The organism is Pantoea sp. UYEF8 (assembly GCF_040546285.1).
GTDB classification, from domain to species: Bacteria; Pseudomonadota; Gammaproteobacteria; order Enterobacterales; family Enterobacteriaceae; genus Pantoea; species Pantoea brenneri.
Genome location: NZ_JBEPNM010000006.1, coordinates 1 through 114,783, shown reverse-complemented (window position 1 = coordinate 114,783; position 114,783 = coordinate 1). Strand labels below are relative to the sequence as shown.

General features: G+C 54.4%; 106 protein-coding genes and 1 pseudogene (1 of these 107 only partly in view). 60 read left to right on the top strand and 47 right to left on the bottom strand.

From position 1 onward, the window contains the following. The 3 genes from malM to ABIB18_RS13310 form a co-directional block, all read left to right on the top strand. A protein-coding gene (gene malM, locus ABIB18_RS13320) for a maltose operon protein MalM (RefSeq protein WP_031377706.1) crosses the window boundary here: on the top strand, positions 1–27 show its end. 903 nt of this gene lie to the left of the window's left edge; the window shows 27 of its 930 coding nt (coding positions 904–930); its start codon lies beyond the left edge, outside the window; it ends in the stop codon at positions 25–27. 199 nt (positions 28–226) lie between these two features. Further along, the gene (locus ABIB18_RS13315) at positions 227–574 is read left to right on the top strand and encodes a type II toxin-antitoxin system PrlF family antitoxin (protein ID WP_371316239.1); all 348 of its coding nucleotides are present in this window, start codon (positions 227–229) and stop codon (positions 572–574) included. A 5-nt stretch (positions 575–579) separates the two neighbouring features. Then, on the top strand, positions 580–1,065 hold the full coding sequence (locus ABIB18_RS13310) for a type II toxin-antitoxin system YhaV family toxin (RefSeq protein ID WP_069729155.1): 486 nt from the start codon (positions 580–582) through the stop codon (positions 1,063–1,065). Between the two features lie 41 nt (positions 1,066–1,106). Here the strand turns inward: ABIB18_RS13310 and malQ are convergent, their stop codons facing one another. Both malQ and malP read right to left on the bottom strand, forming a co-directional pair. After that, the gene (malQ, locus tag ABIB18_RS13305) at positions 1,107–3,182 is read right to left on the bottom strand and encodes a 4-alpha-glucanotransferase (protein ID WP_354474319.1); all 2,076 of its coding nucleotides are present in this window, start codon (positions 3,180–3,182) and stop codon (positions 1,107–1,109) included. An 8-nt stretch (positions 3,183–3,190) separates the two neighbouring features. Beyond that, on the bottom strand, positions 3,191–5,593 hold the full coding sequence (gene malP, locus ABIB18_RS13300) for a maltodextrin phosphorylase (protein WP_316554179.1): 2,403 nt from the start codon (positions 5,591–5,593) through the stop codon (positions 3,191–3,193). Between the two features lie 284 nt (positions 5,594–5,877). Between malP and malT the strand changes: the two genes are divergently transcribed. Continuing rightward, positions 5,878–8,580 carry an HTH-type transcriptional regulator MalT gene (gene malT, locus ABIB18_RS13295; protein ID WP_354474317.1) on the top strand — a complete coding sequence of 901 codons (2,703 nt, stop codon included), beginning with the start codon at positions 5,878–5,880 and terminating at the stop codon, positions 8,578–8,580. A 337-nt stretch (positions 8,581–8,917) separates the two neighbouring features. Here malT and ABIB18_RS13290 read toward each other — a convergent pair whose 3' ends face one another. Continuing rightward, positions 8,918–9,457, bottom strand: a complete 540-nt coding sequence (locus ABIB18_RS13290) for a P-loop NTPase family protein (protein ID WP_069729159.1) — start codon at positions 9,455–9,457, stop codon at positions 8,918–8,920. Positions 9,458–9,780: 323 nt separating this feature from the next. Then, positions 9,781–10,614, bottom strand: coding sequence for an oxidoreductase (locus tag ABIB18_RS13285; protein WP_031374380.1), 834 nt, complete (start codon positions 10,612–10,614; stop codon positions 9,781–9,783). 104 nt (positions 10,615–10,718) lie between these two features. Here ABIB18_RS13285 and ABIB18_RS13280 point away from each other — a divergent pair, with 104 nt between their 5' ends. Beyond that, positions 10,719–11,639, top strand: a complete 921-nt coding sequence (locus ABIB18_RS13280) for an AraC family transcriptional regulator (protein ID WP_354474315.1) — start codon at positions 10,719–10,721, stop codon at positions 11,637–11,639. A gap of 211 nt (positions 11,640–11,850) precedes the next feature. Here ABIB18_RS13280 and ABIB18_RS13275 read toward each other — a convergent pair whose 3' ends face one another. Next, a complete protein-coding gene (locus tag ABIB18_RS13275; protein ID WP_354474313.1) occupies positions 11,851–13,185 on the bottom strand; it encodes an aminotransferase-like domain-containing protein in 1,335 nt (444 codons plus the stop codon). A 109-nt stretch (positions 13,186–13,294) separates the two neighbouring features. On the opposite strand from ABIB18_RS13275, the gene ABIB18_RS13270 reads away from it, so the two are divergent. Both ABIB18_RS13270 and ABIB18_RS13265 read left to right on the top strand, forming a co-directional pair. Then, positions 13,295–14,185, top strand: a complete 891-nt coding sequence (locus ABIB18_RS13270; protein WP_094106447.1) for a DMT family transporter — start codon at positions 13,295–13,297, stop codon at positions 14,183–14,185. 246 nt (positions 14,186–14,431) lie between these two features. After that, positions 14,432–14,896, top strand: a complete 465-nt coding sequence (locus tag ABIB18_RS13265) for a GNAT family N-acetyltransferase (protein ID WP_089562301.1) — start codon at positions 14,432–14,434, stop codon at positions 14,894–14,896. Between the two features lie 432 nt (positions 14,897–15,328). Here ABIB18_RS13265 and ABIB18_RS13260 read toward each other — a convergent pair whose 3' ends face one another. Further along, positions 15,329–15,850: a GNAT family N-acetyltransferase gene (locus tag ABIB18_RS13260; protein ID WP_354474311.1), complete on the bottom strand. Its 522-nt coding sequence runs from the start codon at positions 15,848–15,850 to the stop codon at positions 15,329–15,331. Between the two features lie 337 nt (positions 15,851–16,187). After that, positions 16,188–17,138, bottom strand: coding sequence for an AraC family transcriptional regulator (locus ABIB18_RS13255; RefSeq protein WP_031374386.1), 951 nt, complete (start codon positions 17,136–17,138; stop codon positions 16,188–16,190). Positions 17,139–17,239: 101 nt separating this feature from the next. Between ABIB18_RS13255 and ABIB18_RS13250 the strand changes: the two genes are divergently transcribed. Beyond that, positions 17,240–18,160: an alpha/beta fold hydrolase gene (locus tag ABIB18_RS13250; RefSeq protein ID WP_046289308.1), complete on the top strand. Its 921-nt coding sequence runs from the start codon at positions 17,240–17,242 to the stop codon at positions 18,158–18,160. An 852-nt stretch (positions 18,161–19,012) separates the two neighbouring features. On the opposite strand, the gene ABIB18_RS13245 is transcribed toward ABIB18_RS13250, so the two are convergent. Then, positions 19,013–20,056 carry an NAD-dependent epimerase/dehydratase family protein gene (locus tag ABIB18_RS13245; protein ID WP_354474308.1) on the bottom strand — a complete coding sequence of 348 codons (1,044 nt, stop codon included), beginning with the start codon at positions 20,054–20,056 and terminating at the stop codon, positions 19,013–19,015. 515 nt (positions 20,057–20,571) lie between these two features. On the opposite strand from ABIB18_RS13245, the gene ABIB18_RS13240 reads away from it, so the two are divergent. Then, a complete protein-coding gene (locus tag ABIB18_RS13240) occupies positions 20,572–20,994 on the top strand; it encodes a GNAT family N-acetyltransferase (protein WP_354474306.1) in 423 nt (140 codons plus the stop codon). A 139-nt stretch (positions 20,995–21,133) separates the two neighbouring features. Here ABIB18_RS13240 and ABIB18_RS13235 read toward each other — a convergent pair whose 3' ends face one another. Next, the gene (locus ABIB18_RS13235; RefSeq protein ID WP_354474304.1) at positions 21,134–21,382 is read right to left on the bottom strand and encodes a hypothetical protein; all 249 of its coding nucleotides are present in this window, start codon (positions 21,380–21,382) and stop codon (positions 21,134–21,136) included. Between the two features lie 71 nt (positions 21,383–21,453). Between ABIB18_RS13235 and ABIB18_RS13230 the strand changes: the two genes are divergently transcribed. Beyond that, positions 21,454–22,587, top strand: a complete 1,134-nt coding sequence (locus ABIB18_RS13230) for a glutathione-independent formaldehyde dehydrogenase (RefSeq protein WP_354474302.1) — start codon at positions 21,454–21,456, stop codon at positions 22,585–22,587. A 343-nt stretch (positions 22,588–22,930) separates the two neighbouring features. Here the strand turns inward: ABIB18_RS13230 and ABIB18_RS13225 are convergent, their stop codons facing one another. Next, positions 22,931–24,067, bottom strand: coding sequence for an alpha/beta hydrolase (locus tag ABIB18_RS13225; protein ID WP_069730101.1), 1,137 nt, complete (start codon positions 24,065–24,067; stop codon positions 22,931–22,933). 199 nt (positions 24,068–24,266) lie between these two features. Here ABIB18_RS13225 and ABIB18_RS13220 point away from each other — a divergent pair, with 199 nt between their 5' ends. Continuing rightward, positions 24,267–25,151, top strand: a complete 885-nt coding sequence (locus ABIB18_RS13220) for a LysR family transcriptional regulator (RefSeq protein WP_089562307.1) — start codon at positions 24,267–24,269, stop codon at positions 25,149–25,151. Between the two features lie 155 nt (positions 25,152–25,306). Here the strand turns inward: ABIB18_RS13220 and gstA are convergent, their stop codons facing one another. Then, on the bottom strand, positions 25,307–25,912 hold the full coding sequence (gstA, locus tag ABIB18_RS13215; RefSeq protein ID WP_354474300.1) for a glutathione transferase GstA: 606 nt from the start codon (positions 25,910–25,912) through the stop codon (positions 25,307–25,309). Positions 25,913–26,041: 129 nt separating this feature from the next. Here gstA and ABIB18_RS13210 point away from each other — a divergent pair, with 129 nt between their 5' ends. Continuing rightward, a complete protein-coding gene (locus ABIB18_RS13210) occupies positions 26,042–26,917 on the top strand; it encodes a LysR family transcriptional regulator (RefSeq protein WP_354474298.1) in 876 nt (291 codons plus the stop codon). 569 nt (positions 26,918–27,486) lie between these two features. Here the strand turns inward: ABIB18_RS13210 and ABIB18_RS13205 are convergent. The 3 genes from ABIB18_RS13205 to uraH form a co-directional block, all read right to left on the bottom strand. Next, positions 27,487–28,014: a hypothetical protein gene (locus ABIB18_RS13205; RefSeq protein WP_354474296.1), complete on the bottom strand. Its 528-nt coding sequence runs from the start codon at positions 28,012–28,014 to the stop codon at positions 27,487–27,489. A gap of 228 nt (positions 28,015–28,242) precedes the next feature. Then, a complete protein-coding gene (locus ABIB18_RS13200; RefSeq protein WP_031374395.1) occupies positions 28,243–28,734 on the bottom strand; it encodes a GlcG/HbpS family heme-binding protein in 492 nt (163 codons plus the stop codon). A 5-nt stretch (positions 28,735–28,739) separates the two neighbouring features. Beyond that, positions 28,740–29,150, bottom strand: coding sequence for a hydroxyisourate hydrolase (gene uraH, locus ABIB18_RS13195; RefSeq protein ID WP_354474294.1), 411 nt, complete (start codon positions 29,148–29,150; stop codon positions 28,740–28,742). 137 nt (positions 29,151–29,287) lie between these two features. Between uraH and hprR the strand changes: the two genes are divergently transcribed. From hprR to ABIB18_RS13180, 3 genes are read left to right on the top strand one after another with little or no spacing between them, the layout of a single operon-like run. Next, positions 29,288–29,968 carry a response regulator transcription factor HprR gene (gene hprR, locus ABIB18_RS13190; RefSeq protein WP_354474292.1) on the top strand — a complete coding sequence of 227 codons (681 nt, stop codon included), beginning with the start codon at positions 29,288–29,290 and terminating at the stop codon, positions 29,966–29,968. After that, a complete protein-coding gene (locus tag ABIB18_RS13185) occupies positions 29,961–31,316 on the top strand; it encodes a heavy metal sensor histidine kinase (protein WP_354474559.1) in 1,356 nt (451 codons plus the stop codon). The genes hprR and ABIB18_RS13185 overlap by 8 nt, the downstream gene beginning before the upstream one ends. 60 nt (positions 31,317–31,376) lie before the next feature. Beyond that, entirely contained in the window at positions 31,377–31,592 is a 216-nt protein-coding gene (locus ABIB18_RS13180; RefSeq protein ID WP_052720622.1) for an alpha/beta hydrolase, read from the top strand. A 262-nt stretch (positions 31,593–31,854) separates the two neighbouring features. Here ABIB18_RS13180 and ABIB18_RS13175 read toward each other — a convergent pair whose 3' ends face one another. After that, entirely contained in the window at positions 31,855–32,148 is a 294-nt protein-coding gene (locus tag ABIB18_RS13175; RefSeq protein WP_256150980.1) for a DUF1330 domain-containing protein, read from the bottom strand. A 392-nt stretch (positions 32,149–32,540) separates the two neighbouring features. Here ABIB18_RS13175 and ABIB18_RS13170 point away from each other — a divergent pair, with 392 nt between their 5' ends. Beyond that, complete coding sequence (locus ABIB18_RS13170) at positions 32,541–33,446, top strand: LysR family transcriptional regulator (RefSeq protein ID WP_354474290.1); 906 nt, start codon at positions 32,541–32,543, stop codon at positions 33,444–33,446. A 310-nt stretch (positions 33,447–33,756) separates the two neighbouring features. Here ABIB18_RS13170 and ABIB18_RS13160 read toward each other — a convergent pair whose 3' ends face one another. Further along, positions 33,757–34,860 (bottom strand): oxidoreductase, encoded by a 1,104-nt coding sequence (locus ABIB18_RS13160; RefSeq protein ID WP_031374400.1) that lies wholly within the window; start codon positions 34,858–34,860, stop codon positions 33,757–33,759. A gap of 286 nt (positions 34,861–35,146) precedes the next feature. Between ABIB18_RS13160 and ABIB18_RS13155 the strand changes: the two genes are divergently transcribed. Continuing rightward, a complete protein-coding gene (locus ABIB18_RS13155; RefSeq protein WP_031374401.1) occupies positions 35,147–36,019 on the top strand; it encodes a LysR family transcriptional regulator in 873 nt (290 codons plus the stop codon). Positions 36,020–36,253: 234 nt separating this feature from the next. Here the strand turns inward: ABIB18_RS13155 and ABIB18_RS13150 are convergent, their stop codons facing one another. Genes ABIB18_RS13150 through ABIB18_RS13140 form a run of 3 tightly spaced genes read right to left on the bottom strand, consistent with a single transcriptional unit; the run spans position 36,254 to position 37,932 of the window. After that, complete coding sequence (locus ABIB18_RS13150; RefSeq protein ID WP_354474287.1) at positions 36,254–37,006, bottom strand: SDR family NAD(P)-dependent oxidoreductase; 753 nt, start codon at positions 37,004–37,006, stop codon at positions 36,254–36,256. A 26-nt stretch (positions 37,007–37,032) separates the two neighbouring features. Next, positions 37,033–37,494, bottom strand: a complete 462-nt coding sequence (locus tag ABIB18_RS13145) for a DMT family transporter (protein ID WP_354474285.1) — start codon at positions 37,492–37,494, stop codon at positions 37,033–37,035. After that, positions 37,495–37,932 carry a DMT family transporter gene (locus tag ABIB18_RS13140; protein ID WP_046289349.1) on the bottom strand — a complete coding sequence of 146 codons (438 nt, stop codon included), beginning with the start codon at positions 37,930–37,932 and terminating at the stop codon, positions 37,495–37,497. It abuts the gene before it with no gap. 93 nt (positions 37,933–38,025) lie between these two features. Between ABIB18_RS13140 and ABIB18_RS13135 the strand changes: the two genes are divergently transcribed. The 6 genes from ABIB18_RS13135 (at position 38,026) to ABIB18_RS13110 (ending at position 44,364) form a co-directional block, all read left to right on the top strand. Beyond that, entirely contained in the window at positions 38,026–38,970 is a 945-nt protein-coding gene (locus ABIB18_RS13135) for a LysR family transcriptional regulator (protein WP_354474283.1), read from the top strand. 150 nt (positions 38,971–39,120) lie between these two features. Next, the gene (locus ABIB18_RS13130; RefSeq protein ID WP_354474557.1) at positions 39,121–39,624 is read left to right on the top strand and encodes a P-loop nucleotide/nucleoside kinase family protein; all 504 of its coding nucleotides are present in this window, start codon (positions 39,121–39,123) and stop codon (positions 39,622–39,624) included. 357 nt (positions 39,625–39,981) lie between these two features. Next, positions 39,982–40,542: a regulatory sequestration protein YfiR gene (gene yfiR / locus ABIB18_RS13125; protein WP_354474281.1), complete on the top strand. Its 561-nt coding sequence runs from the start codon at positions 39,982–39,984 to the stop codon at positions 40,540–40,542. A gap of 1 nt (position 40,543) precedes the next feature. Continuing rightward, positions 40,544–41,752, top strand: coding sequence for a diguanylate cyclase DgcN/YfiN (gene dgcN, locus ABIB18_RS13120; protein WP_031374407.1), 1,209 nt, complete (start codon positions 40,544–40,546; stop codon positions 41,750–41,752). A 2-nt stretch (positions 41,753–41,754) separates the two neighbouring features. Next, entirely contained in the window at positions 41,755–42,228 is a 474-nt protein-coding gene (gene yfiB, locus ABIB18_RS13115) for an outer membrane lipoprotein YfiB (RefSeq protein ID WP_354474279.1), read from the top strand. Positions 42,229–42,849: 621 nt separating this feature from the next. Further along, positions 42,850–44,364, top strand: coding sequence for an MDR family MFS transporter (locus ABIB18_RS13110; RefSeq protein WP_227021898.1), 1,515 nt, complete (start codon positions 42,850–42,852; stop codon positions 44,362–44,364). Between the two features lie 37 nt (positions 44,365–44,401). On the opposite strand, the gene iolG is transcribed toward ABIB18_RS13110, so the two are convergent. The 4 genes from iolG to ABIB18_RS13090 form a co-directional block, all read right to left on the bottom strand. Further along, the gene (gene iolG / locus ABIB18_RS13105) at positions 44,402–45,412 is read right to left on the bottom strand and encodes a bifunctional inositol 2-dehydrogenase/D-chiro-inositol 1-dehydrogenase (protein WP_031374409.1); all 1,011 of its coding nucleotides are present in this window, start codon (positions 45,410–45,412) and stop codon (positions 44,402–44,404) included. 13 nt (positions 45,413–45,425) lie between these two features. Further along, positions 45,426–46,253: a TIM barrel protein gene (locus ABIB18_RS13100; protein WP_354474276.1), complete on the bottom strand. Its 828-nt coding sequence runs from the start codon at positions 46,251–46,253 to the stop codon at positions 45,426–45,428. A gap of 136 nt (positions 46,254–46,389) precedes the next feature. Then, a complete protein-coding gene (locus ABIB18_RS13095; RefSeq protein WP_354474274.1) occupies positions 46,390–47,832 on the bottom strand; it encodes a sugar porter family MFS transporter in 1,443 nt (480 codons plus the stop codon). Between the two features lie 380 nt (positions 47,833–48,212). Beyond that, complete coding sequence (locus ABIB18_RS13090; protein WP_279809953.1) at positions 48,213–49,115, bottom strand: LysR family transcriptional regulator; 903 nt, start codon at positions 49,113–49,115, stop codon at positions 48,213–48,215. A 100-nt stretch (positions 49,116–49,215) separates the two neighbouring features. On the opposite strand from ABIB18_RS13090, the gene ABIB18_RS13085 reads away from it, so the two are divergent. Next, complete coding sequence (locus ABIB18_RS13085) at positions 49,216–50,283, top strand: SDR family oxidoreductase (protein WP_031374413.1); 1,068 nt, start codon at positions 49,216–49,218, stop codon at positions 50,281–50,283. A gap of 88 nt (positions 50,284–50,371) precedes the next feature. Further along, complete coding sequence (locus ABIB18_RS13080) at positions 50,372–51,028, top strand: SDR family oxidoreductase (protein WP_031374414.1); 657 nt, start codon at positions 50,372–50,374, stop codon at positions 51,026–51,028. Positions 51,029–51,065: 37 nt separating this feature from the next. Here the strand turns inward: ABIB18_RS13080 and fumA are convergent, their stop codons facing one another. Further along, entirely contained in the window at positions 51,066–52,712 is a 1,647-nt protein-coding gene (gene fumA / locus ABIB18_RS13075; RefSeq protein WP_031374415.1) for a class I fumarate hydratase FumA, read from the bottom strand. A gap of 159 nt (positions 52,713–52,871) precedes the next feature. Continuing rightward, complete coding sequence (locus tag ABIB18_RS13070) at positions 52,872–54,380, bottom strand: anion permease (RefSeq protein WP_031374416.1); 1,509 nt, start codon at positions 54,378–54,380, stop codon at positions 52,872–52,874. A 587-nt stretch (positions 54,381–54,967) separates the two neighbouring features. Here ABIB18_RS13070 and ABIB18_RS13065 point away from each other — a divergent pair. Further along, positions 54,968–57,745 carry a flavocytochrome c gene (locus ABIB18_RS13065; RefSeq protein ID WP_354474271.1) on the top strand — a complete coding sequence of 926 codons (2,778 nt, stop codon included), beginning with the start codon at positions 54,968–54,970 and terminating at the stop codon, positions 57,743–57,745. Between the two features lie 62 nt (positions 57,746–57,807). Next, positions 57,808–58,776 carry an FAD:protein FMN transferase gene (locus ABIB18_RS13060; protein ID WP_354474269.1) on the top strand — a complete coding sequence of 323 codons (969 nt, stop codon included), beginning with the start codon at positions 57,808–57,810 and terminating at the stop codon, positions 58,774–58,776. On the opposite strand, the gene dcuR is transcribed toward ABIB18_RS13060, so the two are convergent. Together dcuR and ABIB18_RS13050 are read right to left on the bottom strand one after the other, a co-directional pair. Continuing rightward, positions 58,770–59,489 (bottom strand): two-component system response regulator DcuR, encoded by a 720-nt coding sequence (gene dcuR / locus ABIB18_RS13055; protein WP_031374418.1) that lies wholly within the window; start codon positions 59,487–59,489, stop codon positions 58,770–58,772. The two genes, ABIB18_RS13060 and dcuR, sit on opposite strands and share 7 nt — an antisense overlap. Beyond that, positions 59,486–61,120, bottom strand: coding sequence for a sensor histidine kinase (locus tag ABIB18_RS13050; protein WP_425028394.1), 1,635 nt, complete (start codon positions 61,118–61,120; stop codon positions 59,486–59,488). The genes dcuR and ABIB18_RS13050 overlap by 4 nt, the downstream gene beginning before the upstream one ends. Positions 61,121–61,431: 311 nt before the next feature. Here ABIB18_RS13050 and mqo point away from each other — a divergent pair, with 311 nt between their 5' ends. Then, the gene (gene mqo / locus ABIB18_RS13045; RefSeq protein ID WP_031374420.1) at positions 61,432–63,081 is read left to right on the top strand and encodes a malate dehydrogenase (quinone); all 1,650 of its coding nucleotides are present in this window, start codon (positions 61,432–61,434) and stop codon (positions 63,079–63,081) included. 73 nt (positions 63,082–63,154) lie between these two features. Here mqo and ABIB18_RS13040 read toward each other — a convergent pair whose 3' ends face one another. After that, positions 63,155–63,442: a VF530 family protein gene (locus ABIB18_RS13040; RefSeq protein WP_031374421.1), complete on the bottom strand. Its 288-nt coding sequence runs from the start codon at positions 63,440–63,442 to the stop codon at positions 63,155–63,157. A 206-nt stretch (positions 63,443–63,648) separates the two neighbouring features. On the opposite strand from ABIB18_RS13040, the gene ABIB18_RS13035 reads away from it, so the two are divergent. Beyond that, entirely contained in the window at positions 63,649–64,965 is a 1,317-nt protein-coding gene (locus ABIB18_RS13035; RefSeq protein ID WP_354474266.1) for an MFS transporter, read from the top strand. A 58-nt stretch (positions 64,966–65,023) separates the two neighbouring features. On the opposite strand, the gene ABIB18_RS13030 is transcribed toward ABIB18_RS13035, so the two are convergent. The 3 genes from ABIB18_RS13030 to ABIB18_RS13020 all read right to left on the bottom strand — a co-directional run bounded on the left by ABIB18_RS13030 (position 65,024) and on the right by ABIB18_RS13020 (position 68,945). Then, positions 65,024–66,490 carry a pyridoxal phosphate-dependent decarboxylase family protein gene (locus ABIB18_RS13030; RefSeq protein ID WP_031374422.1) on the bottom strand — a complete coding sequence of 489 codons (1,467 nt, stop codon included), beginning with the start codon at positions 66,488–66,490 and terminating at the stop codon, positions 65,024–65,026. Between the two features lie 14 nt (positions 66,491–66,504). Continuing rightward, positions 66,505–67,890, bottom strand: coding sequence for a diaminobutyrate--2-oxoglutarate transaminase (locus ABIB18_RS13025; RefSeq protein ID WP_176035905.1), 1,386 nt, complete (start codon positions 67,888–67,890; stop codon positions 66,505–66,507). Positions 67,891–68,369: 479 nt separating this feature from the next. Further along, positions 68,370–68,945: a TetR/AcrR family transcriptional regulator gene (locus ABIB18_RS13020; RefSeq protein ID WP_354474555.1), complete on the bottom strand. Its 576-nt coding sequence runs from the start codon at positions 68,943–68,945 to the stop codon at positions 68,370–68,372. Between the two features lie 95 nt (positions 68,946–69,040). Between ABIB18_RS13020 and ABIB18_RS13015 the strand changes: the two genes are divergently transcribed. The 3 genes from ABIB18_RS13015 to ABIB18_RS13005 all read left to right on the top strand — a co-directional run bounded on the left by ABIB18_RS13015 (position 69,041) and on the right by ABIB18_RS13005 (position 72,095). Beyond that, positions 69,041–69,934, top strand: a complete 894-nt coding sequence (locus ABIB18_RS13015; protein ID WP_031374425.1) for an ABC transporter six-transmembrane domain-containing protein — start codon at positions 69,041–69,043, stop codon at positions 69,932–69,934. Between the two features lie 201 nt (positions 69,935–70,135). After that, a complete protein-coding gene (locus ABIB18_RS13010) occupies positions 70,136–70,537 on the top strand; it encodes an SRPBCC family protein (protein WP_031374426.1) in 402 nt (133 codons plus the stop codon). A gap of 10 nt (positions 70,538–70,547) precedes the next feature. After that, positions 70,548–72,095 (top strand): UbiD family decarboxylase, encoded by a 1,548-nt coding sequence (locus tag ABIB18_RS13005; RefSeq protein WP_279809943.1) that lies wholly within the window; start codon positions 70,548–70,550, stop codon positions 72,093–72,095. Positions 72,096–72,140: 45 nt separating this feature from the next. Here ABIB18_RS13005 and ABIB18_RS13000 read toward each other — a convergent pair whose 3' ends face one another. Then, on the bottom strand, positions 72,141–73,193 hold the full coding sequence (locus ABIB18_RS13000; protein ID WP_354474263.1) for an FUSC family protein: 1,053 nt from the start codon (positions 73,191–73,193) through the stop codon (positions 72,141–72,143). A gap of 274 nt (positions 73,194–73,467) precedes the next feature. On the opposite strand from ABIB18_RS13000, the gene ABIB18_RS12995 reads away from it, so the two are divergent. The 3 genes from ABIB18_RS12995 (at position 73,468) to gap (ending at position 76,647) form a co-directional block, all read left to right on the top strand. Beyond that, positions 73,468–74,667, top strand: coding sequence for an MFS transporter (locus ABIB18_RS12995; protein ID WP_227021901.1), 1,200 nt, complete (start codon positions 73,468–73,470; stop codon positions 74,665–74,667). Between the two features lie 430 nt (positions 74,668–75,097). Further along, positions 75,098–75,310 (top strand): transcription antiterminator/RNA stability regulator CspE, encoded by a 213-nt coding sequence (gene cspE, locus ABIB18_RS12990; protein WP_031374430.1) that lies wholly within the window; start codon positions 75,098–75,100, stop codon positions 75,308–75,310. A gap of 335 nt (positions 75,311–75,645) precedes the next feature. After that, complete coding sequence (gap, locus tag ABIB18_RS12985) at positions 75,646–76,647, top strand: type I glyceraldehyde-3-phosphate dehydrogenase (protein WP_046289315.1); 1,002 nt, start codon at positions 75,646–75,648, stop codon at positions 76,645–76,647. A gap of 38 nt (positions 76,648–76,685) precedes the next feature. Here gap and lplA read toward each other — a convergent pair whose 3' ends face one another. Next, entirely contained in the window at positions 76,686–77,702 is a 1,017-nt protein-coding gene (lplA, locus tag ABIB18_RS12980) for a lipoate--protein ligase (protein WP_069729742.1), read from the bottom strand. 611 nt (positions 77,703–78,313) lie between these two features. On the opposite strand from lplA, the gene ABIB18_RS12975 reads away from it, so the two are divergent. The 5 genes from ABIB18_RS12975 to ABIB18_RS12955 all read left to right on the top strand — a co-directional run bounded on the left by ABIB18_RS12975 (position 78,314) and on the right by ABIB18_RS12955 (position 83,651). After that, the gene (locus ABIB18_RS12975; protein ID WP_046289353.1) at positions 78,314–79,219 is read left to right on the top strand and encodes a DMT family transporter; all 906 of its coding nucleotides are present in this window, start codon (positions 78,314–78,316) and stop codon (positions 79,217–79,219) included. Between the two features lie 162 nt (positions 79,220–79,381). Continuing rightward, a complete protein-coding gene (locus ABIB18_RS12970; protein WP_031374432.1) occupies positions 79,382–80,611 on the top strand; it encodes an MFS transporter in 1,230 nt (409 codons plus the stop codon). 23 nt (positions 80,612–80,634) lie between these two features. Beyond that, positions 80,635–81,681, top strand: a complete 1,047-nt coding sequence (locus ABIB18_RS12965) for a sugar phosphate isomerase/epimerase family protein (RefSeq protein WP_354474260.1) — start codon at positions 80,635–80,637, stop codon at positions 81,679–81,681. Positions 81,682–81,765: 84 nt separating this feature from the next. Further along, the gene (locus tag ABIB18_RS12960; protein WP_316553946.1) at positions 81,766–82,746 is read left to right on the top strand and encodes a LacI family DNA-binding transcriptional regulator; all 981 of its coding nucleotides are present in this window, start codon (positions 81,766–81,768) and stop codon (positions 82,744–82,746) included. A 179-nt stretch (positions 82,747–82,925) separates the two neighbouring features. Then, complete coding sequence (locus tag ABIB18_RS12955) at positions 82,926–83,651, top strand: pirin family protein (protein ID WP_354474258.1); 726 nt, start codon at positions 82,926–82,928, stop codon at positions 83,649–83,651. 45 nt (positions 83,652–83,696) lie between these two features. Here the strand turns inward: ABIB18_RS12955 and ABIB18_RS12950 are convergent, their stop codons facing one another. The 4 genes from ABIB18_RS12950 to ABIB18_RS12935 are packed head-to-tail and all read right to left on the bottom strand — an operon-like array spanning position 83,697 to position 88,486. Next, positions 83,697–84,518 (bottom strand): alpha/beta fold hydrolase, encoded by an 822-nt coding sequence (locus ABIB18_RS12950; RefSeq protein ID WP_069729745.1) that lies wholly within the window; start codon positions 84,516–84,518, stop codon positions 83,697–83,699. A gap of 50 nt (positions 84,519–84,568) precedes the next feature. After that, entirely contained in the window at positions 84,569–86,197 is a 1,629-nt protein-coding gene (locus ABIB18_RS12945; protein ID WP_031374437.1) for an MFS transporter, read from the bottom strand. After that, on the bottom strand, positions 86,184–86,606 hold the full coding sequence (locus ABIB18_RS12940) for a DoxX family protein (RefSeq protein ID WP_031374438.1): 423 nt from the start codon (positions 86,604–86,606) through the stop codon (positions 86,184–86,186). The genes ABIB18_RS12945 and ABIB18_RS12940 overlap by 14 nt, the downstream gene beginning before the upstream one ends. A 2-nt stretch (positions 86,607–86,608) precedes the next feature. Beyond that, a complete protein-coding gene (locus ABIB18_RS12935; RefSeq protein WP_354474255.1) occupies positions 86,609–88,486 on the bottom strand; it encodes an amidohydrolase in 1,878 nt (625 codons plus the stop codon). A 302-nt stretch (positions 88,487–88,788) separates the two neighbouring features. Here ABIB18_RS12935 and ABIB18_RS12930 point away from each other — a divergent pair, with 302 nt between their 5' ends. From ABIB18_RS12930 to ABIB18_RS12915, 4 genes are all read left to right on the top strand, one after another. Next, positions 88,789–89,481, top strand: coding sequence for a hydrolase (locus ABIB18_RS12930; RefSeq protein WP_031374440.1), 693 nt, complete (start codon positions 88,789–88,791; stop codon positions 89,479–89,481). Between the two features lie 61 nt (positions 89,482–89,542). Beyond that, the gene (locus ABIB18_RS12925) at positions 89,543–89,773 is read left to right on the top strand and encodes a DUF1427 family protein (RefSeq protein WP_354474253.1); all 231 of its coding nucleotides are present in this window, start codon (positions 89,543–89,545) and stop codon (positions 89,771–89,773) included. Further along, a complete protein-coding gene (locus tag ABIB18_RS12920) occupies positions 89,770–90,024 on the top strand; it encodes a XapX domain-containing protein (protein ID WP_046289316.1) in 255 nt (84 codons plus the stop codon). Before ABIB18_RS12925 ends, ABIB18_RS12920 begins: the two co-directional genes overlap by 4 nt. A gap of 41 nt (positions 90,025–90,065) precedes the next feature. Continuing rightward, on the top strand, positions 90,066–90,458 hold the full coding sequence (locus tag ABIB18_RS12915) for a response regulator transcription factor (RefSeq protein ID WP_031374442.1): 393 nt from the start codon (positions 90,066–90,068) through the stop codon (positions 90,456–90,458). Between the two features lie 144 nt (positions 90,459–90,602). Here the strand turns inward: ABIB18_RS12915 and ABIB18_RS12910 are convergent, their stop codons facing one another. Beyond that, positions 90,603–91,223: a response regulator transcription factor gene (locus ABIB18_RS12910; RefSeq protein WP_031374443.1), complete on the bottom strand. Its 621-nt coding sequence runs from the start codon at positions 91,221–91,223 to the stop codon at positions 90,603–90,605. An 876-nt stretch (positions 91,224–92,099) separates the two neighbouring features. On the opposite strand from ABIB18_RS12910, the gene ABIB18_RS12905 reads away from it, so the two are divergent. The 4 genes from ABIB18_RS12905 to ABIB18_RS12890 all read left to right on the top strand — a co-directional run bounded on the left by ABIB18_RS12905 (position 92,100) and on the right by ABIB18_RS12890 (position 97,081). Beyond that, the gene (locus ABIB18_RS12905; RefSeq protein ID WP_031374444.1) at positions 92,100–92,480 is read left to right on the top strand and encodes a DUF4354 family protein; all 381 of its coding nucleotides are present in this window, start codon (positions 92,100–92,102) and stop codon (positions 92,478–92,480) included. Positions 92,481–92,795: 315 nt separating this feature from the next. Further along, positions 92,796–93,299, top strand: a complete 504-nt coding sequence (locus ABIB18_RS12900; RefSeq protein ID WP_082097616.1) for a helix-turn-helix domain-containing protein — start codon at positions 92,796–92,798, stop codon at positions 93,297–93,299. Positions 93,300–93,623: 324 nt separating this feature from the next. Further along, complete coding sequence (gene fdhF, locus ABIB18_RS12895; protein WP_354474249.1) at positions 93,624–96,596, top strand: formate dehydrogenase subunit alpha; 2,973 nt, start codon at positions 93,624–93,626, stop codon at positions 96,594–96,596. Then, positions 96,596–97,081 (top strand): helical membrane plugin domain-containing protein, encoded by a 486-nt coding sequence (locus ABIB18_RS12890; protein ID WP_046289318.1) that lies wholly within the window; start codon positions 96,596–96,598, stop codon positions 97,079–97,081. Before fdhF ends, ABIB18_RS12890 begins: the two co-directional genes overlap by 1 nt. A 37-nt stretch (positions 97,082–97,118) precedes the next feature. Here ABIB18_RS12890 and ABIB18_RS12885 read toward each other — a convergent pair whose 3' ends face one another. Then, on the bottom strand, positions 97,119–97,523 hold the full coding sequence (locus ABIB18_RS12885; protein ID WP_354474247.1) for a GFA family protein: 405 nt from the start codon (positions 97,521–97,523) through the stop codon (positions 97,119–97,121). A 98-nt stretch (positions 97,524–97,621) separates the two neighbouring features. Then, positions 97,622–98,392, bottom strand: coding sequence for a DeoR/GlpR family DNA-binding transcription regulator (locus ABIB18_RS12880; RefSeq protein WP_354474245.1), 771 nt, complete (start codon positions 98,390–98,392; stop codon positions 97,622–97,624). A 141-nt stretch (positions 98,393–98,533) separates the two neighbouring features. Between ABIB18_RS12880 and ABIB18_RS12875 the strand changes: the two genes are divergently transcribed. Together ABIB18_RS12875 and ABIB18_RS12870 are read left to right on the top strand one after the other, a co-directional pair. Continuing rightward, positions 98,534–99,697 (top strand): MFS transporter, encoded by a 1,164-nt coding sequence (locus ABIB18_RS12875; RefSeq protein WP_354474243.1) that lies wholly within the window; start codon positions 98,534–98,536, stop codon positions 99,695–99,697. Then, on the top strand, positions 99,694–100,080 hold the full coding sequence (locus ABIB18_RS12870) for a VOC family protein (protein ID WP_354474241.1): 387 nt from the start codon (positions 99,694–99,696) through the stop codon (positions 100,078–100,080). The genes ABIB18_RS12875 and ABIB18_RS12870 overlap by 4 nt, the downstream gene beginning before the upstream one ends. A 73-nt stretch (positions 100,081–100,153) precedes the next feature. On the opposite strand, the gene ABIB18_RS12865 is transcribed toward ABIB18_RS12870, so the two are convergent. From ABIB18_RS12865 to ABIB18_RS12850, 4 genes are read right to left on the bottom strand one after another with little or no spacing between them, the layout of a single operon-like run. Next, positions 100,154–100,798 (bottom strand): NrsF family protein, encoded by a 645-nt coding sequence (locus ABIB18_RS12865; protein WP_069729333.1) that lies wholly within the window; start codon positions 100,796–100,798, stop codon positions 100,154–100,156. Next, positions 100,785–101,336, bottom strand: a complete 552-nt coding sequence (locus tag ABIB18_RS12860; protein ID WP_031374450.1) for a sigma-70 family RNA polymerase sigma factor — start codon at positions 101,334–101,336, stop codon at positions 100,785–100,787. Before ABIB18_RS12860 ends, ABIB18_RS12865 begins: the two co-directional genes overlap by 14 nt. Before the next feature lie 58 nt (positions 101,337–101,394). After that, positions 101,395–102,633 carry a protein-disulfide reductase DsbD family protein gene (locus tag ABIB18_RS12855; RefSeq protein ID WP_354474238.1) on the bottom strand — a complete coding sequence of 413 codons (1,239 nt, stop codon included), beginning with the start codon at positions 102,631–102,633 and terminating at the stop codon, positions 101,395–101,397. A 24-nt stretch (positions 102,634–102,657) separates the two neighbouring features. Continuing rightward, positions 102,658–103,221 (bottom strand): peroxiredoxin, encoded by a 564-nt coding sequence (locus ABIB18_RS12850; RefSeq protein ID WP_031374452.1) that lies wholly within the window; start codon positions 103,219–103,221, stop codon positions 102,658–102,660. Positions 103,222–103,628: 407 nt separating this feature from the next. Here ABIB18_RS12850 and ABIB18_RS12845 point away from each other — a divergent pair, with 407 nt between their 5' ends. The 4 genes from ABIB18_RS12845 to ABIB18_RS12830 all read left to right on the top strand — a co-directional run bounded on the left by ABIB18_RS12845 (position 103,629) and on the right by ABIB18_RS12830 (position 107,266). Next, positions 103,629–104,837: an aldose 1-epimerase family protein gene (locus tag ABIB18_RS12845; RefSeq protein ID WP_354474236.1), complete on the top strand. Its 1,209-nt coding sequence runs from the start codon at positions 103,629–103,631 to the stop codon at positions 104,835–104,837. 143 nt (positions 104,838–104,980) lie between these two features. Then, on the top strand, positions 104,981–105,325 hold the full coding sequence (locus ABIB18_RS12840) for a cupin domain-containing protein (protein WP_089561788.1): 345 nt from the start codon (positions 104,981–104,983) through the stop codon (positions 105,323–105,325). Between the two features lie 205 nt (positions 105,326–105,530). Continuing rightward, complete coding sequence (locus ABIB18_RS12835; RefSeq protein ID WP_089561789.1) at positions 105,531–106,583, top strand: ABC transporter substrate-binding protein; 1,053 nt, start codon at positions 105,531–105,533, stop codon at positions 106,581–106,583. Then, the gene (locus ABIB18_RS12830; RefSeq protein ID WP_354474234.1) at positions 106,583–107,266 is read left to right on the top strand and encodes a molybdate ABC transporter substrate-binding protein; all 684 of its coding nucleotides are present in this window, start codon (positions 106,583–106,585) and stop codon (positions 107,264–107,266) included. Before ABIB18_RS12835 ends, ABIB18_RS12830 begins: the two co-directional genes overlap by 1 nt. A 23-nt stretch (positions 107,267–107,289) precedes the next feature. Here ABIB18_RS12830 and ABIB18_RS12825 read toward each other — a convergent pair whose 3' ends face one another. Continuing rightward, entirely contained in the window at positions 107,290–107,682 is a 393-nt protein-coding gene (locus tag ABIB18_RS12825) for a cupin domain-containing protein (protein ID WP_354474232.1), read from the bottom strand. Positions 107,683–107,989: 307 nt separating this feature from the next. Between ABIB18_RS12825 and ABIB18_RS12820 the strand changes: the two genes are divergently transcribed. Beyond that, entirely contained in the window at positions 107,990–108,787 is a 798-nt protein-coding gene (locus tag ABIB18_RS12820) for a MetQ/NlpA family ABC transporter substrate-binding protein (RefSeq protein WP_031374457.1), read from the top strand. A gap of 120 nt (positions 108,788–108,907) precedes the next feature. On the opposite strand, the gene ABIB18_RS12815 is transcribed toward ABIB18_RS12820, so the two are convergent. After that, positions 108,908–109,615: a phage antirepressor KilAC domain-containing protein gene (locus ABIB18_RS12815; protein ID WP_031374458.1), complete on the bottom strand. Its 708-nt coding sequence runs from the start codon at positions 109,613–109,615 to the stop codon at positions 108,908–108,910. A 585-nt stretch (positions 109,616–110,200) separates the two neighbouring features. Here ABIB18_RS12815 and ABIB18_RS12810 point away from each other — a divergent pair. Together ABIB18_RS12810 and ABIB18_RS12805 are read left to right on the top strand one after the other, a co-directional pair. Continuing rightward, a complete protein-coding gene (locus ABIB18_RS12810; RefSeq protein WP_354474229.1) occupies positions 110,201–110,635 on the top strand; it encodes a 6,7-dimethyl-8-ribityllumazine synthase in 435 nt (144 codons plus the stop codon). A gap of 134 nt (positions 110,636–110,769) precedes the next feature. Next, on the top strand, positions 110,770–111,243 hold the full coding sequence (locus ABIB18_RS12805; RefSeq protein ID WP_031374460.1) for a nuclear transport factor 2 family protein: 474 nt from the start codon (positions 110,770–110,772) through the stop codon (positions 111,241–111,243). A 72-nt stretch (positions 111,244–111,315) separates the two neighbouring features. Here the strand turns inward: ABIB18_RS12805 and ABIB18_RS12800 are convergent, their stop codons facing one another. Beyond that, positions 111,316–111,711, bottom strand: a complete 396-nt coding sequence (locus ABIB18_RS12800; protein WP_031374461.1) for a hypothetical protein — start codon at positions 111,709–111,711, stop codon at positions 111,316–111,318. A gap of 363 nt (positions 111,712–112,074) precedes the next feature. Between ABIB18_RS12800 and ABIB18_RS12795 the strand changes: the two genes are divergently transcribed. The 3 genes and pseudogenes from ABIB18_RS12795 to ABIB18_RS12785 form a co-directional block, all read left to right on the top strand. Continuing rightward, positions 112,075–112,854 carry a MerR family transcriptional regulator gene (locus ABIB18_RS12795; RefSeq protein WP_354474227.1) on the top strand — a complete coding sequence of 260 codons (780 nt, stop codon included), beginning with the start codon at positions 112,075–112,077 and terminating at the stop codon, positions 112,852–112,854. 128 nt (positions 112,855–112,982) lie between these two features. Then, complete coding sequence (locus tag ABIB18_RS12790) at positions 112,983–113,372, top strand: DUF1090 domain-containing protein (protein WP_279809920.1); 390 nt, start codon at positions 112,983–112,985, stop codon at positions 113,370–113,372. Between the two features lie 481 nt (positions 113,373–113,853). Then, positions 113,854–114,708, top strand: a pseudogene (locus ABIB18_RS12785) (Glu/Leu/Phe/Val family dehydrogenase); the annotation flags it as partial. Positions 114,709–114,783 lie beyond the last annotated feature (75 nt).

The window sequence follows — 114,783 nt, the reverse complement described above, 5'->3', positions numbered from 1 at the left end:
ATCAGTAGTGTTAAAGGCAAGGGGTGAAACGGCCCCGACAATACTGATGTTGTCCCACCTGGTGCGCTGCGGCGCACCTTTTTTATGCTTATCACGCCAGATTACCCGGAAGCATAAAGCCGTAAACAACGCGTCATACCCACCCTGTAAGTGCACATAATGCATTTGCATTGCCAATGCAGATGCATTATTATGAGGTTATCTTTTTACCTTTTTGTGGGAGCGAATGATGGGAAATTTAACTCAGGCTGACGTATCGCTGCGGGCTTCTTCGAGACTGACCGCACGTAGCCAGACCACTATCCCCGCTGCCGTTCGTGATGCGATGAACCTGCAACCTGGCGAAAATATTGAATATGCGGTTCTTCCTGGCGGTAAAGTGCTTATCAGCCGGCAGGAAACGGTGTCGGATGATGATCCGGTTATGGCGAGTTTTCTCAGTTTCCTTGCGGATGATATGCGCCAGCATCCAGAGAAGATTAAAACGCTGGACGCCGCATTAGTCACACGCATTGCATCCTTAACCGCGGGAATGGATGTTAATCTGGATGCACCGCTCACGGACGACGAGTAAATCTGATGATTGATCGTGCTGCTGTAAAGGAATGGAAAATTTATCTTCATCCCTGCTTTGGGTCGCAACTGATTGCCTTAGTGGATGAAGTAGAATCACTCCGGGTTAAACACCCGGAAAGCTACCAAAAAAAAGCAGCCACCAAACTTTTAGCCGCGGTATTCAAAGTCATTAACAGTGAAATCGGTGCCGATCCGACTCAGGCGAAGTTCCGCCAGGGAAGCACGCTGGGCGATCACAACAGGCATTGGTTCCGTGCAAAATTTCTAATGCAGTATCGATTATTCTTCAGGTACAGCGAACAGTACAAAACCATTATTCTGGCGTGGATGAATGACTCAGAGACTAAGCGTGCTTATGGCAGTAAGCGCGATGCTTATAAAGTCTTTGCCATGATGCTTGACGGCGGCTATCCCCCTGATGACTGGGAAACGCTGTTAAAGCAGGCTCAGGCTATGGACGCTTATCATCAGCCTGATGCTGAACGCTAAATGACCCCGGCCAGCAGCCGGGGTTTTCTTTCAATCAGCCTTTATCTCTTAGCGAGGCGTTTTCGGCGAGCCGTCAGATCACGCAGCAGCGAGTCGGTGGCGGGATCGCTGAACAGCGTTTCCAGCGTGGCGCTGAGCTTACGTCGCCAGTTCGGATACTCGTCGCTGGTGCCGGGAATATTGACCGGAGCCGCCATATCAAGCCAGTCCTCCGGTTGCAGACCCAGCAACGCACTGTGGCTGTCCGCCAGATACCGCTGCATCGCCCGGTTCAGGGCTTTGCTCATCTGGGTACGGCGTGCATCGCGTCCGGCACGTTTGGGCAGGGCACCGACCCGGTGCAGACTGTGCAGCAACGCCTGCTTCGCCCGCAGCCGATCCTGATACAACCCGGCCAGCACCACCTTGTCGGGGTAGAGGCCAAGCCGGTCTCCGGTGGTCAAATCATCGCTCTGCCACCAGCCTCGCAGCGTCGGGAGATCGTGGGTGGTGGCCACCGCCATCGCCTGACGCGGCCACTCGGCCGGCGGACGAAAACCCTGAGCTGAAGTCTGCTCAAAATAGAGCACCTTGTAGGAATAAACCCCGCCGTCACGCAGCTTATCGACAATGGCCTCCGGCACGGTGCCAAGATCTTCGCCGATCACCATGCAGCGGTTGCGCTGACTTTCCAGCGCCAGTATCGCCAGCAGATCATCAATCGGATAGTGCACATAAGCGCCGTTAGCAGCGCCCTGACCGGCAGGGATCCACCACAGGCGCAGTAACGCCATCACGTGATCGATACGCAGCGCACCGCAGTCTCGCATGTTGGCACGTAACAGGGCGATCCACGGCTGCCAGGCCCGCTGCCGCATCACCTGCGGATCCATCGGCGGCAAGCCCCAGTCCTGACCGCGCGGGCCCAGAATATCGGGCGGTGCGCCGACGCTGGCATCCAGGCAGTAAAGATGGCGCTCGCTCCAGGTTTCGGCCCCGCCTTGCGCTACGCCGACCGCCAGATCGCGATAGAGTCCAATCGGCATCTGCTGCTGCTGACAGCACTGCCAGCAGGCGGCGAACTGCCGGGCGGCCAGCCACTGTAACCACAGCCAGAATCGCACCTGGTCGCCGTGCTGCTGAAGAAACTGCTGCACCGCCGGACTGTCGGGCTGCTGCAACGCCTCCGGCCATACCGGCCAGCCCCAGCGCTGGCTATCCTGCGCCATCTGGTCGGCGTGCAGCGCATCAAACAACGCCTGATGTAACAGGCTTTCGCCGCCCTGCTGAACAAAGTCGTTGAACGCTTTTACCTCCGGGTCGGCGGCATCGCGCTGCCCGAACTGCGGCCAGGCTAAGCTGAGCGCATCAATTTTGAGCCGGGTAACGGCCGGATAATCGACCCACTCAGCCGTACGCGCCAGCTCAAGAGCCTGCCGGGTGTCGGCCTGTTGCCACCACGCCTGTGCCGCAGGCGATTGCTGAAAATCCGCCACCGCCGCTACATCGATGTAAACCACATTCAGCCAGCGGCGCGACGAGGGACTGTAAGGGCTGGCACTGTCAGGCGTAGCCGGGAACAGCGCATGGATCGGATTAAGGCCGATAAATGCGCCGCCGCGTGCGGCTATGGCCGGCAACATCCGGCGTAAGTCGCCAAAATCACCGATCCCCCAGTTCTCTGCCGAACGCAGGGTATACAGCTGGACGCAGGCACCCCATAAAGCCTCACCCGCCATCAGCGCGGGCGGCTCATAGCAGCGCGGCGGCGCGATAATCAGCTGGCAGGACCACTGCTGATGTGCCTGCTGCAGCGACAGCTGATGATAGCCCTCTGCCAGCGGCGGCAGATGCAGCGGTTGCCCGGGCTGGCAACGCCCGGCGGTGATTTCACCCGACTCGCGGGTGAGCTGCCAGTGCGCGTCCGTACTGAGCTGCGGGGCGAGAGTCAGTACTTCGCCGCTGCGAAAAATCGCCACCGGCGGCAGCGGCGTGGTCGCCGGTCGCGGCGGCTGCATCACCGCCAGCAAACGCTGGCGGGTGCCGGTCGGAATCGCCTGCGGCTGGCCGTGGGCATTAATATACTCGGCGGCAATACCTGCCAGAGAAAACTGATCCAGTACCTGTTCGGTTTTCATGGCGTTCCTTAGCGCGTGGCTTGCCAGATGCGCTGCTGATAGTCGCGGATGGCCCGATCGGAGCTGAACATGCCGCAACGCGCGGTGTTAAGGATGGTAGCGCGCGTCCAGCCATCCTGATCGCTCCACAGCGCTTCCACCTGCGCCTGCGCATCCAGGTAGGGCTGAAAATCGGCCAGCACCAGATACGGGTCGCCGCCTTGCGGACCGAGGCTGTGCAGCATTTCCTCAAAGGCCGCGCAGTCGCCCTGACTGAAGGTGCCATCTTCCAGCGCCTGCAGCACCTGATTGAGCTGATGATCTTTCTTACGCCACTGCGCCGGGGCATAGCCGTCAGCCTTTAACGCCACCACCTGATCTACGGTGTGACCGAAGATAAAGATGTTCTCGCTGCCGACCTGTTCGGCGATTTCAACGTTAGCGCCGTCCAGCGTTCCGATGGTCAGCGCACCGTTGAGCGCCAGCTTCATGTTGCCGGTGCCGGAGGCTTCCTTACCGGCAGTGGAAATCTGCTCGGAGAGATCGGCGGCCGGGATCAGACGCTCTGCCACCGAGACGTTGTAGTCCGGCACAAACACCACCTTCAGACGGTTGCCGACCCGCGGGTCGTGGTTGATGGTTTCCGCGACTTTGTTGATGGCATAAATGATGTTCTTCGCCAGCGCGTAGCCTGGTGCCGCTTTGGCCCCGAACAGCACCACGCGCGGCACCCGATTCGCCTGCGGATCGGTGACCAGCGTTTGCCACAGCGCAATAATGTGCAGCAGGCTCAGATGCTGACGTTTGTACTCATGCAGGCGTTTAATCTGCACGTCGAACAGCGCCTCAGGATCGATCTCAATCCCGGTACGGCTGGCAACCCAGTTGGCCAGCGCCACTTTGTTCTGCTGTTTGATAGCGCGATATTCGGCGCGGAACGCCGCATCGTCGGCAAACGCCTCAAGGCCCTGCAGCGCATCAAGATCGTTCAGCCACGGTTTTTGCAGCGTTTTATCGATTAACGCGCTCAGGGCCGGGTTGCACTGATTGATCCAGCGACGCGGCGTGATGCCGTTGGTAACGTTATGGAATTTTTCCGGCCACAGCTGGTGATATTCCGGGAACAGATCCTGCACCACCAGTTTGGAGTGCAGGGCGGCAACGCCGTTTACCGCAAAGCCGCTGGTGACGCACAGGTTCGCCATGCGTAGCTGGTTGTTATGCACCAGCGCCAGCTTCGCCCATTTGGCTTCATCGCCCGGCCAGCGTGACTCAACCAAGGTTTTCAGTTGGGTATTGAGGGTATTGATGATCATCATATGGCGCGGCAGCAGGCTGCGCACCAGACGCACATCCCAGCACTCCAGCGCTTCCGGCATCAGGGTGTGGTTGGTGTAAGCAAAGGTGTGCTGAGTAATCTGCCAGGCGCGATCCCAGCTGAGCTGATGCTCATCCAGCAGCAGGCGCATCAGTTCAGGGATCGCCAGCGTCGGGTGCGTGTCGTTGAGCTGAATCACTTCGTGATCGGCCAGCGATTCAATGCTGCGTCCGGCCTGATGATGGCGGCGCAAAATGTCGGCCAGCGCACAGGCGCACTGGAAATATTGCTGCATCAGACGCAGCTTTTTGCCGTTCTGATGATTGTCATTCGGGTAGAGCACTTTAGTCAGTTTTTCGGCGTCGATTCCCTGCTGTTCAGCGCGCAGGAAATCACCGTCGTTAAACCGGTTAAGATTGAACGGCTGCGCATGCTTCGCCTGCCACAAGCGTAACGGCTGAGTGACGCCGTTCTGGTAGCCCACCACCGGCAGATCCCAGGCTTCACCCTGCAGCACAAATGCCGGTTGCCAGTGCGGGCGTCCATCGACGGTGGTGACTTTGCCGCCCAAACCTACTTCGACATTCAGCGCCGCATTATGGTTAAACCACGGATAGCGATCGCGCTGCCAGTCATCAGGGGTTTCGTGCTGCGCGCCGTCTTCAAAGCGCTGGCGGAACAAACCGTACTGGTAGTTCAGCCCATAACCGATGGCAGGCTGTCCGACCGTCGCCATTGAGTCGAGAAAACAGGCGGCCAGTCGCCCGAGGCCGCCGTTACCCAGCGCCGGATCGGTTTCATTTTCCAGCACCTCAGTCAGTGAAATATCCCAGCCCGCCAGCGCCTCATTGACCGCGTTGTACCAGCCGAGGTTCAGTAGATTGTTGCCGGTCAGCCGGCCAATCAGAAACTCCATCGACAGGTAGTTGACGTGGCGCAGCGAACTGTCTGCCGCAACCGGAGGCTGTGCCGCCAGCAGATCGGCCAGCGCGCCGCTCAGCGCCTGCCACCACTGAGCGTGAGTCATTTCACGCGCATCGCGCAGACCAAAACGTTGCCACTGACGCGTCAGGGCAGCAGTAAAATGTTCGGGGTTAAATACGGGCTGTGTCATGGTTGGTGTCCTGTCAGAACAGTAAATGGGTCAATGTGACACCAGTTTGCCCGTGCGACAGATAAGGCTCCTCCTCCTGAAGCGAATTAGACCAGGAGGATAGGGAGGGTGGAGAGGCTGAGGCTAATCTGAAAGCATGCCAGGAGTGTGATTTCGCGCGCTTTTGTAAAGTTTAGTTAATGGGTTTGCTTGCATTCACCAGGCGAATGGCTGAACGTGTGTAAGGAATAATTACGAAGCGTAAAATAATGATGCGCTTGACGTGAACGGAGAAACGTGCGCCCATGCTAATACCCTCAAAACTCAGCCGCCCGGTTCGCCTTGAAGGCACCGTCATCCGTGAAAGACTGCTGCAAAAACTGACCGCTGCCGGCAATTACCGGCTGGTGCTGATCACCAGTCCGGCGGGCTACGGCAAAACCACGCTGGTGTCGCAGTGGGCGGCGGGTAAAACGCATCTTGGCTGGTATTCTTTAGACGAGGGTGACAATCAGCCGGAGCGGTTCGCCGACTACCTGATTGCTGCACTGCAACAGGCCAGCAACGGCGGCTGTCCGCGCAGTGAATTACTGGCGCAGAAGCGACAATACGTTAATCTCAACGCTCTGTTTTCTCAGTTGTTTATTGAGCTGGTGGAGTGGCAGCAGCCGCTGTGGCTGATCGTTGACGACTACCATCTGATCACCAATCCGGTTATTCACGACGCGATGCGTTTTTTCCTGCGTCATCAACCCGAAAATCTGACCCTGATCCTGCTGTCACGAAATCTGCCCCAGCTCGGCATCGCTAACCTGCGGGTGCGTGAGCAGCTGATCGAACTCGGCAGCCAGCAGCTGGCGTTTACCCATCAGGAAGCGCGCCAGTTTTTCGACTGCCGGCTGGCCGCGCCGCTGGAAAGCGAGGAGAGCGGCAAGCTGTGCGATGACGTCGCAGGCTGGGCTACCGCGCTGCAGCTGATCGTGCTGTCGGCGCGCCAGGGTGCCAGCGCGGCACATGACTCGGCGCGGCGCCTTTCCGGCATCAATGCCAGCCATCTCTCCGATTATCTGGTGGAAGAGGTGCTGGATAATGTCGACCTGCCGACCCGCCATTTTTTACTCAAAACCGCGCTGCTGCGCTCAATGACCGATGAGCTGATCGCCGGTGTCACCCGCGAAGAGAACGGCCAGATGCGGCTGGAAGAGATTGAGCGTCAGGGGCTGTTTTTACAGCGGATGGACGATTCCGGTTGCTGGTTCAGCTACCATCCGCTGTTTGGCAATTTTCTGCGCCAGCGCTGTCAGTGGGAACTGGCGGCGGAGTTGCCGGCACTGCATCGGGCCGCAGCGGAAAGCTGGATGGCGCAGGGCTTTCCCGGCGAGGCGATCCATCATGCGCTGGCCTCCGGCGATGCCAGCATGCTGCGCGACGTGCTGGAGAAGCACGCCTGGACGCTGTTTAATCAGAGCGAACTGCCGCTGCTGGAAAACTCCCTGAAAGCGCTGCCGTGGGAGATGATGCTGGAAAATCCGATGCTGGTGCTGCTGCAGGCGTGGCTGATGCAGAGTCAGCATCGCTTTTCCGAAGTGGACAGTTTGCTGGCCCGCTTTGAACAGGCCAGCCGCTGCGAGATTGACGACGCGCTGCGCGGCGAATTTAATGCGCTGCGCGCTCAGGTGGCGATCAATGATGGCAACACCGATGAGGCGGAGCGACTGGCGAAAGAGGCGCTGGATATCCTGCCCGCCAGCCGTCACTACAGCCGCATTGTGGCGACCTCGGTGCACGGTGAGGTGATGCATTGCAAAGGCGACTTAGACAATTCTCTTAACCTGATGCGCCAGACTGAACAGATGGCGCGCCGTGATGAAGTCTGGCACTACGCGCTGTGGAGCCTGATTCAGCAGAGTGAAATCCTGTTTGCTCAGGGCTTTTTACAGGCGGCCTATGAGATCCAGAGCCGGGCGTTTGTGCTGGTCGACGAGCAGCACCTGGCGCAGTTTCCGCTGCATGAATTTCTGCTGCGGATCCGCGCTCAGCTGCTGTGGGCGTGGGGACGGCTGGAGGAAGCAGAGCAGGCGGCACGCGAAGGCATCAAAGTACTGACCGGCTTTCAGCCGCAACAGCAGATCCAGTGTCTGGGGCTGCTGGTGCAGTGCTCGCTGGCGCGTGGCAATCTGGATAATGCGCGTAGCTACCTCAATCGGCTGGAAAACCTGCTGAATAACGGCAACTGGCACAGCGACTGGATCGCTAACGCCGATAAAGTGCGGGTGATCTACTGGCAGATGACCGGCGACAACGAGAGCGCCAGCAACTGGATGCGGCAAACGCCGAAACCGGCTTTCGCCAATAACCATTTCCTGCAGGGACAGTGGCGCAACATCGCCCGGGCGCAGATTTTACTCGGCGATGTCAGCCAGGCGGAAGTGGTGCTGGAGGAGCTGAATGAAAATGCTCGCGCCCTGCGGTTGATGAGCGATTTGAATCGTAACCTGCTGCTGCTTAATCAGATTTACTGGCAAACCGATCGCAAAGCCGACGCGCAGCGCACGCTGATCGAGGCGCTGAAACTGGCGCGCAGTACCGGCTTTATCAGTCATTTTGTCATTGAAGGCGAGATGATGGCTCAGCAGCTGCGCCAGCTGATCCAGCTGAATACCCTGAATGAGCTGGACAATCACCGTGCCCGGCGGATCCTGCTGGAGATCAACAAATACCACCGTCATAAGTTCGCCCATTTTGATGAGGGATTTGTCAGCCGGTTACTCAACCATCCTGACGTGCCGGAATTGATCCGCACCAGTCCGCTGACGCAGCGTGAATGGCAGGTGCTGGGCTTGATCTATTCGGGCTACAGCAACGATCAAATTGCCGGCGAGCTGGCGGTGGCGTCCACCACCATCAAAACGCATATCCGCAATCTCTACCAGAAGCTGGGCGTGACGCATCGTACGGAGGCGATGAATCAGGTGCAATCGCTGCTGAAAATGATGGGTTACGTCTGACGACCTGGGTTGCTACCGGCGGGCATCCGCCCGCTTATGCTGAAGGGAAATCAGAAGTAAAAAGGTTAATGAGGAAACATCCCGCCTTCACCCCATCCGGATGATTCAACGGCGGCTGTTCAGACCGGCGTAAGAACCACCGCATATCAGCAAACCGGTTTTCATCTATAAAGCGCGCGTTGAAGTGGGGCAGACACTGCGCTGATGCAGGCACCCATCAGGCTGGCCGCAGGACTGGATTCTGAAACAGGACATCCATCGCATGACCACAAAGCCCGGCTTCTCTGGTGATTACCCAATGACCTTACCGGCTCAGTCTCATCAACTACTGAAACATCTATTTGTTGAGATCCCAGCGTTGATAGCAGGCGTTAATCTCGCGGGGTAACGTCAGCATTAGCCGGGGGATCGTAATCTGCTCAAACAGCGTCCTGTAGCGAAGGCGGTTTGCAGGCGCAATAAGCGCAATGTATTTGAGCATCTCCCAGCTAACATTCTCCCTGCCGGTTTTGAGCCCGCCGATTCTGGGTTTTGATGAGTAACATCTGCGAATATAGCGCAGCAACGCTATCGGCACCGGTACATCAAGCAGGATTAGCCCTGTGGCACGTTCGAGTCGTGGATGTATGCATTTTGTATAGTTGCCCTCCATCACCCATTTTTCCTTTTGCACCGCCTCAGCATGTAACTGATAAAAATCCTCTGGTTTCCGGGGGACCCATTTTGAATCCGGCAGATGATGCAGTTGATCCAGATGGATTAAAGGCAAAGATGTTTTACGCGCTATCGCATCAGCCAGCGTTGATTTACCGCTGTTTGAGGGTCCCATAATGCAGATGCGTGGGCCCAGTTCTTCCAGTGATAACGATGTATTCATAAATCAGTCCTTCAACGTTCCCGGAAAAAAACACAACTAAGGGTAACAGTATTAATAGTTTAAAGTCTTTTTCGGTGCGGCGGCAGGCCAGAAAAGGACGCCGGTTGGGGGCACTAACCGACAGGATTGCCAGGCGTCAGATTGTATACGGCAAGTTCAGCTTCTGCCGTTGGGTTACGGTCGGCGTTGAGCGCAGGGCGGACGCAATCGCACGAAGCGAAGTCCGTGCTGCAAAAGCATCAGCACTATGGCCCGCGCGAAATGGCCGTCAGTACGACCGGCCATATTACGTGTTCCAGCGTACTCACTGTTTCAGTCGCGGATTAACCATCCGTTGAACGTGTTATTGCTTCCCACTGTTCCATTTCCTTGCCTAAAGCCGTGAGCTTTTGCCGCACTAAATGTAATGCATCACTGCCTAACAATAAATGCACTGGCGGGGTCTGGCTCTCAATGATTGCCAGTATGGCGCGGGCTGCCTTTACAGGATCGCCAGGTTGCTTACCGCTTTTTTCCTCACGAGCCTGGCGAATAGGATCAAACAACGCGTCGTAGTCCGGAATGCTGCGAACGCTGCGAACCATTGATCGCCCGGCCCAGTCGGTGCGAAACGAGCCAGGTGCCACGGCTGTCACCTGTATGTTGAACGGGGCAAGCTCTTTGCTTAACGTTTCAGATATTCCTTCCAGTGCAAATTTGCTGCCGCAGTAATAACTGATGCCGGGCAGGGTAATGAAACCGCCCATTGAGGTGATATTAATAATATGGCCACGACGGCGCTGGCGCATATCTGGTAGCACGGCTTTGATCATCGCCACTGCGCCAAACACGTTCACGTCAAACTGGCGGCGCATCTCTGTGATTGATGATTCTTCCATTATGCCTTCATGGCCGTAACCGGCATTGTTTACCAGCACATCAATCGGACCGACGTCAGACTCAATCTCGCCAACGACCTTATCAATACGCTCAAAGTCGGTGACATCAAGCAGACGGCCAAAAGCCCGCTGCACATTGAGCGCCTCGAAAGCCTGCTGTGCTTCGCGGGTGCGAACGGTACCCACCACCCGATGGCCTGCGGCGAGGGCTTCCTGTGCCAGCGCCTGACCAAAGCCGCTGCTGACGCCGGTGATTAAAATCGTTTTTACAGATGTCATAAAAAAACTCCCCTGAACTGTGGAAGTTGCATAGTATTTTATGTTCTGCTGCATTTTCAGGCCGTATCTTCTCTTTTTCTTGCCTGATTTTATGAGGTGGTGTGATGTCGGGGATGATGACCTTAGTGAAAGCACTGGCGGCGCAGGAGGGGTATAACCTTACTGCGTTGCCTGACGTGAGAATTTTGCGTGCCGATCGCCCGCTTGCCCGAACGCCTGTGCTTTACGATCCGGGGATCGTGATTGTTTGCCAGGGCAGCAAGCGCGGCTATTTTGGTCAGCAGACTTATTTATATGATGAACAGCATTATCTTGCAGTTTCGGTGCCGGTGCCGTTTGTGATGGAAACCGAGGCGTCAGCAGAACATCCGTTGCTGGCGATTTATATGCATCTGGATTTTCAACTGGCCGCGGAACTGATGCTGCAGATTGAACAACATGATGTCCCGCATCCTCCCGCCGCGCCGCAAAGCATGATGTCTAGCCCGATGGACGACGCGGTAAAAACGGCCGTGCTGCGCTTGCTTGAAGTCCTGAACAATCCGCTTGATGCGGCGATCCTCGGCCCTGCGCGGGTGCGTGAGCTTTATTACCGCGTATTGACGGGCGCACAGGGCAATGCAATGCGCGCCGCACTGGCCCTGCAGGGACAGTTTGGCAAAATAGGTAAAGTGCTGCAGCGCATCCATGCGACCTATGCTGAGCCGTTAACACTGACACAACTGGCGATGGACGCCGGCATGAGTGTGCCGACATTTCATAGCCATTTCAAAGCAATAACCCGAATGCCGCCGATGCAGTATGTGAAATCGGTACGCCTGCATCAGGCGCGGATGTTGATGGTGCGTCAGCAGATCACTGCCGCCGCCGCGAGTTATGCCGTCGGCTACGAAAGTCCGTCGCAATTTAATCGCGAGTTCAAACGCCTGTTTGGGCTGCCGCCGGCTGAGGAGATAAAATGCATGCAGCGTCACTTCGCCGTTCCGCCCGTACAGCAAGCGTCGGTATTTGTTTCATCGCATTAAGGTCTGTTCGACATAGCTGAATAAACCGTGACCCAGGCAACGTCTGATGTTGGCGCAGTATCGACTGTCACCAGGCACAGCGCGACGTACCTGGCCGGCACGCGCAAAGCGGACTGACGATGCCTGTGCCCATATCCGAAATAAGCGAAAGACGCACATTGTTAATTTTAAAAAGCACAGTCATTTGGCAGAGGCAGCCTTTTAACATTATCTAGATGTCTTTTTCATAATTGATGGTTTCCTTCACTGCAGTGAGGGCAAGCCGGAGCCTGTCCAGGCTGACCGAGCCGAGCGCGAGGCGTATGGCGTGCGGCACATTTGATGATGTACTGAATGGCTCGGCGGTTGAAACTGATATCTGCTGGTCCATTAATCGATGCAAAATTCGTTCAGCCCTGACCTCTGCGGGTAAGGGCAGCCAGATGAAATAAGCGCTGGCATGGCTTATCCACTGGCCGTCACCCATTATCTCGCGCGCAATGGCCTGACGCTGTCGGGCATCGCGCCGCTTCATTGATTCCAGTTTTCTTATCGTTCCATCCTTAATCCAGCCACAAACTATCGCAACCATAAGGGCGGGTGTATTCCATGTCGTGGCCCTGATAGCGCGTTCGAGAGGTTGTCGCATTCCAGCCGGAGAGACCACCACGCCGACACGCAGGCCGGTGGCAATATTTTTAGCAAAGCCGGTAACGTAGACCGTCCTTTCAGGCGCATAACAGGCCAGCGGGGGTGGTGGGCGACTGACCAGAAAAGCGTAGGCCGCGTCCTCTATCACAAGTAAATCAAATTCCCGGGTAATACGGGCGAGCTCACTACGCTGGGCGTGGCTCAGCACCCAGCCCAGGGGGTTATGCAGCGTGGGCATTGTGTAGATCGCCCGGACGCGCCTGCTTTGGCAGATTTGCCGGAGTGCGGTCAGGTCAGGGCCGCTCACGCCGGTGGGTATGGGCACAAGCTCCAGATGATAAAGCGTGGCCAGTGCTTTAAAACCAGGATAGGTCAGTGCATCCACAGCGACCACATCACCGGGTTTCAGCAAACCCATCACTGCGACGGTAAGACCGTGCTGTGCACCGTTCACAATCAGCAAGTCATCCGCAGATGCCGCAATACCGGCGGTTGCCAGCCATGTCGCGATGATATCCCGATCGGTTTTTCTTCCGGCGTGAGGGTGATAACGCAGCAACGATTCGAGATCGCCAGTGGCGGCCAGCTGGCGCATTGAATCGCGCAGTTGCTCCTTCTGGTCTGGCAGGGAAGGGTAGTTAAAGTTGAGATCCAGCACATCAGCAGCCAATGCCAGCTGATCAATACCCTGGCCGGCAGGTAACGAGATATCCCGGACAAAGGTGCCGCGGCCTGTTTCTCCCCGCACCAGGCCAATGGCTTCCAGCTCTGCGTAAACGCGGGTTGCAGTGGCAAGGGAGATGCCTTTATCCACTGAGAGTGCCCTGTGGGTTGGAAGCCGTGCACCGGCAGGAAGGCTGCCGTTTCGGATCGCAGCGGCATATTCATCCACGACAGCTTTATAGCGCACCCTCATGAATTGTACCTATGACAATTTTTTGATTGTCATGAATCATGGGGCTTAGCATAGGAACTGTCAATTTACAGTCGGGCTGATGATATAAGCACTTGAGGAGAGGGATGTCGTGGCGACAAATGATTTAAATAACGCTAATTCTGGTTCGCTGTCCGGCTGGATTAATGGTTTTCTGGGTGTGCTGATATTCAGCGGATCACTTCCGGCTACACGCCTGGCCGTTCAGGATATGAGTCCTTTTTTTCTGACTTTCATGCGGGCCTCTGTTGCCGGCGTATTGGCGATTGCACTGCTTTTGCTCTTCAGGCAGAAACCTCCTCAGCGCAATCAGGTGTTCTCATTAATAATTGTTGCGGCTGGTGTAGTGATCGGTTTTCCGCTGCTGACAGCTATAGCACTGCAGCATATAACCTCCTCCCATTCAGTTGTATTTCTCGGACTGCTGCCGTTGGCGACGGCTGTTTTTGGCGTGATCAGAGCAGGAGAACGACCACGACTGCCATTCTGGATATTTTCCGCATTGGGCAGTCTGTTAGTGGGCGGATATGCTCTGTCGCAAAATGCTTCGGTTTCGCTGTTCGGTGACCTGCTGATGCTGGCTTCCGTGCTCGTCTGCGGGCTGGGTTATGCTGAGGGTGCCAGGCTTTCACGTGAACTTGGTGGATGGCAGGTCATCTGTTGGGCACTGATTATTTCTCTGCCGCTGATGCTGATGGCTGCCTGCGTAACAATGCCAGAAAATATCAATGCCATAACCATCGAGAGCTGGCTGGCGCTGGGCTATGTCTCCCTTTTCAGCATGCTGATCGGCTTCATTTTCTGGTACAAAGGATTAGCTACCGGTGGCATTACGGCTGTAAGTCAGTTGCAGTTGCTGCAGCCGTTTTTTGGCCTCGGGCTTTCCGCCTTACTGCTTTCGGAAACGGTGAGTCCTTTGATGCTGCTGGTTACGCTAGGGATCATTCTCAGCGTCATCGGTTCGCGCCGGTTCGCACGTTAATGAGCTGAATTAATGTAAATGCTACAGTTCCGTAGACAACGTTTTCTTGTTGCACAAAGCGGCCTGATATAAGCGAAGGGCGGACCTTAGTAATGATGAGTTGGTGTAGTTTTGCTGGTTATTCTGAAATATCAACATTATCAGCGGTGGTCGATATTGGTAGAAAAAATTCTTTTAACAGAGACGCTTGAAAACCCGCTTTCAGGTGATATCTTCAGTGCATAATTACCTAATCGGGAAGAGAGCATGATTACTCTGAGGGATATGAATGAAGAAGAATTCGAAAGTTATCGTTCTCTTTTCATCAATGAATATGCGCAGGATCTACAAAGAAATCGGGAATATCGCCCTGAAAAAGCACGAGCCAAAGCCATAGAATCTATTGATGCCGTGTTAACTAAAGGCGTTGCGACTCCAGCTAATCAGCTGTGGTGTATTCAACAGCTTGATGAACCAGAAGAGATTATTGGCATTCTGTGGCTGTCCCTCACCGGGTCATCAGCGTGGATAAGTGATTTCTACATTTATCCCGACTGGCGCAGTCGTGGATTCGGCGGTTTGGCCTTGAACGTAATGAAAACAGTGCTGAAAGAAATGGGCATCAATGACGTCGGACTTAGAGTAGCCCCGAACAATGCCTCAGCCAAAGCACTGTATCATAACAATGGCTTTCATATTACCGGCATTAATATGACGCAAAATTTAAATTAAATTTTTTAGCTGGTTTAGATAAATTTCTTTTAAAAATAAAAATGATACATTTTTTAACACCCTGCCGTTCAGCGCTTCATAAAACGTTTAAATCAGTTTTTTTGCGACATGCTACTTTTTTTCAATAAAAGTTGAGTAAATAACTGCCACTTAATCACAACTTATTTTACCGCCGTTTCAGCGCTATTTTTGACTGACTCCATCTCAGGAAAGGACTCAGCTTTGTGCGGTGCCGCTTCTGGCACAGAGCGGACATGCTTGCGCGGCGTAGTCCGCTCTGAGCGAGAAGCGGACATTCCGTTTGCAACAGGGGTCAAGAGCGCATCGGAATAAAAGGGCCAATCAGATTCTTACTAATCAGAAGCGACGAAGATCTTTAATGGCTAATTCCTCAAATGACCTGCTAAAAAATTGTATTTATGGATTGATTACTTACTGGCGTATAAGCATGCGTACCTGCTTGCCGCGATAGTTAACACAATCTTGAAACTGGAAACCAAAACGCTCAGCCAGATAATTTGAACGTTTATTTTCTTCGTCAATGATACAACATACTGGGGATGAAAATGTCTGGTCGGCCCATAGTAAAACTGCGGCCAGTGCTTCAGACGCATAACCTTTGCCACGAACCTCAGGAACCAACGTCCATCCAGCTTCAGGGTATTTTAACTCAGGTGTGATATCACGATGAGCATCCTGGAAACCAAACGAACCAGCATAACGACCTGTTGTTTTCTCAAACACTGCCCAATAGCCATACCCTAACGCATGCCAGTGCCCGATATAACGTAATAAGCGGGTCCAAACCATTTCTGCTGTTGGATTTTCACCGCCATTAATTTTAGCCATTTCAGAAGTGCTCCAGCACGCCATAAGCGTTGGAAACTCATCGAGCGTAAATTGTTTTAAAATCAATCGTTCTGTTTCAAGTCGAGGCGCTTGCTGAACAGTCATCACTTCTCCTGGTTTTAGCATACTTGATGCGGCTGTTTTACCACCATGCACGTTTCTTCTTTGACGGGCAATCAAACTGTATCAACGTCCGCTGCTGGCACAAAGCGGACGTGCACTGTAACAGTCGCTCACGAGCGAGTATCAGCGCCTTCCATTGCCGCGTTTACTCTGAGAATGGTCTGCCGTGTAGGGTTGAATTCGCGGGCGTTCGAACGGATGCTTTTCCTTTCACTAAGCCGCAGCAAGACCTCTTTCTTTTGTTCGTAATCCGGCGCAGGCGGACGACCGAAACGCTGCTCCGATGCCTTAGTACGCGCGTTATTCTCTTATCGTGAACTCAACTATTGTCCCTGGAAAAAGAACCTCTGACTGCGCCAGGTGATACTCCCGTGGTGCGTTTGAAGGCGCGGCTGAAAGCCGCCAGTGAGCCATACCCCATGTTGGCAGCCACGACCTCAACGGGTGTATGTTCACGACGGAGGCAATGCATGGCTAAGCGCATTCTGAGGTCAGTAAGATATCTAAGCGGTGAAGTGCCCGTTGCTGCCAGAAAATGCTGACTGAAACCTGAGCGTGACTGGCCAGCCTCCTTAGCAAGTTCAGCGGTAGTCCAGTTTTTTCCCGGATTTTTGTGCATCATAAAAATAGCACGGCTGAGTCGGGGATCGTTCATGGCTCCTACCCATCCCGTTGCGTCGTCACACCCACCAGCCACCCATCCGCGAACGATAAGAGCCGCTACAACCTCAGCCAGCCGTGCAAGTATTCCGGCACTCCCGGCCTGTTCGCTCATTGTTTCGCGTTCCATGGCATCAAGCATTGGCTGGAGCTCAGGGGACTTTTCCGGCAGCATACTGACCAGCAAAAGCTCTGGCATCGCAGACATCAGGGGCTGCATCCCACCAAGATCGAAATCCATACAGCAGCTGAACATCACCGGTTTTGCATCCTCTGCGACTAAAGCATCTTTGTCGGGTTTGTTTGCCGGATCAAAATACAGCACCTTGCACCTGGCAATGTCAGAGGATTCAAACACGGCATGTGGCCCTCCATGAGGGAGCAGAACAGCATCACCGGTGTCTAGCTTATAGGTTTCGCCCCCCGGGCTGCTCAACCAGACAGGGCCGTAGCCTACAAAATGGAACTGTCCTCTTCCGGTGACGTTGGTAAAACCTATTCCTTTAGACTCAGGGACATTTATTTTGCTGAACTGCACGCCCTTAAGGTGCATGTCATGGAGTAACTGGCTGATTAATTCACTTGAGCGACCATTCTGAGAAGTTGCCATTTATCTTTTTTGGACGATTAATCAAATTATATGGACAACATATCATAGTATGTCCAATACCGGCGTCCTACACTTCGTTTTTAACTTAACGGAGTGAATAAATGAACAAACCTTACCGATTCAGGACGTGGGGAACTGCCTTACTAATTCTACTGCTGACAACGCTATCTTCACTGGCCAGCGCCAGTGAAAAACACTATACGGTCACCGCGCCCGATGGCGTAAAAATCGCCGTGCAGGAATCGGGTAATCCAACCGGGCCTGCCATTATTTTTATTCACGGATTATTAGGCAGTCGTCTCAACTGGGAAAAACAGGTCAATAGCCCTGAACTGCAAAACTACCGAATGATCACTTATGATCTGCGTGGGCACGGGATGTCAGGTAAACCAGAAGATGCCGAGGCTTACAGGAATGGACGTCACTATGCTGACGATTTGGCTGCCGTCCTCAAATTAACGGGAGCCCGTCATCCGGTACTGGTTGGCTGGTCACTGGGTGGCGTTGTCATGTCAAACTATCTCGCAGCTTATGGCGACGCAGGTATCAGTGGTGTCATGTACGTGGATGGAGTGATTGAGCTGAACGCAGCACTGATTACACCGCATCCGGAGGTCTATGCAGGTCTGGCCTCTGACGACGTCCGTACGCATCTTGAAGCCGAGAGGGCTTTCCTGAGTTTATGTTTCCATACTCAGCCTGACGCTGTGACCCGTGAGTTATTGCTTTCCAGTGCCGCTATGGCTTCCTGGGTTATGACACGCACAACGCCATCAATGACCGTCGCTGCTGCTGAAGGTTTGCCTAAGGCGAGAGTTCCCGTTTTGATGATTTATGGCGGCAAGGATCAACTTGTGAAGGTACAACCGAGCATCGCCCGCGCACGCGAACTTAATGACCACGTCCAGACGAAACTTTATGCAAACTCCGGACATGCTCCATTTCTGGAAGAAGCGCCACGCTTTAATCGCGATTTGTCAGCGTTCATGACGTCTGCAGCGGTAAATGGAGACGCTCAGTGATAAGCACAACATTTGTATTACTGCACAGTGGCTGAGGCTATTCACGCGTCGCCCGAATTTAGCGCGCAACAGGGCACGACGTATTCATACCCACTTTAACAGGATCGGGGGAGCGCTCACATCTGGCTTCACCCGCCATAAATAGATCCACTCCTATAAGGGATGTGCTTAACGTTATTGCTTTTGAAGGATTAGGTGACCTCGTACTGGTTGATCATTCGTATGGAGGACTCATTATCACGGCGGTGGCGGATGCCATTCCCGACAAATCAGATCCCTGGTTTACCTTGATGCATTTATTGGTGAGCACGGTAAATCCCTATTTAACATGGACTCCCCCTCTGCTACCAGGCTGGCAGAGAATACCACTGCAACCCAGGTGAAGCTGACGCAAAGGGAATTAACGAAGATCGAAAGCGCAACGGCCTTATTTAATTTGAGGGCGAACGCTGGGCTCCGTAGATGATAGATTGGGTCAACCAGGATACGCCAATCAACAATGCAGATAAGAAAACTCAGTGAGTAATCCGCGGATTCAGACTCATTATTTCCATCTTTGACTAAGCGTTTTACTCCCTCAAATCGTCATTCGACAGCATGGCCACCGACGCATTTCTCAAATCACGCCGGAATACCTTTCGGCGCTGGCGTGAAATCAGTTCACATCGATTAAGGCAAACATTCGTGTCCGCTTCCGGCACAGAGCGAACACTTATCCGGCGTAGCTGTCAGGTGGACCGCATCCCTGTGCGCCTGGCTTCCGGAACCATGGGTTGGTGTAATCTTCCGCCGTATCCAAACGGGCCTGGAGAGCAGGCCGGCAGCCTGCCAGACGACAGGCTGCATGAGAAATCAGGGAATAAGTTTGCTGCTTCGCATCGCGTCCAGATGTTCAATCAACACTTCATCAGAGCGCTTGATCATGGCGTCAAACCCTGCCTGACGTGCTTTGGTGACGTCAAAGATGGCGTCTTTCTTAACATGGAAGATAAAGTCACCAAATCCACCTAACGCCAGTTTGTCGATATCTCGCTCCTGCAGATGCGCCTTGTCGGCGATGGATGACCAGAGAGGCTTAAGCGCGCTGAGACGTTCGCTAAGCGAAACAGGCTGCGCCTCGCCAACCGGAACGCCAAACCAGTCAGCCAGTTTCGGCCAGACGTGACACCAGCGAAACACGTCGCCATTGGTGATATTGAATGCGCCGAATCTGGCATTTTCGGCAGCCCAGACAGCGCTTTCACCGAGGATGCGGCTGTCAGTGATGTTCACCAGGGTATTGCGATAAGCGTCATCCGGGCCGGGAAAATGCAGGGCGGTTGCCGTTTCGCGGCAGATTGTACCGTACACGCCGATTAAATTTCCCAGGTTCATCGGCGATCCGAATGAGTGACCGATGACAATATCCGGGCGCAGTGCAGTCCAGCCGATGCCTTCATCGCCAATCTTTCTCGCATAGTCCTCATGCCGGAAATAGAGGTTCGGCGGAAAATGACGACTGTCCTCTTCCCGCGCCGGGGTGCGGTAAACGCCCAGATGGGCACCATAAACCTTTCCGCCCTGAATAAAGATAATATGTTTCAGCGAATTGCCTGACGAGCGTACCGCGCCGATCAGATTTTCAAACATCAGCGCATTGATATCCGCTTCCACGCCTGGATTAGGATCCTGGCGCAATGCCGCATAAAAAATGTGCGTCACCGTTTCAAACGCTTCCCGGTGTTGATTAAGATTTTCGGAAGAGGTCAGGTCAGCGCTGATATGAGGAGAAGGGTGAGGGCTGTGCGGCGAACGCCCAAGGGTAGTGATTTGCCAGCCCGCGTTTTGGAAGGAATCATGAGCGGCAAAGCCAACTACGCCGGCAGCACCGACCAGCAATACGTGCTTATCATTCATACGTTTCTCCGTTTTGTTTCATATAACCCGTTTTAGCAGCAACATACAGAGGGTATTACCACTGACAGCAAACCGAGCCGTTGCTGTACGCCGTTATTAAAAAGTGATCGATATAACATAATGAGTCAAACGACGATCGGCAGGCGAAGCGTCCCCCGTGCACCGCACAGAGTTTTTTAACCCGCCGCAGATGTTTGCCCAAAGCGCCAATACAGGTCGCTGTGAAAAAGCAGTTGCAACAGCTTCATCCGGCAGCAACGAGCGTGAAGCGAACATGCTGTCGCCCTGCATATAACTAAATTTGGCAAATATGATGGGTTTATGAGGTGGCGATAGGGTGGCCCATTATCCGGGTAACGATAACTTTCGGAAAATGAACCCTGCCTCTGTGGGATGAATAGGGTTAACGAACCATCTTATGGGATTGTAAAATCCCGTATGAAATTAAAAATCTGTTCGGGATTGCCGTTTTATTAAGGCTGCACTGCAGTCAATTAAAGAGAGGGAGACTGAATATGCGTATTCGCCTGGCCACTGAAAACGATGCTATATCCCTGATTACTATCGACTCTGTTGCCACGCACCAGCCAAAACGCGCGACGCAAATCCGCAGCTGGTGTGCCCAGTCTGTCTGTTATATTGCCGAACAGCAGGGGATAGCGATGGGATATGGCGTGCTGAACTATCATTTCTTCGGCTGCGGCTTTATTGAAATGCTGATGGTAGGGGAACACTACCGCCGCAGGGGGATCGGTCTGGCGTTGATTGCAGCGTTGAGGTCCCGCTGCCAGCACCCGAAGCTGTTCACCTCCACCAATCGTTCTAACCTGCCAATGCAACGTCTGCTGTTGAACGCCGGATTTATCGCCAGCGGTCAGGTCGACAATCTCGATGACGGGGACCCGGAAGCGATATTTTTTATTCCGGCCTTAACGTAGCGCAGAGAGAAAGGGACACAGACACCCATATCCAGGGTGCCAGGCTAAGCGAGTCCAGGGTTTTAGCGACCGCTGTATCTACCGGGAAGTGCCTTTCTGAGAAGGTTCTGGCAGTGAATCAGGCAAAAACTGGCCGGGTTTAAGACAATTCATCCTTCTGATAAATCGGGCCTTTACCTTCAGGCTGCGTCTGAGATTGTTGCCGAGAATTGATAACTGTTTCACGCAAATATTCCCGCAACGCTACCGGCTGCTGCCGCCCGGCTTGATGCGGCATCATCCTGATCTTTTCCCGGCTGCCTTTGACCGTCATCCCCGGCCAGCATTCCTCAACGTATCCGATAAGAAACCTCCCGATTGCCGTGCTGTCGATGGCGTTATCAATCATGGCAGCTAAGCTTAGTTGACACTTACCCGGTCGGGCAGCCACACCTTTCCGGCCGCAAGCAGGAGAAGATCATGAAAGCAGTTATTTACAACGGTCCCTATGATGTAAAAGTTAAAGACGTGCCGGATGCAAAAATTGTTCGCCCTACCGATGTGCTTGTCCGCATTACCACCACCAATATTTGTGGATCGGATTTACACATGTACGAGGGTCGGACCAGCTTTGAGCAGGGACGTATTTTGGGGCACGAAAACCTGGGTGAGGTGGTTGAAATTGGCTCAGGAGTGGAGCGGGTTAAGGTCGGTGACTATGTCTGTCTGCCATTTAATGTCGGATGCGGTTTTTGCGAGAATTGTGAAAAAGGTCTGACCGGTTTTTGCCTCACCACTAATCCCGGTACTGCGGGCGCGGCCTATGGTTTTGCTGAAATGGGCGCCTGGGAAGGCGGTCAGGCTGAACTGCTTCGGGTCCCCTTTGCAGACTTTAACTGCCTGGTGCTTCCGCCTGACGCAGTAGAAAAAGAAGATGATTATGTGATGCTCTCTGACATTTTCCCTACCGGCTGGCATGCGACAGAACTCGCCGGATTAAAGCCTGGTGAAAGCGTAGCCATTTACGGCGCGGGGCCGGTGGGTCTGATGGCCGCACACTCAGCCATGATAAAAGGCGCTTCACAGGTATTTGTGGTGGATACACACCGGGACCGTTTAGCGCTGGCAGAGAAAATGGGGGCGACGGGCATCAATGCGACCGGCGATGAAGCCGTGCAGAGAATTCTCGACTTAACTGACGGACGCGGCACTGACTGTGGCTGTGAATGTGTGGGCTATCAGTGCTGTAACAAACATGGCCATGAAGACAATTCGGTCACCATGAACAGCCTCGTTGCATCAACCAAAGCAACCGGGGGAATTGGTGTGGTTGGCGTGTTTATCCCGCAGGATCCGGGAGCTGCATCAGACCTTGCCAAAGAAGGTAAGATGCCGTTTGATTTCGGCAGTTTCTGGTTTAAAGGACAGTCAATCCGCACCGGCCAGGCGAACGTCAAAGCCTATAATCGTCAGTTAGCCCGTTTAATTCATCAGGGTAAAGCCAGCCCGGGCGACATAATCTCACACCGTCTTTCGCTTGCTGAGGCGCCTGAGGGATATAAGCACTTTGACGATCGCGATGAGGGATGGACCAAGGTTATCCTTAAGCCTTAACTGACGCTGATCGGTAGGAAAAAATAGAATCGTAACAATGTAGAAATGTCGACGGGATACCATTGCGTATCCTGTTATAATATTTATCTTCTGCCGCCAGGCTCGCCCCCGTATCTATTGTGATGTTTAATGACGCATTATGAATATTATCTGGCCCTTTGAGTAGCACCCGATCTTCTTAAGGCATCAACGAAATAAACGCTATTCATGTAATAACGATTAGAGTGGGTGAGAATGAAGTGCGATATCATAATATTTCTATGTAACATCAGGTCGGGATAGATCCAGAATCAAAGCCACCTGCGTATTACAGGTGGCTTTTAAACGATTCTGAGCCGCATTTTTATCTTAAGCTGGTTTTGAAAAACTGTTCAAACCGGGCAAAAGGGATCTTACCGGCAGCGTTGTCATATAAGTCCACATGGTTTGCGCCGGGGACGATCACAAGCTCTTTCTCAGTGCTGCCAACCGCTTTATAGGCATCTTCTGCAAAATAGCGTGAGTGCGCCTTTTCACCTGTAACAATCAACACAGGAATGGTGATTTCATTTGCGTAGCTAAGCAGCGGCATGTTCATAAATGACAAGGGCATCGTTGCATTCCATGCGCCATTAGAGTTAACAGAACGCTCATGGAAGCCGCGCGGCATTCTGTAATAATCAAAGAACTCTTTCAGCACCGGGTGTGGATTCGCGGGTAATGTTTCCGGCAGAATTCGCTCAGAAGCGCTTACGCTGCCATTCTTATCCACATTAATATCGTGACTACCGCGGGCGATCGTTCCGCTTTCAGCATCTTTCCAGCGCTGCTCGTTCAGGTACTGTAATACGGCACGGCGATCGGCGGTTGAATAACGGTCTTTGCCATCTCCAACGCCATGTCCCATCGCCCGGCTCATGTCGTACATCACGCTGGTCGCAACTGCTTTTACGCGTGTATCCATCGCCGCCGCATTAAGTGCCATGCCTCCCCAGCCGCAAATACCGAGTAATCCAATACGATGGCGATCCACTTCTTTTTGTAGTCCAAGGAAATCAACCGCCGCGCTAAAGTCCTCGGTATTGATATCCGGAGAGGCGACATTACGCGGATAGCCGCCACTTTCACCCGTGTAAGAAGGATCGAATGCCAGCGTAACAAATCCCTGTTCGGCCAGGGTCTGTGCATACAGGCCGCTTGATTGCTCTTTGACCGCACCGAAAGGACCACTTAATGCAATCGCAGCCAGTTTACGTTCGCCCCGATTTTTGGGGATGTAAAGATCCCCTACTAATGTGATCCCGTAACGGTTCTGGAAAGCCACCTTGCGATGATCAACCTTATCGCTCTCTGCAAAGGTTTTATCCCATTTTTCTACCATTGAAACAGGCGAGTTCGGATTAGATGTATCAGCATAACTCATTGTTGTAACCCCACTTAGTGATGCGCATAGCAGCATGGCGGGTAGCGCGGCTGTCAGCTTTCTGGTGAAAACATTCATTTAAATTCCCCTGAAAATGAAAATTGAGGTACAGGTTTCATACGGACAGTACTGCTGTGCTTTGATGCAATGCGCTCATTATAGGTAGCAAAAATAGTGCTGATTAGAGGGGGGGAATTGCTAAGATTAATAGCATATTGTTATAAATGAAGGGCTGCATCAGTCTTCCTTTGCGGCCAGATATTCTGAGGACGCGCAGATGGCGAAACGGGAAAATTATAATGAGCTCTACTTGTTTATGCAGGTGGTGCGGGAGGGCAGTTTCACTGCAGCTGCACAACGTCTTGGACTTGCACAATCAGGTGTTAGTCGTTCTGTCCGTGAACTTGAAGAAAGGCTGGGTATACAGCTTCTGGTTCGCACTACGCGCAGGCTGTCGTTAACACAGGCAGGTGAGCAACTGTATCAGACAGCAGAATCTGGATTTGATGCTTTAGATACGGGGCTTGCCACGCTGGCCTATTACCGCAACACCCCGTCCGGTACGGTACGCATCAATGCCAGCCAGCATGCCATTGATAAAATTCTTTTACCGAAGCTGGCGCTATTTAAGCAACGTTATCCTGATATCAGGCTTGAACTCATCAGTGAAAGCCGGTTCGTCGATATTATCGCTGAGCGATTTGATGCTGGCGTGCGGCTGGGACCGGAGGTAGGACAGGGTATGGTCGCGGTGCGTATTACACCTGACATGGAGATGGTTGTTGTAGGTACGCCCGAGCATTTTCGTCGCTATGGCTTTCCACAAGCACCGGCTGACTTAGTGATTCATCCTTGTATCGCCTACCAGTTTGCCGATGGAAGCCTTTATCAGTGGGAACTCCTTCAGGACGGTAAAAAAATAACGCACCGACCGCAAGGTCAGTGGGCCTTTTCCGATAGCTACATGGAAGCAAAAGCAGCCAGACTGGGGCTGGGGCTGGCTTATGTCCCGGAGGAACTGGTCGCTGATGATTTAGAGCAAGGCAATCTTATCAGGGCGTTGCCACGTTACAGCCAGCGCCTGGAAGGTTCATTCCTTTATTATCCTCACCGCAATGTGTCGCCGGCACTGAGAGTCGTCATTGATATACTAAGAATCTGATGTTTAGCTAATTATATTCGTCGTTGTTCGGCTCTTTGTTATCGGAATAACGTCCGCTTCTGGCACATAGCAAACGGGCATGAGAGCACTGTCGATTTAATCAAAACGCTTTGCAGCCATCAGAAGTCGTGTCCGGTAATAAGCGATTGATGACCTTACTGTGGCGATTCAGCAAGTAATGCGGCCTGTACTGCCGGACGGGCGCTGATCATATCCCTGTATGCCGACAACGCAGGCCAGCGATGCAGCTCGATCGAGAAAAACTGACTCCAGCCCAGCACCGTGAAAAGATAGGCATCAGCAACGCTGAAAGTTGGCCCGGTCAGATAAGTTTTTTCGTTGAGAGTCACCTGCAGGAAATCGAACTGCCGGAATAGCTTCTCACGAAAAATCGCTCTGACGTTTTCGGGCAGCGTGGAATTGAACAACGGTGCCGATCCAGCATGTATCTCACTGGTGATAAAGTTAAGCCATTCCTGCAGGCGCACCCGAGCCCAACTGTTCGCTGGCGGAGCCAGACCCTTTTCCGGTTTACTGTCAGCGAGGTGCTGCACAATGGCCGGACCTTCAGTGAGTATCTGCCCATCATCCAGTTCAAGTGCAGCGACATAACCTTTAGGGTTAATGGTGCGGAAGTCACGACCGTCAGCGGTGAGCTTATTTTTGTTGTCTACTTTAACCAGTTCAAACTCAAGCTCCAGTTCGCGCAGCACGATGTGTGGTGATAACGAACAGGTATTCGGGGCGTAATAGAGTTTCATTTTATCTCCGCTTAAATTGAAAACCGTCGCGCAACATCCAGCGCGGTGCTGAACTCACTGTATTTGTCGCTGTCTGCACTGTAAAATTAATGCTTCAATGATCAACTATTAGCTGGGCTACTGATAATCATGATGAATCTACTACACTGGCGCTTACTGGTTGCCGTGGCGGATGCCCGCAACATCTCGCGTGCCGCAGAGGAGACAGGGATGACGCAGTCCGGTGCCAGCCAGGCTATCGCCCAGCTGGAGGCTTCACTTGGCTTTCCGGTCTTTACGCGTGAACGCCGAAATATCGGTGTCACCGCGCTGGGTGAGCAGGTTATCGAACAGGCGAGAAACATGCTGTCGGGGCTGAATGCCATCCGCGTGCTGGCTGACCAGAGCCGCGGGTTAACTGGCGGGCGCATTCGCTTGGCCAGTTTTCCATCAGTGACTTCCACCTTGTTGCCCGGACTGCTGCGTGACTTTAAGCGCCAGCATCCCGGTATTGACGTGATCGTTCTGGAAGGCTCGGACGAGGAGGTTGAGGCGTGGCTTGCAGCAGACATGGTGGAGCTGGGGGTGGTAATGAACCCTGACCGGGGGCGTGCAGATAGTGTATTAGGACAGGATGCCTGGGTAGCGGTAATGCAGGCCAGTAACCTGCTGGCTCGTCATGCCAGGACTGATGGCATAACGCTTGCGGCGCTGGCAGATCAGCCTTTTATTCTGGCCACAGGTGGATGTGCAGTTAATGGAAAAAGCCTGATGGATAAGGCGGGTTTGCAGCTATCTGACATCCGCGTGACGGTACGCGACTGGATCAGCGCCTGTAAGCTGGTCGCGGAGGGCATGGGGGTCGCTCTTGTACCTGAATCAGCCCTGTCTGGCGAATTGCGCAACCTGTGCGTAGTACCGCTGACACCGCCGATACACCGTGAGTTCGGGCTGGTTTGTTCGCCATCCGGAAAGTCTTCGGGTGCGACACAGGCACTGCTTAAAGGAATACGGAAAGGCGCATAAGTTGCTCACAGTATCCCCTTGCACTGCGCCAGAAAGTTAACCGGATACGGAGTTGATTGTAGCGTTCAATAAATGTTGCCTTTTAATAGTGCAATATCAAATGTACCCAGCATCTGCCTTTGAACGTCTGGCAGAATGGTCGTTATACCTGATGCCCGGAGACAGGCATAAAAAAACCGCCATGCGGCAGCGCGCCTGAATTTACTCACTTTTATCGGGGAGCTTTGTAAAAGAGCCGCCGTAAAGAGTGGCATCAATGGCATTGCGACAGCAATAGCAATTAAAGACCAGCAGCGCGACCGAGCGCTCGAAGCAGAGAATGTAAAAACCAATGTCCGCTAAGAGCGAGGAGCAGACTTTTGTCAATGTATGAAGAGAGAAGGAGATAGCAGATCGTCTGAAAGGATAGGAAATAAGTCCAGAGCGTGGCGGCGAACTAAATCATAGAGTGGTCATGAATACGAAAAGTTGCCTGAAGAAGTGGGGCTACTTGGACTAATCGTCGGATATGGTTAAGTGATATCCCGGCTATCAACCGGGAATAGATTTATGCTTTCGCACCTACATTATCAACGTTCGTAAATTGTCCCGTTCGGGCGCATCAACATATCATCACTCAGGTAAACGTCTTCGCCATCCTCAACACATAGGTCAGAATAAATATCGACCATGCCAGGTTCGACAATATTCGACGAAATCCCTTGAGCATCGAAGAGCTCAAAGAAGCGAGTGACCCATTCCTCGTTGACCTCATCTTGTATAGTTTTGCCGTGATCTATAGTAATGGAAAACATGGAGATGCAATTATTCTGAAAGCGGTCTACTTTATTCTCAGGTCGAAGATGATTTTCTTGGGCTAACGTCTCAGCGACCGAAAAAAGGAGCTTCTGGTTTACTGGCAGCTTGTATCCGATAGTCAAACCACCCCCTATGCGAACTCTCTCTTCGGGCCTCGTTGGTGTCTGCACTTCAAAAGAATTACCATCATCATTTTGAGCTAAAAAGCGGACGAAAACCGTGTCTCCACGGACTAACATCCAATCCTTTCCATGTTTTGGTTTCATTGCTTTAACTATCTGCGGTTGTAATGCTGACATGCTCATGGTGTTAGATACCGAAAAGAAAAACATGAAAGAGATTATACCGACTAGAGTGTTTTTTTATAGCTCCGCTACTCTTGGCTAACATCACAGAAAATGACGCTTCAAGCCAACGTCCGCTTCTGGCACAAATCAGACATTCTGACGGCGGCTGTTTTATACAGCGCGGGGAAGCGTTTCTTCCCCGCGTTTGACAGCAATAACACCCGCCGCGCTGCAGGATTATTACTGTTGTTTGCTGTTGCCCAGCACTTTGTTAATTGCTTCGGTGCCACATTGATCGTCGGACTCTGCGCCGCCAGTGCCCGCCATGCCGATAGCCCCGATCCACTGGCCGTGATATTGCACCGGTACGCCGCCGCCCAGCAGTAATAGCTCATTAACCGTGTTCAGGTTGGCGCTTTCCGGTGATGATTGCGCCTTGATGGTCAGTTGTCTGGTTGGGGTTTTGGTGGAGAGCGCTGTGAACGCTTTACGCCAGGCCGCCTGGGTATTGTGAGGTCCCACGTTATCATCCCGCATCAGCGTCACCAGATTTCCGCCCCGATCCACCACCGCCACTACGCCCTGACGATTCATGCTATGGCAGGCAGACAAGGCCTCGGTTGCCAGCTGATTGCTCAGCGCCTGGGTCATGTCATAAACGGTGGCGGGCTCAGCAGCGAGCGCCACGGCAGGTCCGGTTGTCAGCATCACTGCCAGCAGTAAACGTTTCATTTATTTCAGCTCCCGCGATAGGTGGAATAACCGTACTGGCTGAGCAGTAACGGAATGTGATAGGTGGTCGTGGTATTGGTGATATGGAATTCCACCGGGATTTCCGGGAAGAAGCTCTGCTGTTGATGTGCCGTAAAATAGTGACCGGTTTTAAAAATCACCCGATAGTCACCCGCTTCAAACGGCTTTGCTGGCCAAAGGGCATCAATACGACCCTGCTGGTTGGTGTTGGCGGTGTTCAGCACTTTCCAGCTTACTCCCTGTTTCTGTTCAAGCATCACCTCAACCTCTGCGGCCGGAAGCCCGGTTTGCTGGTTCAGCACATGAACGCTCAGCGGATTTTTACTGGCAGCGAAGGTGACTGCGGGAACGGCAAGCAGCGTGGCGAGCGCCAGGGCAGTGAGACTCTTTTTCATTTTTTTAATACTCCGGTGTTAATCGTGCTGCTGTTATACCGGTACGGTGGTTCCTTCTGCCTGTCAGAAAGATGACCATATTGTCATCTGGCGCTGAAACGTTGGGGCGGTGATAAATTTCATGGCAAACTGCGCCGATGAAACTATTACTGATCGAAGATAACCCGAAGGCCAGCGCCTGGGTGCGTAAGGGGCTGGAGGAAGCGGGCTATATCGTGGATTACGCCGCAGACGGGCGGGATGGCCTGCATCTTGGGCTGCCGCATCCCTATAGCCTGGTAATACTGGATATTATGCTGCCGGGAATGGATGGGTGGCAGGTACTGAAAACCCTGCGTACCGCCAGTAATATTCCGGTGATTTGCCTGACCGCCAGAGACTCGGTAGAGGACCGGGTGAAAGGGCTGGAGCTGGGCGCAAATGATTACCTGGTCAAGCCGTTTTCCTTTGCTGAGCTGCTGGCCCGGGTACGGAATCAGCTCCGGCAGCAGCAGCCGCACAGTAGCGTGCTGCGGGTCGGCGATCTGGTGATGGACTCCGCGCGTTTTCAGGTTATGCGTGACGGTGTCACTCTGACGCTGACGCGCAAAGAGTTCATGCTGTTGTGGCTGCTCGCCAGTCGACACGGTGAGATTTTGCCGCGCACGCTGCTGGCCAGCGAAATCTGGGGCGTCAATTTCGACAGCGAAACCAACATTGTCGATGTCGCTATCCGCCGCCTGCGTCGTAAAGTCGACGATCCTTTCCCTCAAAAGCTGATTACGACGGTAAGAGGCATGGGATATTGCCTGTCAGAAAAGGCGGTCGATGGTGTATAGCCCTTCTCTGACGCTGCGGCTGACGGCGATTTTTACGCTGATCATGGCGATGGCCTGCGGCGGCATCAGCCTGATCCTGTATAACGCCTTGCGCAGCGAACTGGTATGGCGGGACGATCAAACGCTGATTAACCGGGCGGCGCAGTTAAGGCAGCTGCTTGAAGATGGCGCACATCCCAGTTCGCTGCCGCTCTACTTCAATCGGATGGTCGATATCCATCAGGACATCCTTAGCATCCGCTCCCAGCATGAGCAAAACGTCAGCATTAATCATACCGGGATTACCTTGCCCGACCTCTCGCCCACGCCGGTCAACAGCCCACCCAGTGAGAAACAGCTGCACCGCTGGATCAACGCGGACAATACCGAAGCGGCGGCGTTAAGCCTGCAGGCAAACTCATCGCTCGGTCCGGTCACCATTACGCTGGCGCGGGTTGCGCGCGCGCGAGCGCTGATGCTGGAGCGTTATCGCCAGCAAAGCATTATGGTTTCACTGGCGGCCATTTTGCTGTGCGCTGTCGTCAGTCCGTTGCTTATTCGCCGGGGATTACGGGCGATCGGCCGGTTAAGCAAAATGGTGGCAGAAACGGCCAGTGACCGGTTAAATCAGCCGGTGCCGCTTCAGGCAATCCCGCAGGAGTTGCTACCGATTGGCAACGCGCTTAATGCTATGCGCCAGCGCTTATCGACAGACTTTATCCGCCTGACGCAGTTTGCTGACGATCTGGCTCACGAAATCCGCACGCCGATTAATGTGTTACTGGGCCAGAATCAGGTCGCGCTGGGGCATCAACGCTCAGCCGCTGAGTACCAGACGCTGCTCGAAGGCAACATTGAAGAACTGGAGAGCCTGTCGCGGCTGACTGAAAACATTCTCTTCCTGGCGCGCGCCACCCACCACAATATCAGACTCAATAAACAGGACTTCCTGCTGCATGATGCGCTGGAAACGCTGATCGACTTTCTTGAACCGGTTGCGGAAGAGCAGGAGAAGGTGATTGAACTCAACGCCGAAGGCAGCCTCACCGCAGATAAAATGCTGTTCCAGCGTGCGATGAGTAACCTGCTGATCAACGCGATTCGTTACTCACCTGAAAAAGGCGTGATTCGGGTCAATACGTTTCATCATGCTGACTGCGTTGAGATTGAGGTGTCGAACGCCGGTGAACAGCTGGCGGAGCCAGAAAAATTATTCGAGCGATTCTGGCGCGGCGATAACGTCCGTCACACCGCCGGAAGCGGGCTGGGATTGTCACTGGTGCGAGCAATCGCCACCTTACACGGTGGCAGTGCTTACTACCGGCACGACAAAGGGCAGAATATCTTTGGCCTGCGCCTGCTTTCCTGACAGAGACAGGCTGCGCATCGCCCGTATCCGCAAGGGGTGATCTGAAGCGGTTATGGCCTGATGGCGCTGGCAGACGCCGAGGCTGAAACCGCCATTGTGCTAATCCGACAGCAGCGTCCATTGCCGTCGGGCCGCTTAGGGTACAGTACGCTGCTGATTCACAGCGATAATGATGCGCACCTCAGCGAAGCGCGGGCGCGCTCGCTGGCGGTGGAATGGGGATGCGAAACCCGACAGTTCAGCGGCGCGGGACATCTGCATACGGCCGCAGGCTAGGGTGAATGGCCGGACGGTGAGCGGCTGTTTGAAAACTTCACCGGCGTAGCTTTACTCAAAGCAGAAGAGGGAGAGAGAAACGCTCTGCGTAGCTGACAGCCTCAGGTTTTGGCGCCGATTGCACGCTACCTTACCGTTGTTTTAGTCAGGTAGCGTCGTTCATCAGATGATTAACCGAGGTGTTTTCCGGCTAATCAGGGTGCTACTTCGGCTGCTGGCCAGATCCGGATTCACTGCGAGCGCAAAACAGATGAGGTAGCGTTTAAAGGCTGGCCCCTTCTACCAGCACAAACGTTCCGCGTGCAGCACCTGCACGCAGCAACCTGGCGGCCTGATAGGCAGGGCTTTGATAAAAACGTCTGGCCTCGGCAAAAGAGTCGAACTCAAAAACCACATGTCGTTCATGCGCTTCTCCCTCCAGATTTTCATACTGCCCTGACCAGGCAATAATCTTCGGATTAAACGCCTGCATTGCCTCGCCAGCCGCTCTGGCATATTCAGCGTATGCGACAGGGTCTGATACGGTCACGTGAGCGATTAAATAACCTTTGTTCATTTCTCTTTATCCTTTCTTAGCGGTGGTAAATTCCAGCGTAAGGCAACGCGACTGGCGTGAACCCAATGCGGAACGGGGATGAGGTGTTTAAAATCTTTCAACCGATCAACAGACCGAATAGCGGGTAACAAGGTTCTCACTACGTTGCCCCTGCGCCCTGAGCCATGATTCCCGTGCAACCGACAGTTAACTGAATGACGCGGGCAACCTGTGCACCTGCTTCAGCCTCCAGCCAGTGGCAGTCCGCAAAGCGGTTAAGCCTTTCAGGGAGAAATTTCTCCGTCATTGCCGATCGCGTTATGCGTTATCCGCGGTGTGAAAGCAGTGTATTAGCTATTAATATGGTGATAAATAACCGAAGAAATAACGCACTGTTACTCTTAAGGGGAACAATGAAAAACCTCGAGGCGCTGATTATTTTTGCCCGTGTGGCGGAGATGAAAAGTTTTACTCAGGCAGCTGAAAGCCTGGGTATTCAGAAAGGACGCGCCTCACTGGTGGTGCGTGAACTTGAAAAGGAGACCGGTGCCACGCTGCTGCACCGCACCACGCGGACGGTGCAGTTAACCGAAGATGGGCGGGCGTTTTATTCACGCGCACGAGACCTGCTATCGGAAGCCGAAGAGCTGCAGTCAATGTTCTCTCACGATGGGATGTCACTGCGCGGCAGGATACGGGTTGATATGCCGGCCGTGCTGGCACAAAGCGTGGTGATCCCGGCTCTGCCTCAGCTGCTGGAAGCCCACCCTGAACTGGAGATCGAGCTTTCAAGCACCGATCGCCGTGTTGATTTGGTCCATGAGGGATTTGATTGTGTCATCCGCCTGGGGCCGATCGTAGATGACCAGCTGATTGCCCGCCCTCTGGGGCAGCTACGCATGATCAATGCAGCAAGTCCGGACTATCTGGCGCGCTTCGGGATGCCGCAGACGATTGACGATCTTCTCAATCAGAAACACCAGATGGTGCATTACCAGCGGAGCTTTGGTTCGAAGCCTGAAGGATGGGAATATCCGACGAGTGACGGCTACAAATTTCTGGTGTTACCCGGCGCGATGCGGGTCAACAGCGTACCGGCCTATCATGAGGCGGGGCTGGCCGGGCTGGGCTTAATCCAGGGCGGTTACTCCACACTCGCGCCCTATATTGAGCGCGGTGCACTGGTGGAAATCCTTGCCGATCTGCGTCCCGAGCCGCTCAGTGCCAGTTTTGTCGTCGCGCATCGACGAAATCTGTCCCGGCGTGTCAGGGCTTTTATGCACTGGACTGAAGAAATTTTAAAACCTTATTTTGACTGATTGGCTGGGGTGACTCTCACATTAGCTAAGATGAAGCGCACCATGCCTGCTTGTGGTACAAAGCGGGCATAAAGTTAGAACATAAGGTCCGCTGTGAGCGAAAAGCGGACGTTGCCCCCCTTTTTGACGTCACCAGATTTAGCTCCGACATTCAGATCTTCTCGTGCTGGACCTTAAAAATAGATGCAACTTATAGGGAAACTACGCGGTTGAGCCAGCACAAGACGAATCGTTTCCCAGACAGAGCCCCCCTTCATCAAGCGATCCCCCGTTTTGGATTGACTATCGACCAAAGTTTTTTCGCTGTCAATCAGCAGCTTGCTGGTAATTCGCTATCTTTAATGTCTGCTACAGGACCGAGGATGTCACGATCAAATTCTGCCAGCGGCCTACCGGTTTTTACGCGGTTTGGCCAGTCATGGTTCGCCAGCGCCCCCCGGCCCAGTGCTATCAGATCAGCGCCTGCTGATAGCACCTCTATTGCACGCTGTGGTTCATGCAGGCCGCCATTGGCGATAATTGTTAAATCAGGCGCATATTTATGAGCCAGCGCGACAAGTGATAGCGGTCCGCTCTCAAATGCAGGCTGCCAGGCTTCATATTCAGTCAGGTGCAGGTAATCAATGCCTGACTGGGCTAACAGCGTAAAAACAGTACGCGCATCGTCTTCTCCGTGAGCCCATTTATGATGAAAATCATTTACCTTACCCTGAGAAATCCGGATGCCAATAATCGACTCAGCGCCGAGTCGGGTACGCACAGCCTTAATGACCTCAAGGATTAATGTAAGACGCCCCGCCGTATCGCCACCCCATTTATCTTCGCGAAGATTGGTGTAATCGGTAAAGAACTGATCAAGCAGATAGCCATTAGCTCCATGAATTTCCACGCCATCAAAACCGGCGTCATGGACCGCGTTCGCCGCTGCATCCGCAAAACTATGGATAATCTGCTGAATTTCGGCGTCATTAAGCTCACGCGGAACAGGGTACTTGCCCTTGCCACGGTAAAAAGTGAGTTGCGTGCCTTCAGGCTCAACAGCAGAGGCGCTAACTGTGCCCTCCGTATGGAAATTATCCTGAGAAAGCGCACCGGAATGCTGGATCTGTGCGATAACCTTTCCCTGCTGAGCATGAACTGCCTCAGTGATTTTGCGCCATGCAGCGATCTGCATGGATGAAACAATGCCCGACTGATACGCATAGGTCTGTGACCAGGCATTATCAATATAAATTCCTTCCGTAATGATCAGAGCAAAATTACCCCGGGCGAAGTCTTCATAATAAGAAAGCATGCGATTGCTGGCGATACCGCATTCCGAGGCCGACACGCGGGTCATCGGTGCCACTACCAGGCGATTATTCAGTTTGATATTTTTGAGCGTAAAGCTGTTAAAAAGCGGTGATGCAGACATATTTTTCCCCGGATCAGATAAGTAACAGTAAGGGAAAGATATCTTTTAATGATGCAGCTATAAACGCATGGGACTGATAAGCTGGTATATCATAAACTGATATAATCACCGTACGCCGCTGATGCATATTGGGTTGTGCTTAAATGAAATCCGGCTGACAGAGAGAATGTGGCGGGCATAAAGCTCAATGCACTCTTAGATGATCAATCAAACATGCTTTAAAAAGTATAAATCAACCTCCCTACAGGGCTTGATAATAACGTTTCACGGGTAGTGTAAAAACATCATGAACGTCTGTGACGTACAGCTTTTTCTGACCATCACTGAAGCCGGCAGCCTGTCCCAGGCTGCGAGACGGCTGGACATCTCGGCAATGGCCGTTTCACGCAGACTTGCCGGGTTAGAGCGTGAACTGGGGACTCGTCTGCTCCAGAGAACAACACGTTCGGTATCCCTTACCCAGGAAGGGATAGAGTTTATTCCGTATGCCCGTGCTTTGGTTGAGGCCGAAGAGGGTGCAAAGGGTCTTTTTTCCCCCGATTCGAAAGGCGCGTCTGGCCTGCTGAGGGTTACTGCGCCGTCAGGGTTCGGGCGGCGCTACCTGCTTCCACTGATTCCTGAACTACTTGAAACCAACCCTGACCTACGAATCGATCTGCAGTTCAGCGAAGACGTGGTCGATATTGTCGGACGCGGAATTGATGTCGCGGTGCGAATTGCGCCCTTGCGAGATTCCAGCCTTATAGCCCGCAAAATTGTGGATAATCCGCGTGTAGTCTGCGCCTCACCAGATTATCTCAGGCAGTACGGTGTTCCTGCCACACTCAGTGAGCTGACTGAGCATAACTGCCTGAGGCTTACAAATGTCCTGCAGTGGACATTTCAATCCAGCGGTCAGAGTACAAGCCTGAGCGTGGATGGGCGGTTCAGTTCAGGCAACGTTGAAAGCATTCGGGAGTTTTGTGTTCAGGGAATGGGGCTGGCGCAGCTTACTTTATGGGACGTCAAAAAAGAACTTAGCGAAGGTACGTTACAGGAGGTGACTTTCATGGATGTTGACGCGCAGAATCTACCGGTGTGGGCACTGCTTCCCACCTCGCGATATCTGCCACAGCGCGTTAATGTTTTTATAGATGCGCTAAAAGCTTCACTCGGCTAAGCCTGAGCAGGCATTGCCGTATGCTTTTCCGTAACGTGTTCGCCTCATGGGCTTACCGTGCCGTTGCAGCCATAGCCAGCGCTGAAAAATGACAGTGGCTGGCTGAAGTATACCTGTGTAAAAGCAGACCATTACCTGCTCACTGGTCTGCTTAGAACGCCAGACAACTGAATAGCATTCTGGCCGCTAACCTGATGACCCTGAAGACCTGACCAGAGCGGGCATTTCTGCTTGTCAGAAGGACCAGCGGCGCATGCCGCCATCAACTACGGCGACGGTCCCGGTGATATACCGTGAACGGGGAGAGACGAGAAAGGTCGCCATATTAGCGACGTCCTGAGCCTCGCCGAAATCTTTCATTGCAATCTCTCGCTCGGCGAATTCTTTACGCGCCTCACCAGGAAAAAGTCTGCGGATTTGGGCAGTATCAAGCAGCCCCGGCTGCAGGCAGTTAATGGTAATACCGTGTTTCCCAATCTGTTCAGAAAGTCCTTTCGACCATACGGCGATGGCTGCTTTTGAAACCGCAGACGCATTGACCTGTGTTGGCTCAGTCGTGCCCGTTATATTCAGAATGCTCCCTGACTGATTGTCTATAAAGTGTGGTAAGAGAAACTGCGTCAACTGGCGCTGACGGGTAAAGCCGAGGTTCATCGCCTCATCCCAGACCTCGTCAGGAGCCACCGGTTCCAGTGGACAGCTGGCACCGGCATTATTAACAAGAATATCAACCCGACCCATGGTTTGAAGTGCCGCGTCGGCTATGGCGTGAGGTGCTTCATGTGAAATCAGGTCCTGAACAAAAATAATCGGTTCAGGCAGGCCAGCGCAAATGAACTCCTGCTTTAATTCGTTCAGCAGAGAGGCGTTACGTGCTGTAGCAAATACCGTTACACCTTCTTCAGCCAGTGTGCGTGCAATGGCGCGGCCCAGTCCCTGACTGGCCCCGGTGACGACAGCCTTTTTACCTTTGAGATATAAATCCATAATGCTCTCCTGAAAAATTTCAGATATCAGCCAGATGCTTGTGACTGATCACGGTTGCTGGTAAAGATGAAATACAATGCGATTATCAGCAGAACGAGTGCTGCAATGCGGTTACAGGTCAGTGGCATAGCGCTGTTACCAAACAACCCTGAAGTATCAATAAATAAACTCATACCCAGCTGGCCGAGAATAACGCCGACGGTTGCAACCGCGGTTCCGATTTGGCGAACCGCGAAAATCATTAATAAGATGTACAAAATCCCGAAAAAAGCTCCGCTAAGTTGCCACTTAGGCACATCCATAAGTGACTGCGTGTGGGCGGGCTCAAGAAACATCACCAGCAAAACTGAAAGTACGGTTCCGGACAGGAAGTTAATAAATGTGGCATGAAGCGCACCTATTTCCTGCCCCAGCTTCCCGTTAATGGCAGCCTGAATGCTGAGCAGGCAACCGCCTGTCAGGCTTAATAAAATCATTATCATCAACATTCATTTTCCTCCGGCAATAAGAGCCAGCGCGCCAGCAATTAAGCACAGTGCAATGACTCGCCTCATGTTGACCGGGCGACGCCGGGTATCAAACCAGCCAAAGTGATCGATAAGCAGACTTTTAGCTATCTGCCCGGCAAGGATGCCTGTCATCGTCATTGCCACTCCAATTACTGGCGCAGCAACGGTCATAATGACGACGTAGCAGGGGCCTAATAGCCCGCCCGAGAGATGCCAGCCAGGCAAAGTCATAATGGATACAGGACGACGTCGGCCAAAAAAAATTGAAATAAAGAAAAGCAGTGCCGTTCCTGTGCCGAATATGCAAAGCGTGGCCCAGTAATGACCGACTACACCACCAAGCGGCCCCAGAATACCCGCCTCTGTTCCAAGCCCCATTCCTGCCACGATAACCAATAAAAGACTTAACCATTTCATAATCAGTTTCTCCGTCGGAAGGGAAATGTTAGTCAGGAAGTCTATTGCGAAAAAGAGCATAATCCTGCAAACACCTTTGCAGATTACGCTCAGATGAAAGACTTAACTCACATTAATATTCGTGCCATGCAGCTGTTTATGAGCATTATGGAAACGGGAAATTTTTCTGAAGTGGCGAGGCGGGAAGGGATAGCGGTCTCCTCTGCTTCACGCACTCTTCAGCTACTTGAGGCTTCTCTGGAAACCCAACTGCTTTACCGGAGTACACGTGCTGTGGTGCCCACTGAAGAGGGGCGAATTTATGCCAGCGCTTTTCGGCAGATACTTGACCAGGTCAGCAGTGCGTCAGCGCTTGTCAGCGAACGCATGAATGTCCCATCAGGGCGGATACGATTTAATGCGCCGGTTTCTTTCGGTATAAGGCACATATCTCCCCTGATGGCGGAACTCAGTGAGCTTTATCCAAAACTGTCGATCGATCTGAGTCTCACTGACGAATTTGTTAATCCGCTGTCTGACGCCTCTGATCTGGTGTTACGTATCGCTGGCATGAAAGATTCGGCGTTGCATGGGCGGTTTATTGCAGATCAGAATTGGCATCTTGCTGCCAGTCCTTCATACCTGCATAAATACGGCATACCTGAGGTGCCGGAAGATTTACGGCAACACCATTTGCTTGTTTATCGTGGGCATATGGGAATACCACGCTGGTGTTTTTCAGGCAAAGAGGGACAGTACAACATTAGCCAGCATCCCAAAGTCATGTCTGACAGTGCTGAATCGCTAATCCGGATGGCCGAAGACGGAGCCGGTATTGTCCTTTTTCCGGACTGGCAGATAGGTAGCCTGCTTAAGTCCGGTCACCTCACCGAGCTGCTCATGGATTATGAAGTGTCTACAGGTGAAGCCGGCCAGTCGATTTTCATGCTGTATCCGGGCAGCAAATTTCCTGCATTAAATACGCGCACGGTCATAGATTACTTCTTGCGCAAATTTGGGCAGCCGGTTTACTGGAAATATGAGCAACAAAAAAGATAAGCCAAAAGTTCGACGTTGCAGTCAGGCACTGACAGCCTGCTTGTGGTACAAAGCGGGCTGTTACCCGAGACTCATTCAGGCGAACGGGGTTTGTTAGCAGTGCAGACGCGTGAGGTTTACCGTTGCAGCGCTAATTTAACAGGAGTGATGATGTTCTTCATTTTCAGTGGACTGCCGGGTTGCGGAAAAAGCACTATCGCAAAGCGATTATCCCAACGATTAAACGCGGTTTATTTACGCGTTGATACGGTCGAACAGGCGCTGCGGAACGGATCGGCGCATTTCAGGGAAATTGGGCCCGAAGGTTATTTCATACTTTATGCGCTGGCGCGGGATAATCTCAGACTGGGATCTACCGTAATCACTGATTCGGTTAATGACCTTAATCTGGTGCGTGACGCTTTCCGTGAGATAGCCCTATCGTCGGATGTTCCGTTTCTGGAAATTGAAATTCTCTGCTCGGATGCTGAACAGCATCGGACGCGTGTAGAGAACAGAATTTCCGATATTCCGGGCTTAAAAGTACCTGACTGGCAGGCCGTGATCAATCGCCACTATGAACCGTGGAACAGAGCGCATCTGCAACTGGATAGCGCAAAATTATCCGTCGACCAGTGCGTGGACCAGATCCTCAGCGCGAGCAGGCAGTCCTGAGCAGCTGTGCGGTACAGCAAACAAAGTCCACTGCCGGAATTTTCCTGCCAGTTCAGGTCTGATGGCGATAGGCCAAAGAAGAAGTACCTAAAGTGTGCATTGCAGCCAGGGAAGGATACTGAACCCGATGATATCCACAGCATGAAATAGCGGTTGAGCCGTGCAGCCTGCTTATCTGAACGCCTTCTCTGACCTCCCTGAACCCCGCAAAATTATTTCGCGGATAAGCGCATAAAACTATAACCAGCAGGATGAGGGGGCGAACCAAACCATAAGTACAATTTTAACCACAGCTATGCTAATATTTTCGCGCTTATTGAGGCGTATTACCGTGCGACGAATTTTTGGGAACGCAGTATGATAGATAAATATCAAATTCATCATGAAGTCGATGTGCTGCTTTTCCTGCGCCACATCTGCAAAATCGTCTTTACGGTCCTTATTTTGCTGCTGCTTATTCCTCATCTTGCCTATGCCGAAATAAAAGATGGCAAAGCCAATCGTATTGTCAGCGGTATTATTAGCTTTACCCAGTGGCGGGGATTGACCGGCCCGCCACAATTATGTGTTTTTTCTTCAGCCCGGCATCTCTCCTTGCCGGAAAAAAAACCATCTCCGGCAGCGACATTCACTGTTGTTTATCTTACTAAAGCCAGCGACCTCCCGACACACAGATGCGATGCAGTCTATTTCGGCGATCAGACGTCGCAACAGCAGGTCGCACTTATTCAGCAGTTCAGTGGAAGAGCCGTGCTGACCCTTGCGGAGAACAACGCGGATTGCACCATTGGCGCTGCTTTTTGCATGATTTTTCAACCGGATCGTACGCTTTTTTCCGTTAACCTTGATTCGCTTGCCAGAAGCGGTGTCAGGGTGAGTCCGGACGTGCTTTTGCTGTCCCGCGATAGAAGCGAATAACATGAAATACGATAAATTCAGAAACGACAAATCATCGATACGCAATAAACTGCGAAAAATAAGCACCATCAATTCTGCGGTTATATTACTGTTGTGCTGGTTATTGCTCTCCTCTACCTCGCTGCTATTTATTAAAAACTATGAGAAGCGAAACCTTGAATTGATCGCCGCGACGTTAAGCACCACGCTAACCGCCGCTACCGTTTTTGCCGACAGTTCCGATGCGCATAATAAAATTGCCCGGCTTGGCGATGAAGGCATGTTCGATTCGGCGAAACTGGCCACCCGCGATCAGATTATTTTGGTCGACTGGCATGCTCAGAAAGAACAGACGGGCTGGTATTCACGGTTATTACGTGAATGGATTTATCTTAAACCTCTTAAGGTTAATATAAATCACGCAGACGTTACTGTTGGTACGTTGACGCTGGAAGGCACGGTGACCGGTGCGGTGAGTTTCATTCGTTACTCTTTTATGATTCTTACCTGCGGTATGTTATGTGTGCTGATTATCTCGCTTCTGCTGAGTGAGTTTCTGCATCGAGGGATTATTGCAACGCTGCGCAACATTACCAGTTCGATTCACTATGTGATTCGTTCTGGCGATTTTTCCCTGCGTATCCCGGAGAGCCCGACCAGTGAGTTTCAGCTGTTTTCAGATGACCTGAACTCGTTGCTGATGGAAATGCAAACGCTGAAGGCCTCACTTATTCGCGATAATCGCTCTCTGGCAGCCAAAGCGCTGGAAGATCCGTTAACCGGACTTGCCAACCGCAGCGCCTTTGCTGCTCGTCTTACTGAGCTGCTCGATCAGCAATATGCCGAAGAGCGTTTTGCCTTGTTGTTTCTTGATGGCGATCGCTTTAAGAGCATTAACGATAACTGGGGCCATGCCGCCGGGGATGAGGTATTAAAAGCTATCGGGTCGCGCCTCTCATCATTGGCTGCCGAGCAGGATTTAGTCGCCCGATTAGGTGGGGATGAATTTGCAATGCTGGTGAGCAGTCGCGCCAGTGAAGAGCAATTACAGCTGCTCATGCAGAACATTCACCAGGCCATGATGCAAAAAATTGTGATTGCTGAAGGTACGCCGATCACTACCTCGGTTACCATCGGCTACGCCTGGTCACAACACGGTGATACGGTTGAGTCTATTCTCGAGCGTGCCGATATGAATATGTACAAGAATAAGCGAAAAAGTAAGGCTTAATTATGAAAACAAAAATTTCCCTGATGGTGCTTATTTTGGCCCTGGTCGGGTGTCAGTCGAAAGGGCGTTTTAGCGATGCGCAGATCGCCGCGATGCAGAATGCCGGATTCAGTCAAAATACCGAAGGCTGGGGATTGGGCATATCCGATAAGATCCTGTTTGGCGTAAACGAATCAGAGCTTACCCCGTCCAGCAAAAGTAACATCAAGACGATGGCGAAAAACCTGGCGTCAACCGGTATTAAGCATGTGCGCATTGACGGGCACACCGATAATTACGGCAAAGCAGCCTATAACCAACAGCTCTCGTTAAAAAGAGCTAACGCGGTAGCGGCACAGTGGGCGGAAGGCGCTGCCATACCGCCTGAAAATATCACTACCCGTGGATTAGGCATGAGTGCACCGGTTACCCCCAACAATAGCGCTCAGGGGCGCGCGCAAAATCGGCGCGTGGCAATTGTGATCACTGCGCCATGATAATCCCGACGGCCGCTGCATAATGATACCGCGGCCGTATCGCGTTGTTTTTGTGGTGATTGTGCATATAACATTTAAGATGCTGACTGACAGGGAAGGTTATTCATCGGCGAGTCGGGTGAGTGACAGTTAAAGGGATGAAGGTTATATCCGGGCGTTTTAATGAACCCATTAAGCCTGAATCTGGCAACAGAATTTACCTGACCCTTGCGTATATGAGTAATTCATCCCGGCTTCTAAAGAAAAATAACAGGCTACATCCGCTGGCTTCGTGAATAAACTAACCGCCAGCACCAGGATAAACTGTGGAGTGGCACAGAATCACCATGCTGTTTTCATAATCTGCTATTGCTCAAACTTTCAACACCCCGACCGGTTAAATCAGCCGCCGCCAAAATCGCGCAGCACAGTAGCCTGATTCGTATGCGTACCACCCTGGTGCGTCAGAATGCGCTTGCCGCTCAGCGGCGAGATCGCGAACATCCTGTGATGAAAACCGTTTTCTTTTTCCAGCTAAACTTCTGATATGTCGTTGGAAAACAGCTTTATTTGTGAAATCCTGATGGACAGACTGATTTATAAGCTTGTGATTTCAATAAAAACAACAGGATAGGTTAAATTTTGTTTGATAAGGTGAGCGAATTGCAGGAACAACCCAACGGGAAAGCGCCCCCGGTGCGGTTATTATTTAGCGCGTTGCTGCTGGTGATGCTGCTGGCTGCGCTGGATCAGACCATCGTTTCCACTGCGCTGCCGACCATCACCGGCGAGCTGGGAGGGCTGGATCGGCTGTCATGGATTGTGACCGCTTATACCCTGTCATCGACCATTGTGGTGCCGCTGTACGGTAAATTCGGCGATCTGTTTGGCCGCAAACGGGTACTGCAGATTGCGATAGTGCTGTTTCTGCTGGGCTCCGCACTGTGTGGTCTGGCGCAGAATATGACGCAACTGGTGCTGACCCGGGCGCTACAGGGACTGGGTGGCGGCGGGCTGATGGTGGTCAGTATGGCGGCGGTGGCCGATGTGATCCCACCGGCTGAACGGGGAAAATATCAGGGCTTATTCGGCGGCGTGTTCGGGCTGGCCACGGTGCTGGGACCGCTGCTGGGCGGCGCAATTGTGCAACACGTCTCCTGGCGCTGGATCTTCTATATCAATCTGCCGCTGGGTCTGTTCGCTCTGCTGGTGATCGGCATCGTCTTCAATTCAGGCGGTAAACGCACCCGGCACGAAATTGATTACCCGGGCGCGATCTGCCTGAGCATGGCGCTGCTGGGCATTACCCTGTTTACCAGCGAAGGGGGCACCATCAGGCCGTGGTCCGATCCGCAACTGTGGTGCATTCTGGCGTTCGGTCTGGTCGGCTGCATTGGCTTTATTTATGAAGAACGCCGGGCGTGGGAACCGATTATTCCGCTCACGCTGTTCCGCAACCGCAGCTTTGTGCTGAGTAGTCTGATCGGCTTCATTATTGGTATGTCGCTGTTTGGCAGCGTCACCTTTTTGCCGCTTTATCTGCAGGTGGTGAAAGGGGCCACGCCAACCGAGGCGGGCCTGCAACTGCTGCCGCTGATGGGCGGCTTGCTGACCACCTCTATTATCAGCGGACGCATCATCAGCAAAACCGGACGTTATCGCCTGTTCCCCATTGTCGGCACTTTACTGGCTACCGCCGGGCTGGCGCTGATGACCACCATTACCATCACATCGCCGTTATGGCAGCTTCAGTTATTTAGTGCCGTGCTGGGGATGGGACTGGGCATGGTGATGCAGATACTGGTGCTGGTGGTGCAGAACAGCATTGAACCGGCGCTGACCGGCGTAGCCACTTCGTCGGTGACGCTGTTTCGTTCGATTGGCGGCTCAATTGGGGTGGCGCTGTTTGGCACCATTTTCAGTCAGGTGCTGAAATCGCAGCTTGAAGCGCTGATGCCGGCCGGAACCGTGCTGTCGCCCGCGATCTCGCCCGCAGCGCTGAATCAGCTGCCGGCCGATATCCGGCACGATTATCTGCAGGCGTTTGGTGCGGCGATTCATGCGGCATTTATGATGGCGGCCTGCGTCATGGTGCTGGCCTTTATCCTGTCGCTGCTGATGCGTGAGGAGCCGCTGAAAAAAGGGACGCAGGGATGAGAAAATGCACGGCGGAACCCGCCGTGCAGCGTTGCTTTCAGCGATAAAACGCCGGTTTTTCCGCCATCGTTACCGGCACAATCTGACCGGAATTCTGCGCCGCGACGCAGGCGTCGGCCGCCACCGCAGCCGCATAGCCATCCCAGGCTGAGGGACCGGTCATCTCACCAGCGATAACGTTATTAATGAACGCCTGCAGCTCGACGTCATAGGCGTCAATAAAACGCTTTTTCCAGTCGGTCAGGATAGTGGTCGACAGCTTAGCTGCGCTGCGAAGCTGCACTGACATCGGCTCAGGCAGACGGGCAATGCCGCTTTCACCCACCACTTCGCACTGAATGTCATAGCCATATTCACAGTTAACAAAAATTTCGACATCAATACGCGCGCCTTTGGCGGTTTCCAGCAACACGATTTGCGGATCGCGCAGGTGTGACGAGGCCTTACGGGTTTTGCGCGGGAAGATCACCTGTGCGCTGACATAGTCATCGTTCAGCAGCCAGCGCAGCACATCCAGTTCGTGGATCAGCGTATCGGTGATGGCCATATCGGTGGTGTAGCTGTCACCCACTTCCGGGTTACGGTGCGCGCAGTGCAGCATCAGCGGTTCGCCAATCTCGCCGCTGTCGATCACCGCTTTCAGTGCCCGGTAGCCGCTGTCATACGGCCGCATAAATCCGACCTGCACCAGCTGGCGACCCGCCTTGATCTCCGCCTCAACAATATTCAGACAGCCTTCGGCGGTGACCGCCAGCGGCTTCTCGCAGAACACCGCTTTGCCAGCCTCGATAGCGGCCAGCACAAAGGCTTCATGGGTCGGACCCCAGGAGGTGACCAGCACCGCATTGACCTGCGGATCGTTGATCAGCTCAATCGCGTTATCATAAATACGCGCTTCAGGCGTCAGCTGATCGACAACCTGCTGACAGTTGTCACGATTGATGTCGTTGAGTGCTACCACCCGCGCATTCTGCAATACCGTGCTGCAACGACGGATGTGTTCGCGACCGATCGCACCGGTTCCGATAACGCCAATATTGATAGTCATAGTGCTTCCTTAATCAGGCTGAGTGGTTCAACAGCTGAATGCTGTCGCGAATTTCGCGGATGATGTCTGCTTCCTGCCAGTCATTCATCACCGATGAGAACGGTTCAAAGGCGTAAAGGCCGGTGTAGCCCATTTTTTCCAGCCGCTCGACCTGCTGCTTGCTGCGTAAGCGATCGTCGGCGCTCAGCATGATGCGTTCTTCATCGGTAAGCTGGGCGACCGGCCGCGGATCGGTTACGCCAGACAGGTGAACCAGCCCGAGCTGCTGCACATCAATCTCCTGTTCGAAGCCGTTTTCAGCATCCTCAAACAGATGATGGTGGAAGGTATCAATCAGCAGCCGGAACGGTACATCGGCCTGTTTGATCAGCGCCTGCGCCTGAATTGCTGAGCGCAGCGAACTTTGCGGAAAGCCAAGTGGCTCCACCAGTCCCTGAATGCCGTAGTCGGCAAACAGCGGCCCTAAGATTTTCAGCGCAGCAACGGTATCCGCCGCGCTGATCGGGGTGCCATCGTTCAGCGGGCAGAGCACCAGCGACTCGGCACCCACCGCCCGGGCATCGCTCAGCAGCTGGCGGGTGCGCTGCAGCACCTCATCGTTCAGCTGGTTAAACGGGTAGACCGCATTGATGGTAACGATCTCAATGCCTGACTGGCGTGCCAGCACCTTAACCTGTTCACCGGTCAGATCGTCGGTAACGCGTCCGCTGCGCATGTCGTTGCGCAGTTCGACTTTATGAATACCCAGCTGAGTCACCAGATTAAAAAAACGTTCGATGCTCAGAGTGGGCGCAATTTTGCGGTTTACACAAAAACGTGCCTGTGGAATAGATAAGCTCATAGTCATTTCCTGAAAGTAATGTGTGCGTAATAATCGGGTTTAATCGTCATCGGTTATTTAATCGGTGAACGTCGCTATTTCCTCTCTGACCGTCGTTAAGCGAAAGTGATATCTCTGCGGGCTCCATGCGGCAGCATTATTTTTTGCCGTTATAAAGCGCGTAGAAATAGTGCTCTACCTGCTCAAGACTTCTTCCTTTGGTTTCGGGAATAAACTTCATGACGAAAACAGAACCACCGATGCCGATGAGGGCGAAAATAAGGAACGCACCCGACAGACCAAAGGCGGCTAATAACATCGGGAAGGCCATCGAAATGGCGAAATTAGCGATCCACAGTGAAAAGACCGCGCCACCCATGCAGATGCCGCGCATCCGGGCAGGGAAAATTTCCGACAGCAGCAGCCAGGTCACCGGCGACAGCGCACCCTGCTGGAAGCAGAGGAACATCAGCATTCCCGCCAGTACCAGATAAGCGCGCAGCAGGTTAACCGCGCCCTGCTGATATTCCGGCATCAGCCAGCAGATCAGCCCGATGAAGAATAAGCAGCAGGTACAGCCCATCTGACCAATCAGCACCAGCGGGCGACGGCCGACTTTGCCGATCAGCCAGATGCCGACGAGGGTCATCACCACTGAAATCGCACCGTTAGCGATGGTGGCAAACAGCGCGGCATCGTTACTCAGGCCAGCGGCTGTCAGCATGGTCGGCGCGTAGTACATGATGGTATTTACGCCGGTCAGCTGCTGAATGGCGGCGATACCAATGCCGAGCAGGAATATTTTTATCAGCCACGGCGTGGCCAGATCGCGCAGCCGGCCTTTGCCCTGCTGGCGGTTCTCTTCAATCGTCTCTTCGATCTCTTCGAGTTCCCACTCCACATCCTCGGCTGCGCGGGTTTTCTCCAGCACCTCGCGGGCCGCCTGACTGCGGCCTTTCATCACGTGCCAGCGCGGGCTTTCCGGCATGAATATCATGCCAATCCACAACAGGATGGCGGGCACAATCGACAGTGCCAGCATCCAGCGCCAGGTATTTTCGCCGCCCCAGATATCGTTGAAGGTGGCGTTGGAGATGTACGCCAGCAATTGGCCGCTGACGATCATCAGCTCCTGCAGCGTCACCAGCTGGCCGCGTTTATTGGCTGGCGCGATTTCTGCGATATAGACCGGTACCGTCGCGGCCGCACCGCCTACCGCGAATCCGAGAAACAGGCGTGAGGCGATCATCCACTCCACGTCCGGGGCGATGGCTGAGCCCACTGCGCCGAAGGCGAAAATCAGCGCCAGCGCAATGATGATGCGCCGTCTGCCGAGGCTATCCGCCAGGTGGCCAGCGGCCAGTGCGCCAAAGGAGGCACCAAACAGCAGCGAGCTGGTGACCAGTCCGGTGGTCAGCGGGGTGAGGTGCAGATCGCCACGCATAAACAGCAGCGCACCCGACACCACGCCGGTGTCGTAGCCAAACAGCAGGCCGCCCAGCGTCGCCACCAGCGCAATAATCTTCACAAACGGCCCGGTACGGGTGGCGCTATTAGGGCCAGATGCCGGGTTCGACGAGATATACAGTTCTTTTTCCATGAAAACTCCAGGTGAAAACAGGCCAGGTAAAACGTCAGAACATGAAGGAGCATTCACCCTACTGATATTTATATTTCGGGTTAAATTATATTTGGAATTTAGTTTTCATTTTGTGAGCTCAAGCCTTCCGGCCATTTTATTTTGATGGGATTCCATCAGGATGCGAATAAACGGTTTAAATTTAAGCTGGTTATTGAGCGCGGGAATAAAGCGTCACCATGTGAAGAGAAGGCGGGGCCGGTGAAACAAAGGGGCTGGAATTGTCTTATTTTCGGATAAATAACCGCAGGATGAAATAAACATCCCAAACCGCAGGGGGAAATTAAAATAACAGCCGGCAGGCGGACGACGGGCGCGACCGGAGGATCTGCGCCGTCAGATTAGCGGATCACCAGGCCGCTCAGGGCAGAGAGCAGCGCATCCACTTTGGGCAGAAATTGTTTGCGACGAGGCCACACCACGCTGAGCGTCAGTCCGTCAGGCTGCAACTGGGGAAGAACGATCTCCAGTTCTCCGGCGGCGACTGACTGGCGAATCAGCCAGGAAGGCATTTGTGCGATACCCAGACCAGCTTTTACCGCCTGCATCTGCGCATCCACATCACCTAATGCCATCCGGTAAGGCACATCGCGCCAGTTCGCTTGACCATCTTCAGTAGTAAACAGCCAGGGTTTGGTGCTGCCGTCAACGCGCTGATAAAGGATGGCGCGGTGATTCAGTAACCCGGCCTGGTTGTGTGGCCGGCCTTCACGATCGAGATAGGTCGGTGCAGCGCAGAACTGCATCTGCTCACGGCCCATGTTACGCCAGCCCAGCGAGGCGGGCAGGTCGGGCGCACCGCCAATCCGCACCGCGACATCCACCCCTTCATCAAACAGGTCGACGAACCGATCGGAAAAACTCAGGCTGAGCGCCAGTTCAGGGTGCTGCTGACAGAACGGCATCAGCAACGGCATCACGTTAAGCCGGCCATAGGTGTTGGGCACCGCCAGTCGCAGGCGGCCGGAGGGAATGGTGCGCTGCGCCGCCAGCACCGCTTCGGTCTCGGCCAGATCTTCCAGAATACGCAGGCAGGTCTGGTAATAGGCGCTGCCGGCATCGGTCAATTGCAGGCTGCGGGTCGTGCGTTCCAGCAATCGGGAACCTAATCTTGTTTCAAGCCGGCTGACACTTTTACTGACGGCCGAGCCGGTAACATGCAGGCGCTCAGCGGCAGCGGTAAAGCTGCCGCATTCCACGCTGGCAACAAAAGGCAGGATATCTTTGAGGCGCTGATCGTGCATTGATTAATGAACTCAGGTTGAGAATGCTATGAATTAATGCCAGAGATAAGAACTCAATTCTCTATTAGGCTTAGCATTACGCAAAACGAGGAGAAATCAAATGAAAAAACAGGCTTTGATTGTGGGTATCAGCGGCGTTATCGGCCGCGCACTGGCGGACAAACTGCAGCAGGAGGGCTGGCAGGTGACCGGTCTGTCACGCGGACGCGGCGCGGTACCGGAAGGCGCGACCAGTCTGACAGCCGATCTGACCGATGCTGACGCGGTGCGCGAAGCACTGAAGTCGGTGAAACCGGATGCCGTTTTCTTCAGCGTCTGGGCGCGCCAGGAGAATGAAAAAGAGAACATCCGGGTTAACGGCGGCATGGTACGCAACGTCATCGAGGCGCTGGGCGAAAGGCTGAAGGGCGCACACGTCGCGCTGGTAACCGGTCTTAAGCACTACCTGGGCCCGTTTGAAGCCTACGGTAAAGGCGCGGTGCCGGTAACGCCGTTCCGTGAAGAGCAGGGTCGTCAGCCAGTCGACAATTTCTATTATGCTCAGGAAGATGAGCTGTTTGCTGGCGCGGAAAAATATGACTACCGCTGGAGCGTTCATCGTCCGCACACCATTATCGGTTACGCCGTCGGTAACGCGATGAACATGGGTCAGACGCTGGCGGTGTATGCCACGCTGTGCAAAGAAAAAGGCTGGCCGTTTATTTTCCCCGGCTCGCCAGAGCAGTGGAATGGCGTGGCTGACATGACCGACGCCGGTTTGCTGGCTGAGCAACTGCACTGGGCGGCTACGTCTCCTGCGGCGGCCAATCAGGATTTCAACGCCGTGAACGGCGATGTGTTCCGCTGGAGCTGGATGTGGCCGAAGCTGGCTGGCTATTTCGGTATCGAGGCGGCCGAATTCCCGGCGCAGATGATGCCGCTGGAAGGCCGGATGCAGGAAGCGGCCAGCGCCTGGCAGGAGATTGCCCAGCGTCACCAACTGCGCGAAGCGGACATCAATAAGCTCGCGTCCTGGTGGCATACCGACGCCGATCTTGGTCGTCCGATGGAAGCCTTCACCGACATGAGCAAAAGTCGCAAAGCGGGCTTCACCGGCTATCGCAGTACGCTCGACTCCTTCACTCAGCTGTTTGATAAGCTGAAAGCGGAAAAAGTGATCCCGCAGTAAGTCAACAGGCGCCGCATCAGGCGCCTGTTTTGTCTCTGGCTGATGGCTATACTTCTGCTCTCGCTGAATTAACAGAGGAACTGAGATTATGGCGGCATGTTTTATTATCGGCGCGGCGGGTAAAGTGGGTCTGCGACTGACCCGCCAGCTAAGCGCTAAGCAGCACGCGGTTTCGGCGCTGCACCGTAAACCGGAGCAGGCTGCTACCCTGCAGGCCGCTGGCGCGCAGCCGGTATCAGGTGATATTCAGCAACTGACGGTTGACGAGCTGGCGCAAAAGATGGCCGGTCACGAGGTGGTGGTTTTCACCGCCGGTGCGGGTGGCGCGGGTATTGCGCTGACCAATGCGATTGACGGCGACGGGCTGGATCTGGCGGTCGCGGCGGCGGAACAGGCGGGTGTGCCACGCTTTATTCTGGTCTCGGCGTTTCCGGATGCTGGTCGCGGTAAAGCGATTTCGGAAGGATTTGAAAACTATATGCGGGTCAAAAGGCTGGCGGATGCGCGGCTGGTGGCGAGCGGGCTGGAGTGGGTGATCCTGCGTCCGGGAACGCTAACCGATGCAGCCGGCACCGGTCGGGTACAGGCCGATCTGGCGATCCCGTACGGGGAAATCCCGCGTGATGATGTCGCCGCCACGCTGGCTGGCCTGATTGAAACTCCGGCGATTAAGTATCAGATTATCGAGCTGACCAGCGGCGACCAGCCGATTGAGACGGCGCTGCAACGATTACAGCGCTATTAAGCCAGCAAAAAAAAGCCCCGTAATCGGGGCTTTTTTATTACTTAACGCATTTCGCGCAGTGTTGTCGCTCGATGTGCTGGAAGAAATCGTTGCCTTTGTCATCGACCAGGATAAAGGCAGGGAAGTTCTCCACCTCAATTTTCCAGATCGCTTCCATACCCAGTTCAGCATACTCCACGCATTCCAGACGCTTGATGCTCTGTTGCGCCAGTACCGCAGCCGGACCCCCGATGCTGCCCAGGTAGAAACCGCCATGTTTTTGACAGGCATCGGTAACCTGCTGACTACGGTTTCCTTTGGCCAGCATAATCTTGCTGCCGCCGTGTGCCTGCAGCAGATCAACATAGGAATCCATGCGGCCAGCGGTGGTTGGGCCGAGTGAGCCAGAAGCGTAACCTTCAGGCGTTTTGGCCGGGCCAGCGTAATAGACCGGATGATCTTTAATGTACTGCGGCAGGCCTTCGCCGTTATCGATGCGCTCTTTCAGCTTGGCGTGCGCAATATCACGCGCCACGATGATGGTGCCGCTCAGCGACAAACGCGTGGAGACCGGGTAGGCCGACAGCTGTGCCAGTATCTGCTCCATCGGACGGTTGAGATCGACATGCAGTACTTCGCCTTCACCCTGCTGACGCAGCGCTTCAGGAATCAGACGACCCGGGTTGGCTTCCAGTTTTTCAATCCAGATGCCTTCGCGGTTGATTTTGGCTTTGATGTTGCGGTCTGCCGAGCAGGAAACGCCCATGCCAATCGGACAGGAAGCGCCGTGGCGTGGCAGACGGATCACCCGAATATCATGGGCAAAATATTTGCCGCCAAACTGTGCGCCAAGGCCGAGTTGCTGCGCGGCTTCCAGCAGTTCCTGCTCCAGCTGGGTATCACGGAACGCCTGGCCGTGCTCATTCCCTTCGGTTGGCAGGCCATCGTAATAATGTGTGGAGGCCAGCTTAACGGTTTTCAGGGTGCTTTCTGCCGAGGTACCACCAATCACAAACGCGATGTGGTACGGCGGGCAGGCAGCGGTGCCGAGCGTGCGCATCTTATCGACCAGATAATTTTTCAGCTTGCCTGGGCTCAGCAGCGCTTTGGTTTCCTGATAGAGATAGGTTTTGTTGGCTGAGCCGCCGCCTTTGGCGATGCAAAGGAACTTATATTCGTCGCCATCCACGCTATAGAGATCAATCTGCGCCGGCAGGTTGGTACCGGTGTTGACCTCTTTATACATATCCAGCGCCGCATTTTGCGAATAGCGCAGGTTATCTTCGATGTAGGTGTTATAGATCCCCTGTGACAGCGCAGCTTCGTCGCCACCACCGGTCCAGACGCGCTGGCCTTTTTTACCCATGATGATGGCGGTGCCGGTATCCTGACAGGTCGGCAATACGCCTTTGGCAGCGATTTCGGAGTTTCTTAAAAACTGCAGAGCGACATATTTGTCGTTATCGCTGGCTTCCGGATCGTCAAGAATCGAGGCGACCTGCTGCTGATGCGCCGGACGCAGCATAAACGAGGCGTCATGAAACGCCTGCTGCGCCAGTAATGTCAGGGCCTGCGGCGCAACTTTCAGCACTTCCTGGCCTTCAAATTCGGCGACGGAAACGTGCTCACGGCTCAGCAGATAGTATTCGGTATCCTCGTGGGTCAGAGGAAAGGGGTTCTGATAGAAGAAAGGTTTGTTCGACATTTTTTCTCACTTAATGACCAGCTGAGCCGTCGCTTTCAGGCCGCGAGGGTCAGCATCATAGGCGAATTAATTGTTTATTATATTTACCCGCCGCCGGGAGGGCGGCGGGTAAGACGTGGAATGGTATCTTATAACGCGTTGATCTGCATGTTGTATCCGTCAGAACATCCACACCATCCACGGATAGGCAATCAGCATCATCGACACCAGGAAGATGGCGCCGAAGATGGTACCCAGACGCCAGTAGTCTTTGGTTGGCAGATAACCGCTGCCGTAATAAATCGGGCTGGGTCCGGTACCGTAGGGGGTAATGATGCCCATCACACCCAGTGAGGTACACAGCATCAGGCAGAAGACCGGCATGTTGATGCCTGGAATTGATGCCGCGATGGTCAGCATTGCCGGTAACAGCGCGGTAGTATGCGCGGTGGTACTGGCGAACAGGTAGTGCAGCAGGAAGAAGGCGATTAACAGCACCACTGCGGAAACCTGCGGATCGTATCCCTGCAACAGCATGCCGCCTTCTTTACCTAACCAGGCGATAAAGCCGACCCGGGCCAGGCCATCGGCCAGTGCCACCAGGGTGGCGAACCAGGCAAAGGTATTCCAGGCCGCTTTGTTGCTGGTGATGTCATTCCAGTTCAGTACCCCGGTCCACAGCATCAGAATAATGACCAGCAGCGCCGCCATAGCCGGTTCAATCCAGGCGGTAGCGAAAATCCACATCAGCAGGGCGCAGACCACAAACACCAGCAGCAGGATTTCGTTACGGGTCAGTTTGCCCAGTTTTGCCAGTTCAGCGATGGCCCATTTCGGCACTTCGTCATTCACTTTCACTTCAGGCGGGTAGAACCAGTACGCCAGCAGCGGCATGGTCAGAATCAGTAACACACCCAGCGGCAGGAAGGCGAGGAACCACATGCCCCATGAGATATCGAAACCGATCACGCTTTTCACCAGCGCCAGTGCCAGCAGGTTCGGGGCCAGCGCAGAGAGAAACATTGAGCTGGTGATACAGGCGGCGGTGATGGCAACCCACATCAGGTAAGAACCGATCTTACGGGCGCTTGGGTCGTTAGGTTTGGAGCCGTAAAGCGGCGGCAGGTTAGCAATGATTGGGTAGATAGTCCCGCCGCTGCGCGCGGTGTTTGATGGCGTAAACGGTGCCAGCAACAGGTCGGCAAAGGTGATGGCGTAGCCGAGCGTCAGGCTGCGGCGACCGAGATATTTCACCAGAATCAGCGCCAGTCGACGTCCAAACTGGGTCTTGTCGTACCCGGCGGCGAACATAAAGGCACCGAAAATCAGCCAGACGGTAGAGTTGCCGAAGCCGCTCACCGCCCACTTAAATGACTCACTGGCGAGTTTGAATTTCGGGTTCGCCAGCTCCGCCGGACTGAACAACAGGAACTGACTGAACAGGGCGATGACCACCACGCCAGTCAGACCGATGACCGCGCCCGGTAATGGCTCAAAAATCAGCCCGACAATCACGCCAACAAAGATAGCGAAGAAGTGCCACGCGTAAGGTTCGAGTCCGGCGGGTACCGGCACCAGCAGCAGGAGCACTGCGACCAACACCGGTAAGGCCAGCATGATAGCTTTCTTTTTTCCAGCCGCAGCAGGGGCTGCTTTTGGAGGTTCATTCACAGCTGAGAGTGGTTTCATAGTATTTGTCTGCAAGTTGAGAAGAATGCGATTTGCGCCCCGGTACTTCACTGACTGCTTTCTTTATTATTCTTTATGACGTGAATAAACCGTGATGCCTGAATGTTTTTTGACTCATCGCTGCTAAAAACAGCAGCGTTATAATCCGATGTGAATATGATGCGATTTCTGGAAATATAGATTTTTGATCCAGATCAATAAAATTAAATGGTTATTCCTGATTTTTAACATTTATTTTTAATTTATATCCCGCTACCGGGCGCAGCACCCTTTCTGTGATCCAGATCGGCAGGCGGGAAAGCTGTGAGCTGGCTAGTCTATGACATAACTTGTTGATATGCAAGATGTTGTTTTTAATGTAAACGAAGGGTTGATTTTTGGTAACCCTTGGTTAACAATTAATATAACTTCACTTACCGTTTTCGGCAAATAAAAACTCTAAATGGTTTAAAAGTTTAAAAAGTAAATTTATCGCTTATATAAGAAAAGAAAATGGTATATTTAGGCCATGACATCGGACCACTTAATTAAGCGATACTTTGCGTCCGCTAAAAATTTCCAGACTTTTAAATCTTGGAGTTTATCGCATGAATACTCTCACCCCGATTCTCACTCCCCTGACGCTGCCTAACGGTGCGGTGCTTAAAAATCGATTAGTGATGGCACCTATGACCACCTGTACCGGTTTTTATGACGGCACGGTGACCAGCGAGCTGGTGGAATATTATCGTGCCCGCGCGGGCAGCCTTGGTACCGTCATCGTCGAATGTTGCTTTATCGACAACCGTGGTCCGGCTTTCCCGGGCGCGATTGCCATCGACAGCGACAACAAAATTCCTGGCCTGAAACGCATTGCTGACGCGATAAAATCAGAGGGATCGACCGCGATTCTGCAGATTTATCACGGTGGCCGCATGGTCGAACCGGAGCTGATCGGCGGCAAAACGCCGGTCGCCCCGAGCGCAATCGCTGCACCGCGTGAAGGCGCAACCAAACCACAGGCGCTGACGGCTGAAGAAGTCGATACCATGATCACCAAGTTTGGTGACGCGGTGAACCGTGCGATTAAGGCCGGTTTTGATGGGGTAGAGATTCACGGTGCCAACACCTACCTGATCCAGCAGTTCTACTCCCCGAACTCTAACCAGCGCGACGACAAATGGGGCGGCAGCCGCGACAACCGCGCCCGTTTCCCACTGGAAGTGCTGGAAATCACCCATAAGATGGCGGAGCGCTTTGCGCATAACTCATTCATCATCGGCTATCGCTTCTCGCCGGAAGAGATTGAAGTACCCGGCATCCGCTTTGACGATACGCTCTATCTGCTGGAGAAACTGGCGGCACGCGGACTGGATTACGTCCACTTCTCGGTTGGCCAGCTGCTGCGTCCGTCGATTGTGGATACCCAGGATCCTACTCCGCTGATCGAAAAATACATCGCGATGCGCTCGCCGGTGCTGGCCAAAGTGCCGGTGATTGGCGTCGGTGGCGTGGTGAAAAAATCGGATGCTGAGATGGCGCTGGAAAAAGGCTACGATCTGGTGGCAATAGGTAAAGCCTGTATTGCCTACCCGAACTGGGCCGACCGCATCATCAACAACGAGCATCTCGATCTCTATATCGACAGTAACAAACGTGAAGAGCTGAAAATCCCGGAACCGCTGTGGCGCTTCTCGCTGGTTGACGCGATGATCCGCGACATGAGCGAATCGGGCCGCAAATACAAAGCGGGTGTCTATCAGGAGAAAGTTGAAGCTGAAGCACTGAAGCTGAAAATCAACGTCACGCTGGATACCGACCGTATCACCGACATCTCACTGGTGCCGGATGACACGCTGGACGTCGACTTCACCACCACCTTTGAGAGCCTGCGTAACCGTATTCTGGTGGCAAACAGCCCGCACGTGGATGCGATCACCGGTGCGACCACCCAGAGTGAAGCACTGAAGAAAGCGGTTTCGCGCGCCCTGACCACCTCCAGCAAAGAACATGTGATTGAAGAGGGCGGCAACCCTAACGCACCGCAGAACTATGATGTGGTGGTGGTAGGCAGCGGCGGCGCGGGCCTGGCGGCAGCGATTCAGGCGCACGATGAAGGCGCGCGCGTGGTGATTATCGAGAAGATGCCGACCATCGGCGGTAACACCATCAAGGCGTCAGTCGGCATGAACGCGGCGGAAACCCGCTTCCAGAAACTGAAAGGCATCGAGGACAGCAAAGAGCTGTTCTATGAAGAGACGCTGAAAGGCGGCAAATTCAAAAACAACCCGGTGTTGCTGCGTGAGTTCGTGGACCTGGCGCCGGAAGCGATTGACTGGCTGGCCGACCACGGCATCGAACTGAACGACATCACCATCACCGGCGGTATGAGCATCGATCGTACTCACCGTCCGGCGGATCGTTCAGCCGTTGGCGGATTCCTGATCAGCGGGCTGGTGAAAAATATCAACGCCCGTAATATTGAAGTGCTGCTGGAAACCTCTGTCGCTGAAATCCTCTACGAGAACGGCGCGGTGACCGGCGTGAAAGTGGTCGATGAGTACAATGACAGCCGGATCCTGAATGCGAAAAGCGTGATCGTGGCGACCGGCGGCTTCAGTGCTAACCGCGAGCTGGTGGTGAAATACCGTCCTGAACTGGATGGCTTCGTCACCACCAACCACAAAGGGGCCACCGGTAGCGGTATCGCCATGCTGACCAAAATTGGTGCCGGCACGGTCGATATGGGCGAAATCCAGATTCACCCAACGGTTGAACAGACCACCTCGTATCTGGTGTCTGAATCAATCCGCGGTGGCGGTGCTATCCTGGTCAGTCAGGCGGGTGAACGTTTCTACAACGAAATGGAAACCCGTGACAAAGTCTCGGCGCAAATCATTGCTCTGCCTGAGAAGAGTGCCTGGATTGTGTTTGACGAGCAGGTGCGGATGAATAACAAAGCGGCCGATGAATATATCGCTAAAGGCTTTGTGGTCAGCGCGCCGACGGTCGGTGAACTGGCGGTGAAACTCAACATGGAACACCGGACGCTGGAAGCGACACTGGCCCGCTACAACGGCTTTGTCATTCAGCAGAAAGATGAAGACTTTGGCCGTCAGACCGCGCTGCGTCATCCGCTGAGCGAAGGTCCGTTCTACGCCATCCGTGTTGCGCCGGGCGTCCATCACACCATGGGCGGTGTAACAATCGACACCACCACTGCGGTGCTGGATAGCCAGCAGCAGGTGATTAACGGTGCCTGGGCCTGCGGTGAAGTGGTCGGAGGCATCCACGGCGCTAACCGCATCGGCGGTAACGCCGTCGCTGATATCATCATCTTTGGTATTCTGGCGGGCGGTAACGCGGCAGCTTACGCGAAACGGTAATCGCTCTCTCCGGCATCCGCGCTCAGCGGATGCCGGTTTCCTTGCTTAAAGCAGAGTCGCCTATGTTAACTGATGCGCGTGTCTATGCTTACTCCGCGGTTCTGATGGGTTCGCCCATTCTGCTCAAACTGTTCGAACACAATGAAACCCTTGCCGGCCAGGTCTTCCGTCTGATTAAACAGCAGGAGAACCTGTTCACCGTTAACCGTTCCGGTTCTGAAGTGATGGCGATCAATCAGGCGGCGGGCCAGCATCCGGTGGTGGTGAGTCAGCCGGTATTCGATCTGATTGCCTGCGCTCACGCCGTCAGCCTGTTGCCCGACAGCCGTTTTAACCTGACCATCGGTCCGCTGGTGAAGTGCTGGAAAATTGGCTTTCAGGGCAACAGCGTGCCGCCGGCAGAGAAGTTACAGGCCTGTCTGGCACTGACCAATCCGCATGATGTGATTCTCGACCCGGCGTCGAACAGCGTGATGCTGGCGAAAGCCGGGATGGAAATTGATCTCGGGGCGATCGCCAAAGGCTATATCGCCGATCGGGTGCAGGCGTTTCTGCGTCAGCAGGGGGTGAACAGCGCACTGATTAATCTGGGCGGTAACGTTCAGACGGTCGGCTCACCGGAAGAAGAGGCGTCACCCGGCTGGGCGATTGGCTTGAAAAAACCGTTCGGCACGGCGGATGCGCTGATTGGGGTGATTCACGTAGCAGATAAGTCGGTGGTGACTTCCGGTATCTATGAGCGCTATTTCGAACTGAACGGCGTCTGCTATCACCATATTCTGGATGACCGCAGCGGCTATCCGCTCGATAACGAACTGCTGAGCGTGACGGTGATCTCCGACCGTTCGATTGACGGCGATATCTACACCACGCTGCTGTATGGCATGGGCGTGGAGAAGGGTATCGCCTGCCTCGCCGATTCGCCCGCTATTGAAGCGATTTTTGTGACCCGCGACAAGCAGGTCATCTGCTCGTCACAACGTCACTTTTCTTTCAGTCTGCTGGACGCGGATTACCGGCTGGCTTACTGACAATATTGCTTCAGCAGGGTGTGATATTCCGGCTGCAGACGATAGCGATAGACCGGCCGGCCGGTAACGCCGTAGTGAATGCTGGTGAACAGGATATTAATCTGCGCCAGCCAGATCAGGTATTTCCGGCAGGAAACGCGCGAGATATTCACTTCTGTTGCCAGTTCATCGGTGGAAAACTCGGTGCCCGGATGGGCATCAATCCACAGGCATAAGGTGCGCAACGTCTGTGGCGTCAGGCCTTTAGGCAGCCGTTTCTGCTCACTGGCGCCCGGTGGATTGCCATGCAATAGCTGATCAACATCCGACTGCTGATAAAACTGATGATTATCCATCAGCGCTTTTTTCTGCCGCCAGCCGGTCAGCGCTTCCTCAAAGCGGGCAAACTGGAACGGTTTAATCAGGTAGTCCACCACACCGTAATTAAGCGACGTTTTGATGGTGGCCGCATCGGCGGCGGAAGAGATGATGATCACGTCGACCGGGCGTCCGGCACTGCGCAGTTCGGGCAGCAGGTCGAGACCGTTCTCCTGTTGCATATAGATGTCCAGCAGCACCAGATCGACCTGCGAATCCGACTGGAGTAACTGCTCTTTGGCCTGCTGTAATGTCGAGGCGGTGCCGCAGCAGGTAAAACCGGGGATCTGACCGATATAACAGCGATTCAGCTCGGCGACCATAGCATCATCATCGACAACTAAGACATTGATCATTCGACTTTTCTTCCTCTCTCCCACGGGAGTTGCACTAAAAATTGGGTGAACACACCCGGCTCCGACTCGACGCTGACATTACCGCCCAGGCTTTCTGTCTGCTGTTTAACCAGGAACAGTCCCACGCCGCGATCGTCTCCTTTCGACGAGACGCCTCGTTCGAAGATGGCGGCGAGCTGCGACCCATCAATGCCGGGGCCATCATCACTGACTTCACAGGCCAGCCAGCCATTCTGATAATGCAGCATCAGGTGGATTTCCCCTTCGGTTTCCGGGTCCAGCGCTTCAAGGGCGTTTTCAATTAAATTACCCAGCACGGTGATCAGCACGGCGCTCTGTTGTTCGCTGCCGCAGTCGGGCAGGAAACTGGCTTCATCAATAATCAGCTGATGCCCTTCATCATTCGCCCGGTTGATTTTGCTTAACAGAAAGCCCGCAATGACCGGCGATTTGATCTTCTGTAACAGCGAACCAATCTCAGTCTGGTAGTTGTTCGCCGTCTTAAGAATGTACTCTTCCATCTGCGCATAGTTTTTCATGTGCAGCAGACCCAGAATGACATGCAGCTTATTCATGAACTCATGGGAGCGTTCACGCAACGCATCGACATAGTTTACCATGCCGTCCAGGCGCTGCATTAGCTGGCTAATCTCGGTTTTGTCCCTGAAGGTGGTCACCGCGCCAATAATCCGCTCGCGGCTGCGCACCGGCACGGTATTACTGATCAGAATACGCCCGCCGATGGTGAGTTCCTGATCGTGCCAGGCTTTGCCCTGGTGCAGCGCATCCTGCTGGTGGCTGTGCAGTACGCTCTCTTCCGGCAGGCTATCGCCACTCAGTGGCATTTTGCGGGTGGTCTCGTGCAGCAACTGTTGCGCGGCATGGTTTATCAGGCTGACGCGGGAGTGCTCGTCCACCGCGATCACCCCTTCCTTAATCGAATTAAGGATCGCCTGGCGTTGCTCAAACAGGCTGGAAATTTCATGCGGTTCCAGCCCGAGCAAAATGGTCTTCAGCCGTCTGACCAGAATATAGATACCCAGCAAACCGACAATACCGCCAAATAAGCCGGTCCAGACGATGTTCCAGCGGCTTTTAGCGATCTGCGCCGCCACGTCATTGAGTGAAATCCCGATCGCCACCACGCCAATCTGCTGATGCCTGTCGTCATAAACCGGAGTGAACACCCGTAATGCTTCGACCAGCACACCGTGATTGACCGCAACATTTTCCCGGCCAGCCAGCGCCGGATTGAGATCGTCGCCAATGAAATGTTTGCCGATCGCATCGGGATTAGGATGCGAAAAACGGATGCCTTTCATATCGGTGACCACCACAAACAGCAGATCGTTGCGTTTGCGTGCCGCCTCGGCGACGGGCTGTATCAGGTCGCGACCGTCAGGACGGCGCAGTCCACGCTGAAGCTCGGGACTGTCGGCCACGGTGCGTGCCACCGCCATCGCTTTATCTTTAAGATGCGACTGGGCAAAATTATCTATCTGAATGAAATAGAGCAGATGGACGCACAGCAGGACGGTAAAGATCACCGCCGTCATCATCAGTGTGGTCAGCGTGCTGAGTTTCATCGGGCGTTTATTCACGGCATATCTTTTTTGTGATTGGCTTTTCATCGGTGTTCAGCGCGGGTGAGTGGTTCGCCAGGAAACATACGCTAAGACGCTGCACCCGTACAGGTTTAGCCGCGTATGCAGCAGGAAAAAACGGTCAGATTATTTGCCTTAGGGGATTGAATAATTCAAAGTGCACCTTTAATGTGAGGTTAAAATAGTTAGTAAATTTCGTATGCCTTTTGTAATTAAATTAAGACTAAATGGCTATTTTTAATTTTATAACTATTTTCGCATTAACTCATAAATAACATTATTTTAAACTTTGAGGACTTTTTTTAACCAGTACGATTAAGTTAACTGTAGATTGCGAAATGATTAAATCAACAAAAGTTATCCCTGCACTTTCCCTCGCGGCATTGCTTGTTTCTTCAGCGCTTCATGCTGAAACTTCACCAGAGAAAACCGACGTACTGTTAATTGGCGGCGGCATCATGAGCGCCTCAATGGGCACCATGCTGGAAGAGTTACAGCCAGGCTGGAAACAGATCATGGTGGAAAAACTGGACGGCGTGGCGCTGGAATCCTCTAACGGCTGGAACAACGCCGGTACCGGTCACTCTGCCAACATGGAGCTGAACTATACGCCTGAGCGTAAAGATGGCTCGATTGACGTCACCAAAGCGCTGGAAATCAACGAAGCCTTTATGGTGTCTCGCCAGTTCTGGACCGCACAGGTTAAAGAAGGCGTGTTGCACGATCCCCGCAGCTTCATTAACTCGACACCGCACATGAGTTTTGTATGGGGCGACAACGTCGACTTCCTGACCAAACGCTACGCGGCGCTGCAGAAAACCGCGCTGTTCCAGGGCATGAAGTTCTCTACCGATCATCAGCAGATCGCGCAGTGGGCACCACTGGTGATGGAAGGACGTGATCCGCAGCAGAAAGTGGCCGCGACCTGGACGCCGGTCGGCACCGACGTTAACTACGGTGAAATTACCCGCCAGCTGATCGGCAGCCTGAAGAAAAATGATAACTTCAGACTGGAAACCTCATCCGAAGTGACGGACTTTAAACGTAACGGCGACAACTCGTGGCACGTCACCATTAAAGACGCTAAAAACGGCACTGAGCGTGCGGTTGATGCGAAATATGTCTTTATCGGTGCTGGCGGCGGCGCGCTGAAGTTACTGCAGAAAACCGGTATTCCTGAAGCTGAAAACTATGCTGGCTTCCCGGTGGGCGGCTCGTTCCTGGTGACAGAGAACAGCGCGATTGCCGATCGTCATCTGGCCAAAGTGTACGGTCAGGCTTCTGTCGGTGCGCCACCGATGTCGGTTCCGCATCTGGATACCCGTTACCTGGATGGCAAGCGCGTGGTGTTGTTTGGACCGTTCGCCACCTTCTCAACCAAATTCCTGAAAAATGGTTCCCTGTTTGATCTGCTGAGCACCACCACCACCCACAACGTGATCCCGATGACCCACGTTGGGATGGATAACTTCGACCTGGTGAAATACCTGGTGGGTCAGGTGATGCTGACTGACGATGACCGCTTTGCTGCACTGAAAGAGTACTATCCGGATGCGAAGAAAGAGGACTGGAAACTGATTCAGGCCGGTCAGCGCGTACAGATCATCAAAAAAGATGAAGAGAAGGGCGGCGTGCTGAAACTGGGCACCGAAATTGTGACCGATCAGCAGAAAACCGTTGCTGCACTGCTGGGTGCCTCACCGGGTGCCTCAACTGCGGCCCCAATCGCACTGAACGTGATGCAGAAACTGTTCCCGGAAGAGTTTAAGTCAGCCGAGTGGCAGGCGAAGATTCATAAAATGATCCCGGGTTACGGCCAGAAACTGAATGACAACGTTCCGTTGCTGCAGCAGGTGTGGAATGACACCGCGTCAACGCTGCAACTGACCACGCCGCCGGTGATCCATATGGATGACAATGCGCCAGCAGCACCGGCTGCGCCGGCTGAAAAATCGGCCGCATCACCGCAACACGATATGGCGCTGTAATCATCGCCTGATCGTCAAAAAGCCCGCGCCGGTTACCCGACGCGGGCTTTTTTTATTCCTCTGGCAATCGCGATTACTCCGGCTTATTGCCTCGCCAGCCCGCCCAGGGGTCCTCTTCGGGCGCAGGTGCCGCCTGCGTTTTCTGCTGCAAAGACGCCAGGTAGAGTGCTTCGACTTCTGCCCGCGCCCACGGCGTACGGCGCAAAAACTTCAGGCTCGATTTCACGCTGGGATCGCTTTTAAAGCAGTTAATGTTGATGCGCTTACTCAGCTCAGACCAGCCATACTGTGCCACTAAGTGGTTTACCTGCATCTCGAGCGTCACGCCGTGCAGAGGATCTTTTGAAGTGTGTGCGTTCATGGTTTATCCGCCCGGTTCAGTTAATTGCGCACATCCTGACGATCGTCGCGCCGGAGTGCAAGTCCCCCGGACGAAAAAGCCGGCTAACCGTACTCTGGCGCGGCGTTTTGTGGCTGAGTTAACGCCGACCACAGATGCCCGGGCAATTTATCAGCGATTGTGCTAATCATAAGCGATTGATGCCACGACAAAAAGGATCACCTGCCATGTCCGACGCCGCTGATAAGCTGCTCAGTTCCGCCAGCCGTAAACGTGCTTTGCTGGCCGGTTCGGTGGGGAATTTTATTGAATGGTATGAGTTTGCCGTTTACGGCTTTCTCGCCACCCTGATTGCGCAGAATTTTTTTCGGCTTGAGGGGGAGTCGGCGCTGACCGGAATCTTACTGACCTATGCCTCGTTCGCCATCGCCTTCTTTTTCCGTCCGCTCGGCGCGATTATCTTTGGCCGGATGGGCGACCGCATCGGGCGTAAGCCGACGCTGATTTTTGTGCTGATTATGATGACGCTGGCGACCACCGCCATCGGGCTGGTACCGACCTACGCTACCCTGGGCGTGCTGGCTCCGCTGATCATTACCGTGCTGTGTATTCTGCAGGGGCTGTTCGCGGGCGGCGAATATGGCGGGGCGGTCTCGTTGATGACCGAATTTGCGCCGCGCGGTAAGCGTGGGCTGTTCGGGGCCTGGCAGTCGTTTACCGTGGCGCTGGGACTGCTGGCGGGCGCAGGCATTGTGGCGCTGCTGTCACTGCTGTTAACCCCGGAGCAGATGCTGGCGTGGGGCTGGCGTATTCCCTTTTTCCTCGCGCTGCCTTTAGGTGCGCTGGCGCTCTGGCTGCGGGTGCAGATGGAGGAGACCCCGGCGTTTATCCGGCAACAGGCAGAACCGGCGGCCGGGATAGTTAAGGCCAGCCTCGGCGCGACGCTGAAAACTATTCTGCTTGGTATCTGTCGGCTGATGGTGTGGTCGGCCGCCGGCTATACCTATCTGGTGATTATGCCGACCTACCTGCAGGCTTCGCTGCATACCGGTTTTAATCAGGCGCTGCTGATTGCGGTGATCTCGAACCTCGGCTTTGCCGCGACCATCATTCCGGCTGGCATACTGAGCGATAAAATTGGCCGCCGCGCGGTGATGGTGACGGCGGCGGTACTGCTGCTGTTGCTGGCGCTGCCGCTGCTCAACGTACTGCAGGCGGCGAGCAGCGGTCTGGGACTGAAGGCGCTGGTGGTGTTTATTGCTGGCGGGATAGTCGGACTGCTGGCCGGACCGGGACCGGCGATGCTGGCGGAGATGTTTCCTACCCGCGTGCGGTATACCGGTCTGGGGCTGGCCTATTCGCTCTCTAACGCGGTCTTCTCCGGCTGTGCCGGGCTGATTATCACCGGCTTAATCAGGCAGACCGGTAATCTGGATATTCCCGCCTGGTACGTGATGATCACCGCGCTGATCAGCATTGTGGCGCTGATGACCCTCAACAAAGATGACCATCTGCGGCTGCTGGATGAACCGCCATCGCGCTAAACCGGCTGTTGCCGGCATAAAAAAGGCTCCCGTGGGAGCCTTTTTAACAACCGGTAACTTACACCAGCTGCTGTGCAGTGGTTTCCACCAGGGTCAGCAGGATCTGAATATCTTCCAGCGTGACGGTCGGATTCAGCAGCGTCATTTTCAGACAGGTGACGCCGTTGAATTCGGTAACGCCGACGTTGGCGCGGCCAGACTCCAGCAGGGCATCACCGATACGCTGGTTCAGCAGCGCGATTTCCGCGTCGCTGAGGTGCGCCAGATGGGCCGGGCGATAGCGGAACAGCACGCTCGCCAGCTGCGGCTGCATCACCAGCTCCAGCGCGGCCTGCTGCTCAATGTACTGAGCAACCTGTTGCGCCAGCGTCACGCCGTGATCGATGATCGCGGCATACTGTTTCTGACCCAGCGCTTCAAGACCCATCCACAGTTTCAGTGCATCAAAACGACGGGTGGTCTGCAGCGACTTCGACACCAGATTCGGCACGCCCTGCGCTTCATCAAACTCTGAATTCAGGTAGGCCGCCTGATAACGCATCAGCTCATAGTGACGCGCCTCTTTCAGCAGGAAAGCGCCACAGCTGATGGTCTGGAAGAACTGCTTGTGGAAGTCGAGCGTGATGGAGTCCACCAGCTCAATCCCATCCAGATAGTCGCGATACTGTTCGGACAGCAGCAACGCACCGCCCCAGGCCGCATCGACGTGTACCCAGATCTGCTGTTCTGCCGCCAGCGTGGCGATCTCGCGCAGCGGATCGATCGCACCGGCATCGGTGGTGCCTGCAGTCGCAACAATCGCCAGCACCTGCTCGCCGTTGGCCTGAGCCTGGGCCAGCTTGTGACGTAAATCGTCCAGATCCATGCGGGCGAAGCGATCGGTTTTAACCAACGTCACCGACTGATAGCCAAGGCCGAGCAGCGCCATATTCTTCTGTACCGAGAAGTGCGCGTTTTCAGAGCAGAAGACTTTGATCTTTTTCAGATCGCCGGTCAGGCCATCCTGCTGTACCGAATGTCCCTGACGGGCAAACCAGGCATCACGCGCCAGCATCAGGCCCATCAGGTTGCTCTGGGTGCCGCCGCTGGTGAACACGCCAGCGTCGCCAGGCTGGTAACCCACCTGAGTACGCAGCCACTCGATCAGCTTCATCTCAATGATGGTGGCGGAAGGTGCCTGATCCCACGAATCCATGCTCTGGTTGGTGGCGTTGATCAACACTTCTGCCGCCTGGCTGATCACCAGGCTTGGGCAGTGCAGGTGCGCCACACATTGTGGGTGATGCACTGACAGGCTGTCTTTCAGGAAGTACTCGATGGCGCGCTCAATCGCGGCCTGGTTACCCAGGCCCTGAGGATTGAAGTCCAGCGTAATACGTTCACGCAGCTCAGCGACGGTTTTGCCCTGATACATCTCAGGTTGTTCCAGCCACTTAACGACCGCCGCGCTACTCTGGGCAATCGCCTGCTGGTAGGCCTCGGTGCTCTGTGCTGAGGCCGCCAGAATCGGGTTTAACCGGGACATTGCATTCACTCCACTCAAACTGGTTTCACGCCAGCTGACAGCAGGGCGTTTTCAAATTTATCCATAAACACGTCCAGTTCTGCATTGGTGATCAGCAGGGACGGCAGCAGACGCAGCACGCTACCGTGACGACCGCCACGCTCCAGAATCAGGCCGTTTTCGAAACATTTTTTCTGTACCAGCGCCGAGAGTTCACCATCGGCCGGGAAGCTGCCCATGTGATCGGCGGCTTCGTCCGGTTTCACCATCTCGATGCCGATCATCAGACCCAGGCCGCGCACGTTACCGATCACCGGATAACGCTGTTGCAGTTCGCCCAGTTTGCCTTTCAGCCACTCGCCCTGCGCCGCCACTTTGTCAGCAATGTTATTGTCTTTCAGCAGCTTCAGGGTGGTGAGACCGGTTGCCATCGCCAGCTGGTTGCCGCGGAACGTGCCGGTGTGATGACCCGGAGACCAGGCATCGAACTGTTTCTTAATGCCGAGCACCGCCAGTGGCAGACCGCCGCCGACCGCTTTGGACATCACGATGATGTCCGGCTCAATGCCGGCGTGTTCAAAGGCGAAGAACTTACCGGTACGGGCAAAACCAGCCTGCACTTCATCGAGGATCAGCAGAATGCCATGTTCCTGGGTCACTTTACGGATGCGCTGCAGCCACTCCGCCGGCGCCGGGTTAACGCCGCCTTCACCCTGAACCGCTTCGAGGATCACCGCCGCTGGTTTGCGCACGCCGCTCTCAACGTCGTTGATCAGGTTTTCGAAGTAGTAGGTCAGTGCTTTAACGCCCGCTTCACCGCCAAGGCCCAGTGGGCAGCGATAAAGATGCGGATACGGCATGAACTGCACTTCCGGCATCATACCGTCGACGGCCTCTTTCGGTGACAGGTTGCCGGTCACCGACAGCGCGCCGTGGGTCATACCGTGATAACCCCCCGAGAAGCTGATGATACCGGAACGACCGGTATGCTTTTTCGCCAGTTTCAGAGCCGCTTCAACCGCATCCGCGCCAGACGGACCGGTGAACTGCAGGCAATATTCTTTGCCCTGGCCCGGCAGTAAAGAGAGCAGGTACTCAGAGAACTCATCTTTTAACGGGGTAGTCAAATCGAGCGTATGTAACGGCAAGCCGCTGGTAATGACATTTTGAATACTCTGCAGAACGTCTGGATGGTTATGGCCCAATGCCAGCGTTCCGGCACCGGCAAGACAATCAAGATATTGATTATTCTCGACGTCAGTGATCCAGACACCTTGTGCTTTCGCAATCGCGAACGGCAATTTGCGTGGGTAACTTCGAACGTTTGATTCAAATTCAGCCTGACGGGCTAAATAGGTTTCATTGTTTCCGTTTAAGGTCTGCGCATTCAAACTATCAATACGGACTTTATCCGTCATCATATCTCTCCTACAACCGGGACGGGTGTAACGTCGCAGTTGAATAAATGAATAAAAAAAGTAATGGCTGTAGATAAAACGCGGCCAATATATTGGTTTTTAAGGTCCGACTCAATGATTAATTTTATCGCCGGTTTACGGATTATTTGCTTTGTTTATCAACGGCTTGGTTGCTTTATGAGCGTTTTTATCAGCCGGGATCTGTTCAGGGGCTTTTAATAAAGCACGTAAAAACACGGATTTACCCGGTTTCATGGGCTGGCAGTAAGGGATAACCAGTTGTGTAAACAGCTGTTTCGGCGGGAAAACGCTATTCGAAAAAGCGCCGCTAAAAAAAGAAAAGCCGGCATTATTGTCGCTTTGTCGGGCGGTTTAAATAATCGCAGTCAGCCAGTCAATTCGTTAAAATATTAAACCTTTTATTAACAATTAATTAAAAATGACCCACTTTGCTGGCGTTAACCGCAACGGTTAAAAGGACGTTATCCGCGCATTTGTCCGACAAAATGATTCAAATCGTCCAGTGCTTCACCGGCTTTGGCTGCGGAAGGATTGATGGTCAGCAGATCGGCGTAGCCATTGAGCATGGCACTCAGCTGTCGTGCGGTGCGTGCCACATCGGTTACGCACAGCGTGCCGTTTTCGACCTCAGCAGCGATGAGACTCTCCATCAGCCCCTGCCATTTTGCCGTCATCTCTTCCGCCAGCGCCGCATAAGCCGGATTATGACTCGCCAGTTGCCAGAACGAAGCGTAAAGCTGCCAGACCGCATCGGGCGAGTTGGGCAGATAGCTTTCAAACAACAGCCCGAGGCGCTGCGGCGGCGGAACGGCCGCCAGCATCGCGGAAAAGTGCGCAAACTCGTTATGCATGAAGCGTTCAAGCGCCGCCAGACACAGCGTTTGCCAGTTGCTGAAATAGTGATAGATGTGGCTGCGTGAAATCCCCACGGATTCGGTTAATTCCCGGGTGGTCACTTTCCCGATGCCTTTCTCAATAAATAGTGCGACTGCACCCTCAAGGATTTTAATTCTTAGCGCTTCCGCCGACTGTTTCATCATCGCTCTCTCGTTGACTTTGAGCGGTTGCTCAAATACACTGCCTTTCGATTTTGAGCAACCGCTCAAGACTCATCTTATCAGAAAATAATTCTATGTATTCCGCCAAAAACCTCGTGCCGGTACCTGCCGCACGCAGCGCTATTCTGACATTAAAAAAGCTCGGACGCCGACACAGCCGAAAACTCATGCTCACGCTGCTGCTGGTGGTGGCTGAAAATGTGATGTACCTGCTGTATCCGCTGCTGGCTGGCTTTGCTATCAATGCCATTGTGACCGGCCAGGCTTGGCATGCGCTGCTGTATGCGGTGATGGTGTTTATCATGTGGGCGATCGGCGCCGCACGGCGCAGCGTTGATACCCGCACCTTCGCCCGTATTTACGCCGAACTGGCGGTGCCGGTGATTGTGGCGCAGCGACACGAGCAACATAACGCCTCGACTATTGCGGCACGCGTCGCGCTGTCACGCGAATTTGTCGACTTTTTTGAGAAGCATTTACCGGTATTGATCACCTCGCTGGCGTCAATGAGCGGGGCGGCGGTGATGCTGCTGGTGATTGAGTTCTGGACCGGCGCGGGCTGCCTGGCGATCCTGCTGTTTTTCGCCTGCTTCCTGCCCGGCTTCACCCGTAAAAACGACGCGTTATTTGGTCGGCTGAATAACCGGCTGGAAAAAGAGGTGCAGCTGGTTGGTGATGCCAGCCCTTCGGCGCTGGGACGTCACTATCAGGTGCTGGCCAGCCTGCGTATTCGCTTATCCGATCGGGAAGCGTTGGGTTATCTGGCGATAGGCAGCGTCGCGGCGCTGCTGTTTGGCGTGACCATTTTCGCCATGTCCGGTCGCGGCAATATTCAGGCCGGGCACCTCTATTCGGTGATGACCTATATGTGGATGTTTGCCATGAGCCTGGATGACGGTCCGCAGCTGCTGGAGAAATATTCGCAGCTGCGGGATATTGGCCGCCGGGTCAATACCGGCGAGCTATAAGCGGCGCGGGGAAAGCCTGGTGCAGTGAATGGTTACATTTACTGACTCAAACCTTACCCGGCCTGCCAGCCTGCGTGGCGTCGGGGCTGACATCGCTGACAGGCGGTGCGAAGCGGGAGAGGACTAACCAGGACAAACCGTGCTGCTGATTGACACATATACTTTCTGCGACTGCTTTTACACGCTGTTCGGGGAGTTCATATGATCACGCTTCATCACGCCATCAAAATCACCGCTGCACGCAGCCGGGTCTATGCCGCCTTAACCGATATCACCCAACTCGCCAGCTGGCATCTGGGTGTGGTTGAAGGAACGATTGCCGCGGGCGAAATTCTGACTCTGCGACCTAATCCGCACGCCCATATCAGCTGGCGAACCGAAAAACTGGTGCCGGACGAGGAACTGGTGCAGGTCTCGGTTGACGAGCCGGATAGCCCGGCGGGAAAAACTCTGCGTATCACGCTGGCCGATTTCGGACCCGATCAAACCATTGTGGCGCTCAGTCATGGTGGCTGGTCCGATCGCGATCCGCATCTGCCGTTCTGCAATACCCGCTGGGGTGAGGTGTTACAGCATCTGAAAAGCTGGGTTGAATCCCGATAAGGAGTGAATCATGCCGCAAAAACGCCCGACCACCTATCATGAAGTTAAACCTGGCGATCCGCATCCTCAGGGCTGGCAGGTGCCGCCGGTTAACGATTTGCGCTCGGCGATCGCGTTGCTGCAAACGTTACCGGGTCACTATATTGAGACCGATCGCGAAGTCGACCCGATTGCCGAACTGGCGGGCGTCTACCGCTATATCGGTGCCGGCGGGACAGTGATGCGGCCGACCCGCATCGGCCCGGCGATGACCTTTAATAACATCAAAGGCTTTCCGGATGCGCGGGTGCTGGTGGGGCTGATGGCCAGCCGCGAACGGGTCAGCGCGCTGCTGGGTGCGCCGGCACGCGAGCTGGGGATTCAGATGGCGCAGGCGCGACGTAACGTCACTCCGCCGGTGCAGATAGAGCAGAAGGATGCGCCGTGTCAGCAGGTGGTCTATCGCGCCGACGATCCGGACTTTGATCTGCGTAAGATTCTACCCGCACCAACCAATACCACTGAAGATGCCGGCCCTTACTTCTGCCTCGGGCTGGTGCTGGGCAGCGATCCGGACGACCGTGATAACACCGACGTCACTATTCATCGCTTATGTGTTCAGGGTAAGGATGAGCTGTCGATTTTCTTTGCGCCTGGCCGCCACATCGACGCCTTCCGGCAAAAAGCTGAAGCGGCAGGCAAGGCGCTGCCGGTATCAATCAATATGGGACTGGACCCGGCTATCACTATCGGCGCGGAGTTCGAAGCGCCCACTACGCCGTTTGGCTTCAATGAACTGTGCGTTGCCGGAGGACTGCGCGGCCGGCCGGTAGAGCTGGTCGACTGTTTGACGATAAACCAGCGCGCCATCGCCCGGGCCGAGATAGTGATAGAAGGCGAGATCCTGCCAGGCGTGCGGGTGGCGGAAGATCAGCACACCCACAGCGGCAAAGCGATGCCGGAGTTTCCGGGCTACACCGGCGAGGCCAATCCGTCGCTGCCAGTGATTAAGGTCAAAGCGATTACCACCCGCCGCCAGCCGATATTGCAGACCCTGGTCGGGCCGGGCGAAGAGCATGTCAGCCTTGCCGGTATCCCCACTGAGGCCAGTATCTATCTGCAATGTGAAGATGCGCTGCCCGGCCTGGTCAAAAACGTCTATGCCCACAGTGCCGGTGGCGGCAAGTTTCTGGCGGTGCTACAGGTGGCGAAACGCAATGCCGGTGATGACGGAATGACCCGCCAGGCGGCACTGATTGCGCTGGCGGTCTACCGCGAACTGAAGAACGTGATTCTGGTGGATGAGGATGTCGATCTGTTTGATACCGATGACGTGATGTGGGCGATGCAGACCCGCTTTGTCGGCGATCTGGATACGTTGTTTGTGCCGGGCGTGGCCGGGCATGTGCTCGATCCTTCCCAGCAACCGTTTTACGATCCGCGCATCAGCGACAAAGGGACCACCACCAAAACCATCTTTGACTGTACCGTGCCGTTTAAACTCAAACCGCATTTCATTCGCGCCCGGTTTGCTGAGGTCGATCCCAGCCTGTGGGCACCCTCATTGTTCCCGCATTAATCCGCCACCAGCTGTAACCCGCCGCTGACTCACGGCGGGTTACTTTCAGTAAAGCGTCTCGAAATCCGCCTTTCCGCTCAGCTTCGCCTGCATGGCTGCCGCCAGACGGGTCAGCAGGATCGCGGCCAGCGCGAAGCCGCTGCCGATGGCGGTTGCCAGCAGACGATCCTCCGCCACGTTACCCTGCACCAGACCGGTGAGCGAAATCATCAGCACGACCATCAGCGTGACGAAGAAGGTAAAAACAAAATAGGAGCCGTTCGCCAGCCGGTAAGAGAGCGTGAAGGCGATGTACGCTGACAGGATAAATGCCGCCGCCAGCAGCGCAGGCTGATGCACATTGTGGCTGAGAATGCCTGCCGCCAGGCAACCCGATAGCGTGCCAAGGGTGCGGGCGGGTACCCGCAGCAGTGATTCACGAAAATGACTGCGCAGGCACAGCAGCAGGGTCATGCCGGTCCAGTAGCCGTTCTGCAGCGAAAAATGATGAACTGTCAGCAGCGCCGTGCCCATAGCGATGACGGCAAACACCACCGACCAGCGCAGATGTATTTTGGGCCGCGAGGCGTGTTTCAGCCGCCGGACAGCGCTGCGCCAGGTAACGCGGGTCAGCGATTGCAGCCGGAAGTCCCCGCTGCGCACCAGCAGGCAAATCAGCATCAGCTGCACCGTACCGCCGAGCATTACCAGCCCGGCGCGGCTGGCGGCGTGACTGATGTCGCCCGGAAAATAACCGGATATCATCCAGGCGATGGCCGACTGTTGTACCACCCAGCCGGCGGTGCCATTAATGCCGCTGATTACCGCATAGCCAGCGGCGAACAGCATTGAACCGCTGATAAACAGCAGCAGGCTGCCGGTCAGCGCACCGAAAAATGCACACAGCCCGAGGCTGAGCAGGGTCGCCAGCAGTAATTTTGCTGACGATCCCTCCCAGGTTTTACTGGCACCAAACGCCAGCGGCAGTGCACCGCTGGCCATCACGCTGGCTTCCCGGAGATGCTGGGTCGCGAGGCCAATGCCAAAAATTATCAGGATAGCGGGCACACAGCAGAGCGCTAATCGCATGTCATGTCTGAGTTGTTGAGTGCTGTTCACGTCACGGCATTTCCCTGATCTGAATCCCAATGGCAACATTGCCGCTGACAAAAGTGTGAACCAGATCTCATCTCTCAGCCAGATTTTTACCGCTGGCTGGAGAGCAGCGGCGGCTGCAACAGCGGTTCACGACCGGGGTAAGCGTGCGCTGTGTCACATTATCGGGTTGCTAAGGCGGTTCTTCCTTTCTATAGTCTGCCCGCGCTTACCGGGCGACGGGATGCCCGTTATCCGGCTCTGCGGTTCTGTTATCTGTTCAATCCATTGGGAAAATATGTTGTTAAAAAATAATCGTCAAACCGACGCTGCCGGCTTTGCCCGCTGGGCGTTGCTGGCACTGGCGCTGGGAGGTTTTGGCATCGGCACCGGCGAGTTCATCATGATGGGCTTGCTGCCCGACGTCTCACGCTCATTAGCGATCACTGAGCCGCAGGCCGGTAACGCCATCGCCAGCTATGCGCTGGGCGTAGTCGTGGGCGCGCCGGTGATTGCCGTGCTCGCCGCACGGATGGCGCGCAAGTCACTGCTGCTGATCCTGATGGCACTGTTCAGCCTGGGGAATGTCGCCAGCGCCATGGCTGAAAGCTATCACGGACTGCTGGTGGCGCGCTTTCTGACCGGCCTGCCGCACGGTGCTTACTTTGGCGTGGCATCACTGGTGGCCGCCTCGCTGGTGCCGATCGAACGACGTGGACGGGCGCTGGCGTCACTGATGCTCGGGCTGACGGTCGCGACCCTGATTGGCGTACCGCTGGGCTCGTGGATCGGGCAGTTGTTCAGCTGGCACGTGGTCTTTACCTTTGTCGGGGCGATTGGGCTGCTGACCTGTCTGCTGATTGGGCGCTACGTGCCTTACACCCCAGGCGATGCGGATGCGCATCCGCTGCGCGAACTAGGTGCGCTGAAAAATGCTCAGGTGCTGCTGACGCTGCTGGTGGGCGCGGTAGGTTTTGGCGGTATGTTTGCCATCTTCAGTTATATTGCGCCGACGCTGATCAACCTGGCCGGAATGTCTGCTGCGCTGATTCCGTGGGCAATGGTGGCGTTCGGACTGGGGATGATTATCGGCAACCTGGTGGGCGGACGGCTTGCTGACGGTGCGGTACTGAATATCATTGGCTGGACGCTGTTGTGGAATGTGCTGGTGATGGCCGCCTTCCCCCTGCTGGTGCAACATGTGGCAACCGGATTACTGGCCACGTTCCTGATTGGCACCTGTTCGGTGCTGCTGCCGTCGCTGCAGATTCGCCTGATGGACGTTGCCAATGATTCGCAAACGCTGGCGGCAGCGATGAACCACTCAGCGCTGAACATTGCTAACGCGATGGGTGCCTGGCTGGGAGGGCTGACCGTGTCACTGGGTTATGGCTGGATCTCAACCGCCTGGGTCGGCGTGGCGTTGGGGATTGCCGGTCTGATGGTGTTTACCGTGACGGCGCGTCATGCCGCACGACAGCAGCCTGAACCGGCGTAATCCCCGCATCTGAAGCGCAACGAGGGATGAGTGAGTTTATCGTTGCGCGTTATTTCAGCTTTTTTATTTCCCGGTATTATCCCGCGCCGGGTTATTTATTTTTCCGGCGCATCGCTTTATTTTTCCGCCAGGCGAAGCGCAAATTTCCCCGCCTGAAAAACATACCGCTGCGATTAAAAGCGCTCCGGACGTCTGGATGTTAAAATTAAATTAAAATAGTGTTTGATAAAAGCGGTGAGGCGTGGCTTAATAGCGTCATCGGTTTGGAACACAGACCTTATGAAAGCAGTTTTAGTAAAGCAGTCCTCAGTGCAAGCGATATCAAAAGATACCCCTTCTTCGTGAGTCTCCTCCTAAGTGCCTAGTAAGTATCCCTCTGAAAGACAGGCCATCTTCGCCACTTAGTGGCTCATAAATTAAGGAAGTATCGATGTCTAATAAAATGACTGGTTTAGTAAAATGGTTTGACGCTGGTAAAGGTTTTGGTTTTATCTCTCCTCAGGATGGCAGCAAAGATGTATTCGTACATTTCTCTGCAATTCAGGGCAACGATTATAAAACTCTGGATGAAGGTCAGCAGGTCGAATTCACTATTGAAAACGGCGCTAAAGGCCCATCAGCAGCTAACGTCAGCCCGCTGTAAATTTTAATTGTCAATTACGCTTACAATCGCGATGACGGTAATAACCTGAGCAGATAAGCCTGAAATTGATAATTAACAGAACCCGCCTTGTGCGGGTTTTTTGTTTTTTTAGTCCGCCCTGAAATTAAAATAATGTCTGTGTTTATCTCCGCTGACTTATTCTGTTCTGCATCTTTCTCTCTGCTGTTACCCATTTGCCTCTCCGGCGCATAGATTGCCCCTTCTTCAGCCTGGTCTGATGCTATTTTTAGCCCATAACATCGGCGCGCCCCTGACTACGCTGATGCTGAACACGTGACAAAAACCCCTGACATACTGACATGCTGGAGATCCAAATGAAGAAGATCGGCATTAATGGTTTTGGACGTATCGGCCGTCTGGTCCTCAGACGCATTCTTGAGCAGCAGGAAGCGGTTGAAATCGTTGCCATCAACGATTTAACCTCGCCAGAAATGCTGGCCTACCTGCTGAAATATGACACCAACTACGGCGCTTTTCCGTTCAGCGTTGAGGCGGGTGACAAAGCGCTGCAGGTGGATGGCAAAAAAATCACCGTGTACGCCGAGAAAGAGGCGCGCAACATTCCGTGGGGCGAGCTGGGCGTAGACGTGGTGATTGAGTGTACCGGCTTCTATACCTCAGCAGAAAAAGCTCAGGCACATATCGATGCGGGGGCGAAACGGGTATTGATCTCCGCGCCAGCGGGGGAGATGAAGACCGTAGTGTTTAACGTCAACCACGACACGCTCAGCGCTGAAGACACCATTGTTTCGGTTGCCTCCTGTACCACCAACTGCCTGGCGCCGATGGCGAAAGCGCTGCATGACAGTTTCGGCATCAAAGTCGGCACCATGACCACCATCCATGCTTACACCGGCACTCAGGCGCTGGTGGACGGGCCGCGCGGCAAAGATTTCCGGGCCTCGCGCGCGGCGGCAGAGAACATCATTCCGCATACTACCGGCGCGGCGAAGGCGATTGGCCTGGTGATCCCTGAACTGGCCGGCAAGCTAAAAGGGCATGCGCAGCGCGTGCCGACCAAAACCGGATCGGTCACCGAGCTGGTGACGATTCTGGAGAAGAAGGTCACGGTCGACCAGATAAACGCTGCCCTGAAGCAGGCGTGCGAAAACAACGAGTCGTTTAACTATACCGAGGATCCGATTGTCTCCTCCGATGTGATTGGGCTGCCATACGGGTCGATTTTTGATGCCAGCCAGACTGAAATCAGTGAAGCGGGCGATCTGCAACTGGTTAAAACCGTCTCGTGGTATGACAACGAATATGGCTTTGTCACTCAGCTGGTGCGGGTGCTGCACAAATTCGTCAATCTTTAAGCCGGTCAGGCCGTTCTCAGGAACGGCCTTTTTCGCCTTTAACGCAGGCTGGCTACCAGCCACTGCTGCAATTCATTCAGTTCCTGCTGCTGTTGCGGGAAATCAGCGCTGAGCTGAATCAATACCTCGTCCAGCGCCTCCGGCCGGTAAGCGATGCCCTGTAACCGCTGCGCCAGCGTTTCCAGCGGCGTCGGATTGAGGCTGTCGCTAAAAATCTGACAGCGCGAGATAACACCGCGTTCAACGTCGAAGTGAATCTCAACGCCGCCCCAGCTAAACCGCTGATCCAGCAGATGCGAGAAGTCCGGTGCCTGACCAAAATTCCATTCCCAGCTGCTCTGGCGGGCAAACTGCTGTTCAAAGCCCGGCAGATCGGGCAGCGCTGCCGGTGAGATGTACTCAGGCTCGCAGTGCGCATTAAAATGTTCAAAATAGGCTTCGGTCACCGCGGCACAAATCGCCTCATAGCTGATACCAGGGCTTAACTCCGCCAGATTCGCCACTCTGGCGCGCACCGAGGTGATGCCTTTGGCCTGCAATTTTTTAACGTCGGGATTAAGGTAATCTGCCAGCCGTGACAGATCGGCGTTGATCAGAATAGTGCCGTGGTGAAAGCCGCGATCGGGCGTTTCCCGGTAAGCCGATCCGGATATCTTGCGCAGTCCGTCGGCGGTGCTGACCACCAGATCGTTACGTCCTGACGCTTCGGCCGGCAAGCCCAGTTTCGCCAGCGCACGCAGAATAATTGCGGTTGAAACGCTCTTATCATAGTCCGGTTTACCGGCCATAAAGGTGAAGCAGCAGTTGCCGAGATCGTGAAACACTGCGCCGCCACCGCTGCTGCGACGGGCCAGCCGGATGCCATCCTCTGCCATACGCCGGGTATTGCACTCCTTCCACGGGTTTTGCGCTCGGCCGATCACCACGGTTTCCGCATTGCGCCATAAAAACAGTACCCGCTGGGTCGCTGGCATCTGACGGAAAATGCACTCTTCCACCGCCAGGTTAAACCAGGGATCGTTCGACTCAGATAACAATAAACGTAACGAGGACATCAATTACTCCCGTTCCTTAAGAGAGGGCGCCCGGCTGTCAGGCAGATGACACAGTGTAACAGCAGAGCGTAGCGACATTAAGCGGACGCGCGTTCCGGCAGAAGCGGGAAGGTATGTTCTGCATGCTGGTCGACTACGGTTACGGGAAACTGGCGCATCACCTTTGAGTTCAGAGTCGGTGACGCTAACCTGCTGAATGATGAGGATGATCACTGATGACAATGCATAATCCTCCGCAAGCGGGTGGAATCATTTCCGCTATGATTGAAGATCCGGATATCGGTATCAGGGAACTGGCAGCTGCGATGGCCATCGCGCCGTTTTCAGCCTGACGCAATTATTGCTTTTTAGCGGGTATTGCCTGTTCCGATCAATAAACCCAACCTCAGAACACCGCTCACCCTGAAGCCGTTTTCCCTTCTACCCACCACCCTAATCCAGGCCGCGTGAATTCTTCATGCTGTCCGGCAGCGGTAAAAAAACATTAAATGCCGTCTGCCAGCCAATCCCGGCACATCACGGTGCGCCATTATGCCAATATTGAGGTTCACGTCGCTTAAGCGCACTGATAATGCTGCTTATTTTACTCGTCCCGATAGGTGCCTGCCGTTATGAACGCCTCTGCTGGCATAGTGATGAAAATCCTGGCTGCGTTAAGTTCGACGCTGATGCTGGCCTGCGTAAAAGGGCTGGATGGCGCTATTCCGGTCGGTGAAGTGATCTTTTTCCGATCGGTGCTGGCGCTGGTGCCGCTGATGATCTGGTTGCGGGTGCAGGGCAGCGTACTGGACGGCATCCGCACCCGGAATGTTCGCGGGCATTTCCTGCGCGGTCTGGCGGGCACCGGCGGCCTCTATTTCAGCTACCTGTCGCTGCTTTATATCTCCCTGACCGATGCCACCGCGATTAACTATGCGGCTCCGCTGTTTACCGTGCTACTGGCGGCGCTGCTGCTGCGTGAAAAGGTGCGGCATCATCGCTGGGTCGCGGTTGTGGCCGGATTCAGCGGCATCATGGTGATGTTCTCCGGACATCTGTCATTCAATGCCAGCTTCTCGCTATCCGCTTCTGCCGGGATTTTACTGGCGCTGATGGCGGCGTTTTGTACCGCCTGCGCGCTGGTGCAGATACGTTTTCTCAATGGGAAAGAGAAGCCGGGCGCAATCGCCTTCTGGTTCGCGGTGACCACTGCCTTAACCTCGCTAATCACCCTGATCGGCGGCTGGAAAATACCGCACGGATCGCAACTGCTGCTGCTGGTGGGTTGTGGATTGCTGGGCGGCATCACGCAGATTCTGATGACCTTAAGTCTGCGCTACGCCGAAGCCTCGTTGCTGGCACCGTTTGATTACACCACTTTGCTGTGGTCGGTGGCGGTGGGTTACCTGTTGCTGGGGAATCTGCCTGAATCCACTACCGTCATCGGCGCAATTCTGGTGGTGCTCGGCGGGCTCTATTCAGTGCTGTATGAGCGTTACCGCTTTCGCCGCAGCCGGATTGTTAACGCCAGCTCTTAACACCTTGCCGATTACTTCAGCTAAAACCTCGCCGCGATCGCGTTTTCCGATCGAGGCGCTATCCAGCCGGATGAACTGTGATCGCGGCGAAAGTTTGATCATTTGTAATCGATTACTTTACAGCTCACCAACCGGTAATCGATGATAAATGACGAGGTTCTGATGATAGCGACAGTGCAGGAGAGTGCGCGTCAGCGCATGCAGCAGCGGCTGCTGGTTCCACGTCTTTCCCTGATGATGTTTATGCAGTTTTTCATCTGGGGCAGCTGGTCAGTCACCCTGGGTCTGGTAATGACCCAGCATAATATGTCGCTGCTGATTGGCGATGCGTTTTCGGCCGGGCCGATCGCCTCGATTTTATCGCCCTTCGTGCTCGGTATGCTGGTGGATCGCTTCTTTCCGTCGCAAAAGGTGATGGCGGTAATGAATCTCGCGGGCGCGGTGATTATGTGGTTGGTGCCGCAGGCGCTGATCGATGAAAACGGCGCGCTGCTGATTGCGCTGTTATTCGGCTATACCCTCTGCTTTATGCCGACGCTGGCGCTGTCGAATAACATTGCGTTTCACAGCCTGGCCAGCAGTGAGAAAAGTTTTCCGGTTGTCCGGGTGTTCGGCACTATCGGCTGGATCGTGGCGGGGATATTTATTGGCGTAACCGGCATTTCCGCCAGTACTGCGGTTTTCCAGCTGGCGGCGCTGAGTTCGCTGGTGCTGGCTATCTACAGCCTGACGCTGCCGCATACGCCGGCCCCGGCCAAAGGGTTGCCGCTCAAAGTGCGGGACCTGTTCTGTGCCGATGCCTTTGCGTTGCTTAAGCTGCGTCATTTTCTGGTGTTTGCACTGTGCGCCACGCTGATTTCGATTCCGCTCGGGACCTATTACGCCTTCACCGCATCCTGGCTGGCGGATGCCGGGGTTCAGAACGTTAGTACGCTGATGTCGCTGGGGCAGATGTCGGAAATCGTCTTTATGCTGATCATCCCGCTGCTGTTTCGTCGCCTTGGCGTGAAATACATGCTGCTGATTGGCATGGCGGCGTGGTTTGTTCGCTATGCGCTGTTTGCGCTGGGGATGAGTGATGAGACGCGCAGTCTGATCTATCTCGGCATCCTGTTGCACGGCGTCTGCTATGACTTTTTCTTTGTAGTGGGCTTTATTTATACCGATCGCATTGCCGGTGAAAAGGTTAAAGGTCAGGCACAGAGCATGGTGGTGATGTTTACTTATGGCATTGGCATGTTGCTGGGATCGCAGATCTCCGGCGCGCTCTATAACCAGCTGGTGGCGGGCAATGCCAGCGCGGAGAGCTGGGCCATTTTCTGGTGGATCCCGGCGGTGGCGGCGGCGCTGATTGCGATTATTTTCCTGTTCTCGTTCAGATATCGGGATTGAGTGTTTCATTTAAGGAGGTGGAGATGAAAACAGTAAAAGGGCCGGGCATATTCCTGTCGCAGTTTATCGGCGATCGGCCACCGTTTAATTCGCTGGCCGGACTGGCTGAATGGGCGGCGGGACTGGGATACAAGGCGTTGCAGATCCCCTGTCATCAGCCCGCGATTTTTGATGTTGAGCAGGCGGCCGTCAGTCAGACCTACTGTGACGATATCCGCGGTCTGCTGGCGGGCTATGGACTGGAAATCAGTGAACTTTCAACCCATCTGGAAGGGCAATTGATCGCGGTAAATCCGGTCTTTGATGCTGCCTTCGACAGTTTTGCTCCGGCGGCGCTGCGCGGCGATCCGGCCAGGCGTACTGAGTGGGCCATTGCCACGCTAAAGCGCGCGGCAGCGGCTTCGGAAAAACTCTTCCTGCAGGCGCATGCGACCTTTTCCGGATCGCTGGCCTGGCCGTGGTTCTATCCGTGGCCACCGCAAAGCCCGGCGCTGTTCGATGAGGCCTTCGCCGAACTGGCGCGCCGCTGGTTACCGGTGCTGGACAGCTTTGACCGGCACGGCGTTGATCTCTGTTATGAAATTCATCCGGGCGAAGATCTGCATGATGGCGTGACGTTTGAGCGATTTCTGGCGCAGGTCAATCATCATCCGCGCTGCAATATTCTGTTTGATCCCAGCCATCTCCATCTGCAACACATCGATTATCTGCAATTTATCGATATCTATCATCCGCGGATTAAGGCGTTTCACGTTAAGGATGCCGAATTTCTGCGCAATGGCCGCAGTGGCGTTTACGGCGGATATCAGCCGTGGCTATCGCGGGCCGGGCGTTTCCGCTCGCCGGGCGATGGGCAGATCGACTTTAAAACCATTTTCAGCAAACTGGCGCAGTACGATTACCCAGGCTGGGCGGTGCTGGAATGGGAATGCTGCCTGAAAGAGGGCGAGACCGGCGCGCGTGAAGGCGCAGAGTTTATCCGTCGCCATATTATTCCGGTCGCCGATCGCGCTTTTGACGATTTTGCCGCCGCCGCGGCGCCGGTACGCAGGCAACTGGGGCTGGACTGAGTCCCTGAAGGTCGGGCGGGCGACGCAGCGGTGCAGAAAAATGTGTTAGCCTGCCTGTCACCGATTTGAGCAAGGGTTGCCATAATGTCGATTCAGAAAATCGCCCGGCTGGCCGGGGTCTCGGTTGCCACGGTTTCACGGGTGTTAAATAACAGCGACAGTGTCAAAGATCGCAATCGCCAGAAGGTGCTGCAGGCGATCAAAGAGAGTAATTATCAGCCTAACCTGCTGGCGCGTCAGTTGCGTACCGCCCGCAGCTCCATGATTCTGGTGATGGTCTCGGATATTTCTAACCCGTTTTGCGCTGAAGTGGTGAAAGGGATTGAGGAGCAGGCTGAGAAAAACGGTTATCGCATTCTGCTGTGTAATTCAGGTTCAGATATCGAGCGGTCGCGTTCCAGCCTGCAGTTGCTCTCCGGCAAAATGGTAGATGGCATCATCACCATGGATGCGTTCAGTAAACTGGCCGAGCTGAGTCAGTTGATTGGCACTGCGCCGTGGGTGCAGTGTGCTGAATATGACGACAGTGGCGCGACCTCCTGTGTCGGTATTGACGATCGCGTTGCCGCCCGGCAGGTGGTCGGGTATCTGGCTGAACAGGGACGGCAGCGCATCGGCCTGATCAATCACGATCTGAGTTACAACTATGCCCGGCTGCGTCAGCAGGGTTATCTGCAACAGCTCGGTCAACAACGGCTGAGCTGGCAGGCGATCGCCTACGCCAGTGAGCTGAGTTTTAGCGCCGGTCAGGCGGCGATGAATCTGTTACTGCAGGCTGAAACCCGGCCAGACGCGGTGTTTGCCGTCTCTGATACGCTTGCCGCCGGTGCAATGGCGGCTATTCAGCAGGCTGGCCTGCGCATCCCGGACGATATCGCCGTGGTTGGTTTTGACGGCACCGAGCTGGCCGGCATGGTTTCGCCGCCGCTTACCACCCTGGCCCAGCCGTCACGTGAGATAGGCCGTCAGGCGTGCGAACTGGTGCTGCAGAAAATTGCCCGGCCCGACGCGTCGCCGCAGCGCATCATCATGACCGGCGAATTAATCCTCCGCGCCAGCAGCTAACACCTCACTTATCAGCCTCCCGCTTTCATGCGAAATACCGCTTAGTGTTATTGTCCACTAATCCGTGACAGTGATTGGCTTTTGACGCCATTGTTCGACGATCAGGTTTACTTATATGCTGTTTCTAACGAAGGGCACTCGCGCTTCACACCATTAAACAGCACGTTAAGGGGCAGAACATGATTGAGCAAAGATTGTCAGAACAACGCGGCGTCGGTGATCACGGCTGGCTGAATTCACGTCACACCTTCTCCTTTGCCAACTACTGGGACCCGAAACAGGTTGGCTTTTCTGATCTGCTGGTCATTAATGATGACCGGGTGGCGAAAGGACGGGGCTTCGGTGCGCATCCCCACAGCAACATGGAGATTATCTCTTACGTACTGGAAGGCGCACTGGCGCACAAAGATTCGATGGGTACCGGTTCAGTTATCGTGCCCGGCGACGTGCAGCTGATGAGCGCCGGCAGTGGCGTGACGCACAGTGAGTTTAACCACTCCAGTACCGATGGCGTGCACTTCCTGCAAATCTGGGTGGTGCCGGCAGAGAAAAACAGCCCGCCGGGATATCAGCAGGTTTCGATCAGTGAAGCGGATAAACGCGGTAATCTGCGGCTGATTATTTCGCCGGAAGGAGAAAATGGCGCGCTGCGGGTGCGTCAGGATATCCGTATCTATGCAGGCTTATTCGACGGAGTCGAGCAGCAAACCCTGACGCTGCCGGACGATCGCTACGCTTATATTCATGTGGCGCGCGGCAGTATCACCGTTAATGGACTGCAGTTTAATGCCGGAGACGGTGCGCGGGTGCGTGACGAGAAAACTCTGACCTTCAGTGGCGGTAACGACGCGGAAGTGTTGGTGTTCGACCTGCGGCCAAATGAAGTCAATCATCCGACCCGTTAACCGTTAATAAAAACTGCGCGGCTTGCACCGCGCAGTTTTTTGCTGTTAACGCGCGTTCAAAAACGCCAGCAGATCCTGATTCAGTTGATCCTGATGCGTCACCGCGAAACCGTGTGGCGCATTGTCATAGACCTTCAGTTCTGATCCTTCAATCATCTCTGCGGCCACTTTACCGGTGGATTCAAACGGCACCACCTGGTCGTTGCTGCCGTGGATCACCAGCGTCGGCACATCTACTTTGGCGATATCGGCACGGAAATCGGTCTCGGAGAAGGCGGTAACGCAATCAACGGTGCTCTTCAGTGAGGCCAGCAGCGCAATGTTCAGCGTCTGGGTCAGCACGCCTTCCGAAACGGTCTGACCGGCATTAAGGCCGTAGAACGGCGTGGCGAAATCACTGATGAACTGCGCACGATCTTTCAGCAGGCCATCGCGGATACCGGCAAACACCGACAGATCGACGCCCTGCGGGTAATCAGCGATTTTGCCGAACACCGGCGTTACCGCGCCAAGCAATACCAGCGCCGCCACACGTGCAGTGCCGTAACGGCCGATATAGCGCGTCACATCACCGCCGCCCATTGAGAAACCCACCAGTGTGACATCCTGCAGATCGAGATGATTAATCAAATCGTTAATATCAGAAGCAAAAGTATCGTAATCGTTGCCGGTCCAGGGTTGTTCGGAACGGCCAAAGCCACGACGGTCAAAAGCGATAACCCGGTAACCGCGCTCTGCCAGGAAATTCATCTGGCTGTCCCACATATCCGCATCCAGCGGCCAGCCGTGGCTGAACAGTACAGGCTTACCGGTGCCCCAGTCTTTGAAATAAATATGGGTGCCGTCGGTGGTTTTGAGTGTGCTCATGGTATTGCCCTCTACATGACGTGATGAATGAAAGGTTGCTGTACAGCCGGTCAGGCTGGTGCCACCAGGTATCGAACTTCAGGCGGATTTTCACCCTGATGAAAGGCGTTAACCCGACGCTGGATTTTTTGATCGTTGATGGTGTAGCGCTCTTTCTGGCGTAAATGTTCTACCCAGGAGCCCACCACAAAGGTTTCGACGAAAATGCCAGGCTGGAGAATATCTTCGTAGACTGACCAGTTGATGGCACCGCCCCGACGCCTGACGCGACGCATATCCTGCATGCAGACGGCAAAGGCATGGGCTTCATCAATATTAATCCGGTATTCGTAATTCACCATCACCGGACCGCGTTCATGACGAATATCCAGCACCGGGGCGTTAACGCCATCACCGATCATATCGAGATTCAGATCGGGGTCCTGATCCAGCCGCCAGCGCCACACCGTGCTGCTGGCCAGCACCATGCCGAGCGTGGCGATACAGAGTGAAACCGGAATGCTGAAGTGGGAAGCCAGCTGTCCCCAGAGGGTGCTGCCGAGCGTCATTGAGCCAAAGAAAACCGTCAGGTAGACCGCCAGCGCACGGGCCTTAACCCATTTCGCTGCGCTGCGCTGCGCGCCCAGGTTCAGCGTTGACAGCACCGCAATCCAGGCGAAGCCGGTAAAGAACTCGCAGGCATTCAGCAGCCAGAAATGACGGACAAATGCCAGCGCCAGCATGGTCAGGGCGAACAACAGACTGGCCAGCACCATCAGCCGATCGGAGCTGAAGCGGCGGCGCAGGCGCGGCAGCATCACCGCACCGGTAATCGCGCCAATGCCGATACAGGCCAGCATAATGCCGTAACCGCCCGGACCGAGGCCGAGTTCCCGACGTGCCACCAGCGGCAGCAAAGCCCAGCCGGCACTGCCGAACAGGAAGAAGGCGACCGTGCGCACCAGCACGTTGCGTAATACCGGCGCAGCGTGAACATAGCGCAGTCCGGCGCGAACGGCCGGGAAGAAGTGCTCCGGCGGCAGGCGCTGGACGCTGGGTTCCGCCTTCCAGCGATAGAGCACCCATGCCACGCCGAGCACCGACAGCGCATTCAGCAGAAACACCATCCACGGACCGGTAAAGGAGAGGATCAGTCCACCCAGCGCCGGGCCGATAGCGCGACTGATATTGATACCCAGCGAATTCAGCGCAATCGCCGGACCCAGCTCCGATTTGCTCACCAGATCCGGGACGATCGCCTGGAACGGTGGCGAACTCATCGCGGCACCGGCGCTGAGCAGGAAGGCGGCGGCCAGCAATACCGTTGGCGTAACGTGGCCGGTATAGGCCAGTACCGTCAGCCCGGCGGCGGCGATAAAGGTCCACAGCTGGGAGAACAGCAGGTATTTGCGACGGTCAACGATATCCGCCATCACGCCCGACGGCAGGGCGAACAGAAACATCGGCAGGCTGCTGGCCGCTTGCACCAGCGCCACCGCCAGCGGATCGGCGCTGAGCGTTAGCATGGTCCAGTTGACGCCAACATCGTTCATCCACGAGCCGATATTGGAGACTACCGTGGCAATCCACAACATCCGAAACACCGGCTGATGCAGCGGCTGCATCGGAGAAACGGCGCCTGCTTTCGGCGCGTCGCTGACCTCCTGATCGAGCTGGTGAATGTCATTAACCTGCGCCATGGCGCACCTCCTGTTGAGCACTGGCACCCAGCCGCCAGCCGCCTGGCCCGGTTAATGCCAGCGTGGTGAAGATAATCAGCAACAGCCAGCCAAACTGGCCTTCAGCAATCGACCAGCCGGGATGAACCACCAGCATCGCCACCAGCAACACCGCAATGATCGGCAGACAGGCGAGGCGGGTACCCCAGCCGAGGATGATAAATATCGGACACACCACCTCCGCCAGAATGGCCGGCAGCAGACTCATCATCGGACCCAGTCCAAACGGGTCCTCGATACGCGTCAGTTCTTCACTGAAATGCAGGATCTTAGGCAGCCCGTGCACATGTAACAGCAGCAGGCTGCCCGCCAGTCGCAGGAAGAACAGCCCCGCGTTAACCCGGGGCGGCTGAGTGAATAAGGTCTTCATGATTAAAACGCGAAGCAGCTGCAGCCGAGCGCGCCCCAGAAGGCGTGGTCTTCGGCGACCGGCACGCTGGAGCCGCGCGCGATATCGTGCGAGTGGCTGTGTACGCCGCACGGACCGCTACAGTGGTGAGCCGCAGGCATCATGCCTACGCGGCTCTGCGCTACCGGCGGCGCGCTGCGGTAATGACCCGGCACGTTAACCACCGGAGACCACTCGGGCAGAACCGGAATGGCCGGCGGCGCTTCGGAGGTGAATGAACCGGCAGCATAGACGACGTTGCCATCCACCACGGTCAGCACCGATTCAATGCCTTTGATCTCCTCTTCAGGCACGCTGAAAAAGTCTTTGCTGAGCACGGCCATATCCGCCAGCTGACCCGCTTTAATCTGGCCTTTTTTACCCTGTTCACTGGAGAACCACGCGCTGCCCTGGGTCCAGAGCATCAGTGCGGTTTCGCGGTCGAGGCGGGCGTTAACGTCATACATCTGCATTCCGCCGACGGTGCGTCCGGATACCAGCCAGTAAAGTGCGGTCCACGGGTTATAGCTGGCGACGCGGGTGGCATCGGTACCGAGTCCGACCGGCACGCCGGTTTCCAGCATCCGCGCCACCGACGGCGTATGCCGGGTGGCTTCAATGCCGTAGCGTTCGGCAAAGTATTCACCCTGAAACGCCATGCGATGCTGGACCGCGATGCCGCCGCCCAGCTCTTTGATACGATCAATATTGCGCTGGGTGACCGTTTCCGCATGGTCGAAGAACCAGTGCAGCCCGTTAAACGGAATATCGCGGTTGACCTTCTCGAACACGTCGAGCATCCGGCTGATCGATTCGTCATAGGTGGCGTGCAGGCGGAACGGCCAGCGATGCTCGACCAGATGACGCACCACGCGCTCCAGCTCATCTTCCATGCCTGGCGCTAAGTCAGGACGCGGCTCGAGGAAATCCTCAAAGTCTGCCGCCGAAAACACCAGCATTTCGCCCGCGCCGTTGTGGCGGAAATAGTCGCTGCCCTGGCCCGGCGTCAGCATATCGGTCCACTTTTCGAAATCTTCCAGTTCGTGGCCTGGCCGCTGGGTAAACAGGTTATAGGCGATACGCAGGGTCATCTGCTTCTTCTGATGCAGTTCGGCGATCACTTGATAATCTTCGGGATAGTTCTGGAAACCGCCGCCGGCATCGATGGCGCTGGTCAGGCCGAGGCGATTCAGCTCACGCATAAACTGGCGGGTGGAGTTGATCTGTTGCTCCAGCGGTAGCTTCGGCCCTTTGGCCAGCGTGGCGTAGAGGATCATCGCATTGGGGCGGGCAATCAGCATGCCGGTCGGATTACCGTTGCTGTCGCGCTGAATTTCGCCGCCCGGCGGGTTAGGCGTCTCTTTGGTGTAGCCCACTACTTTTAACGCGGCGCGGTTAAGCAGGGCGCGATCGTAGAGGTGCAGCACAAACACCGGCGTGTCCGGCGCGGCTTCGTTGATCTCATCGAGCGTCGGCATCCGGCGTTCAGCAAACTGGAATTCTGTCCAGCCGCCCACCACGCGCACCCACTGTGGCGACGGTGTACGCAGCGCCTGTTCCTTCAGCATACGCAGCGCATCGGCAACCGAAGGGACGCCTTCCCAGCGTAATTCGAGGTTGTAGTTCAGACCGCCACGGATCAGATGCAGGTGTGAGTCGTTCAGACCCGGCACGGCGGTGTGACCTTTCAAATCGATCACTTTGGTGCCGTCGCAATGGTATTCCATCACTTCCGCCAGCGAGCCGACCGCGACGAATTTGCCTTCGCGGATGGCGACGGCTTCGGCAAACGGATTGCTGCGGTCAACGGTGTGAAATTTGCCATTGGTTAATATCAGTTCTGCTTTACCCAGCGTAACCATAGATCCTCCTGAATGGGGTTGTCCGACTTGCCGCGGGACAGGGAAGTGCGCTGCAGGGAGCAGGGCACGAATAGAACGGATTATGGTGAGAGGTCTGTCGGAGCGTCTAGTTATACGAAGGGATACCTATACCTTCGTATAGTTATACGCAGAGATAATAGTCTGGTTTCGCCGACCGTCCTACACTGCGACCAGACAGCCAGCAGCCTGAAGAGAAAGCCTGCATTAACACGTTCTGGCTGTTCATTTTGCTCCGTTCCGGTTTGCGGAAATCCAGTTACTTAACCTCTATGGGTGAACACATGTCCAACGCTAAGCTTGAAGTCCTGACGCCACATAACAGCCAGATCATTTTCATCGACCAGCAGCCGCAGATGGCGTTTGGCGTGCAGTCAATCGATCGTCAGGTCCTGAAAAACAACACCGTTGCGCTGGCGAAAGCGGCCAAAGTTTTCAACATTCCCACCATCATCACCACTGTAGAAACCGAAAGCTTTTCGGGTCACACCTATCCGGAGCTGCTGGATGTATTTCCGGGTCAGGACATTTTAGAGCGCTCCTCAATGAACTCCTGGGATGACCAGAAAGTGCGTGATGCGCTGGCGGCCAACGGCAAGAAAAAAGTGGTGGTTTCCGGTCTGTGGACCGAAGTGTGTAACAACAGCTTTGCGCTGTGCGCGATGCTGGAAGGCGGTTATGAGATTTATATGGTGGCTGATGCGTCAGGCGGCACCACCAAAGAGGCACACGACTATGCCATGCAGCGCATGATTCAGGCCGGTGTGGTGCCGGTTACCTGGCAGCAGGTGATGCTGGAGTGGCAGCGTGACTGGGCTAACCGCGATACCTATGACGCGGTAATGAACATTGCGAAAGAGCACTCTGGTGCTTACGGCATTGGCGTGGATTACGCCTACACCATGGTGCATAAAGCGCCATCACGTCAGAAGAGCGAGCACCGCACGCTGGCGCCTGTTCACGCGCCTGTACGCTAAGTTGCTGCCTGCTGATCGGCATCTGATGCCGGTCAGCACTGCCGCAGAACAGGAGCCTGATATGTTTCCTCTCATTATTTCACTCGGCGCAGGCGTGCTGATCGGCCTGCTGTATGCGCTGCTCAATGTCCGTTCGCCCGCACCACCAGCGATTGCGCTGGTCGGCCTGCTGGGAATGTTACTGGGCGGCGCGTTGATGCATGCCTGGCTGCCCGCCGCCAGACCGGCGACCACGCTGCTGCAGCCGGCCGATCCAGCCACTCTCACTTCACATCAGGCAGGCCAATCATGATGAAATCGTACGCTATTTCTCTGATTGTCGGACTGCTCGCCGGCGTAGTCTATGCCCTGATCGATGTGAATTCCCCAGCACCTCCGGTGATCGCGCTGGTGGGGCTATTTGGCATGCTGGTGGGTGAGCAGTTGATTCCACTGGGAAAACGCTTAATCCGCCGACAACCGGTGACGCTGGCGTGGTTCCGCCACGAATGTGTCCCCAAAATCAGTGGTACACCGCCACCGGGCGGCGATAAAGCACCCTAAGTCCTTCACCAGGCAGGTAAGGGCTTTCAGAGGATAACTGCATGACGCTGTCACAGCGTATTGTCATTGTTGATGATGAACGCTCAGTCCGGAGTGGGCTGAGTAATTTATTGCATTCTGACGGCTACACCACACGATTATTCGAGTCGGGAGAAGCGTTACTGGCAGATGACAATGCGCTTTCTGAGGTGAGCATGTTGATCATTGACGTCGGACTCAAAGGGATGAGCGGTTTTGAGCTGTTCACGCTGCTGAAACAGCGACCCGCTCTGCCGCCGGTAATCTTCATCTCTGCCGACCTGGAAGAGACTACCCTGTGGTATGCCATTGCGCTGGGTGCGCTCACTTTTTTCCGCAAACCGATCGATGTTGATGCTTTTCTGCAGCTGATCCGCAGTGAATTGTCTGACGACCAAGGCAACTGCGCAGAGTAACCGTAACCGATGGTAAGCTGGCTGCCGTCGCTGGGGATTATCTGGCCGCGTTCAACTCTCGGGTTTTGTGCGCTCGTTCTGCATCGGGCAAGGCAGAGCGCGGCTGAACCGGGCAACCTTACAGTAACAGGCTGCCCGAATGCCTTAGCGGCGTCGGGTGTTGGCGATATTCAACCGTTCCGCTGCCCGCACCAGATCGGATAACGACCGGGCATTCATCTTCTCCATCACCCGCCGTTTATGCACTTTGGCGGTAATCTCACTGACGCCCATCTCTGCGGCGATCTGTTTATTCAGCAGTCCGCTAATTGCCAGTAACATCACCTCACTTTCACGCGGTGTCAGCGTCTGATGGCGCAGAGTCATCTCACGTTTCTCCTGCGAGGTCGCCATATTCTGTTCCGCAATACGCATGGCTTCTGATACCGCCTGCAGAATACGGTCAGGATCAACCGGTTTGGTCAGGAATTCGTAAGCGCCGGTTTTCATCGCCCGCACCGTAACAGGAATGGTGCCAAAACCGGTTAAGAAGATGGTGGGGATGGTGAATCCGCGATCAATCAACACCTGAGCGACCTCAAACCCATCCGCGCCCGGCATATTAATATCCAGAATCAGGCAGCAGGGAAGCGGGGCGAAGTCGTGCGCGAGGAAATCATCAGCGGAAGAAAAAGAAATAACGTCGTAATTGTCAGAACTGAGCAGATTACTCAGGGCTGTGGTTACCGCAGCGTCGTCATCAACGATATATACGATGTGATTCATAGAGATCTCATTCCAGCCAGCATTTCAGAAAAGTTTCAAACCTGGGTGGTGTAAAGTGATCAGCAGTTATTTCACTCTTAGCCTGTCAGCCACGGAAAACCACCGGTGTTAACAGAATCTTATCATAACAATTTTCATTATCATCTATAAATTACGCCCTTGATGACATTAAGATAAATAACTGAAAATAATGGTTAAATGATGAACGGAGTGGCGCCGTTAACCTCCTGAAACAGTGTTTCAACCGCCGTGTAGCGGTCATCAAAGCCGATTAATTCTGTCATCATTTGGTCATTTTTTAGTGTCAGAAGAATCGTCAGTTGAATAGTGCAACTCACCCGTAGAAATAATCCATATTGAATGTCAGCGTAATAAATTGATCAGACCATGTAGTGTCCGTGCATTCTGACAAAAGATTCTGCCGGTACGTAATTACTTTTTATTATGTCAGACGTTTAAATGGCGGCGGCGTTTCTATTGCAGGATAAAAACAGGACCAGTTAATTTTAAAGATGTCGGGCGGGAGAGGGCGGCAGGTGTTTATCGCGTATTGACCAGCGCGCGCAGATTAGATTGATTAATCCAGCCAGCCATACGGCTTAAGCGCCTCAAGGGTGACCCGATGAATCCTGACTCCTTATCATGCTGAACGGACTGAGTGAGGTACAGCGCGTGGAGAGTCAGTGATTGCCACTGCCCAGGCACACCTGGACGTCGTGATAAGCCGGGCCTGGCAAAATTTCGTCACGTAACCTCAAAATTCCATTCACTATTGTTACATTTAGGTACTGTTTAGTTTGGGTTAAGTAACATCGCAGCACTGTATTTTGCTTAAGTGCAGTAATTTAGACGTTTAACAGACAAACAGGTATTAATATGAAGTTTTCTACTATCGTTGCATCTCTGACTCTGGCCGGTATGGGTTTTGCCGCAAACGCAGTTACGCCTGGCAATGTTGCCGTCTATGCGACCGAACAATCTCAGGGGTCCGTATCCATTGGTGATAAAACTTCCTACACTAAAACCTTTGAAGTCTCGATAGCCAATTTATCCGGCGATCCTGTTGATTTATCAACGATTTGCCTGAAGGCTTACACGCCTGATAATAAAGAATTTAAAATCGATACTGTTGATGAAGCGTTAACCACCGGCTCTCTGAAACAAGGCAAGCCGGTTAAGGGAATCGCTGTGTTTGCTGATGAGCAGGATGTTGTACTCAAAGCGGCGCTGGTTAAAATCTCCGACGAATGCAAATAATCCGCTAAGGCAGCCTGCGGGCTGCTTTTCCGCTGGAACTCGCCTGATTAGCTCTCGCGACAAAATGCCTGCTCTAAGCAGCCGCCCGGCATAATTCACATCGCGCCACATAGTTACAACATACTAAATAGTGAAACACTCCCAGCCTTAACTCCGCAGCGAACGGTGGCTTTAAAGTCGGAATATCGGGCCGGTAAGCCCGTGACTTATCCGTTTGTATAACTATCCATCTTCGACGCTGAGCGGAATAATCGTGGCTGCACCAGCCGGACAGCATGCCGGTTGCGATTCAGTCACTTTCAGCGCGGAGGGCCTATGTGTGAGGAGGTAAGCAGACAGGCAACATTGCCTGCGACAGGCAGCAGTAGCGTCAGGGCAATGGATGCCGTGGTCAGCGATATTCTGCCGTGGATTGAACAAAACCTGTTTGATGAACGGGTCCGGGTGAAAACCATCACCAGCAAAAGCGGTTACGGTCACTGGCATTTTCAACGCGCGTTCCGCGATCGCACCGGCTATAACCTTGGCGAATATATCCGTCTGCGCCGGGTTATGCGCGCGGCAGTGGCGGTGATCGCCACCAACAAAGGTCTGCTGGATATTGCGGTGGAAAACGGTTTTACCAGCCAGCAGAATTTCACCCGCACCTTTCGTAAATATCTCACCCTGACGCCCGGCGCGTTTCGCAATCAATACGGTCACGATCTGCCCGCCTGTGAGCGTTTCCTGTCTGAACGGCTGAGTCCAGACACCGCGCCCTGGCTGCGGCTTGCGCTGGCGTCACATCAGTATGGCTCGCCGCTGTTCTGTGCCGCCTGAAGGGCGGTCAGGTCAAACACCAGACGCGCTGTTTTGCTGCGACAGCAGCGCCGCAATCACCGCTTTGCTGGCTTACTCTCTCTCCGGTTTTCAGCAATAACTCTAATCAAAAGAAACAGCTGCGTCAGTGGCGGCTGTCGGCTTTTGCCGCTCAGTAAAAAGTCATTACATTTTAAAACAGTTTACGATTCAGAGAGTAACCGCAATAAGCGTAGCGGTATCCGTGGCGCGGCTGTTAATCCTCACTAAGCTGAAGAGTCAACCCTATAAATACAGGGATATTTTTCGGCTGGAAGCTATTCGCAATGTCTTCATGAGGCTTATATGAGCGGAGAACACTGCACCATTATTTTTAATGGTGAACGGCTAACCGGGTTAGCTGATCAACCCTTGATTGATTTTCTTGATGCGCAGGGAAAAAAACTGCCCCATGTCTGTTATCACCCGGCACTGACACCGTTACAGAGCTGCGATGTTTGTTGGGTCGATGCCAATGGCGAGCGGGTGCGTGGCTGCACCTTGCGTACCCATGACGGATTAGAGGTGCAGAGTGAAGGCGCTGCGTTGCAAGTGGCGCAGCAGGAGGGGATGGATCGGTTGCTTAACCGCCACGAACTCTACTGCACGGTGTGTGAACACAATACCGGTGACTGCACATTACATAATGCTGTGGCGGATATGCATATTCCGATTCAGTACTATCCACACCAGCCCAAGCCGTACGCCAAAGATCACTCCAATCCGTTTTATACCTACGATCCTGACCAGTGCATTTTATGTGGCCGCTGCGTGGAGGCCTGCCAGAACGTTGAGGTTAATGAAACGCTGTCGATAGACTACACGCAGGCGCATCCGCGGGTGCTGTGGGATGGCGGTACCGAGATTGCCGGCTCAAGTTGCGTCAGTTGTGGACACTGTGTCACGGTCTGTCCGTGTAACGCGCTGCTGGAAAAAACCATGCAGCCGGATGCAGGCCCGTTCACCGCCATGGATGAAGGGCTGAAACGTCCGCTGATCGACTTCGTCAAAACGCTGGAAAACAGTATCGGCATGGAACCGATCACCGGCGTGTCAAAAATCGATGTGGCGCTGCGCCAGGCCGAAATCAAACGCACCAAAACCGTCTGCACCTATTGCGGCGTCGGCTGCAGTTTTGAGATCTGGACCCGCGATCGTCACATCCTGAAAGTTCAACCGGTGGCGGATGCGCCAGCAAATGGCATCTCAACCTGCGTGAAAGGTAAGTTTGGCTGGGACTTCGTTAATAGCCCGCAGCGTCTGACCACGCCGCTTGTTCGTGAAAATGGCCGCTTCCGGCCCGCCAGCTGGGACGAAGCGCTGCAGCGCGTCGCCGACGGTTTACGCCGGGTTGCCCAGCAGTATGGCGGCGATGCGATTGGGTTTATTGGCTCAAGTAAAGCCAGCAATGAAGAAGCTTATCTGACACAGAAGATTGCCCGACTGATCTTCGGCACTAACAACGTTGATAACTCGTCGCGCTATTGTCAGAACCCGGCGACAGAAGGGCTGTTTCGCACCGTCGGCTACGGCGGCGATGCCGGCACTATTCGCGATCTGCAAAAAACTGAACTGATCGTTATCGTCGGTAGCAATCTGGCGGAGAACCATCCGGTTATCGCCTCGCACATTAAGCAGAGCCACAAACATCAGGGGCAGAAACTGCTGGTCGTTGACCCGCGTCGTCATGAAATGGCCGAGCGTGCTGACCACTATCTGCGCATCCGACCCGGCACCGACCTGGTGTGGGCGTCGGCGATGGCGAAATATATGTTTGATCACGGCTATGCCGATCAGGCTTTCCTGGCACAGCGGGTTAATCAGGTAGAAGAATACCGTGAATCGCTTGCCCCCTTTACCCTGGCGTTTGCCAGCGAGACCTGCGGCCTGAGTGAGGAAGAGCTGACAGCGGCAGCCGAGATGATCGGCCAGGCTGGCAGCGCCTGTATTCTGTGGGCGATGGGCATCACCCAGCACAGCCACGGCGCGGACACCAGCACCGCGTTATCCAACCTGCTGCTGGTGACCGGCAACTATGGCCGGCCCGGTACCGGCGGCTATCCGATGCGCGGCCATAATAACGTGCAGGGTGCCAGTGACTTCGGTTGCCTGAGTAATGTTTATCCGGGCTATGAAAAAGTCAGCGATGCTGCGGTACGGGAAAAATGGGCGCGTGCCTGGGGCGTCGATCCTGAAGCGCTGTCCGATCAGCCGGGCGCGGATAACTTCAAGATGGTGCAGCACGCCCATGAAGGCAAACTGCGCGCCATGTATATCACCGGCGAAGAAACCGCGTTTTCCGATGCAGATTCCACCAACGTGCATGAAGCCTTCAGTAATCTGGAATTCATGGTGGTGCAGGATATCTTTATGAGCCGCACCGCAGAGTTCGCCGACGTGGTATTGCCGGGCTGCCCGAGCGTGGAGAAAGAGGGCACCTTCGTCAATACCGAGCGGCGCATCCAGCATTTCTCGCCTGCCATGGCACCGCTTGGCGACAGCCGGCCAGACTGGCAAATCTTCACCGATCTGGCCGCGCGGCTCGGGCATCCGTGGTATTACCCGAATCCAGGCGCAATCATGGCTGAAGCCGCCGGCATCGCGGAGATCTTTGCTGGCGTCAGCTACGAGCAACTGGTGGGCTGGCAGTCGCAAATCTGGCCGGTGAACGCCAACGGTGAAAGCACGCCGCTGCTTTATACCGAACAGTTTCACTTCCCGGACGGGAAAGCGCGGCTCTATCCCTTACGCTGGCAGCCGCCGGCCGAGCAGGAAGATGCCGAATATAACCTGCTGCTCAACAATGGCCGGATGCTGGAGCATTTCCAGTCCACCAACCAGACCGGGCAGGGTGGCCGTTTTATGTCGCTGTCACCGAATGCGTTTGTGGAAATCTCGCCGCAGCTGGCCGCCGAGCGCGGTCTGACCGAAGGCGAGTGGGTTCGCATTTCCTCCCGGCGCGGCTCGATGGATGTTCCGGTAGTGATCACCGATCGGGTGGCCGGTAACGTGCTGTTTATGCCGATCCACCACGGAAAGGATGGCGTCAATACGCTGACCGGTGAACACCATGATCCGGACGTAAACACCCCCGCCTATAAAGAGGTGGCGGTAAACATGAAGCGTGTGGAGCGGCGCATCCAGCCGAATCCTCTACCGTTACACAATTTTCGCTATGGCCAACGCACGTCGCTGGATCACCTGCCGGTGGAACAGAAATGGCAGCAGCAGGGCTATCGCGAACCGCCAGAACACGTTGAAAAACCGGAGAAATTCTGATGGCAGAAAGGATGAAATATCAGGTTACGCCGACCCGTACTGAGCAGACCGCCAGAGAAGCGATGGATGAGTTAATCGAAAGCCTGCATCAGCACGGATTTTTGCGACTGGCGAACGATCTGGTGAAATCAAATAGTGAGATCGGCAAGATTCTGGTGTCAGGTCTGAATCAGCCTGGCACCCAGAGCGCCCTGCAAAATCTATCGCTGTTGATGATGACGCTGGGCAGCGTTCCGCCGGAAAGGTTTAACCACCTGCTGCTCGCCCTGCGGGATGCGGCGATGGCGATTAAACCGGCCAGGGAAGAAGCCAATAGCGGCAAAGCCGCGCCAGGGATCCGCGGCATTATCCGGCTGCTGAATGATGATGAACTGTGGCGTGGCCTGAGTCCGGTTTTATCGGCCCTCAAGGTTTTCTCGCAGCAAATCGACGGGGAAGAGCAGAAGCCGATCACGCGTTTTAGTGGCAAGAGCAGTCTGGAGTAATCCACCGCAGAGGGTGCGCGACCGCACCCTCTGCGAGTCAGGCCGGTTTATAGATCAGATGTCCGGCGACGCCGCCGGCTCCGCCATCTTTGGGATGGTTGATGCCATCACTGACCGGAACATCGGTAAAATCAAACGGGGAAACGCCCGCCAGGCAGGCAACGTTGACACCATACTGATCGGGCTGTGAACGGCTCTGATGAAAGGTGTAAATGCCGCAGACTGAACAGAAGTAATGGCCGACCTGCTTACTGTTAAAGCGGTATTCGGTGAGCTTTTCTTTGCCGCGCGTCACCTCAATCTGGCTGGCAAAGACCACAACCGCGCCCCGCATCCGGCAGAACGAACAGTTGCAGCGCCGTATCGTGTTAAATCCATCTTTCAGCGTCACGCTGAACGCCACTGCGCCACAATGGCATTGTGCCGATATCTCATTTTGCATCGCGATCTCCTGGATAAGTGCGTAGCGGCTGGCGTGATAGCGTCTGCCACGTTTACGCCGTCACAACAGTGTAGCGCGGGAAAATGACGCGCTGTAGATTAAACGGTAATCAGCGTCAGGTCCTCCGCCTCAAAGGCGCTCAGCAACGCTTTATCCAGTTTTTTCTCCACCACCAGCAGCGAAAGCGCATGACATTCCGCGATTTTAAACCGGGCCACCGCAGGGATTTTTTCGGCCGTCAGGCCGACAATCACCTGATTACTCTGCTCAATGGCCACTTTTTTAAATTCACAATCGGCATAGTCAAAACCGGTCAGTCCGGCTTCCGGGCTCATTGCACAGCCACCGATAAAGGCCTGGTCGAACAGCATGCCTCGCACCTGATGAATAGCGCTTTGCCCGACGCAGCCGCCGGTGCTTTTTTGCATCTGCCCGCCCAGCATGATCACCTCCGCGCGCGGATGCGCTAACAGCACCGCCGCAATATCAGGCGCATTGGTTACTACGGTTAAGGCAAGATCTGCCGGCAGAGCCCGCGCCAGCGCCAGATTGGTGGTGCCGGCATCAATAAAAATGCAGCTGTTGCTGTTGATCAGGCTGGCGCAGCGCTGCGCGATCAGGGCTTTTACTGCATGATCCTGCTCTTTTCGATGGGTAAAACTGCCTGCATCCGGCAGCGGCAATACCGCTCCGCCATAGACCTTTTTACACAAGCCCTCTTTACTGAGTTCATGCAAATCCCGGCGGATAGTGTGTTCCGAGACCGCCATCTGGCGTGCCAGATCCGCGCAGACCACGCGTCCGGTCTGCTGCAAAATCTCACGGATCAGCGCTTGTCGCTGCTGCGGGAAAGCTGCATAATCGAGCATTAATACTCCTGAATAATCACAATCGAGCTATAGTGAGCATCATCACGCCGCCGCTGACTGCTGTCAATAGGGTCAGAGGCGGGCAGGCTTTGATCAGGGCAGATGGCTGGCCTCTGGCATTCATTTTTAAAAAGGATCGGTATGGCTCTTCGCGAAACTGCAGTATCCCCGACGCTGGCGACGCGGGTCGTTTTTTTTCTTGCCGGTTTTGTTACTGCAACCTGGGCGGTGATTGTCCCGTTTGCGCGTGCCAATACCGGTGTCAATGAAGCGGTACTGGGAACGCTACTGCTGTGTCTGGGAATGGGGGCGCTGATCGCAATGCCGGTTACCGGCTTGCTGACCAGCCGGTTCGGCTGCCGGCGGGTGATTCTGGTGGCGATTGGATTGATTATTATCAGTACGCCCTGGCTGTCGGTACTGAGCGATCCGCTGTGGCTGGCGCTGGCGCTGTTAGTGTTTGGCGTGGGTATCGGCGTCACCGATTGCGCCATGAACATCCAGGCGATTCTGGTGGAGAAGCAGTCTGCGGTACCGTTAATGTCCGGTTTCCATGGCATGTACAGCGTTGGCGGAATTGCGGGCGCCGGGCTGATGACGTTGTTGCTGGCAATGGGGTTAAGCGTGCTGGCCAGCTGCTTACTGGTCATTGCGGCGGTGGTGGTCATGACGCTCTACAGCGCGGCCGGTTTGCTGACCTATGCGAATCCTTATGAAGGCCCCGCTTTTGCGATACCGCGTGGTAGTGTACTGATTATTGGTATTATTTGCTTCGCGGTGTTCCTGACCGAGGGCACGGTGCTGGACTGGAGTGCGGTCTATCTGACCGATGTCCGGGCTATTCCGGAGGCGCTGGGCGGACTGGGCTATACCTTTTTTGCGGTGGCAATGACGGTGGCGCGCCTGACCGGCGATCGGATTATTTTGTCGCTGGGACGCTTTCCGGTGGTGCTGGGCGGCGCGTTAATTGCTGCCGCAGGTCTGGCTATCGTCACCTTTATCACCGCCTGGCCGCTGGCGTTACTGGGTTATGCCCTGGTGGGCGCGGGCTGCGCCAATATCGTGCCGGTGATGTTTTCAGCCGCAGGGCAGCAGACGGTGATGCCGCAATCCGTCGCGGTGCCGGCGATTACCACACTCGGCTATATGGGCGTATTGAGCGGCCCCGCCGTGATTGGCTATGTGGCGCATTTTACCCATCTGTCGTTCGCCTTCTCGCTGATTATTCTGCTGATGCTGGTTGTCGGCGCGATCTCAATGACGCTGGACCTGGGACAAAGAACCGCGAAGGGGAATAACGCATGAAGATTTGCCACGTCGCGCCGTGGACCCGCGATCCAGAAGCGCAGCGCGCTTTCTGGCAGGCGATGTTTGGTGCCAACAGTAATCAGCGTCATCTCAACAAAAACCGTCCCGGCTTCGCCTCTTATTTTATGCGCCTGCGTGAAGGGACGACAATCGAACTGATGACGCTACCCGAGCTGGAAGCGGGGCAGACCGGCCAGGAAATGACGGGCTGGGCGCATATCGCCATTGCGCCAGGCGATGAGCATCAGGTGGATGAGATGGCAGTTCGCGCGGCTGAGAGTGGCATATTAATCGCGCCGCCGCGCCGGACTGGCGATAGTTTCGATGAGGCAATTATCCGCGATCCTGATGGCAATCTGATTGAGCTTGTCGCGGAATAGTGCGACGTTTTCATCGGCGGCTGAGCAGAACTGTGCCGCCGCCGCGTGGCTCAACGGCGGCGGCGTGGGGGCATCAGGCCTGAGCTAACCGTACCCAGCGCCGTCCCACTAGTACCGTGATAGCGACAATCGTGATACCAGCCGCCAGATGCATTAAGAAATCGATCATATGCAGATGGGTATCATGACACAGCGACAGCAGCATCGAAGCGCTGAAGGCGCTGCCGCAGCCGGCCAGCGCCAGACTTTTCCCCGGATGCAGGGAGCGGGTGCGCTGCAACGCAATCACCGACAGCAGCATCATCGGCAGACTGGCGGACAGCATAAACAGATAGCAGTGTATGCCTTCACCAAAACGACCCGCGCCTGCAGGCGGTCGTGATGAGGACATGTTGAGCAGATTGAGCGTCAGCCATACGCCAGCCAGCAGCAACAGCCAGCCCATGCCGGACACTTTTCTTCCGGCAATACTCAGGGTAAATGCCGCAGCGAGGCTGCTGCCAGCAATGATCAGCGATAGCAGCAGGGCGATCAGCGCGATCGTCGCGTCAGGCTGTGACCAGTCGGTCAGCCGGGTATGAAACGCCCAACTGCTCAGCGCGCCGCAGGGCAATGCCGCGGCTATCCAGCCGGTGACGCGCCAGGGCGTCGGCCAGACACGCCGTACCGGCTGAGCGGACTGGCTCAGCCGATCAATAAACGGGTCATGATTTCTCATGATTGCTTCCATATTTTCGTAGGTTAAGCATTGCACGATGCAGCAGGGATTTGACCGCTGATACCGATTGATTGGTTTCGGCGGCCGCCTGCGCCAGACTTTGTTCACGCAGATGGACCGATTCAACGATTTCACGCTGTCGCAGCGGCAGCGTACCCAGATAGCCGGTGAGTTCATCTGTCGCCGTGGCGCTATCAGCGCTGTCGGCGGGCTGCTGGTTCAGCGCATCCTCATCCTGTACTTCCTGACGGCGACCGCGCTGACGCAGTGCATCTATCGCCCTGGCAGAAGTGATAGCCGCCACCCAGGGCAATATCGGGCGACGGGGATCGTAGGTATGGCGTACCCGATGAATCGCCAGCAGCGTCTCCTGAATCACATCTTCGACCAGCGCAGCGTCACTGATTTTTTTGCACACTAAAGCGCGGATGGCCGGAACCATCGCTTTTAACAACTGGTTATAGGCGTCTCTGTCGCCTTCCTGCGCGCGGGCCATCAGATGGGGCCATAGCAGCGCGCGGTTATCAGTTTCTGGCATTCATTATCAGCAGATTAACCGTCTGGCGGGCTGCCACGGTGTCGATTCATCATGGAATTCACGTTTTCTTTCCGTTCTCCGTTGCCTGATCCAGAGCTGAAATGACGATACCTGGCGTCAGCACCTGAGGCAATACCATCGGCTTACCGCCGTTGGCGGGATAGACCACATACAGCGGCAGACCGCCCCGACCAAAGTCACTCAGCGCCTGTTCCACATCAGGATTATATTTGGTTGAGTCCGCCACCATGTAAATGGTACTGGTGCGTGCCATCGCTGCTTTAACCGCCTGCGTCGACAGCGAGGTACGATCGTTGACCTGACAGGTAATACACCACGGCGCGGTAAAGTTAACCAGAATCGGTTTGCCCTGACCTTTAATGGCGTCGACATTCTGCGGTGACCAGGCTACGGCTGCGGCGGCCTGCGAGGCTTCTTCAGTTTGTGGTGCTGCGGCGAAGCTGTTCAGGTTAAGTAGTGGCGGAACCACTAACGCCAGGAAAAAGACGGTCGCGAGGTGCAGCGCCCAGTGACGCCGACCCATCATACGGCGTTTCTGCGCCATGCCATACAGCCAAGCAGCAAAACTGAATAACAGACAGCAGGCCAGAATCGCTGCCAGCGCCGCCGATCCCGCCTGACGTTCCAGCACCCATATTAACCAGCCAACTGCGCCCAGCATTGGAAAAGCCAGACCCTGTTTAAGGGTGATCATCCAGGCGCCGGGGGCCGGTAAGATCCGGGCCAGCAGCGGGAAAAACGAGATCAGGGTAAAGGGCGCAGCAAAACCCAGCGCCAGCGCGATAAAAATCACCAGGCTGACCAGCGGCGGCTGGGTCAGGGCATAACCAACGGCGCTGGCCATAAAGGGCGCACTGCACGGCGTGGCGACAATAATCGCCAGCGCACCGGTCAGTGCCGATCCCATCAGGCCGCCACGGTCACTTCCTACGCCACCAACCCGCTGAACCGACAGCCCGACCTCAAACAGACCGAGCAGGTTCAGTGCTGACCCGAGCATCACCAGTATCAACACAGCGATCACCAGCGGTGACTGTAACTGGAATCCCCAACCCACCGAGGCACCACCGGCACGCGCCAGCAGCAGCACGGCGCTCAGTGCAACCATGGTAACTACCACGCCGAGCAGAAACGCCAGCCCTTCCATTCGGGCATGGGCAGGTTTGTCGTGATGGCGGATCAGGCTCAGCGCTTTCAGTGAGATAACCGGAAACACGCAGGGCATTAAGTTGAGAATAATGCCGCCCAGAAAGGCGGCCGCGATGGCTGTCAGCATGATGAACCTACTCAGAGGGTGAAATTAAGCCGGATTGGCCTGACGATATTTTTTAACTGCGTCCATCGCTTTCTCAATATGAGCATCCGGATTTTTGTCAGTGTAACTGAGCAGAATTTTGCCATCAGGCGCAATGACGTAAGAGGTACGGTCAGAAAGCTTCTGGCCCTTCATCTCCATGGTGCTTTTATATTCGGCCGCCACTTTTGCGCCAGGATCGGCTGCAACGGTGAATTTATCGCGGCATTCCAGCTGTGAGAATTTGGCAATCTGATCGGTATTGCCTGCGGTTACGCCAATCACTGTCGCACCCTGTTTTTTAAATTCATCGGTTGCTTCAGCAAAGTCGTGCGCTTCCAGCGTGCAGCCAGCACTGAAGGCCGCCGGGAAGAAGTAGAGCACCACCGGACCTTTCTGCAACGCCTGCTGCAATGAGAAGGTAGTGGCTTTACCCGCCAGCGCGGCTTCCAGCTTAAAATCAGGCGCTTTTTCACCGACCTGCAGAGCGGCGAAGGCAGAACTGACCGGCACGCTCAGCGCCATCAGGGTGGCGACAGCCAGGGTTTTCAGGGATTTTTGCATTGGCATCATTCTCTCTCCGTTAACAGGCAGGCGGTGTCGCCTGATGACCTTATTAACAGGTTCGCTGGTCTGGCGAAAAAGTTGCGCGCCAGGATAATTATTTTTCTCTTTTTCTATCAGGCGACCAAAAGCCGCAAAGAAAATTGAATATCGCTGACGTAATAAACCGCATCGCAATCGAATAATGGTGCAGAGCGTATTCGGCGCTGAATCGAATAAAGCTAACGGCTTTCAGGTTCACGTATCCGGATGTAACCCGACATTTGATCCCATGCTTTTGTGATTTAACGCGCATTAATGAAGCAAATATCCGCGCTTTTTTCAGCAGGTGAGGCGTGTCACGTTTCTTCAGGCGTTAAATCCCTAGATTTGCCTTAAATCAAGGTAAACCGATTCAGCAAAAGGGATGAATAATGAAAATTAAACTGGCGTTAACGGTACTGGCGGTTCTGGTTTCGGGCTCTGCTACAGCGAAAAGCTGGGTGCTGACGAGTGCTGAACAGGGCACGGATAAAGGAAACTGGCAGATTTCCAGCAGTGAGCTGAAACTGTCAGGCAAACCGTTCAGCATTGAGCAGAAGGTGCTGCATGGTGGTAAGCAGGAAGGCAGTAAAATTCTGGTGATCCGCAGTCAGGATGGCCTGACCATTACCCTGAGTCCGACCCGCGGCATGAATTTATTACGTGTCGAAGGCTTTGGCAGCCGGATGGGCTGGGATTCACCGGTGAAAGAGGTGGTAAACCCGGCGTTTATTAATCTGGAGAGCCGTAACGGCCTGGGCTGGCTGGAAGGTTTCAATGAGATGATGGTGCGCTGCGGTTATGAATGGACCGGCCACCCGGTTACCGCCGACGGTAAAATCTATACGCTGCATGGTAAAGCCGGTAATACCCCGGTTTCACAGCTGGAAGTGGAGGTGGCAGACGCGGCGCCGCATGAAATCCGCATTCGCGGCTTAATTAAGGAAAGCACCTTCAAAAAAGCCGATTTGCAGACCCAGACCGAACTGCGCTACGTGCCGGGCAGCAATAGTTTCAGCCTGCATGACGTATTAACCAACCACGGTGACTACCCGCACGATTATCAGATCATTTACCACAGTAACTTTGGCACACCTATTCTGGAAGAGGGCGCGCGTTTCCTCGCGCCGATGTCCAGCATCAGTCCGTTTAATGACTATGCCAAAGCCGGCCTGAAAACCTGGCAAACCTATCAGGGGCCAACCAAAGATTTCGACGAGATAGTGTTTAACGTCAAACCGCTGGCTGATGATCATCATCAGTCGGTCGCTGCGGTGGTAAATAAAGCAGGTAACAGCGGCGCGTCGATCCAGTTTGATACCCGCCAGTTACCGGTGCTGTCGCTGTGGAAAAATAGTGATACGCTGAAGCAAGGCTATGTGACCGGTATTGAACCCGGCACCAGTTACGCCTATCCGGTTACCATTGAACGTGAACAAAAACGTGTTAAGCAATTGCAACCTGGTGCCAGCACCGCATTTGATCTGACCTATACCTTGCTGCATAACAGTGAGCAGGTAAAAGACGTTGAGCAGAGGATCAAAACTATTCAGGGCGAGACCAAAATTGATGAAATTGCGACGCCAATAGCCAAAGAGTAATCGGTAAGATAAAAATCCCGCTAACGTCAGTTGCCGTTGCGGGATTTTTTTCTACTGATAATCTGCAATATTCATCAGCCAGCGCGGGCTACCGCGTTGAGCAGATAATAGCAGGTTCTTTTATAGCGGAATTCGAGGGCGTAATGATTTCAAAAGAGAATGCAGAGCACTATCACTGGGGCGATGCCTGCGATGGATGGTATCTGCTGAAGCGTCAGGATATGCTGATTATTCATGAAAAAATGCCGGCCGATACGCAGGAAAAACGTCATTTTCATTCGCTCTCACGCCAGTTTTTCTTTGTACTCGACGGCGTGCTCACCATGGAGCTTGAAGGTGAGAAGCATCAGATTGCCGCACGGCAGGGGATTGAAATTCCTCCTGCGGCAAAGCATCAGGCGCGAAATGAGTCCGATAGCGCAGTTGAGTTTATCGTCATTTCTCATCCAACCACGCGCGGTGACCGCTCTGATGTGGCGGAGCAATAAAGCAAAGAGCAGCAGGGGTTAGGTGCGAGAGTCTGACTCTCTGTGTGAGAGTGTTAATTTAACATAAGATAGATTATGCGCACATGATAAGGCTTTTCATTTTATCCTGTTTTTCCGTCCCGCCGCCAGAATATGCTGATTTGCATCAGGACCTTTTGCCGCTAGCGCTGTATAATCTTTTGCATATCGAAAATCCGGGGACATTATGATTAAGCGCGTTTTACAGTTACTGATTGCAGGTTCACTGATAGTTCTTCCGCTCATCTCGCAGGCATCGCGACAAATTATCGATCAGCTTGGCCGTCAGGTCACGATTCCCGATCGCGTCGATCGCGTGGTCGTACTTCAGCATCAGACGCTGAATCTGCTGGTGCAAATGAATGCCACCGACAAAATTGTTGGCGTGATGGCGAACTGGAAGCAGCAGCTTGGCGACAGCTATGCCCGTCTGGCACCGACGCTGAGCCAGAAAGCGGCGCTGGGTGATCTCACCCATGTCGACCCTGAAAAACTGGTGGCGCTCCATCCACAGGTGGTGTTTGTGACCAATTACGCGCCTCAGGAGATGATCGACAGCATCAGCGCGCTGGGCATGCCGGTGGTGGCCATCTCCCTGCGCCACGATCGGACGGGCGAAAAAGCAAAACTCAATCCGACTCTGGCCGATGAAGAAACCGCCTACGATAGCGGATTACGCGAAGGAATCACCCTTATCGGAGAGATCGTCAATAAACCGGCGGAAGCGAAAGCACTGATTGAAGCCACCGATCGGGGCCGTAAAATGGTCAGTGACCGGCTGAAAGCAATTCCGGCCAACCAACGCGTTCGCGCATATATGGCAAACCCGCAGCTGACCACCTACGGCTCAGGTAAATATACCGGTCTGATGATGGCGCATGCGGGCGCAGTCAACGTGGCGGCGGCAACTGTGACCGGATTCAAAACCGTCTCAATGGAACAGGTGATCGCCTGGGATCCTGAGGTGATTTTTGTCCAGGATCGTTATCCGTCGGTGGTCGCTGAAATCCAGCATTCCCCGCAGTGGCAGACCATTTCGGCGGTGAAAAACCATCGGGTCTATCTGATGCCAGATTACGCGAAAGCCTGGGGCTATCCGATGCCGGAAGCGATGGGTATTGGTGAACTGTGGATGGCGAAAAAACTCTACCCGGCGAAGTTTCAGGACGTGGATATGCGCAAACTGGCGAACGACTGGTATCAGCGATTCTACCGCACCTCCTGGCAGGGTAATGACTGATGCGCGTGCTGGCGGCTGGTAGCCTGAAAAGCGTATGGCCCGCGCTGATGGCCCACTTTCCGCATGCTGTCGACAGCGTATTTGGCCCTGCCGGACTGTTGCGCGAACGCATCGAAGCGGGAGAATCCTGTGACCTGTTTGCCTCCGCCAATATGGCGCATCCGCAGCGATTGCTGGATGACGGACGAGCGCTGTCGGTAAGCCCGTTTGCCAGCAATAAGCTGTGCCTGACGGTGCGTAACGACGTGCTGCAAACCGGTGACGACTGGTTCACCCTGCTCACCCGCCATGAACTGCGGCTGGCAACGTCAACGCCGGTAAGCGATCCTTCAGGTGACTATACTCAGGCGCTTTTTAGCCGGATGGGTCCGGCTGGCGAGGCGGTACGTCAGCGTGCAATGCCACTGGTCGGTGGACCTGATTCTGTACCGGTGCCGGCTGGCAGGCTGGCGGCGGAATGGCTGCTTATCGAGGGCCAGGCGGATCTGTTTATTGGATATTCCAGCTATCGGACCGCCCTGCGCCAGGTTGCCGGGCTGACAGTGATCGATATCCCGGTATCGTATAACCCGCGCGTCGCCTATGGTTGTGCAGTCATCACGCCCGAGGCGGAGCGGCTGACGCAATTTTTAGCGTCGGCACAGGCAAAAGCCGTATTGCGTCAGGCCGGATTTGGTGGTTAGCCGCAGCCCCTGCTGTTTAAGTCTTAAAACTCTTCCGGTTCACCTGGCAGTGGCTCAGTCAGTTGCTGCCCTTTCACCCCGGCGTAGGTGATCACCAGTTCGGCTGGCTGGTCGAGGGTAAAACCCCGATGTGCGCTGTTAACCGTTTCATTCAGGGCTTCTCCGGCCTTAAAGGTTTGCTGTTCGCCACTCTGTTTATCTTCAACCATTAAGGTACCGGACAGCACAAACGCCGCATTGGGCATCGGATGGGTATGCCAGGGTAATGAGGTGTTGGCAGGCAGTGACAGCCGCATCACGGTCAGTTCGGGCTGGCCCGCCGGGTAGCATTCTATTTCCTCACCGTTCCAGGCCTGACTGCTGCGCATTACTTCGACTGCGTTAACCCCGGAAGCGTTGTTATCCTGTTTTGACATGGTAAATCCCTGTTAATAATTCAACTGTGAGCAGAACGATCTGGCCTGCTTAGCGGGATAAGCATAGAAGAAATTCGCCGCTCCGGCGCAATCGGCCTTGTGCAGCGCGCCATTGCCGTGGCAGGAAGAATATTGCACAGCTCCTCGACAGTGATACTTTCATCAAAACGGCAGCGTCGGTTTTGTTGTGCTTAATTTATGAACAATACTGGTGTTTGTGGTTATAAGATATATCCGTCAGCCAGTACGCATCATAACAATTCTGTATTATCTTTGATGCCATCTACAACCTAAGGGATATTTGATAATGAAAGGTCTGTTCACGGCGTTACTCGCCAGTTCTGTTTTATTATTATCCGCCTGTAACCAGGATGACGACAACAAAGTAAAAGTGGCGATTAATACCGGGCCGGATGAAGCGATCTGGCAGGTGGTACAGCAGGTAGCGAAAGAGAAATATAAGCTGGATGTGGAAGTGCTTAACTTCAACGACTACGTGTTACCTAATGAAGCGCTGAATAATAAAGAAGTCGATGCTAATGCCTTCCAGAGTCTGCCTTATCTGGAAGATCAATCTAAAGAACGTGGCTACAAATTTGCTGTGGTCGGTAAGACCTTTGTCTTCCCGATTGCGGCCTACTCGCACAAAATCAAAAATATCAGCGAGCTTCAGGATGGCGCAACGATCACCATCTCTAACGAAGCGACCACCCTCGGACGCAGCCTGTTACTGCTGCAGGCACAGGGCCTGATTAAGCTTAAAGATGGTGTCGGCTATTTACCGACCTCACTGGATATTACTGAGAATCCAAAGAATCTGAAACTGGTTGAAGTTGATACGCCGCAGCTGACCCGTACGCTGGATGATCCTAACGTTACCCTTTCGATCATTAATACCAATTTCTCGGCGCAGGCTGGATTATCAGCGCATCGTGACGGCTTATTTATGGAAAGTGCGGCCTCTCCTTATGTCAACGCGCTGGTTTCACGCGAAGATAATAAAGACAGTGATAAAATTCAGAAGCTGAAATCGGCACTGCAATCACCTGAAGTAGCGGCCAAGGCAGAAGAAGTTTATAAAGGCGATGCCATTAAAGGCTGGTAATTAACTTTACGCCAAAACGTAAAAAGGCCGCACAGTATTGCGGCCTTTTTTATGCCCGGCGTTGAGGCATACCCTTAATGATTTCCGGCTGCATCTGGCATTATTTCAGCAAAGCAGCGGTCAGGCGGCGGCGCCCTTAGGCTGTGCTGAAACATGACCGGCCCACAGGCTGGCGATCCATTTCACCCCTTTTGAGGTAAAACGTGCCTGGGAAAAGGCGTGCTGGTTTTCACCCACACCGGAATGCAGCGTGAAATAACCGGCCTGCAGGTGGTAATGCTGTGGTGTCAGCGTCCCTTTTGCACGATACATAATGTTGCGTTCCAGCAGGAACTGACGGAATTCAGGCTCTTTGACCTTCAGCATTTTGCACAGCTGGCGAAAACCCAGCGAATCTTCAACCTCAACAAAGCTGTCAAAGAAAGCTGCTTTTGGGGCAGAAAGCGCCAGCTGCTGCTCAGCGGCCTGGCGCTGTTCAAACTGCTCAGCCCAGGCGCGTGCAGCTTCCGCCGGATTGGTGAAATCGGGCAGATGAGTGGTTCTTTCGCGATCCTGCCAGCGATCCAGCACTTCAGCGGTAAAGCCCGGTGACAGGCGCGCCACGGCCAGCAGCGAATCACGTTTATTCAGGCGGTACTCCTGGCGCACTTCCCCTTCCCGCTCATAATCATTGACGATTATCGGTTGCGACAGGCGCTGGGCGGTCTCCAGACTTTTAATTAACCGCTTAACTTCTCCATGCGTGATGCCGGTCATCTGAGCCAGTTCACGGCTGCTCATTGTGACCGATTGTTCCAGTGATTTGAGGCTTTCAGTCGAAATCATCATGGGTTAACCCCTCACTAACTCTACCAATACCCAGCGGGCAGTAGATTTATTATACAAACACCTGTTCAAATATCCAGTATTTTATTTGAACAATTGCCTAACCGGAACCCGTTACGCAAAACGGCGGTTGCAGAGGAATTTTTACCGGGGAGATAGCGGTTTCGCTGGGGTGTGGTTTAACGATGCAGCCATACGGATGAAGCGGATAGCAGTGAGGATGCTGTCGCTGTCTGGCGATGAGGACACTGTGGCTGTTTATGCAACGCGATGTTGCCAGCATCGCCCCGCGCGTTTCAGCTTTAAACACAGCATGATCGATAAAGACGGACACAGATTCTTTACATTACAGTATAGTAGTGGCGGTCGAATCCACCTTTCGCCGCGGCTGAACGCCCTGCTTACTGACTTATTCAGGACAATGAGACCTATCCTGAATAGCGTTTCAGGGCGCGCCAATCTACTGACTGCCGGATCGCCGCCGATCGATTGACTCGCGCGGCCATCCGGGCAAAACATATTGATTCGGGGCACAGGCGCTTTATCTCAGCCGTCAGCCTGCCGATGTCACTTTAACTGGAGTAAGTCATGCAGCCGTTGAAAGTCGCCTTTATCAAAGCAAACTGGCATAGCGAAATCGTTTCTCAGGCCCTGAGCGGATTCGAACAGGAACTGGAAAGTCGCGGTACGCCATATGAGATCAAAACATGGAATGTTCCGGGCGCTTTTGAAATGCCGCTGCTGGCGCAACGTCTGGCTCAGACCGGCAAGTTTGACGCCGTAGTCTGTGCCGCACTGGTTGTCGATGGCGGAATCTATCGCCATGATTTTGTCGCGCAGGCGGTTGTCAGCGGTCTGATGCAGGCCCAGCTGACCACCAACGTGCCGATCTTCTCGGTGTCGTTAACGCCGCATAACTTCCAGCCAGCACCGGAGTTTATTGACTTCTACACTGAACATTTCGTGAAGAAAGGCAAAGAAGCGGCGCGTGCTGTCAGCCAGATCCATGCGATCGCACTCTGATTTTCTAAATACTGCGGCTGAGGGTGATGCCACTCTCAGTCAGCCTGCCGGTTAAAATCAACCGAGAGTCGCTGTGCTTTAATAGGTGCAGCCGCGTCGGCTCTGGCTGCCGGAGCCTGAGTAAGGAGAAGATGATGGAGAAGCCTCGCCCGCCCTTGCCACCGTTTACCCTCGCCGAACAGGCTAGCGAAAAGGTCCGTCTGGCAGAGGATGCCTGGAACAGTCGGGATGCTGATCGGGTTTCGCTGGCTTATACCATCGACAGTCAGTGGCGCAATCGAGACACCTTTATTACCGGTCGCGCGGAGATTATCGCCTTTCTGCAGCAGAAATGGCTGCGGGAGCAGCAATACCGGTTGATTAAAGAGCTGTGGAGTTTTCACCACAACCGCATTGCGGTGCGGTTCGCCTATGAATGGCATGATGCCAGTCAGCAGTGGTATCGATCTTACGGCAATGAAAACTGGGCTTTCGACGACAACGGCTTAATGATGCAGCGTCACGCCAGTATTAATGACCTGCCAATCACTGAAAGCCAGCGACTGTTTCACTGGCCGCAGGGCCGCCGTCCTGATGACCATCCTTCACTCAGCGAGCTTGGCCTGTAGTTTCGGGACTACCCCGACTGAATGCACCCAGCGAGGCTTACCGCTGGGTGATTACTGTCCTCACTGGTGCGCTTAACCCTGTTCGTCAGGATTTTCGACAAATGACGCTTTATTACGGGTGACCGTATAAGCCACTTTTTTAACGTCATCAGGTGACGTTGTCACTTCAATTGGGGCAATGGTGACCCGACCGAGACCGAACAGCGTTGGGACGTAGCCACCAACCTGATGTTTGCCTGCCGGAACGTGCAACAGCATGCTTTCGCCATTGGGTAACGGGCCGGCATCTTTACCGTCCACCGTCAGAAAAACGTTGGACCCATCGTCTGCACGGGTTTTGATGTGTGAAACATCGATCTGCGTCGGGCCAGCAGCAAATTCACTGGGAGCATCGTTAGCGGCGTGGCGGGCACAACCGGTGAGTACAACGGCAGCCGTCACGGCGGCGAGTGTAAAACGATAAGGCATTTGGCAGTCTTTCTCCTGGTCATTTGAGCCGCCTATTTTAGCGGTTTGCCTGCCGGAAGTAACGGGTTGGCGGGTCGGTATGCTCTTAAAAACCGGCTGAATAGCGGCTTATTCATGCTCTTTTAGCGTAAATAAATTTTACTGAATAAATACACAGCTTTTCATTCGCCTGATACCTGATCATATAACCACCTGATCAGCCAGTAATTAACCGATTTTACTCCACGGATAAGCGCAGCGTCACGGCAGCTATGCTGCTGTTTGAACGCAGATCGCCCCCTATCAATTTGTCGTTATGAGGTTCATAGTGGCTGTTCATCCCCGGTTAATCCCGGCGGCCTTCCCCTCATCAGAGGGCACGATATGTATTCTCATACTACTGAAACAGTCTGCGCAATGACGGGCACCCATCCGGCGAATCTGAAAAGCTGGATGAAACAGGGCTTGTTATCACCGCAGATACGTCAGGATCAATGGAGCGACGCGCAGTTAAGCGAAGTCCGCAGTCTGGTTGCCTTAACCGCAACCGGCGCGACGCTACAGGAAATTAAACAGGGACAGGCGAGCGCATCAGCCATCTCCACCGCGGGCTGGACAGCACGCAAAGGCGATATGCTGTGGCAACTCGAATTTGGTACCCCGTTGTCGTTGTCGCGCCAGATGCACAAAATGTCCAGCGACTACAGCGGTGATGATTTTATCTTTAATCTGTTACGCCCGCTCAGCGACTGGCTGCGTGCCGATCGCCGTCAGGGTGCGGTACGTCGGCTGAGACGTTTCCAGCAGTCGGTGCAACAGCAGGCTGACAAGGTGATGCGCGCGTCATCACGCAGTGAAAGCACCATCCCGCTATTTCTCGAAGCGGTCAGCGTGCGCGATGAAACCGAAATCTGGCTGGAAGCGATTCGGCTGTCGGCGATGGGCTTCCACGTTGATGTTGCTTCGCATACCAGCGGTGAGCCAGCGGTGAAAACCGATTTACATCAGCACCATGTGATGTGGTGTGGCGCGGGCATCAGCCAGACAATGCAGGACTATTTTGAACAGCAGCGCCAGGCAGGTGAGCCGGTGATGCTTAGCGGTCCCGATCGTAATCTGCACTATGTTGCGACTCTCCGGAACAAAACCTCCTCGGCTGCCTGACTGCAGGCAGCATTTTCTCCGAATCCCTCCCTGTTTTCCGCCCCAGGCACATATTTTTTTCGGTTAAGAATCTCTTAAGATGGCTGCGTATACTGATGCCACCACACAGACTCATTGACGAGACGATAATGAAAAAAACCTTGCTGATCCTAAGCTTATTTATGCTGCCTGCCACCTTTAGCATTGCTCAGGCGTCCGATGACCTGACCGGTTGTGCCGCGAAAAAGCAGGAGATTGAAACCCAGCTCTCCTATGCTCGCCAGCATAATAATACCCATCAGACTGCCGGTCTTGAAAAAGCACTGAGCGAAGTAAAGGCCCACTGTACCGACAGCGGTCTGTTGCAGCAGCGGCAGGAGAAAGTCGCTGAGAAAAAGCAAAAGGTGCAGGAGCGGCAACAGGAACTGGCAAAAGCACAGGCTGAAGGACGTAGCGCCAGTAAAATTGAAAAGCGTCAGCAGAAACTGGCTGAAGCCCGTCAGGAACTGCAGGAAGCGGAACAGGCGCTGCAGCAATAATCTCACGTGGACCAGCCGCACCGGCTGGTCCACCCCTTTCCCCTTTTACTTCACGTTACTTTTCCGCTGAACGGCTGCCAACGCTAATTGCCTGATTAGCCTGCGCTATCCCGCCGCAACCCATTACTTAATCTCATCCTTTGATTACTTATTCTCATGCACTTAATTGGTGCAGTAAAGTCAATATGGCTGCGATCAATTATTTAACTTTTTGAACGCCTTCAAAGATCTGAAAAATGGCGATATTTCCCTTTCTATGCAGCCACTATGCGCTCTATGCGCATGATTATTCGCCTATGATGGTGAGCGAATGCGGATAATTATTCACTGCGGATGCGCCAAAAAGGCGCAATCAGCGCTGCTGCGGTGCTGACATCACCATCTTATTTGTTTCAGGAGTGTTAGATTATAGCGGCGCAGTGATTTGCGCTCTGTCTCCACGGCTCCACACAATAAATAACTTCATTAAGAAAGGTTTTTTATGGATAAGTTATCTTATGCGTCTGAAAGCAGTACATCTGCCTGGTCCACCTACTTACAACAAATCGACCGGGTTGCGCCCTATTTAGGCGATCTTTCACGTTGGATAGATACTTTGCGTCATCCAAAACGTGCGTTGATTGTCGATATTCCTCTGCAAATGGACGATGGCTCAATCCGCCATTTCGAAGGCTATCGCGTACAGCACAACCTTTCACGCGGTCCGGGCAAAGGCGGCATTCGCTACCATCCGGATGTTGATCTCAATGAGGTGATGGCGCTTTCCGCCTGGATGACCATCAAGTGTGCCGCAGTCAACCTGCCGTATGGTGGTGCTAAGGGCGGCATCCGCGTTGATCCTTTCAAACTGTCCGACGGTGAACTTGAGCGACTGACCCGCCGTTATACCAGCGAGATCGGCATCATCATCGGACCGCAAAAAGATATTCCTGCGCCAGACGTCGGCACTAACAGCAAAGTGATGGCGTGGATGATGGATACCTACTCCATGAACCACGGCACTACGATTACCGGCGTTGTCACCGGTAAGCCGATTCACCTCGGTGGTTCGCTGGGTCGTGAAAAAGCCACTGGTCGCGGGGTGTTTATCACCGGCCGTGAAGTGGCGCGTCGTGCCGGTATTGATATTGAAGGCGCCCGCGTTGCGGTGCAGGGCTTTGGTAACGTCGGCAGCGAAGCCGCCCGCCTGTTTAATGAGGCTGGCGCACGAGTGGTGGTGATTCAGGACCATACCGCGACACTGTTCAATGCCGACGGCATCGACATGGCTGCGCTGACTGAATGGCAGATCGCCCATAAGCAGATTGCCGGCTATCCGGGGTCAGTTTGGATATCGAAAATTATTGTACGTTAAGGTTGTTTTTTGTACATCTGAGCTGTGGTATGGGGGCTAGGTTGACAGGCGGTTTTG

Bases quoted from the DNA above. Each gene is read 5' to 3' on its own strand.
- ABIB18_RS13310 (WP_069729155.1), top strand. From the start codon at position 580: ATGATTGATCGTGCTGCTGTAAAGGAATGGAAAATTTATCTTCATCCC.
- ABIB18_RS12855 (WP_354474238.1), bottom strand. From the start codon at position 102,633: ATGCTGACAGCCATCGCGGCCGCCTTTCTGGGCGGCATTATTCTCAAC.
- ABIB18_RS13145 (WP_354474285.1), bottom strand. From the start codon at position 37,494: ATGTTGATGATAATGATTTTATTAAGCCTGACAGGCGGTTGCCTGCTC.
- ABIB18_RS12800 (WP_031374461.1), bottom strand. From the start codon at position 111,711: ATGCCTTATCGTTTTACACTCGCCGCCGTGACGGCTGCCGTTGTACTC.
- ABIB18_RS13070 (WP_031374416.1), bottom strand. From the start codon at position 54,380: ATGAAACCACTCTCAGCTGTGAATGAACCTCCAAAAGCAGCCCCTGCT.
- ABIB18_RS13090 (WP_279809953.1), bottom strand. From the start codon at position 49,115: ATGCACGATCAGCGCCTCAAAGATATCCTGCCTTTTGTTGCCAGCGTG.
- ABIB18_RS13210 (WP_354474298.1), top strand. From the start codon at position 26,042: ATGATGAATCTACTACACTGGCGCTTACTGGTTGCCGTGGCGGATGCC.
- ABIB18_RS12920 (WP_046289316.1), top strand. From the start codon at position 89,770: ATGATGAAATCGTACGCTATTTCTCTGATTGTCGGACTGCTCGCCGGC.
- ABIB18_RS13035 (WP_354474266.1), top strand. From the start codon at position 63,649: ATGTCCGACGCCGCTGATAAGCTGCTCAGTTCCGCCAGCCGTAAACGT.
- ABIB18_RS12900 (WP_082097616.1), top strand. From the start codon at position 92,796: ATGTGTGAGGAGGTAAGCAGACAGGCAACATTGCCTGCGACAGGCAGC.
- ABIB18_RS12810 (WP_354474229.1), top strand. From the start codon at position 110,201: ATGCAGCCGTTGAAAGTCGCCTTTATCAAAGCAAACTGGCATAGCGAA.
- ABIB18_RS13060 (WP_354474269.1), top strand. From the start codon at position 57,808: ATGTTAACTGATGCGCGTGTCTATGCTTACTCCGCGGTTCTGATGGGT.
- ABIB18_RS13260 (WP_354474311.1), bottom strand. From the start codon at position 15,850: ATGACTGTTCAGCAAGCGCCTCGACTTGAAACAGAACGATTGATTTTA.
- fumA (WP_031374415.1), bottom strand. From the start codon at position 52,712: ATGTCGAACAAACCTTTCTTCTATCAGAACCCCTTTCCTCTGACCCAC.
- ABIB18_RS13010 (WP_031374426.1), top strand. From the start codon at position 70,136: ATGATCACGCTTCATCACGCCATCAAAATCACCGCTGCACGCAGCCGG.
- ABIB18_RS13030 (WP_031374422.1), bottom strand. From the start codon at position 66,490: ATGTCCCGGTTAAACCCGATTCTGGCGGCCTCAGCACAGAGCACCGAG.
- ABIB18_RS12880 (WP_354474245.1), bottom strand. From the start codon at position 98,392: ATGCTCGATTATGCAGCTTTCCCGCAGCAGCGACAAGCGCTGATCCGT.
- ABIB18_RS13315 (WP_371316239.1), top strand. From the start codon at position 227: ATGATGGGAAATTTAACTCAGGCTGACGTATCGCTGCGGGCTTCTTCG.
- ABIB18_RS13255 (WP_031374386.1), bottom strand. From the start codon at position 17,138: ATGGCAACTTCTCAGAATGGTCGCTCAAGTGAATTAATCAGCCAGTTA.
- ABIB18_RS13235 (WP_354474304.1), bottom strand. From the start codon at position 21,382: ATGATTGATAACGCCATCGACAGCACGGCAATCGGGAGGTTTCTTATC.
- ABIB18_RS13180 (WP_052720622.1), top strand. From the start codon at position 31,377: ATGGCGCTGGCAGACGCCGAGGCTGAAACCGCCATTGTGCTAATCCGA.
- lplA (WP_069729742.1), bottom strand. From the start codon at position 77,702: ATGTCCTCGTTACGTTTATTGTTATCTGAGTCGAACGATCCCTGGTTT.
- ABIB18_RS13095 (WP_354474274.1), bottom strand. From the start codon at position 47,832: ATGGAAAAAGAACTGTATATCTCGTCGAACCCGGCATCTGGCCCTAAT.
- ABIB18_RS12925 (WP_354474253.1), top strand. From the start codon at position 89,543: ATGTTTCCTCTCATTATTTCACTCGGCGCAGGCGTGCTGATCGGCCTG.
- ABIB18_RS13275 (WP_354474313.1), bottom strand. From the start codon at position 13,185: ATGAGGGTGCGCTATAAAGCTGTCGTGGATGAATATGCCGCTGCGATC.
- ABIB18_RS13025 (WP_176035905.1), bottom strand. From the start codon at position 67,890: ATGATGACGGATAAAGTCCGTATTGATAGTTTGAATGCGCAGACCTTA.
- ABIB18_RS13100 (WP_354474276.1), bottom strand. From the start codon at position 46,253: ATGAGCTTATCTATTCCACAGGCACGTTTTTGTGTAAACCGCAAAATT.
- ABIB18_RS13080 (WP_031374414.1), top strand. From the start codon at position 50,372: ATGGCGGCATGTTTTATTATCGGCGCGGCGGGTAAAGTGGGTCTGCGA.
- dgcN (WP_031374407.1), top strand. From the start codon at position 40,544: ATGAAATACGATAAATTCAGAAACGACAAATCATCGATACGCAATAAA.
- ABIB18_RS12865 (WP_069729333.1), bottom strand. From the start codon at position 100,798: ATGAGAAATCATGACCCGTTTATTGATCGGCTGAGCCAGTCCGCTCAG.
- ABIB18_RS12905 (WP_031374444.1), top strand. From the start codon at position 92,100: ATGAAGTTTTCTACTATCGTTGCATCTCTGACTCTGGCCGGTATGGGT.
- ABIB18_RS12885 (WP_354474247.1), bottom strand. From the start codon at position 97,523: ATGCAAAATGAGATATCGGCACAATGCCATTGTGGCGCAGTGGCGTTC.
- ABIB18_RS12860 (WP_031374450.1), bottom strand. From the start codon at position 101,336: ATGCCAGAAACTGATAACCGCGCGCTGCTATGGCCCCATCTGATGGCC.
- ABIB18_RS13250 (WP_046289308.1), top strand. From the start codon at position 17,240: ATGAACAAACCTTACCGATTCAGGACGTGGGGAACTGCCTTACTAATT.
- ABIB18_RS12835 (WP_089561789.1), top strand. From the start codon at position 105,531: ATGATTAAGCGCGTTTTACAGTTACTGATTGCAGGTTCACTGATAGTT.
- ABIB18_RS13050 (WP_425028394.1), bottom strand. From the start codon at position 61,120: ATGAAAAGCCAATCACAAAAAAGATATGCCGTGAATAAACGCCCGATG.
- ABIB18_RS12960 (WP_316553946.1), top strand. From the start codon at position 81,766: ATGTCGATTCAGAAAATCGCCCGGCTGGCCGGGGTCTCGGTTGCCACG.
- ABIB18_RS12945 (WP_031374437.1), bottom strand. From the start codon at position 86,197: ATGGCGCAGGTTAATGACATTCACCAGCTCGATCAGGAGGTCAGCGAC.
- malQ (WP_354474319.1), bottom strand. From the start codon at position 3,182: ATGAAAACCGAACAGGTACTGGATCAGTTTTCTCTGGCAGGTATTGCC.
- ABIB18_RS12870 (WP_354474241.1), top strand. From the start codon at position 99,694: ATGAAGATTTGCCACGTCGCGCCGTGGACCCGCGATCCAGAAGCGCAG.
- ABIB18_RS12995 (WP_227021901.1), top strand. From the start codon at position 73,468: ATGTTGTTAAAAAATAATCGTCAAACCGACGCTGCCGGCTTTGCCCGC.
- gstA (WP_354474300.1), bottom strand. From the start codon at position 25,912: ATGAAACTCTATTACGCCCCGAATACCTGTTCGTTATCACCACACATC.
- ABIB18_RS12935 (WP_354474255.1), bottom strand. From the start codon at position 88,486: ATGGTTACGCTGGGTAAAGCAGAACTGATATTAACCAATGGCAAATTT.
- ABIB18_RS12850 (WP_031374452.1), bottom strand. From the start codon at position 103,221: ATGCCAATGCAAAAATCCCTGAAAACCCTGGCTGTCGCCACCCTGATG.
- ABIB18_RS12820 (WP_031374457.1), top strand. From the start codon at position 107,990: ATGAAAGGTCTGTTCACGGCGTTACTCGCCAGTTCTGTTTTATTATTA.
- ABIB18_RS13175 (WP_256150980.1), bottom strand. From the start codon at position 32,148: ATGAACAAAGGTTATTTAATCGCTCACGTGACCGTATCAGACCCTGTC.
- ABIB18_RS13005 (WP_279809943.1), top strand. From the start codon at position 70,548: ATGCCGCAAAAACGCCCGACCACCTATCATGAAGTTAAACCTGGCGAT.
- ABIB18_RS13085 (WP_031374413.1), top strand. From the start codon at position 49,216: ATGAAAAAACAGGCTTTGATTGTGGGTATCAGCGGCGTTATCGGCCGC.
- ABIB18_RS12815 (WP_031374458.1), bottom strand. From the start codon at position 109,615: ATGATGATTTCGACTGAAAGCCTCAAATCACTGGAACAATCGGTCACA.
- ABIB18_RS12975 (WP_046289353.1), top strand. From the start codon at position 78,314: ATGAACGCCTCTGCTGGCATAGTGATGAAAATCCTGGCTGCGTTAAGT.
- gap (WP_046289315.1), top strand. From the start codon at position 75,646: ATGAAGAAGATCGGCATTAATGGTTTTGGACGTATCGGCCGTCTGGTC.
- ABIB18_RS13240 (WP_354474306.1), top strand. From the start codon at position 20,572: ATGCGTATTCGCCTGGCCACTGAAAACGATGCTATATCCCTGATTACT.
- ABIB18_RS12805 (WP_031374460.1), top strand. From the start codon at position 110,770: ATGGAGAAGCCTCGCCCGCCCTTGCCACCGTTTACCCTCGCCGAACAG.
- ABIB18_RS12825 (WP_354474232.1), bottom strand. From the start codon at position 107,682: ATGTCAAAACAGGATAACAACGCTTCCGGGGTTAACGCAGTCGAAGTA.
- malP (WP_316554179.1), bottom strand. From the start codon at position 5,593: ATGACACAGCCCGTATTTAACCCCGAACATTTTACTGCTGCCCTGACG.
- ABIB18_RS13245 (WP_354474308.1), bottom strand. From the start codon at position 20,056: ATGAATGATAAGCACGTATTGCTGGTCGGTGCTGCCGGCGTAGTTGGC.
- ABIB18_RS13020 (WP_354474555.1), bottom strand. From the start codon at position 68,945: ATGAAACAGTCGGCGGAAGCGCTAAGAATTAAAATCCTTGAGGGTGCA.
- ABIB18_RS12930 (WP_031374440.1), top strand. From the start codon at position 88,789: ATGTCCAACGCTAAGCTTGAAGTCCTGACGCCACATAACAGCCAGATC.
- ABIB18_RS12890 (WP_046289318.1), top strand. From the start codon at position 96,596: ATGGCAGAAAGGATGAAATATCAGGTTACGCCGACCCGTACTGAGCAG.
- ABIB18_RS12795 (WP_354474227.1), top strand. From the start codon at position 112,075: ATGTATTCTCATACTACTGAAACAGTCTGCGCAATGACGGGCACCCAT.
- ABIB18_RS13290 (WP_069729159.1), bottom strand. From the start codon at position 9,457: ATGAATACATCGTTATCACTGGAAGAACTGGGCCCACGCATCTGCATT.
- ABIB18_RS12875 (WP_354474243.1), top strand. From the start codon at position 98,534: ATGGCTCTTCGCGAAACTGCAGTATCCCCGACGCTGGCGACGCGGGTC.
- ABIB18_RS12965 (WP_354474260.1), top strand. From the start codon at position 80,635: ATGAAAACAGTAAAAGGGCCGGGCATATTCCTGTCGCAGTTTATCGGC.
- ABIB18_RS12915 (WP_031374442.1), top strand. From the start codon at position 90,066: ATGACGCTGTCACAGCGTATTGTCATTGTTGATGATGAACGCTCAGTC.
- ABIB18_RS13200 (WP_031374395.1), bottom strand. From the start codon at position 28,734: ATGAAACGTTTACTGCTGGCAGTGATGCTGACAACCGGACCTGCCGTG.
- ABIB18_RS13265 (WP_089562301.1), top strand. From the start codon at position 14,432: ATGATTACTCTGAGGGATATGAATGAAGAAGAATTCGAAAGTTATCGT.
- mqo (WP_031374420.1), top strand. From the start codon at position 61,432: ATGATTAAATCAACAAAAGTTATCCCTGCACTTTCCCTCGCGGCATTG.
- yfiR (WP_354474281.1), top strand. From the start codon at position 39,982: ATGATAGATAAATATCAAATTCATCATGAAGTCGATGTGCTGCTTTTC.
- ABIB18_RS12950 (WP_069729745.1), bottom strand. From the start codon at position 84,518: ATGAGCACACTCAAAACCACCGACGGCACCCATATTTATTTCAAAGAC.
- iolG (WP_031374409.1), bottom strand. From the start codon at position 45,412: ATGACTATCAATATTGGCGTTATCGGAACCGGTGCGATCGGTCGCGAA.
- ABIB18_RS13280 (WP_354474315.1), top strand. From the start codon at position 10,719: ATGTCGGGGATGATGACCTTAGTGAAAGCACTGGCGGCGCAGGAGGGG.
- yfiB (WP_354474279.1), top strand. From the start codon at position 41,755: ATGAAAACAAAAATTTCCCTGATGGTGCTTATTTTGGCCCTGGTCGGG.
- ABIB18_RS12940 (WP_031374438.1), bottom strand. From the start codon at position 86,606: ATGAAGACCTTATTCACTCAGCCGCCCCGGGTTAACGCGGGGCTGTTC.
- ABIB18_RS13065 (WP_354474271.1), top strand. From the start codon at position 54,968: ATGAATACTCTCACCCCGATTCTCACTCCCCTGACGCTGCCTAACGGT.
- hprR (WP_354474292.1), top strand. From the start codon at position 29,288: ATGAAACTATTACTGATCGAAGATAACCCGAAGGCCAGCGCCTGGGTG.
- ABIB18_RS13170 (WP_354474290.1), top strand. From the start codon at position 32,541: ATGAAAAACCTCGAGGCGCTGATTATTTTTGCCCGTGTGGCGGAGATG.
- ABIB18_RS13135 (WP_354474283.1), top strand. From the start codon at position 38,026: ATGAAAGACTTAACTCACATTAATATTCGTGCCATGCAGCTGTTTATG.
- ABIB18_RS13155 (WP_031374401.1), top strand. From the start codon at position 35,147: ATGAACGTCTGTGACGTACAGCTTTTTCTGACCATCACTGAAGCCGGC.
- ABIB18_RS12840 (WP_089561788.1), top strand. From the start codon at position 104,981: ATGATTTCAAAAGAGAATGCAGAGCACTATCACTGGGGCGATGCCTGC.
- ABIB18_RS13220 (WP_089562307.1), top strand. From the start codon at position 24,267: ATGGCGAAACGGGAAAATTATAATGAGCTCTACTTGTTTATGCAGGTG.
- malT (WP_354474317.1), top strand. From the start codon at position 5,878: ATGCTAATACCCTCAAAACTCAGCCGCCCGGTTCGCCTTGAAGGCACC.
- ABIB18_RS12955 (WP_354474258.1), top strand. From the start codon at position 82,926: ATGATTGAGCAAAGATTGTCAGAACAACGCGGCGTCGGTGATCACGGC.
- ABIB18_RS12970 (WP_031374432.1), top strand. From the start codon at position 79,382: ATGATAGCGACAGTGCAGGAGAGTGCGCGTCAGCGCATGCAGCAGCGG.
- dcuR (WP_031374418.1), bottom strand. From the start codon at position 59,489: ATGATCAATGTCTTAGTTGTCGATGATGATGCTATGGTCGCCGAGCTG.
- ABIB18_RS13205 (WP_354474296.1), bottom strand. From the start codon at position 28,014: ATGTCAGCATTACAACCGCAGATAGTTAAAGCAATGAAACCAAAACAT.
- uraH (WP_354474294.1), bottom strand. From the start codon at position 29,150: ATGAAAAAGAGTCTCACTGCCCTGGCGCTCGCCACGCTGCTTGCCGTT.
- ABIB18_RS13150 (WP_354474287.1), bottom strand. From the start codon at position 37,006: ATGGATTTATATCTCAAAGGTAAAAAGGCTGTCGTCACCGGGGCCAGT.
- ABIB18_RS13225 (WP_069730101.1), bottom strand. From the start codon at position 24,067: ATGAATGTTTTCACCAGAAAGCTGACAGCCGCGCTACCCGCCATGCTG.
- ABIB18_RS12830 (WP_354474234.1), top strand. From the start codon at position 106,583: ATGCGCGTGCTGGCGGCTGGTAGCCTGAAAAGCGTATGGCCCGCGCTG.
- ABIB18_RS13140 (WP_046289349.1), bottom strand. From the start codon at position 37,932: ATGAAATGGTTAAGTCTTTTATTGGTTATCGTGGCAGGAATGGGGCTT.
- ABIB18_RS13285 (WP_031374380.1), bottom strand. From the start codon at position 10,614: ATGACATCTGTAAAAACGATTTTAATCACCGGCGTCAGCAGCGGCTTT.
- ABIB18_RS13130 (WP_354474557.1), top strand. From the start codon at position 39,121: ATGTTCTTCATTTTCAGTGGACTGCCGGGTTGCGGAAAAAGCACTATC.
- ABIB18_RS13230 (WP_354474302.1), top strand. From the start codon at position 21,454: ATGAAAGCAGTTATTTACAACGGTCCCTATGATGTAAAAGTTAAAGAC.
- fdhF (WP_354474249.1), top strand. From the start codon at position 93,624: ATGAGCGGAGAACACTGCACCATTATTTTTAATGGTGAACGGCTAACC.
- ABIB18_RS13040 (WP_031374421.1), bottom strand. From the start codon at position 63,442: ATGAACGCACACACTTCAAAAGATCCTCTGCACGGCGTGACGCTCGAG.
- ABIB18_RS12845 (WP_354474236.1), top strand. From the start codon at position 103,629: ATGAAAATTAAACTGGCGTTAACGGTACTGGCGGTTCTGGTTTCGGGC.
- ABIB18_RS13160 (WP_031374400.1), bottom strand. From the start codon at position 34,860: ATGTCTGCATCACCGCTTTTTAACAGCTTTACGCTCAAAAATATCAAA.
- ABIB18_RS13015 (WP_031374425.1), top strand. From the start codon at position 69,041: ATGTATTCCGCCAAAAACCTCGTGCCGGTACCTGCCGCACGCAGCGCT.
- ABIB18_RS12910 (WP_031374443.1), bottom strand. From the start codon at position 91,223: ATGAATCACATCGTATATATCGTTGATGACGACGCTGCGGTAACCACA.
- ABIB18_RS12790 (WP_279809920.1), top strand. From the start codon at position 112,983: ATGAAAAAAACCTTGCTGATCCTAAGCTTATTTATGCTGCCTGCCACC.
- cspE (WP_031374430.1), top strand. From the start codon at position 75,098: ATGTCTAATAAAATGACTGGTTTAGTAAAATGGTTTGACGCTGGTAAA.